The organism is Maribacter sp. (assembly GCF_039974175.1).
Lineage (GTDB): Bacteria > Bacteroidota > Bacteroidia > Flavobacteriales > Flavobacteriaceae > Maribacter_C.
On record NZ_JBDWJN010000010.1, the window covers coordinates 230,686 to 346,028 of the forward strand.

The window sequence follows — 115,343 nt, forward strand, 5'->3', positions numbered from 1 at the left end:
AATCATATTTCGAAATAAACGCTTTCGACTTTACTATAGAGTGCTCATCTAATTGCTTGCTGTGATTTACCCAAAAATTGGAGCGACTTGTATTGCCACCCTCGGTATCGTCGATAGCACCGAATCTGGTAATCAACCCTTGGTCAATCGCACGTTGCGGTACTTGCCCAGAAGCATCCCATTTACTTTGAAAATGAGAAATTGAAAGACTGAGCTCTTGATCTTCGTGATTATTGAAGTTGTATCTTCCCAGTAAGTTCAAACGATTAAAATTTTGTGGAGATTCAAAGGCACCATCTGTGAGTACCAATTCGGAAGCTACATAGGCGTTGCTATTGTCTCCTTCGGTTATTTTGAACATTCCGACTGTGCGAATCGTATTGAACATTCCGGCTTCAAGTGACAATTGATTATCATCAATACGCGACTTGGTTTTTAGATCCACATATCCGGCGGTATTAAAATTTCCTTTATTCGCATAGTAAGCACCTTTTCCAAAGTCAATATTATCAATGGTTTCAGGAATGATAAAGTGCATATCGGCATATCCTTGGCCATGGGCATGGGATACCATGTTAACCGGTAAGCCGTCAACATCTATGGTAATATCAGTTCCATGGTCAATATCGAATCCCCTAAGGAAAATCTGTTCGGCTTTACCACCGCCAGCATGTTGCCCGATAATCAACCCGGGAACTTTTCTAAGAATTTCCTGAGATGATTTTACAGGGTTCGCCTTAACATCAATATTAACTAATTGACTTAATGCATTCACTTTTGATACGATAACCACTTGATCTAACGATACCGCAGATTCTACAAGAGTTATGTTTATAGTAGCGTCTAACTGGTTTTCGGTAATGGTAATTTCCTGAGTTTTAAAACCCAGGTTATTGATAATGATTAAATCTCCAACAGATATATCATCAAGTTCAAAATAACCTGCAACATTGGTATAGGTGTAACCACCGGTAGTTTTATTATAAACACCAACGCCGTCTAGTGGAATATTATCTTGGTCGACTACTGTACCGCTTAGTTCATGCGCACTAATAGTCGCAGTAAAACCAAAGCATACAAGATATAGTATAAAATTCTTCATTTTATTGTTTTTGTGTGATTGTGAACATCCTATAAAAATGTGCGCATAGCCAGTAGCGACTATGTCAGATGCTCAATTTTATTTGATATTAGGTTAGAGGGTATAGGCACCCAAAGAGCGCGTGCTGGTATATTTTGACGCTCTAGATAAGGTAGTATTGTGGAGGCTCTTTCAACCTTGATAAATATCCTGTTTCTGATTTTTCTAGAGCCATCCAAAATTTTTGTAAGAGGCGAAAATTAAACTCCTTTTGGAGGTGATACTGATATGTAGTAATATGTTTATCTATTTTAATTTGGGTTAACACCGAATCGTCAGATCCATCATTTTCATCGGAAGCCGCAAACAAAGAATCAATAAAGTCAATTAATAGGTGCTCATGTTGCAGCGTATCAATCTGATAGTCATTGTGGCTGTGTGATTCATGCGCCAAGGTTGCAGACTTATGAGACATGATATAGTCAGGAGTTTCCAATGCATGCGAAACTTCATGAAAAACGCTATTAATTTGTTGGTGCAGCGGATTCATCAAATAGCAAATGCCGATCAGCAATGCTAGTCGTTGAACAATAAGTGGCTTTAAACCTTTTAAGAATCCTTTTTGCATATGAGTTACTCTTCCAAGAGTGCTACAAGCGTTGCTTCTATGTATTTTGCATATTCTGAAACCGTTGGCAGTTCGAATATTTTGTTCAAGGGAAACTTCATTTCGACTTCCTCGTTAATTCGTGCCGTAACGCGAATTGCAGCAAGAGAATGGCCTCCTAATGCAATAAAATCATCATGAACCCCTACCTGTTTCAATCGTAGAACCTCTTTCCAAATAGATGCTAAAAGAACTTCGATTTCACCTTGGGGAGCAACAAAGGGAGTTTCCATCTCGAGCTGCGAATTGTTTAAGGCTTTTAATGCAGATTTATCTACTTTTCCATTTGAAGTCAAAGGCAACTCATCCAAATATTTGAAATGAGTTGGTATCATATGGGCAGGAAGTTCTTTTTTTAAATGATTTGTCAAATCTATCGAACTAAGTTTTTGCTTACCGGTATAATAACCAACCAATCGTTTTTGTTCTAGTTCGCTTTCGCTTGATTCCGTATATCCTATTTCTTGCATGATACGCTTCACTTCGACTTCATCAATCACCTCATTAATTTCTTCAAGCGTTTCTGTTCGTGTTTTGTGACCCATTCGAACATCCCAACTGTACGGAAAAGAATAATTGCTATACCCTTTTTCCTTTTTATGAACGTAAATCCCCAACTGATTTATGGTGCAATTGGTAGAACGACCTGTATCCGTAGGCCTTACCCAATCAACTTTCTCTTTTAAGAACACAAGCATTTCTTCTAAACTGACATCGCTATAGCGATAAAAGTCAACGAATTGAACTTTATTGAACGTTTCGTCATCATTAAAAGCAGAAACATTCATTAGATCTTTTACAGCATCCTCTTCCTGATGATAAAGCTTCCGTGCTTCGAGAATAGTATCATCAATTTTGGCAACATCTGCATTCTTATCCCAAAATAATTCTTCAGTCAATCTAGTTTCAAAGAACTGACCTCGAGAAAGGCCGGTGACTACAAAAGGTATTTCGCTCTCTAAAGCGATTTGGGTCGCCAAGGTATAGATAGTCTTGAAACAACCATTGCAAACATTATGATGGCGGTGAAGGCTATCAACGAAAATCTTGTTCATATGTTCGGTAGTAGCATAGACATGATCTACATTCAATTTACTCACAATGCGATCTATATTACCCTTTGCTTGGTCAGAGATATATCCATTATCTAAGGTAAAGGCCAACACTTTTAACCCCATATTTATTAATTGAGCAAGAATATAGGTGCTATCCTTACCACCACTTAAGAGTGAAATACAATCGTAGTTTGGACTTTGCCCTCTTTTCGACATCAATAAATTGCGCAACTCATCTTCGGTTTTAAAATATTTCTGCGCTTCTTCTTTGTATCCTTGGAAAGCATTACAGACGTGGCATACCCCATTGTCATCAAAATCGGTATTGGGGTAGTTGGAAGGTAATCCACATTCGGAACAGTTGACAACTTCATTTTCAGGAATGGCTTTTTCATTTTCAATAACAACTACGGCAGTGTTATCAACACTTTCGTGTTTTAATAAATTGGCTTCGATATCGGTCAATTCGATTCGGAACCCCTTAAGTTTTACCTGCTCGTCAAGTCTTCCCAAGTATTCAAATTCTCCAACAGCATTTATTCGAGCCAAATCACCCGTATGATACAATTTCTGGCTCGTGTTAAAAGGGCTCTGAATGAATTTCTCTGTCGTCAATTCTTCCAAATTCAAATATCCTTGAGCTAAACCTGCACCCGCCAGATATAGTGATCCGATAACCCCCTCAGGAACCAGGTTCAGATAATCATCGAGAATATAGGCTTGTACACCAGTGATGGGAGAACCAATGGCAACCGAAGTATTGGTATGTATGGCTTTATCGAATCGAGAAACTATACAGCCTACGGTAGCTTCGGTGGGGCCATATTCATTGAAAATTTGTACATCCTCTCCAAAGCTTTCTTGTAGGTCTACGGCTAAGGTTGTTTTAAAATCCTCACCGCCAACAATCATTGTTTTGATTTCGGAGGCAACATGATTATTTCCTTGAATTAAGGCCAAATGCGATGGCGTAAGTTTTATACTGTTGACCTTGTTCTCCTCCAATACTTCCATTAATGAAATATCTGGACCATTGCCACTCTCCTTATAAACAACTATTTTACCGCCGCTAATCAAAGGCAAAAATGTGGATGTGATGGTCAAATCAAATCCAATTGAAGTAAATAAGGGAAAAACAAAGGGCGTATCGGTCTTATAGAACACCTTGGCCCATGATAGATAGTTAGCCAAAGATCCGTGCGAAATCAGTACGCCTTTAGGGTTTCCGGTAGAACCGGAAGTATATAAAATATAAGCGAGGTCCTCTCGTTGAATGGCAACATTGAAGTCTACCGCACTCGTTTCATCGATTTCAGACTGAATTTTTTCTAGGGTTATCAAAGGAGTTGTGCCTGCAGAAATATGCTTTTCAAGCTCAGCATTGGTGAGCAGTAAAGCACAAGCCGCATCCGACAGGATGAATTTTATTCGTTCAGCGGGTTGATCTGAAGCAATAGGAATAAAGGCAGCTCCTGTTTTTAATACCGCTAGTACGCTAAGAATGTAATCCATAGATCGATGCATATGAATTGCTACCTTCTGGCCTTTTTCAATACCACATTTCTTTAAAAAAGTGGCGAGCTGGTTTGATTTTTCATCAAGCTCTTTATAGGTGTAGCCATCGCCTTTACGACTTATAGCTTGCTGTGCGGATACAGATTTTACAACCTTGGCAAACTGGTCTATTACCAAGTTCTGGGAAGAAACTTGGGTAAAATTATCTGTTCTATTCTTAGTTTGTTCTTTGGTTAACAAACTCGGTTTTTCAACAACTGTATGAATATCATTCAAAAATGAGTCCATCAGATTTAAAAAATGTTGAGGTACCTTTTCAATCAGACTTTCATTAAAAACACTGTGGTTTAGATCAAACAATAGCTCTAATTCTCCGGTATTATCAAAATCAACCACATGACAACGCACTTGATGTGATATATCAATATGACCTGGATGAATCCATTCCGATTGTACTTTGTTTCCATCAAAATCAGAAAAACTAGCATTAATAAAGTTTAAAATGCTATTAAAGCTACCACCTATTTCAGGTGTCACCATACCCGGTTGCGCATAACGCAGATAGTCATTGCTTTCTAATTTTATACGGTTCAAAACGTCAAAAAACGTGTCATGCTCTTCAAACCGCACATAGAGTGGAAATATTTCCATAAACAGACCTACGGTTTCCTTGAAGGATTTATTCGCACGGTTGTGCATGGGAGCTCCAAATGCGAAAGATTTTTGTCCACTGATGCGATAGACAAACGACGCATAGATTGTTGATAGGAGATTGAAAAGTGTCAAGTTTTGAGTCCACCCTTTAATTTCAGGATTTTCTGCTAGCACCTTAAGTTTTTGACAACGTTCAGTACCAAGTTTTACGGCTATTCGTGTGGAAGCAGTGGTTTTATCATAAGAAGGACCGCCGTATAAGGCCGGAAGCCCTTTGGTGGTTTCGACTTTCTCCTTCCAATAGGTCTTAATATCGGTATTATCAGTATCTAAAAATGCATCTTTCTCAAACTCGATATAGGATTGAAACTTCGAAGAATCTGCTATCTCAATTGTTGAGTTTTTCTTTAAATTTTGATAAATAGCCGATAACCGGTTAAAAACCAAGGTAGCAGAAACGGCATCAGTAATTAAATGATGCATGTTTAGAAACCAGATGTAGTTTCCATCCTTTAACCTTAATAATGCAGTATCAAATGCTTTTGTTGATAGTTCTAGCATATGTTGCGACCGCGCTTGAATCCAATCGCGGATATCGGCTTCCTGCATGCCTGTGCAATCAACAACAGCTGCCGCGTGCACTAATTTTGTTGTAATATACTGAAACGGAATCCCATCTTTTTCTCCAAAATTTAGGCGTAAAGCATCTACATCATCTACTAACTTTTGAAATGCAGTTTGAAAAATAGCTTCCTCAATCTTTCCATAGATTTTAAAAGAATGTGCAGTATTATGAAGCGGTATATTCGGATTCAGTTTTTGACCGGCCCATAGTTGTAATTGACTTTGGGTAAGCGGGAAAACATTTTCAATTCTTTTTTCCATAGCATTAGTTTGGGCCTAGGCTGAAAAATAACTAGCTATCTTTTCTACAGTCTCGAAGTTATCGATGGTCATATCCTCTGCAGGAACACGCTTCTTAAACTGCTTTTCAAGAAAGAGAATGAGTTTCATCATTCCCATAGAATCTACGATACCAGTCTCTAGAAGATTATCACTCGAATTGATCTCTAGCAAAGGTTCTGATGTAATTTCATTCTTGATGTAAGCTACTATTTCTTCGTTCATCTAGGTTGGAGCAATTGGTTATCAAGTCACAGTTAATATACGGGTAGCACCCCATAATTAGTTGACAATACGGACTAGATAATGTGCAATTTTTTTTTTTCAAAGTTAAGATAACTAAAGCAAGTTTCGCCAAAATACAACGGTTAATAAACAGCATTATTAGTGCAATCATCGAAAAATTAACATTTTTGCTATCAATACTTTAAAATAATTCCATATTTACCTTGTGTTTTAAGATATTCGCACCTGAGCATTGATTTGGTTAATTTTATCATATTTCGCTAGACAATAGATTCTATCTATACCAAAACGTTGCGTGAACGTCTGTTTTATGACTAATTTTATAAGGAATAATAGCCGCCCTAAATTGCTAGCTATTTATTTTTTATTTGATTCAAATAAAAAAAAAACTATGAAAAAACTACTTCTGCTCATTCTATGGGCTTCTTTGCTGTTCCCTATTTTTACGTTTTCACATCAACCTAATCAAAGTATCATCTACATGCGAGTATACCAAGAGGCTGGTATAGACGCTCGTTTTGAGATTAATGTGAATCAACTCAATGATGCATTTGGTTTGAACTTACCAAAGTATCCTAAATGGGAGGATGTAGCACCCCATATGGATATGATAAAGACATATCTCTTAAAGACGACCTCTTTTTCGTCAAAATATGGTAATCACAACATTATTTTTACTGATGAGGATACTTCGATGGTTTGGACAAGTTTTGGGTATTTTGTGAAGGTGCCTTTTCACTTGGAGAATTCCGAAACATTGCCTGACGACTTGATCGTAACCTATTCCGCCTTTATCAACGAGATTCCGAATACGCGTAATCTATTAACAATGGAATACAATTGGAAGGCCGGTTTGGTAAACAATGAAACCATGTTCGCCCTTGATTTTACGGAAGGTAAGGTCACAAAAACACTAGATTTGACCGAGAAATCGATGTGGAAAGGCTTTGTGGCAATGGTTAAGCAAGGAATTTGGCACATTTGGATCGGATTAGACCATATACTCTTTTTACTCGCCTTGATTTTACCCTCAGTTGTTCGTCGCACACAAGCCGCTGAAGTGGGTTCAAATGTGGCGGCCAGTAAACGAAAGTTTGCTATTTGGGGCTGGGAACCGGTTAAAAAGTTTCGGCCTGCGTTTCTATACATTATTAAGATAATTACCTTTTTTACTATTGCACATACCATTACCTTGAGTTTGGCAGCATTAAATATCATTGTATTGCCCTCAAGACTGGTCGAGTCTATAATTGCCTTATCTATTGGTTTGGCAGCATATCATAATATAAAGCCCATCTTTAAAGGCAAAGACTGGTTAATTGCTTTTGTATTTGGTCTTTTTCATGGCTTCGGATTTGCAAGTGTTATGGGTGAATTGGGCTTTAAAGGTGAGTTTCTGACGCTTACCCTCCTCGGCTTTAACATCGGAGTTGAAATAGGTCAAGTACTTATAATTGCACTTATTTTTCCAGTGCTTTATTTCTTGAGAAAGTTAAAATTGTACCCCAAACTTCTAGTGTATTTGTCAGCCCTTCTGATCGTCATATCATTGTACTGGTTATTTGAACGTGCCTTTGACATTGATCTACCCCTAGATGAAAACATTCGAACTTTTGGAGGTGATATTTTAAGGGCGCTAGGACTAAGAAGGCCTTTGGAATAAAAGTTTGCATATTGGAAAAAGAAAAAGAACTACATAATGGCAAGGCTTCTTTGCTGAGTCAATGGAAGTCTAAGAATAAAACTGAAGCTAGCTCCTCTAAGATACCTAAAGCTCCGGAGGATGCCGTTATTCCATTATCCCATGGGCAACGAAGATTATGGTTTTTACAGCAGCTATACCCAGATAGTCCGTTTTACAATTATTCGGAGCGGTATGTTTTTGAAGGAAAACTCAATGTTGAAAGGCTTATCCAGGCTCTAGAATTGGTCTGCAATAATCATGATATTCTGCGCTCGACATATCATATGGCAGATGGTGAGCTCTTCTTAAAAGTTGCTTCCAAAGCCAATATCAAGGTAACTACCCATGATTTTAGCGCACTAAGTGAAGAGGAGGTAGATGAAACAGCGCATAAGGTCTTGTTATCTGACTCGCAATATTCGTTCGATCTTTCGCAGCATCCACTAATTCTTGTGTCTGTAATTAAGCTTCATGAGACCAAACATATTTTGTTGCTGACATTGCATCATATTTCTACTGATAAATGGTCTATGGGGGTATTGCGAAAAGAGTGGGCGAGCTACTATAACAAGTTAGGTTCGAATGCCACCCTTGAAAGGCTAAACCCCAATATTCAATACTCTGACTTTACGTATTGGCAACAAAATCAAGAGGTTGATGCCAATCAATTGAACTATTGGAAGGATAAATTATCAGGAGATATACCTTTAATTAATCTTCCTGTTGATTTTCCAAAACCGGCTGAACCAAGTTTTAGAGGCGGAGCTAGTACAACACAATTTTTTTCAAAAGAACTATCGGCGTCCATGCTCGATTTAGCAAAGCAATTGGAGGTTACCCCCTACGTTTTGATGCTGTCTGTTTACTATGTTTTATTATTTCGCTATAGTGGTCAAAAAGACATTTTAATTGGATCTCCAGTCGCCAGTCGTGATCAAACAGAATTAGAAAATTTAATTGGATTTTTCAATGACACCCTAGTTTTACGTACCGAACTTGCTCCGAATTTGCCTTTTAACGAATTGGTAAAACAAGTAAAACAAACTACGCTCGATGCGTTCTCAAATAAAGACGTACCGTTTGACACCTTGGTAAAGGAATTGAAACAAGAACGTTCACTTTCAATAAACCCGTTTTTTCAGGTAATGTTCTTATACCATGCGGTGCCTGACACACCGTCTTTTGGTGCGGACCTTTCCTTGCACCATGGTTTTTTCGACGCCGGGGTATCAAAGTTCGATCTTACGCTCTACATTTCTGAAGAAGATGGTATACTTTCTTCTACGTTTGAGTATACCAGTGACTTATTTAAGGCATCTTCAATTGATAGATTCCAAGAACATTTCAAAAATCTTTTAGAAGGTATCCTTAACGACCAGAGTCAATCCATTTCGGAAATCCCCTTGTTAACCGAAAAAGAAAATCAATTTTTTAATGCCCAGAATTCAAAACTAGAAAACCCTTTTGATAATTATAGCGGCATACATGATATCATAAATGATATCGGTCTGCAGTATCCAAATCGTACGGCGATTAGTTACCTAGATGGCCAAATGACCTATGAGGAACTGAATAGTAGGGCAACCGTATTGGCCAAAACAATTTTGACCAAAACCCAAAGTAGAAACGAGATTGTCGGTTTGTGCATTGAGCGATCGCTAGATATGATAATGGGGATGTTGGCCATATTAAAGGCTGGCTGCGCATATCTGCCAATAGACCCCAAATTTCCTGAGCAGCGAATCGACTTTATGCTCAATGATGCCGATATAAAAGTTGTGCTAACCCAATCAAAGCTCAATCAACTATTCGCTAGTTCTGACAGTCATCTTGTTACGGTTGATGACATACTTGATAGCGATGCTAACTCCGATCTTGACCTTCCAAGTGTTAAGGAGAGTGATTTGGCCTATATGATATACACCTCTGGAAGCACTGGAAAACCGAAAGGTGTGCCCATAACCCATAAAAATATTATTAATTCTACCGGAGGAAGATTGCAGTTTTACGATAAAAACCCAGAAGTCTTTTTGTTGATGTCATCTATTTCATTTGATAGCTCAAAAGCAGGTATTTTCTGGACGCTTTGTACTGGTGGAAACCTTGTAATCGCAGAAAATCGCATTGAACAAGATATCGCGCGAATAGAGGAAATAATTTTTGAGAACAAGGTGACCCATACGTTAATGCTTCCATCTCTTTATAAATTGATTCTTGAGCATGGTCACACTTCCAATTTAAAGAGTTTGGAGACTGTAATGGTTGCAGGGGAGGCCTGCCCACCATTAGTATGTGCAGCCCACTTTGAGAAATTCGATGCTGTTGCTCTTTATAATGAGTATGGCCCTACCGAAGCTACAGTTTGGTGTATTGCTCATAAAGTAGAAAAAGCAGATGCTACTGGAACCATTCCATTGGGTAGACCTGTGGCAAATGCAGCTATTTATTTACTGAATGAATCTCTGAATTTGGCTCCTGTTGGTGCTGTGGCAGAAATATATGTCGGTGGTGTTGGGCTAGCGGGAGCATATTACAACAGACCAGATTTAACATCCAAGGCGTATGTACAAAGTCCCTTTGGAAATTCCCCTGAAGACAAACTGTATAAGACCGGTGACTTAGCAAGATATCGCCCCGATGGAACGATAGAGTTTTTTGGAAGGGCAGACGAACAAGTTAAAATACGGGGGTACCGTATTGAACTAGATGAGATTGAGAGGGCCATAGAAGAATACGAGAGTGCGAAACAGGCTGTTGTAATAGTTGAAACTTTTGGTGCCAACCAAGGCAAACGACTGGTGGCATATGTCACTTCAAATGGCAGTTTAGATATCACCAAACTTAAAACAAACCTTAAGGAGCGCCTTCCCAATTATATGGTTCCCAGCCAAATGACACTAGTAAATGAGATTCCGACCTTACCCAACGGGAAAATTGACAAAGCTGCTCTTCAAAAGTTACGTAAAGAAGAGTTGTCACTTAGCTCTGATGAATTGGTCTTGCCGGCGAATGATTTGGAATCGCGATTGCTTGCACTGTGGCACGATGTACTTCAAATCGATACTATTAGCACGCACGATAATTTTTTTGATCTGGGTGGCGATTCAATTCTGAGTATTCAATTCATTGCAAAGGCCAAAAAGGCGGGTATGGTACTTTCACCAAATCAAATATTCGATTATCAAACCATTTCGAAACTGGCGTCTTTTTTAGATGCTAAGGAAACGCCAAATGAAGAGTGGGATTATTTGGTAGCCCTGAGAAAAGAGGGAACTAAGAAGCCGTTATTTTGTATTCATGCAGGCGGTGGACACATCTTTTTTTACAATGTATTGACCAAACATATCGATTCAAATCGACCCATATATGCGATACAGGCCGCAGGCGTATATGCCGAACAACATATTCACCATAGTATAGAGCAAATGGCTGCAGATTATTTGAAAGCCATGAGAAAAGTACAAGCTGAAGGCCCCTACAATATTATGGTATACTGTTTTAGTGTTGCAGTCGGACACCAATTGGCGAAGCAGTTAAGCGAGCAGGGTCAGCTGGCCAATTTGATAGTAATGGACACCATGGCCGACCCTTGGAATTTGAATACTCCTAAGCGCTTAAAGATGCGCTTCAAGGGATTTGTTAAGCGCTCCTTGAAAAACCCCTTTAAAACCGTTTCAAATATGATAGCGGTAAGGTGGGTATATTACAAATCGAAATTTAAAAAGGCGAATGCAACCCCCGAAGAAAGAGCCTTAATTGAAATGAACGCCAACTTAGGAAAGATTTGCAAGGTTTACGAATGGAACCCAGTAAAGGGTCAAGTATCAATTATACTTACCGAGAAAGAGGAAGAAAGTATAAATACCGAAATTGTCGCGTCGTGGAAGACCCTTGTTTCGGGCGATATTAAGGTAGCGCGTACAAAAGGAATTCATAGAAACTTATTTGAAGAACCTGATGTGAAGGCAGTTTCTGCAAAAATTGACGAATTTGCAATCTAAAAAGGAAACTTTTCTAAAAACGAAAGATGCATATAGCGGTTGCAGCACCGAATTTAACGGGTAGGCTTCATTCCACCTTTGAGTTGGTCTCAAGATTGGAAAGCGAAGGCCACACCCTTACGTATCTCTGTGATGCTGAAATTGCAAAGAAAATCAAAAAGCAAGGATTCAGTTATGTTGAAATTCCTGCTATAAACTTCAATTTTATTGATGTCAATCAACCAAAAAGCCACTCTTGGTTTCACAAATTCCAATTCCATTTTAGCAATTTAGGGAAACACTATCGCCGGGGAAAACGAATATTACATCTTGACGAATACAAACAAATAATAGACAAACTTAACCCTGATATGGTTTTGGTCGATGTTGAATTGCATGATTTGATTTTCACGGCCTTAGCGTCAAAGCTGCCTGTAGTACTATTTCACACTTGGTTTTCAGATAAAATAGATATCAACTTACCACCAATACGCACTGCAATCATTCCTGGTAAAGGTTTTAGTGGCAGTAAATTGGGTATTTCGCTTGCTTGGATTAAGATGAGGTTAATGGTGTATGGTAGATTATACATTAACAAGCTGAGGTTTAATAATTACAGAAGAGGAGTGTTTAGGAATTATGCTATGGAAATTGGGTTTTCGAGAAGTAAAATGATGCTGAATACGCTGCCGCCACTGTATAGCTTTAAAGACTTACCCATACTTACAATGGCTATGAAAGAGATGGAATTTCCTCATACTCCCGAAAAGAACTTGAGGTATATCGGTCCTTTGGTATTTGAAAATAGAGTAGGGGTACACAGTGATGAGGAGACCGAAAGGCGCTTGGCCGAAGTGTTGTCAATAAAAAAAAGATTAAATAAGAAACTGATCTATTGTTCGGTGAGTAGCTTTGTAAAAGGTGATGTGTCTTTTTTGAAAAGAGTAATTGAAGCTGCAAGTGGCCAAAATGACTGGCTTTTGATAATGACTTTGGGAGGTAATATTGAACCTGCATTACTTGGAGAAATTCCTAAGAACGTATTTTTATTTAGCTGGGTTCCGCAGCTGAAGGTGCTGGAAAATGCAGATTGTAGTATTAATCATGCTGGAATAAATAGTATCAATGAATGTCTCCATTTTTCGGTACCTATTTTGGCGTATTCCGGGAAGTATTTTGACCAAAATGGGAATGCCGCTCGAGTAGCTTACCATGGCATAGGCATTCGAGGCGACAAAGATGTAGATAATAGTACAACAATAAAGCACAATATTTCAAGAATTTTAGAGGAGCCCACCTTTCGGAATAAGATGATTGAAATGCATGGCAATTATGAAGATTATCGCCAAAGAAAACTAACTCCATTTCTTATTTAACCACTAAGATGGAATTAAAGAAACAAGAACTTCCTGAGCAAACAATACACTTTTGGTATTGTGATTTTAATAAAAACAGAGCTAAGCTTGAGCCCTACTATGCCTTGCTCTCAGAAGACGAGAAAGCGCGAAGCGGTAGATTCAAATTTGACCGAGACAAGGAGTGTTACATTATATCTAGAGGGATTTTAAGGCTATTGTTAGCGGGCTACAGTAAGCAGCAGCCTCAAGATCTTCATTTTGACTATACACCGTATGGAAAACCTTTTCTATCGCACGATAATGCTATAAAATTCAATATATCCCATTCTGGAAATATGGCCGTCTTTGCTTTCGTAAGAAATGAAGAAATCGGCATAGACGTCGAGCGTATAAAAGATGACTTCGACCTTTTAGAACTTGCACAAAGTTTCTTCTCTACAAAAGAAATACTAGCTTTAGAAAAGCAATCCAAAAAAGATTTACCCCGCGCTTTTTATCGGTGTTGGACGCGAAAAGAATCCTTTATCAAAGCCGAGGGAAGTGGTCTTTCGTTTCCTTTAGACCAGTTTGCTGTTTCTTTAGAAAATGATGAACAGGCCGAGCTGCTCTATACGCAATGGGATTCTCAAGAAAAAGAACATTGGCAGCTCTTTTCTTATGTTCCAGCCCGAGCATATATAGCGGCAGTAGCCATCAGAAGTCGAACACTAGGTTTTCACCAGTACAACTGGGATGCTTGAATGCGCTGCTGGCACTTCTTTTTTTAACTTCTTAAATTTATCTTAAAAGTTTTTAGACAAGAGGGTATTCAGTTCGTGGAACTGATGCTTTTAACTATATTACGAGAGGTTTTCTAAAATCAAAAACAGACACAAATGAAAAGAAGAGATTTTGTTCAAATGTCCGGTTTAGGGGCAGGTGCTCTATTATTACCCACCACCATGATGGGAAATGCTATTGCAGCCGAAGCTTTGCTAGCTCCTGGTATGGATGTTATGGTAAAAAAACGCATGGCAGATGTAGCCCTTAATACGGCAAAGTCGATGGGTGCTACCTACGCCGATGCGCGAATAGGTAGGTACTTGAATCAATATGTATTCACACGTGAAGATAAGGTTCAAAATGTGGTAAATACCGAGTCCTTTGGTATAGGTATCCGTGTTATTACTAATGGTACATGGGGCTTCGCCTCAACCAATAATGTCACAGAAGAAGGAATTCAAAAAGCTACAAAACAAGCCGTTGCTATAGCTAAAGCGAATTCAAAATTCCAGAAAGAACCGGTTGTATTGGCACCGGTTTCTGGTCAAGGGGAAGTTAGCTGGAAAACACCTATTAAGAAAGATTTTAAAGATGTACCTGTTTCCGAAAAGGTTGATTTACTGCTTAGTGCAAATGCTGCTGCCCTTGACAATGGAGCCAACTTTGTAAACTCTGCGCTTTTTATGGTCAATGAGCAAAAGTATTTCGCTTCGACCGATGGGTCTTATATCGACCAAGATGTGCATCGCATCTGGCCAACTTTTGGCGTTACGGCGGTTGATCAAGCTGCTGGTAAATTTAAAACAAGACAGGCTATGAGTGCCCCAATGGGTATGGGATACGAATATATGGACGGATTGGCATCGGAGAAATTAGATGGTGCTGCGGGTCTTAAGTTGTATCGCAATAGCTACGACATGGTTGAGGATGCCACAACTGCTGCCAAACAAGCAAAAGAGATGCTGACGGCGAAATCGGTAGACCCCGGTAAATATGACCTTGTTCTCGAGCCCAACCATCTAGGTTTGACCATACACGAATCGGTAGGGCATCCGACTGAACTAGATCGTGTCTTGGGTTACGAGGCTAACTATGCAGGTACTAGTTTCGCTACCATAGACAAATGGGAATCAAAAGATTTCAAATACGGAAGCGATATTGTAAATATCGTAGCAGATAAAACTCAAGTTGGTTCATTGGGTGCTGTAGGTTATGATGACGAAGGAGTGCCCTGTAAACAATGGGACATCATTCGCAACGGAATTTTGGTGAATTACCAAGCCATTCGTGATCAGGTTAAAATGATAGATCAGAACGAATCTCATGGTTGTTGTTATGCGCAAAGCTGGAACGATGTACAATTTCAGAGAATGCCTAATATTTCGTTGGAGGCCGGTAAAGATCCCTATTCAGTTCAGCAAATGATAAAAGATGTCGAAAAAGGTATTTATATAGCTGGTAGAGGTTCCTATTCTATAGATCAGCAACGATACAACTTCCAATTCGGAGGTACCGTATTTTATGAGATAAAAGATGGCGAAATTGTAGGAATGTTAAATGATGTGGCTTATCAATCGAATACGCAAGAATTCTGGAATTCGTGCGCCAAAATATGTGATCAGAGTGACTACCGTTTGTTCGGTTCATTCTTTGACGGAAAGGGGCAGCCGCCACAAATAAGCGCGGTTTCTCACGGTAGTTCTACCTCTAGATTTAATGGCATCAATGTTATTAATACGGGTAGATCGGTCTAATCTCCAGTTTCATTAAAAGATAATTACAATGGCAATATATACAGAAGAAGAAGCAAGAAAAATTATGGAGAAGGCATTGAGCTTTTCCAAAGCCGATGCTTGCGAAGTAAATTTAGAAGGTAGTGAAAGTGGTAATATTCGCTACGCGAGAAATTCAGTGTCCACTGCAGGGCATCGTTCGAACCAAACTTTGGTGGTACAGTCTAATTTTGGCAAGCAAATGGGTACGGCAACCATCGACGAATTCGATGATGAATCGTTAAAAAGGGTAGTTGCGCGATCGGAAGAGCTCGCTAAGCTGTCCCCGGAGAACCCTGAATTTATGGGTCCTTTAGGACCACAAGTTTATGATAAGGCAATAAATTATGTCGATGCGACCGCCAATATAACGCCCGAATTTAGGGCGGAGGTTGCGAATAGTAGTATTGAACCTGCAGCCGCAAAAGATGTCACAGCGGCCGGTTTTTTAGATGACTCCGCAGGGTTTAGCGCCATGCTCAATTCAAAAGGACTTTTCGCTTATAACAAGGAAACTAACCTTGAATTTACCGTTACCATGAGAACCAATGATGGTACTGGATCGGGGTGGGTTACAAGAGATGTTAATGATGTCACTAAATTCGACGCGAAAGAGGCTTCCAACACGGCTATCGATAAGGCCATTTTGTCACGTGAAGCCAAAGCCATCGAACCCGGCAAGTATACGGTTATCTTAGAGCCATCTGCTGGCTTGGGTCTTTTAAATGGTTTGGGTAGAGCTATAAATGCGCGAACGGCAGACGAAGGGAGGAGTTTTATGTCTAAGGATGGAGGAAATAAGATCGGAGATAAAATCGTTGATGAACGCGTAAAGCTTTGGTCAGATCCGTTAAATCCAGAAGTGCCCAGCGCCACATGGAATGGTGCCGGTCAACCCCTAAAGAAAACAACATGGATTGAAGATGGTGTGGTTAAAAACTTGGCATACGGTCGGTTTTGGGCAAAGGAAAAAGGCGTGGAACCCGTACCTTTCCCCAGTAATTTCATAATGGCAGGGGGCAATGCCTCCTTAGAGGAGTTGATCAAAAGTACCAAGAAGGGAATTTTGGTTACGCGTTTGTGGTATATACGTTCAGTAGACCCACAAACATTGCTATACACAGGGCTTACAAGAGATGGAACTTTTTATATTGAAAATGGAGCAATTAAATATCCGATTAAAAATCTAAGGTTCAATGAAAGCCCTATCATAATGCTTAATAACCTGGAGACCTTGGGCACGCAAGTTCGCGTTGATGGCAATTTGATTCCATACATGAAAATTAGAGATTTCACCTTTACCAGCTTGTCTGATGCGGTTTAATCTGTTTTGATATACCTAACAAATCTCCGATGCTTTCACTGTATCGGAGATTCTTTTTTGTATCCAAGCAATCCATTTTTAACGGTTTTCTTTATATCTAGATGCTAAGCAACGCTTTTTTCTTTACCCGATTACAATACGAGTCAGGCGACTGGGATGTTGATCAACGCATGCCATCTAACCTATTGAACTCCTTGGTCGAATACACAACCCTTTCTGTTGATAAGCAGGAAAAAATCATAGCCTTAGCGAGCGATGATATTTTCAAATCTCCCTTTTGTTATCTTTCGGGTCATAAATTGGTTCAGTTTACAAAAGAAGAAAGAACGAATTTCGAGAAATACGTCAAGAATGGAGGATTTGTTTTTGTTGATGACTGCAATCACGACATTGACGGATTGTTTGCAAAGTCTTTTGAACGGCAAATGGAGGATATTTTCGGCGCTGGAGAACTTAAGAAAATTCCGAATAATCATGAATTGTATACCATCTTTTTCAAGTTTGAAGACGGACCGCCTACTACCTCTCAAGAGCTGAATGGATGGGGTGATGATTTGGTTCATGAATATTTAAAGGCGATTGAAGTAAATGGTAGAATAGGGGTTTTATATAGTAATAAGGACTATGGTTGTGAATGGGATTATGATTTTAGAAACAAACGCTGGTACAAAATAGATAACACCCGCTTTGCAGTAAACATCGTGATGTATGCGCTTACATCGTAAATTTTTTTTGAATGGATAAACATTTGATAGCAGTACAAGAGGAGGTCGCAGCCTTAACTGAAAAGCTTGCCAACTTAAAAGCAGAAATGACGAAAGTTATCGTTGGCCAAGAAGAAACAATCGAGCACTTGCTCATTGCTTTTTTGGCAGGAGGTCATGCGCTTTTAGAAGGGGTACCTGGCCTAGCGAAAACTTTAATGATAAAAACATTGGCTAAAACCATTGATTTGGAATTTAGCAGAATTCAATTTACACCCGATTTAATGCCTTCTGATATTATTGGTACGGAAGTTCTGGAAGAAGACCACACAACGGGAAAGAAGTTTTTCGAATTCAACAAGGGACCAATATTTGCCAACATCATTCTTGCAGATGAAATTAATAGGACGCCCCCTAAAACACAAGCGGCACTTTTGGAAGCTATGCAAGAATTTAAGGTTACCTATTCGGGAAAGACCTATGCGCTTGATAAACCCTTTTTTATTCTTGCTACGCAAAACCCTATAGAACAGTCGGGAACATTTCCGTTGCCGGAAGCTCAACAAGATCGATTTCTACTTTACATTAAAATTGGTTATCCTAGTGCATCGGAAGAAAATGACATTCTAAAGCGTACAACTGGCACCAAAAAGGAAGAAGTAAAAAAGATTCTATCGGGCAAGGAAATACTGCGACTGCAAGAATTGGTGCGGGAAGTACCCGTAAGTGAAGAGCTTATTGATTGGACTAGCAGAATTGTCAGAGCCACAAGGCCTGATTTTACAACCGATACCTATGTCAAGGAATGGGTGAATTGGGGAGCCGGACCAAGAGCGGGACAGGCAATGATCCTCACGGCAAAGGCTAGAGCCTTACAAGCCGGGCGCCTGGCGGTTACCCTCGATGATCTAAAACATGTGGCATATCCGGTACTGCGACATCGGATTATCGTGAACTTTAAGGCTGAAACAGAGGGCATTGCTTCCGATGCTATTACAAAACATTTATTGAACACCATAGGGCTTTCCTCTTAAAACCATTTTCGTGAAACAAGATTATCGACAACTACTGCAACCGAAGATTATCAATAGCCTCTCAGGGCTATCATTGATTGCAAGCGTTGTTGTTGAAGGTTATTTGTCTGGTTTGCATCAAAGTAGACGCGTAGGGGCTGGCTTAGAATTCAGTCAGTATAGGGCTTATGAACCTGGTGATGATCTTCGTTTGTTAGACTGGAAAATGTTGGCGCGTTCAGGAAGATACTATGTCAAGCAATCGGAAATTGATACGCACATCACCGTAAAGTTTATTTTGGATGCCAGTAAGTCGATGCTGCATCAAGAAAACGGAATTGCAAAATTAGACTATGCCAAGGTTTTGATAGCTTCATTGGCCTCTTTGGCCCAAAATCAGGGAGATAAGATTGGCCTTTTTGCTTTGAATGATCAAAGCTTAAAAACGGTTGCTCCTGTTTTGCACAAACAACAATACACCCGATTTTTACACCAATTGATATCGGTTGAAGGAAAAGGGAAATGGCCTGAGAAAACCCTCGAGTTTGACAAGCTACATGATAGAAGTCGTAAAGAATTACTCTTTTTTATTACCGATATGCATGAGGATGCAACAGAATTGAGTTCAAAAATCAAGGGTTTAAAAACGAAAAGAAACGAAGTTGTAGTGTTGCAGATTATGGGTAAAAACGAACTGCAATTCAATTATGATGGATATGTGATTTTCGAAGATTTAGAAACCGGTACAAAGGTCAAAGTAGATGCAAAATCAGCTAAAAGTAATTATCTAAGGGCATTTCGAGAAACCATGGGTGTTACTAAAGATATGTTACTCTCCAATGGCATAGCACATCATTTGTTTTCGCTCGACCAACCCATCGGGGAAGCCTTGAAGCTATTCTTAAAACAAAGAACCTACCTGATGTAAATGATATTCGCAAATGCTACATATCTATGGGGATTGCTGGGGCTATTACTCCCCATTGCGATACATTTGTGGAGCCGTAAGAAGGTGAAGACTATAAAAGTGGGTAGCACCAAACTTCTGGAGGCTTCAGAGCCAAAACAGACAAGTAGCATCAAGCTGAATGAACTATGGCTACTGTTTCTAAGGCTCCTCATGCTATCCGTATTGGTTTTCATTCTTGCAGAACCTGGCACTCTCCGAACGGAGAAAAATGACGCCCTCAACTATGTTGTAGAAGCGAGTTTGCTGAATGACGAGCGAATGCGAACAATTTTAGATACTGTGCCTAAAGAATCAGTTAGGATACTGAAAAAAGGATTTCCTAAATGGGGTGATTATGAATTTAATGTATCTAACCAACCGCCATCCTATTGGCAGCTAGCACAGCAAATGGATGCAATACCCGCAGACAGTATTGTGATTTTTTCAGAGGGATCGATAACAAAATTGCATGGTGCCCGCCCAGAAATTTCAGCAAATACGAGATGGATAGTTCTTGAGGCAGATAGCGCAAAACAACAGCTACTTGAAGTAGCGCATAAAGAATCGTATGCCGAAGTGCTTTCTGTTTCCAGCGGGGCTAAATTTCTGTCGTTTAAAAAAGATACTATTTCGTTAGCTAGTGACTTGATAACAACCAATCGAAATAAGGATAGCGTGCTCCTATCGTCTTACAACGCAAAAGATTGGATGGCCTTTACAAAGCAGCGACCCATACAGATCGGTATTCTAGCTCACGATACGCTATACAGGCAAGTGCAGTATTTGAAAGCCGCATATCGCGGAATTGCACACTATTTAAATCGACCTGTGAAAATAGAAATTTTAAAGCGTCCAAATGATGTTAGCGACTTTGATTTTGATACTCTAGTTTCTTTTGATAACGAGCTCCCCGTAACCTTGGAAACAAACCTTTTGCAATACAGACCTAATATCTTTTCAAATCAGTTAATCGTTGAAGGACCAACGAAAACTATTTTTCATCTCACCAGACTTTTAGATATTGAAAATATTGTAAAGGAACATCTTCCCCAAAAGCTACTAAAACTTTTGCAGCTACGAACAGACCTATCTGATGTAATAAATTCAAACGATTTACGAAGTGTTGCCGAAAATGAATTGCAGCCGATTAAGTCTGAAAAGGAAAGCTTGAAAAATAACGCCCGCCTTTTTGAATTAACTCCTTGGCTCTGGCTATTTTTTATGGTGCTTGTTGTTGGCGAGCGTGTGTTATCAAAAAGTAGGAAACAATGAGAGATAGCGGCGAACATATAGTTATACGGCTTAAAAAGCGGTGGCAAGTATTGTTATGTGCTCAAGCCGCACTGTATGCATTGGGTATGGCCTTGGTTGTATTAGCGATTAGTGAAAGTGCCCTTATTGCCTTTTGTTGTTTCACTGTTTTTAGTGCAGTATTGTTTTTGTTCAAAAAGCCCTGGCAAATTACTTTGAACAAAATTTCTAACTTTTTAGATGAAAAATTAGGAAGCATGGAAAATAGTACAAGCCTGCTCTTAGTTCCAAAAGCTGAACTCTCTAATCTGGCGCTCTTACAACGATATAAAGTGGAAGAACGATTGAAATCTCAAATCGATCAGGTTCCACCTAAGGTTTCTTTGAAAAAGTCGTTTCTCTTGCTTTTGGTTTTTGCAATTTCTGCATTCCTCCTTTATTATCTCAATGTGTTTGGTAAGACGCATACGACGAATGCAACTATAGCAGACAAAGAGGTCATTGTTTTTCAAGCTGTCGATTCTACTGAGGTTATAAACACAACTCCAAGTATTGAGCGACAAAAACTCAACATACGGTACCCGGCCTACACCAATTTGTCTCCCAAGACAAGCTCCAATATGAATATCAAGGCTTTGGAAGGTTCTCAAATCTTTTGGAGTATTGACTTTGACAGGCCTGTTGACAGTGTTTTTATGGACAGGGATACTCAAAGTTATCCTTTGAAAAGGAACAGTGGAACATATTTGCACAGTACCAAATTGACCCAAGCAGGGTTCTATAACTTCAAGTTTAAAGCTCTTGATGGCGCGTATTACGTATCTGATCTTTATGCCATAGAGCTTGTTAAAGATGCGGTGCCTGAAATTGAAGTGCAGCAGCTGAAGCAGTTTAGCACATTCGACCTAAATGATGATAAAAAATTGAAATTTAGTGTTTTAATTACGGATGATTATGGCATTTCCGATGCTTACATTATCGCAACGGTTACCAAAGGGGAGGGAGAATCTGTAAAGTTTCGGGAAGAACGCTTGGCTTTTGAACGCGATTTGAATGCTGGAAGTAAGAAGTTAAGCCTGACTAAAACCATAGATTTAGAGGCGTTAAAAATGGAAGCTGGTGACGAGTTGTACTTCTATATTGAGGCACTTGACGTCAAACAGCCAAATTCTAATCGTACACGAAGCGAAACTTTTTTTGCGGTAATACGTGATACCGTTTCAAATACATTTGGGGTCGAAGGTACCATGGGCGCTGATTTAATGCCTGATTATTTCAGGAGCCAACGACAGCTCATCATTGATACAGAAAAGTTAATTGCAAGTAAAAACCAGCTATCGGTCAAGGAGTTTAATTTTACCAGCAATGCACTAGGTTATGACCAAAAAGCACTTCGATTGAAGTACGGTGAATTTATGGGCGATGAAGCCGATTCTGGAATTCAAGTTACGGAAGAAGTTGAAGTAGAAGAACCATCGGAAGAAGAACAGGAAGAAGAAGACCCACTAAAAAAATATACCCATGACCATGATGGAGATACTGAGCACAATGCAGTTGATCACGATCATGACGAGGAAGAGCCTGCAGAAGGAGACGAAGGTCCACTAAGTACTTATTTGCACAATCACGATGACCCAGAAGCAGCGACACTTTTCTCACAATCTTTGAAAAGCAAGTTACGCCAAGCGATGGCTGAAATGTGGGATGCTGAACTTCACCTTCGTTTGTATACTCCCGAAAATTCCTTGCCCTACCAATTTAGGGCTTTGAAGTTGATACAAGAGATCAAGAATAGCGCTAGAATTTATGTGCATCGTATCGGTTTTGATCCACCACCCATAAAAGAGGATAAACGTTTAACAGGAGAAATTGATGCGGTTAAAACTTCTGAAAAAGTAGACGTGATTTCAAACGAAGATGCATTTGAAGCGATGCGGAAAGCGGTAACTCGTATTGCTGAAATCTATGCGAACGGCTCTGCTATTACAGATAATGATAGAACACTTTTTAAAGCTGCGGGAAATGAATTGGCTGTTTTGGCTATTGAAAAACCTGGAAGTCATCTCAACACCCTGCAAAGCCTGAAATGGCTATCGGAGAAAAAACAAAGCTCGTGGCGACAGTTGTTAGAAGTACAATCTGGACTTTTGAATGCGCTACCAGAATTGGCTATTAATCCTAATAGGCGAATTCTTTTTGAAAATGAGATCAATACGTTGATGCTTAAAGAATTAGAAATCAATGATTGATGCCAACCTTTTTCAAAACTTCAAAATGTTTTGGCCTGTTGTTTTCATAGCCCTAGCCTTATGGCTACTATTTGTATGGAAAGAGAGGAACACAGCTGCCAAAAAGCGATTCTATTTGCACAGTCTGATTTCTCTAATTACAGTGGTTTCGCTCGCTATGTTGGCCTTGAAGCCTTTGAGCACCGGTATGGTACATACGAATGTAGGGGTGTTGTTGACCGATAGATTTAGTCAAAACCGTCTGGATAGTTTAAAAAAGAAGATTAAAGGAATTAAGCCTGTTTACTATAAAAAGAACCTGCCTATCAGCGAGGTTTTAGATTCCCTTGGTAGCCTTTTTGTGCTTGGGAATGGCGTAGAACCCTTTGATTTTTGGCAATTTGAAAATCGTACCGTAAACTATTTAGGTGCAGATGTACCAGATGGCATTGTTGAATTGAAATATACCAAAGAAAATGTTCTAGGACAGAATTTAGAAATTAAGGGGAGCTACCGGCACGCACAGGCATCTACTAGGCTTGTACTACAAAACGCAGCTGGTCGAGGGCTAGATTCTGTAGAATTGGAGGCAAAAGAATTGCAAAATTTTGAACTGGCCACAGCGGTAAAGGCCAAAGGTAAATTTGTTTTTGAATTGGTAGAAAAGGACTCTTTGGGGAAAATACGCTCGAGTGAACCTGTGCCTTTCAAGGCCGTATCTAATGCATATCTCAAAATTTTACTGGTAAACGCCTTCCCCACTTTCGAGACCAAATATCTCAAGAATTATTTGGCTGAGATGGGCCATGAAGTAGTAGTTCGCAGCCAATTGACCCGTAATCGCTACAAGTTTGAGTATTTAAACACAAACCGAATTCCCGTCTATCGATTAGGTGAAAACGAATTGGAAAGCTTTGATTTGTTGGTACTTGATGGCAATTCGTTAAAGAGCTTATCAGAAAGTTCATGGGAAGCCATTGACAAGGCAGTGAGAACTAAGGGGCTGGGTATTTTTATAGAATGGGAATCAGCGTTGTTCACTCGTCGGTCGGAACGCCTAGGTTTAGCATTTGAACGTGATGCAGTTTCCAAAGTTACATGGAATGAATTTCCAAATGTAGCTTTGGAGAAATTCCCGTATCGATTTGTGGAAAGCAATAATTCGGAAGTAATTCATCGCTCTAGTGGAGGCCCCATAGTAGTGTATAAAAGAAAGGAGCGGGGTAGGATAGGAACCAGTTTATTACAAAGCACATATCAATTACTATTAGATGGTAAAACGGAAGTATATCGTCGCTACTGGACGGATATTGTAGATGAATTGTCTAAAAAGGAAGAACTGATTGCAGCATGGCAGAGGTATGAAAACTTTCCTTTAAAACAGCATCCTTTTGAGTTTGAATTGCGAACTAGGGTTAAAAGGCCTCATGTTTATACTGCAACCGGAAGCGCTGTAGCACTTCGCCAAAGTATCGACATGCCATCGCTTTGGAGTGGAACGGCGTATCCTGCTCACCAGGGCTGGAACGAATTGCGCCTAGACAAAGCTTTGCCCGAAGTTTTAGATTACTATGTGGTTGATAGTCTTGCGTGGCAGCCCTTGCGGGCTCATTCTTTACAAAAGGCGAATCGAAGGTATTTTGCAGCTGCGACCCATGAACCTCAAAAAACCATTGTTTCTACTCCCATAAAACCATTCTGGTTCTTCTTACTTGCGCTCATGGGTTTAAGCTATTTATGGTTGTACCCTAAGTTCTTCCGTTAATTGGCATGGTATTCAACTTTGCCTTTGATTTTGTTAATAACTACTAAAAAGCATCTTTTTTTTAACCTAAGTCTCCTATTATTTTTGCAGGCTTTAAGAAGCATGAGAACACTTGAAGTTGGTGACAAAATGTACAATGTAAAGCAAGATGGCTTTAGCGATTTTGTACGTTACACTTTTTCGGAAGTGGTCAAGCTAACAAAGACTTTGGCGATTTTGAAAAACGGTGTGCGCCTATACAACCAGCCCAGACCATCATATATTATTGAAGATGTGGGCTATTGTGTCTCTAGAAAAAAGGGCGTGCATTGGCATTTGGTTTCCCTTAAAGCAATTCGAAAGGCTCAGGTAGAGCAAGAGAAAATAGTGGCGCACGACTGGTTTGAAGCCAAAGAATTTACCTTAGGTGAGAAACAGTTTATATACCAGGAATTCAAAAAACTAGACGCGTCAGATTAGTTTTTCGCATTCATAAGAATTCTTAAGCTGTAAAAACAATTTTTGTAATTTTTGAGTTACCAGGCCAGGAGCGCTACCTTGATAAAAATAGTGATCGTCAATTTTCTGAATTGAGGCTATTTGCGTTGACGTTCCGGTTAAGAAAGCTTCGTCCATTTTGACGATATCTTCTCGCCATACTGCTTTTTCTTTTACAGCAATATCATTTTTATGACATAGCTCAATAACAATTTCGCGAGTGATTCCATTTAAAATATGCTCGTTTGCCGGATGTGTGTACACCGTGCTATCTTTCACAAAAAAAATATTGGAGTGGGAAGCTTCAGTAACCTTTCCATCTCTATAAAAGACAGTTTCATAATGCCCCGCTTTGATCGCAACATCGTTGGCCATTACATTTCCCAAAAGGGAGGTCATTTTAATGTCGCAGCGGTGCCAACGAAAATCTCTGGTAGTAACCACTGAGATGGGTTTGTCATTTAACTCGGGCAACACAAAAGGCATTGCATATAGCATGAGTGTAGGTACTGTGCTATTTGGAAACGAATGTTTTCTGGGCGCAACTCCCCGCGTTACCTGAATGTATAACAAACAATCTTGTAGCTCTAAGTTAGAGGCCTTTAGTAGGAGGTCAATTGTATTTGGTAGACACGAAACATCAAATTCAATATTGATTTTTTCAAGACATTTTGCAAGTCTTTGTAGATGTTCTGCACCGTAGAAAAAACTTCCCTTGATTCGCAGCATAACCTCATAGATGCCATCACCAAATAAGAAACCTCGGTCAAATACTGATATTTTCGCTTCCTGAGCATCTAATATCTCACCGTTCAAATATACTTTTTCTGGATAGTTGGCCATAGATGTATTACTTTCCGATACAGAAAATAACTTATATTGATTATCAGTAAGTTATAAGCTAGAGGTACAAATAAGGTACAAATAGCGTCGAAATGCTCTTATTCTTGCCGTAAATGTAATTAAATAGATTGATGACTTTTAGGGAATATTTCAAGTATTTATAACCAATCATTTCGGCACAAAGTAAAAGCTAAAAAAAAATTGAGATTAAATTCTAATTTATACCCCGCCCCCTAAAATAGATTCGATTTTCTTTCTACATAGTTGGCCTCTATGTACAATAGTACCTTTTTCAAGAAACAAAAGACAGCAATTAAAAACTCAAAACAATTGTAAATACTTGGTTTTAATAAGTATATCAGATGATGCGAAGAAATTTTAATACGAAATCATGTAAAATAATTCTATTCTTCATATGACAAGTTCCTTACTGAATTCTAGCAGATTTTTAATTGGTAATTTATTAGAGAAATCTTCATTTCATAAAAGGTTTGTTTTGTGGGAAACTAATCTATCTGCTTTTTTCTTGATATTACCATTTTAGATATTATCTTTTGAAGAAGGGGTGCATTAAAAAATATTTTGAGTAGAAGCCATGTCAATTCCTAAATATGATTTATGAAACAGTTTACCGACCAAAAAGATATTCGTGTTTTTGATCAAAAAATCAACGAACTATGCCGAACGGAAATAGTTAGATTCACCTGCCAGTTTTTTGTAAAAGGAAAGATAGGGTTGGAGCCCTTTGGTTCGGGTGTTTTCGTTAAGTCAAAAGAAAAGCATTTCATATTGACAGCTTCACATGTTGCTGATTATATGGAAAATGATACAGATGACCTTTATATTAAAGTTGGTCATGATAAATACATTAATGTGATTGGACAACTTTGGCTTTCGGATATTGACAAGAGCAAGAATATTGATGTTGCTATTATACGCATGGAGGAAGAAATGCTTCCTGATTTGCTAAAGGTTTATTTTTTTCTTCCAATTTCAAAGTTCAGAAAACACGATAAATTGATTTATGCTTATCATTATGCGGTCGTTGGATTTCCATCTGTAAATCAAAAGATTGAGAACGGTAGATTAAAGACTGGAGCAGAAATATATTTAACAGGACCAAGCAAGGATAAAGTTTATAAGTTTTATGGTTATGACCCGAAACACTTTTATGTCCTAAAAATGGAAGGTAAAGGCAAAGACTTAGAATCAGGAGAAAAATCAAAAGTCAATATCAAGTTTGGTGGATTAAGTGGTTGCGGGCTTTGGCTCATGTTGCCTTATAAAAATGGGGCTAAACATATTGTTGAATATCGATTAATAGGTATAATGACGGAAAATAGAAAGGGAAAATACTTTTGCCTTATCGGTAATAAAATACAAATCGTAGTTGACGCATTAATTAGACTGGAGAATCTTAAAATAAGAAAAGTAGTTAAGTGAAAAATTCCTAGGGTTTTCCTTAATTATTTCAATGTTAAAATATTTTATTTTTGAGTAGTTTTTGGTCTAGAACGAACTTGTGAATAGACTACTTTAAATCGTGAGAAAGTTTTTACTATTTTTTTTTAAAACCCTTAATTAATTAGTAGATTTAAACCTTATCCCTTTGTCTTATTTTATTGGATTAACAAACCTTCTAATTTTGGTGTGCAATAATAATTTGAAGCCATATATGAAAGACAGTGCAAAAGGACCCAGTTCGGGTTATATATTTCAATTTGAAATTGCCCTTTTGGAATTATCCAAATTAAAAAAATTAGAATCTATAAGTATAGAAAAAATAGACGATATCGCAAAGGAAGATGAAAATGGAACTTACACACTAACCGCCCAGGCAAAACATAGTATTTCACTTTCAGGGAAAACATTTGGTAATACCTCGGAAGACCTATGGAAAACTATTAACATTTGGGTTGATAAAATCAGACTAAATATTCTAACAGAGAAAAACAAATTCAAAGCAATTACTAATGTTGGTATTCCAAACAACTCAATCATTAGAAAATTTACTTCAAATTCATTTGCAGAAAATATTGGTCAAATTAAAAGGCTTCGCCATAAACAGCAACTTAAGGTTGATGAAAAAATAGAAAGGGGTGAAGCTGCACCAAGTATTTCTAAGACTATATCCCTAATTGACTATGCATTAGAACACTCTGATGAGCTTGAAATTATTTTTGAAAATTTTAGTTATGAAGAACACTATGAAATAAAAGATGATTTTTTTAACGCCATCCTAATCGGCAATGTAGAAGATGACACATTGAAAGAATCCTTTTACCAAAGTTTTTATGGGTGGATTATTCAAAAGTCTAAAGAAATGTGGCTTCATCAAAAAGAAGCTGTTTTTACCAGAAAAGATTTTGAAGACAAGTACAATCACATTAGGGACAATCATACAATTGTCAATGCTTCCTCTATGTTCAGAAATAGGAAGACATTAGAGGCAATTCAAAGCATTGACACTGGGGTGAATAGGAGCGAACTCTTTATCCGACAGTTGTCAGATATTGAGCGAGATCAAGAAGATAAAGAAGATATAATAAGAGAAGCTATTATTGATTTTATCCTATGTGATATTGAGATTGCTTATTTTATTAAGCATAATAAAAGTTTTACTAAAGTTGATTTTGAAGATTTTGAAGATTTGTGCATTAAAAAATGGAAAGAAGTAAAAAGAAAGCATATATCCCAAAATATAGCAAATTATTCATTGGAGCAACTCAATGATTTTTCCATAAAAATTTGTGATGAAGTTCTAACAGAAGTTAAGCTAAGTTTTCATAACTCCTTTGGCTTTGATGACTCGAATAAATATATCCAAAACGGGACTTTTTTAAACTTAACAAATATTCCAAAAATTGGTTGGCATCCTGATTGGAAAAAGAAATATTCTAAATGAGAAGAAATTACAATCTATTTGATGTTTTACAAAACAATGCAATTGGCATCATAGCTATACATAGCTTCATACTGGGTTATAAAAAGGTCGTGCTAAATAAGCATAGTGGAAAAGAATCTGCACCCTCTTTCAGTTCCCTTTTTTATGTCCTACCCATAGTCTACGGAGAATCCTCTTTAAAGAGTTTTAAATCATCATTTGAATTGTACACCGCCCTATCTAAGGACAGGTCTATTACCTTAGGACTACAAGAAAGAGCCCAAAAAATGTCTGCACAAACTTTAGACAGCATAAACCTTGGGTTTAGTAAAAACATATTCATATTTAATGAAGAAAATCAGACAATAGATTTAAGCGAAAAATTTAACTCCATTAGTATTTTAAATACAATGAAAATAAGCACACCTTTTTTAAAGGAGGTTAGAACAGCATCCTTTAGGCTTGGAAATATTTTCGCAAAGAAAGATGATAAAATGCTTCAAATAACCATGAATATTAGATTTTAAAAGACATGAACCTATCAATTAAGAATATCATACTTTATCCTAATAACAGAGAATTAAATCCAAGGAGAATTCCTTTTTCTGACAAAAAAATAAATGTAATTACTGGATATAGTAAAAGAGGCAAATCTTCTATTATTGAAATTATCGATTATTGCTTGGGAAATAGTGAGCCCAATATTCCAATAGGTAAAATTAGAAACTTAGTAAAAGTATATGCCTTGCATCTAAATATTAACGGGCAAGAGGTTTTTATAGGAAGAAATAGTCCGGGCGAAACTGGGAAAAGTTCTGATGTGATGTATTACATTGAAATTTCTGAAAAAGGAGAATATTCAGAATTAAACTCTAATCAATGGCTTGAAAATAGTGATAAATTCAAAATAAATCGAGACGATTTTATAGCCACTATGAATGAAAAGGGCGGATTTCAAAATTTTCAAGAAAAACTAAAAGGCCCAGATCAAGTCATAACAGTGGGTTTTAGAAGTACTTGTTCTTTTTTATTTCAACCTCAAAATATTGTTGCTAATGGAAATACTATTTTTTATAAAACTGATTCTTTCTTTTACATTGATAGATTAAAAACTTTTTTCCCTTTGGCTCTAGGCTACAAATCGTACGAATTAATACTCTTAGCTGAAGAAATAGATGGTTTAGAAAAAGATGAAAGAAAGCTCATTTCCAAAATCGAGGATTTAGAAATTAGATATGAAAATTGGAAAGAAGATTTATATGAATACTACAGTGAGGCTATAAATTTAGGACTTAGTAATAAGGATATAAATATACTAAGCGCTAAAGTTGATTTGATTAAAAATGAACTGATAGGAATCATTCAAAATTCAAAAAAGAACAAGTTATATGTAGAAGGTTCTGGATTAATGTTCTCTAAAAAATTGAATGAATTAGAAAATGAAAGAACAATTCTTTTCAGAAAATTGAATGAATCAAAAATTGAATTAAATAAAATATACAAATTCGAAGATGTTAAAGATGAGTATATCGAAACAGTATCATCCGAGATTGAAAACAGACTAGTTCCTATTGATTGGTTATTAAATAAAAAAGGAACGGATATTTGCCCTTTTTGTGACTCGAAGTCAGATAAGGCATTACAAAATCTACTTAGTCTAAAGGAAGCAAGAGATAGTAACCGAAAATTAATTGGACAAAAAGATGCCAAAAATTTATCTTTTGAAAAGGAAAAAATCGAATTAAAAAATGAGATTAGAGAACAAGAGTCTATAATCGTAGAATTTGATAATAATATTAAATTACTAGTCAAAGAGAAATTAAGTAATCAGAACAGTTATCAAAAAACTTATGAATTCATAGGGAAAATTACAAGTTTTATAAAAAATCTGCCAGATATTGATAATAAATATGTTGTGGAATTAACCAAAATACAAGTAGAACTAGTAGGAAAAAGAAGAAGAATAAGCAGACTAAAAAAGAAATTTGACAAATCTTTTATTCTTTCCAAAGTAACTAAGTCTATAAAGACTTATGTTGATTTACTTCCTATAGAAAATAAGAAACATTGCAATGTTTTATTGGACCCTGATAGGCATCTAGGTATTAAAATTGAAGACACTTTAAATAAAACTACTACTTTTTTAAATAAAATAGGTAGTGGTTCAAATTACATGTGTTACCACTTGGCAACTATGTTAGGGTTGCATGAATACTTTAATAAACTGAAAGAAACTACTAAGGTTAATTATGTTCCTTCTCTATTGGTTCTTGATCAACCAAGTCAGGTATATTACCCTGAAAGAAAAAAGAATAAAAAAAATTTAACTAAAAAAGAATCCGAAGATATTACCAATACAAAAAAAATATTTGAAGTGTGCTCAAAATTTCTAGATAGAACTAATAGTACGGTTCAAATAATAATTTTGGAACATGCATCCAGCGAAATGTGGGACAATACAGATAATGTAAATTTAGTTGAAGAATGGAGAGGAGAAGAAAATAATGGAAACTATTCTATTGATTTTAATGCATTAATACAAAAGGATTGGCTAGTTTAATGAAAATCAAGCATATTATACTAGTTCAATAATAGAAAGCGTAATGATTTACTCTTTTTTGGAATAAAATTTTTCAATGATTCTTATTTCATTCATAAAACCTCGCTCTTTTAAAAGAGCTATAAGAGTGTCCCTTTCATACCCCGTATTCATAACAACTGATTTATATGTGCCTTTATCTAATTGTTTCAAAAACTCTTTCCCATCACTCCAAAAGTTAGCCGAGGTTATAAAAACACCTTTCGCTATTTTACCCTGCCCAATTTCATTCTTGAATTCTTTAACAGCAAAAGGTAAGGTCCTTCGAAAAAACCAATTTAAAGATGCTTTCGTCTTATCATCACCCAAAGGAATTGTGGCCTTGGAATGATAACCTTTTAACTCAACTACTATTATTTCAGGAGGGTTACTTGAATTAATAATATAATCATATTCGTAGGCTTCCTTATCTCCATTATTATTGAGTCTTGAGATAATTCTACCTCTTTGTATTGTTGCAACAGGATACATATTCGACAATAGAGGATACATTAAAAATTCGAATAACGTTCCTCTCAATTCTTTTAACGCATCTTCTTGTCCTGCACTATTTATGGAATTTAATAACTTCTCTATAGTAACATCTACCTTATCAGAGCTTTTAAAAATATTTGATAATTCCTGAGTCTTTTTCAGAATGTCATAGATTCTCTTACCAAAAATATCACTGACCTCAAATGAAAGTAACCCTAATCTTCTAATTTTATTTTTAATTAAATCCGAAGCAGACCTATATATAACTATTGGCATTATTTTTCTATCACTGTAAAGAACTGATTTTCGGTTTATTTGAATTCTGTTGTAAAAGGCATCTAAGTGAGTTTGAGAATACTCCATCGCCAAAACTACATCTAAGACTACTAAAGTTTGCTTTTCTATATTATCGGCCTTAGAACCTAAAATAGGATTAATGCCTGTTGTCTTTGTATATGCAAAAGCATCCCAGACCAAATTATTATGTTTTGCACCAATTGCGGGGCTTTTTCTATTTCGATAAATAACATTTGAATTGATTATTAGATTTGTTTTACCCAGCCACCTTAATATATCTGGCAAAACACTACAATCCATTACCATTTTAGAATAATGAGTTGACATCAAGGAATTTTTAGAAACCTTCGAAAGGTTTTGACTTTCCTTATATAGAATGTATACAACGTTATTTAAATCTTTAGTCGTATAAACCATTTCTAACTTGTAAAGTAGGTTTAAGATATCATCCAGTGAAGAGACCTTAGTCGAACTCTCTTCCAAAGGGGAAGCAGTGATTTTCAATGCTTCATAGTATGATATTATGCCTCCATTTAGGTCCATCATTTCTAATAACCTAAAAATTGGCGGTCTATTTTTTTTCGAAATGGATTTAATACTTGATTTATCAAGATCAAATCCATTAAAAATATAGATATATTGTTTTTTGCCGAAGGTATATGGGGCAGAGGATTTTATTGCTTTTCTAGAAACCGCTCTTTTTACTATTTGTCTTGCATTGTCAATGGATACATTAAAATTCTCAACCAACTTTTGGTTTAAGTTTATTCCTGTTTCAAATAGATTCTTCTCCAAATAATCGCTTAAAAAAAAATTATATTTTTCTTGAGCCGTTTGTTTATGCTTTCCAAATTTTGTCACACTGCCCTTATAAATTATATTTTTTAACTATTATCAGGCCCTATTTTTTTTAAATCTGATGATATTTATTTTTAACTATCTGATTATTAAATAATTGAAATTAAAAATTAATAATATTCAATAGATTGCCGATAACAATGTGTCACAATTTACAAATATTTTGTCATGTATTTTATGGTTTTATAAGAAGACGCCCTATTTAAAGTACGTTTCTCTCAACTTAAAAGCTACAGTTTGTTAGAAAAACCATAAACACTTTTTGCTAAACCTTTTAGGCAATTAAAGGAATCACTTTTAAGACCTTGCAAAGAGTTTATTAAGTGGCGATTCTTAACTCTCCTTTATATCGCTAAAGTTATTTTTTATTCCATATGGTGTAGGTATATGCAGTTTCACCAGATAAATCGAAACAGTCCTTATCCGTTCCAAAATTTTTCATAGTATCTACTCCTTCAAACTCAATAATTAGAGGTCGAGTTATACCATCTTTACCAAAGTAAATTTCGTAAATGTTGTTTTCAAGATTCTTCCAAGTACCACTCCAATCCTTTTTAATTCCATCTTCAAAACTTTGTCAAGTACCATCTGCGTGGTAAACATCAATTTGTTCATTTTGTGATAAACGTTCATATATAACCTCATCCGTCTTGCAGTCATAATCATTTTCTGAAATTAATATCCATTCTCCTATAATAAGGTCAGTAACTTCCAATTTATCTATTTCGGAGTCATTGCTACAGGAAAATGATAATAATGTCAATGTAAACAAACACAATACTGCATTTTTAGTTTTCATAATGCTAGATTTTGATATTAATTGATTTATATAAAGACACAACGATGTGTCCTAATATTTTATTGCGTTTACTGACATTGCAATGTGTTTAAAGAATATAGTAATCAGGACAAAAAAATAATTCGTCAAGTAGGTTTACGAATAAAATATTTGAGGAATCAAAAAGGTTTGTCGCAGGACAGATTAGCTATTGAAGCTGAAATTCCAAAAAATCAAATAGGTAGAATCGAACGTAGTGAAATCAATACAAGCCTTGTAACCTTAAATCGGATTGCGAAGGCTTTGAATGTAAAGATTCAGGATTTATTTGAAGCAGTAAATAATTGATTTTCAGTACTTAGCGGAAACCGCTACATAAGGGTATTGTAATAGTATTTATTAGATTAGTTTAATAAAAAGTATAAAACTTTATTTACATGAATATTTTAGCTTCTTCCACATGGTACAACGTTTTACAAGAAGGACAGCTTAGATAATATTCGAAACGATATTTCTGTCCCTCCTTAATCTTACTTTTCGGGTACTTTTTAATCACAGGAGTATTGCATTTGCGACAAGCCTGACCTGCTTTAGTCATTTTACGCTTTTTCTTACCTTTTTCTACATCATTTAAATCGTGCCAGTTTTCTACAACTATTTGTGGTCTTAAACCTGTTATTTCAAATAGATAATCTTCCATGTTTGTATGCAATAATTCAGCATTCGGCTTTGTAGTCACGAGTGAATCATGAATACTTAAAAGGAATACATTCGGGTTTTCGGCGGCGAACTTTTTCGCTGTATAATCTAACAAGCAATATGATTCCACATGACTTAGTAGTTTATAAAACTCAATACCACTTTCCTTAATCAAGTTGATTATTTTGGAAACCGATGGAAAAGCATTAGTAAAAGCATTTATTTCCTTTGAATTAAAAGAAGGCTTACAATTAAAAATTTGAAGCATAACATCTTTCATACAGTCCCTTTCTGAATCATATGATTTTTTTACCCACTTTTCTGGCCAATTATTTTTCTTATAAATCATTCGATAAGGCTTTCCTATTCCGTCGTATTCCATTGGAATAATTTCAGCAAGTGCCACATACAAATCCTCATTTACAACAGTCGACGCAAATTTCCTTGAGTCCATTAATTCAATAACATCGAACAATTCATGAATCAATTTTTCTCCTAAAATATCCACTGCACCAATTCTATTAAGTAGGCTCATATCTCGTTTACAGATACCCTTTAAAATAGAACAAAAAAAGAAGGGCTGTGAGGTTTTTAAATCCAATCCCACAATACTTTCCCCGTTGTATCTTATATGCTTTCTAAGGATCTTATTTGACCTTGTAAGAGTTGAGTGCAATCTTTCATCTGTATCCCATTTAATGGAGTAAGACCATGCTTTATTAGCCCATTCAGATATTAGCTGAAAACCATGAGTATATTTTTTTTGGTCATCGATATTTCGGAGTGAGCCTATGTCTTTGTAGGCTTCGATGGCATCCATTGATAATCTTTCGTTAAACCATTTAACTAAATGTGGCCTTTCTATATGACATAAATTCATTTTCTCTGCTTGTTCGCAAGACCAACCGTTAGCTTCAAATTTTCTTAAAAGTATCTTGTCGGTAATAGTAAATAGCACCAATTCATCTAAGTAGTATTGAATGGGTACTTGAAATGCATTACTCTCATTCTTATTGGTTGAATAATTTTGTACATTTTCAATGAACCCAGCTTTACTAAGGAAGTCCATATACTCTTTGTAATTGTGAATATCCTTTTTCAAACGTTGAGAGTATATTTTAGCATATCTTGTATCATTATCATTATTCCTATACAATGTTGGTATTCGATTTATTTCGCCTATGATATAAACGGCCAAATCCAATCTCAACCTATCTTGATTTGAAATACTTTTTTTTAAGTTTGCAAGCAATGCTTTTTGAATGATTACTCTCTTAGTTTTTAGTCTTCTAAAGAAAAAATTATTTGTCTTGTTTTCTTGCCGATGTGCTTTGGTGTTGGTCAATCGTCTAGTTTCCATTTCTCCCTCCTTTCTTAGTATTTGAGAAATAGGCTTCGGCTTCAGCGTCGATTTCAGCGTTTGACTTCTTACGACCTCCTTTTAAGTAGGCCATCAATTCAGTACTTGAAAAGTATAGGTTTTTGCCTCTTTTCATAACAGGCAATTCACCTTTACTTACCTTACTATAAATAGTGGGTATGGCAAGATTTAGAAATTTGGCTGCCTCTTGAACACTTAAGAAATGTTCTTGTGTCTCGGTAGTTTTTTGCTCGTTTTTTGCGAGCAACCACCTTCTTAATTGGCTAACCTCTTTAGTTAGCATTGTTACCGCTTCGGGTAATTCTTCAAATGTTATTTTTTCCATCGTTACAAATATTTTTAATTAGTATTATTGTAAGGATAGGATATTATAAGTAATTGACCAAGAGTGTTTTAAGGTTAGTATTGTATTAGTGAAATTAGTAAAGTTTTAGTAAATTGTCTTGCTGAAATTAGTACTTATCGTATCTGTATTGTACCCCATAAAGTAGTTGCCTAAAAGACCTGCATAAGCTTTTTGCTTGCCATATGGCTTCCCAGATACGTCTTTATAATAAAGATAAAATACACTCATTACATCGTTTTTGGTTGGTGCATTTTTAATTTGAAACAAAGTTTCTGGTGTTTGATTTAATTCAAATGCAGCTTTTAAGTAGTTATGAAGTTCAAGAGGGGTAAGCATCTTGCTTTTTACCAATCCATTATGGAAATGTTCATAAACATCTTCTCTATTTGTTGTGTCAAAGTTGTTTGTAAATTCAAATGTGACTTCGCTATCTTGTTTAGACGGATTTACTTTTTGGCTATCAAAATCAACATTTTCAATTAGCTCAATTACCCTTCTAAAGTATTGCTTATAGTAGTTAATGGCTTTATTTGAAGGTAATGCATAAAATCTTAAATGCCTTTTCGTGTTAGGGTCGAAACGATAATAAAACTTAATGGTATCATTGTTTGAAAGTATTTTCACCGAAGTGAACTCGCTCAAAATAAACTCATTTAAATCACTAAGAACGTGACCGAAAATATGTAAAATGAAATCCTTTTTGACTGAAAATGGATGGAACTTTTTATAAATTTTCAGTAATTTCGAAAGTGTCAATCTTAGGTCGTCCAATTCCAATATGTAGATGAAAGTCAAGTCTTCGGTTGTATTTCTAAACCTGTGCATTGACTTTTCTTTTTTACATAATTTATGCCAATTACGTATTGTATTAACCTCTTCTAAATTTTTATTTTCATACAATTCTTCTTGAATTATAGGATATGAAGTATACAGTTTTTATTCTGGAATTAGACTCATGATTGTTTAGAATTGAATCTTTAAATATCTAGTTTAATTTTATCCGCTGCCTCTCGTTTAGCCGCATCCATTACTTTGGCATAAACTTGAGTAGTTTTTAGATTTTTATGCCCTAAAAGTTTAGAAACTGTGTAAATATCAGTTCCTTTTGAAAGTTGTAAGGTGGCATAAGTATGGCGGAAACAGTGGAATGTAATATTCTTTGTTATTCCCGCAGCCCCAATCCATTGGGACAAATGTTTGTTGTTGTATGCGGAATATTTGAGTCCTTCGAATACTAGCGAACCTCGTGGCATATCTTTCGGGTTATCGGGACCTTCTGTAAAGCTGTATGCCTGTTTCGAAATTGGTAAAACCTCGATACCTTTCGTTTTCTTTTGGCTATAATTGAGCAAATACCCATCCTCTTTTATGTATGCCAATTCACCCCACAACATTTTTTCAATATCCGAAAATCGTAATCCTGTAAGTGCCGAAAACAGGGCTGCACGTTTCATCAAATTATTATTGCAAGATGTCTTAACAAGCTCGTTTAATTCTTCAAGGGTCAAATATTCACGCCTTGTTTCGGCTTCCTTAATAGGTTTGATTCTAGCGTTCAAGTCTGTTTGCAAAATCCCATCCTGATGAGCTTCTTTTAATGCTGCTTTTACCTTACCAAAGTATGAAAGAGCCGAATTTTGGGATAAAGTAGTTTTGCTGCTCTTTTTGCTTTTAGTTGTTAGCAAATACTCTTTGAAATCTTCTAACAATCTTTCGTTGAGGTCAGCAAATTTTAGTTTACCATCAGAAAAAGATTCAAGATATTTAAGAACTGAAATCCAACTATTACGGTTTGAGCCCTTTCTTTTGTTTGCTAATTTTTTGAAGTATTCAACAAAACATTTTTCACCAAGTTCCTTTATTTGTAATTGCTCTTTTTCATACTGGTTATAAATTTCAGGTTTGTTTAAAAAGTTTTCCTGTTTCTGTCTAATACTTTCCCCAATCTTTATTGTTTCTATATTATGCTGCTTGTCGAATGGTGTCTTTGGCCGTTGATAAATGTAAAGTTTTAAGAACTCCCTTCGTGTTGGTTTGCCAGTTTCAGGATGGGGGATAGGTGGCCAAAAGTCTAGGTACAGGCTATTTCGTCCTCTCGAAATACTCTTTTGCCGAAGTGCGACTTTAATGCCCATAATAACTTCCCTTTAGATTTACTCCAATAGTTTATTCAATTCAGAACGCCTAACTCTTGTCATTCTTTCCGCCAGATTTGTTGCTTTAATGGTTCCATCATTAATAAGTCTGTAGGTGGTACGAATGGAGCAGCCCAGTAATATAGAAACGTCCCGAACGCTTAAAAATTCTTTTGCCTTTAATTCTTCAATAGGTTTAGAAATAATTAGTTTGGTTTCATGGTTGGACGATTCAATCTTTTCAGCCTTTTTGCGAGCTTTATAAGCTCTTTTGGCGCATGTATCTCCGCAATATTTAGTTACAGTAGTTTTTGCTATAAAACCTTCTCCACAGTGCATGCAAATGCGTTGTATCCTAATATTTGAACTCATTAATTGTCTTTAAATAGTATTAAATATAAATAAGTGTAATTAAGTGCCATAATTTCACCAAGAAGCTCATAAAATTTGTACCTCAATACATCAAGGTACAATAAAGGTACAAATTTGTACCTAATAACACACTGTAACGCTAAACAGATATTAATGTGAAAATTGAAAAAATGCTTTAAAATAAGCTATAATTGCTATTTTATGATTGTTTTTTATTGGTTTACTTTGCAGTAGTTACTTTCCGATGCAGAAATTTGCAAAAATGTTCCCTAACAAATCGTCGGAAGTAATTTCACCAGTTATCTCACCAAAATGATTTAAGGCTTCGCGAATATCCAAGGAGAGCAAATCACCAGAAACCCCGTCATTCATAGCAAAATTTACTTTCTCAATAGCTTCCAAAGCTTTGATGAGCGCATCATAATGTCTTGAATTGGTTACTATAGTTTCATCGTTTCGCAGCGCCCCGGTATTTACGAATTGCAAGAGCCTAGACTTCAATTCGTCAACTCCCTCACCGGTTTTAGCAGATAGCATTTGCACCGCAATGCCGTCAATCTTACCCAGCGAACTAGTTAGGCTGTTTTTTGCTTCGGCTTCAATCATATCAATTTTGTTCACTAAGACGATGATTGGCTTTTGAGGATGTTTGTTTTTTAATTTTTCGATCTCAATTTGAAACATAGAACCTGATGCACTGATCATTTTTGCATCAATCAAGTACATGATTAGTTGTGCTTGTTCTATCTTCTCGAAGGTTTTTCGAATACCTATTCCTTCTACGATATCTTCGGTTTCTCGAATGCCTGCCGTATCTATAAAACGAAAACCTATTCCTCCGATAGCAATTTCATCTTCGATAGTATCACGTGTAGTTCCCGCTATTTCTGAAACAATCGCTCTCTCCTCATTTAAGAGTGCGTTGAGTAAGGTTGATTTCCCCACATTTGGTTCGCCTACAATGGCTACTGGAATTCCATTTTTAATGACATTCCCAACTGCAAAAGAATCGATTAATCGTCTCAAAACATTTTGAATTCGAAGCAACAAATCTTTAAATTGGTTACGATCGGCGAATTCCACATCTTCTTCGGCAAAATCAAGTTCCAATTCAATCAGAGAAGCAAAATTCAAAAGTTCATCGCGTAAGGCTTTAATTTCATTGCTAAAACCACCCCTCATTTGTTGTATCGCTACTTGATGACTCGCTTCATTATCGGAAGCTATCAAATCGGCAACCGCTTCAGCTTGGCTTAGGTCAAGTTTCCCGTTTAGAAAGGCACGAAGCGTAAATTCTCCTGCGTCTGCCATACGACAGCCGTTTCGTAGAAATAACTGAATGATTTGACCTTGTATATAAGGGGAGCCATGACAAGATATTTCAACAACGTCTTCTCCGGTATAGGAATGCGGATTTTTGAAAATCGATACCAAAACCTGATCATAGGTTTTGTCACCTTCAACAATATGGCCTAGTAAGATGGTATGACTTTTCTGTTTGGTGAGACTTTTTCCGTGAACAGATTTAAAATACGTATTGACAAATGCTATGGCATCACTACCAGAAATGCGTATTACCGCGATGGCCCCTGCCCCAGAGGGGGTCGCTAAGGCAATAATAGTGTCTTTTAAAAGCATAGGCAAAAATAGCTAAAATCACCTTGATTATTTTATATCTTAGAGGTACACTAATTATACTCCATTTTATGAAAAATTCCCTCTTAATTATTGCGGTTATTTTAAGCGCTCACTATTTTGGTAATGCCCAAGAAACGCAACAGGTCAAAGACTCGATTGCGATTACTCAACAAAAGGTCAAGGAAGATAAGTTAAATCTTAAAGAAGACAAAGACCAACTAAAGCAAATCGAAAAGGCCGAAAAGGAACGCAGGAAGGCTGCAAAAGCTCAAAAGAAAATTGACAAAGAACTAAAGAAAAAAGAAAAATTGGCAAAGGCCATAGCTTCCAAAAAAAAGGGGGTTAAAAAAAGTGAAACCAAGATTCGCAAACTCCAAAGTAAATTGGCCAAGGGTAAAAGCAAAGGCAAGATTTCTCCAGTAAAGGAAATGGAAATCAACCAAAAAATTAACAAGTTAGAACTCGCTATAGCCAAGGATAAAGAGAAGTTAACAAAATTAGAACAGCGACAATAGTCTGAAATAAATGTAACAAATTCCCTTAAAATCTGTCATATAGGTAAGAACCCCTAAAATAGATATTATGGAAATCATCAATCAAAAATCATCACTAAGGACTGATAACCAATTATTAGCCCTTACCCACACCGCACAATTATTAACGTATATCACAGGTTTTGGCGGACTTATCGTGCCACTCGTTATTTGGCTAAGTTCTAAAGACACTGTTCATGGCATGGATGAGCACGGCAAATCGATAATTAATTTTCAATTGACTATGATTCTTTTATTCGTTATCAGCATTCCGGCAATATTGTTGCTTGGGCTTGGCCTATTAGGTTTCATATATGTTGGAGTGATCGGCTTTATACTGCCTATAGTAAATGCGGTAAGAGCTGCGAACGGAGAGTCGCCTAGTTACTTCTCTACAATTAGATTCATCTAAAATGCAATAGACTTAAAATAAAAAACCCTGAAGTGTGTTCTTCAGGGTTTTTCTATAGTAATTTTTGTTCTAGCTATTCAACATCACTGGCATAACTAACATCGTAACATTTTCTCCTTCGTCCAATCCATCTGAAGGGGTCAAAATTCCTGCTCTATTGGGCAAGCTCATTTCTAGCGATACTTCATCTGAAGAAAGATTGTTCAACATTTCGGTTAAAAAACGTGAGTTAAAACCTATTTGCATGTCATCACCTTGGTACGCACAGGTCAAACGCTCTTCCGCTTTGTTACTGTAATCGATATCTTCTGCCGAAATATTTAGCTCGGCACCTGCAATTTTTAAGCGAATTTGGTGGGTCGTTTTGTTTGAGAAAATAGAAACCCTACGCACGGAGCTCAAGAACTGATTTCTTGAAATCGTTAACTTGTTTGGGTTTTCCTTTGGAATTACAGCTTCGTAATTCGGGTATTTTCCGTCTATCAAACGACAAATCAACTCCGTTTCATCAAAACTGAACTTGGCGTTACTGTCATTGTATTCGATAACCACATCAGATTCACTGCCAGCCAAAATTCCTTTCAAGAGATTCAATGGCTTTTTAGGCATAATGAATTCTGCGACCTGCGAAGCCGAAACATCTTCACGTTGATATTTTACCAATTTATGGGCATCAGTGGCGACGAAGGTCAAATTCTCAGGAGAAAATTGAAAAAAGACACCACTCATTACGGGCCGCAAATCGTCATTGCCAGCAGCAAAAATGGTTTTGTGTATGGCCGTTGCAAGAATATCACCCAAAATAGTTGTTGCACTCGGGTTCGCAAGTTCAACGGCTTTGGGGAATTCTGCACCATCAGCATAGGCCAAGGCATATTTTCCGTGATTGGAACTGATCTCGACCGTATTATTGTCTTCAACAACAAAAGTCAAGGGTTGTTCTGGGAAAGTTTTCAAAGTTTCTAACAACAGACGTGCTGGTACGGCAATTACGCCTTCATTATCTGAATCAACATTCAAAACAGAACTCATCGTGGTCTCTAGGTCGGAGGCTGAAACGGTTAATTTATTTTGTTTTAAATCGAACAAGAAATTATCCAAAATTGGTAAGGTATTACTGTTGTTGATAACACCACCCAAAACCTGTAGTTGTTTCAAAAGATAGGTGCTGGATACAATGAATTTCATCTGCTCTATATTTTAGTTGCGTTTGTACTTTTTACTTAAAAAGTGAAGCCTTAAGTATCACTTCTGCTAGGCAAACAAAGATATCTGAATTCGTCTTTTTAGCGAAACAAACTTATTAACACTTTTGGGCTCCATTTCGGCGTTTAAAAATAAGAAATCTTTAGTTGAATATGTTGGCTAACGAATTGATATGTTTGCCCTTTTGTCAATACCATGCACCACGCTCGAATGCAATTTTTTTTGGTTTTCAGTTACAATGTTTATAAGTACAATTAGTGCATGGCACCCTTCACAGAAGTTTCTAGCATTGCATGTAAGTCTTTCAGGCTAAACTGACAATCTTATTTAGGCTCCATGCTTCGGGTTTATCGGCAAACAAAATCTTAGTTTTCGCCCAAACAGACTTAAAGAAATTCGAGTTTCTATAGGCTTCTAAATCGCTTTCGTTTTCCCAAAAACTATACGTAAAAAATACAGTGGCATCATGCTTGTCTTGATACAGTTCGAGAAAGTTACAACCTTTAAAAGACCGTATCGCTTGTTTACTTTCCTCGAAAATGGTCATAAAGCGAGGAAGGTTTTCTGGTTCAAACTTCATTTTAACAATACGTACCAACATTTACAGGAAGTTTATGGTTATGGTATCTCGATAATCAAGCCCCAAGAGCGAAGAAGCGGCACCCACGGTATTCAAATCACTTTTATAAATGGCCAATTCAATATATTCTGAGGAGTTAAAGAGCGCGAGCAAATCGCCCGCACCTTTTCGTTTTCCTTTTTCAAGATTAAAATTAATAATGTCACTATACGTATTGTGAATTTGCTTGATTTTGGTTGTGCGTGCATTTAGTTCGAAATCTCTTCCTTTTCTATAAGCTTCAAAGAACTTTTTGCGAATGTTGGTGACCACGTTGCCATAGTTGTCGATATAAATAACGCTACCTATAATTTTATTGCCATTATCGGTTACACTTGGAAGAAACCCAATCAAATCTTTAAGTTGATCGAAAGGTTTCCCAACTACCTCCAAAGTTCCACCCCTTGCGATATGGCAAGCTACCTGAATAAATACATCCATGACAGGAAATGATCCGTGTAACGGATTGGGAATATTTATCTCCACAACCTTCTCCGGATTGATCTCGGATGTCAATAAACCAATTACCCCATTGTTCGATGTTATAAAATAATGGCCATCAAGCAATACGGCAATATGCTGATTTTCTTGTGTGGGTTCTGAATCTACCCCAATAATATGAATGGTACCTTCAGGGAAGCTTTTGTATGAATTTTCTAGAATGTAGGCGCATTCCTGAATGTTAAACGGACTAATACCATGTGAAATATCAACAATTTTCGCGTTGGGCAATTCTTGGTATATACTTCCCTTAAGAGCGCCCACAAAGTGATCTTTTAGTCCGAAATCAGTAGTGAGGGTGATAATTGCCATGCAGCAATGTTGATATGTTTTTGGTTAAGAAAAGGTATAATTTGTTTACTTTTATCCTGTAAAATTAATCAAAAAAATAGCCGGGCGAAATTATATTTATCGGCATAACCCAAACACCTCGCTTTTTGAACGAACTAATACTAGAACTTACCGATATCAGCCCCAGAGAGTTTTTTGGGCAGGGCAATGAGAACATCAATTTAATCAAGAAATATTTTCCAAAACTCAAGATTGTAGCACGTGGGAGCAAAATTAAAGCCTATGGTGATGAGGAGCTGCTTGAGGAGTTCGACAAACGCTTTGATATGTTGGCCAATCACTATATTAAGTACAATAAGATTGATGAAAATGCCATAGAACGCGTACTCACAGCTAAGAGTGTAGAAGAAACCAAATCTTCGGAAAAAGCAGGTGAAACATTGGTCCACGGAGTTGCAGGAAGATTGATAAAAGCTCAGACCGTCAATCAACGAAAACTGGTTGATGCGGCTAAGAAAAACGATATGGTATTCGCCATTGGCCCAGCGGGAACTGGAAAAACCTATACTGGGGTTGCTCTTGCTGTTAAAGCACTGAAAGAGAAGCAGGTAAAGCGTATAATTTTAACAAGACCTGCGGTTGAAGCCGGCGAAAATCTTGGGTTTCTCCCGGGAGACTTGAAGGAAAAGTTAGATCCGTATATGCAACCACTTTACGATGCATTGCGTGATATGATCTCCCCAGAAAAATTAACACATTACATCGAAAACGGCACTATTCAAATTGCCCCCATGGCATTCATGCGAGGGCGTACTTTAGACAATGCTTTTGTTATTTTAGATGAAGCACAAAACACTACCCATGCGCAGATGAAAATGTTCTTAACTCGTATGGGAAAAAACGCAAAATTCTTAATTACTGGCGATCCGGGTCAGATTGATTTGCCCAGAAGAGTCATATCGGGTTTAAAAGAAGCCATTTTGGTACTTCAAAATGTAGAAGGAATTTCGGTAGTGTATCTTGATGATAAAGATGTTATTCGCCATAAACTCGTCAAGAAAGTTATTTCTGCTTACAAAAGTATAGAACATCAGAACTAGGTTGACAATGGCGGTTGGCTGGGTTAGTGAGCAATAGTGCAATTCGTGTTTGAAAATAAGTGTAGCGACATTCAATAGTTAATATGAGTAATACCATTACCGATACCAATTTCAGTTTCCCAAATCAGAAAAGTGTCTACAAAGGAAAGGTAAGAGAAGTCTATTCTCTCGAAAATGATGTTTTAGTTATGATTGCCACCGATAGGCTTTCCGCTTTTGATGTGGTAATGCCCAAGGGTATTCCGTATAAAGGTCAGATTTTAAACCAGATTGCCACTAAAATGATGGCTGCTACAGCCGATATTGTCCCAAATTGGTTAACAGCCACCCCAGATCCAAATGTTGCAATAGGACATGCTTGTGAACCATTTATGGTCGAGATGGTGATTCGTGGCTATATGTCGGGTCATGCGGCGCGTGAATACAAAGCCGGCCGAAGAATGTTGTGTGGCGTTACCATGCCTGAGGGAATGCAGGAAAATGATAAATTTCCAGAACCTATCATTACCCCTGCAACGAAAGCAGAACAAGGAAACCACGATGAAGATATTTCTAAAGAGGATATTTTAAAGCGAGCTATTGTTTCTGAAGCCGACTATGAAGTACTTGAGAAGTATACCAAAGCTTTGTTCCAAAGAGGAACAGCAATCGCTGCAGAGCAGGGATTAATACTGGTAGATACCAAATACGAATTTGGAAAAACCCAGGATGGCAAGATTGTTCTTATCGATGAGATCCATACCCCCGATTCCTCTCGTTATTTTTACGCCGATGGCTATCAAGAGCGTCAAGATAGGGGAGAAGCTCAAAAACAGCTTTCGAAAGAATTTGTACGGCAGTGGCTAATTTCCAATAATTTTCAGGGCCTAGAAGGCCAAACAGTTCCTCATATGTCTGATGCCTATATTGATACGGTTTCTGAAAGATATATTGAATTGTACGAGAATATTACTGGAGAGACTTTTGTCAAGGCAGATATATCGAATATTCAAGAACGGATTGAAGCCAATGTCTTGGCGTATTTGGGATAATTTCGTCACCTATAAGGGCAAGCTCTAGCGCGAAGTGGCATATTCAGTTTTGTTCAAGATAGGCGCTATTTTTTGGTATTTCAATTGCATATCTTCTAATTTTTTGGGAAAAAGCAAAGCGAGATTGTTTAACTCCGTTGGGTCTTCTTTAATATTATACAATTCCCATTCGCCATTGTTTAATCTTACGATTTTGTAATCTTCGCTTCGAAACATTCTGAATTTTTCTAGGCCCGAAATGAAATAATCTGGTTCATGACGTTGCTCCCCTTTAAAAATGGGCAATAACGAACTGCCATGCAATGGTAACGTTTTATAACCGTTTATCGAATCTGGATAGCTCGTCTCTAAAATATCCAAAAATGTGGGTGCCAAATCAACTACATGACCAGCTTGATCTGTAAAGGAGCCTGGTTTAATTGTATTCGGCCAATAGGCGATAAAAGGTGTATGGCTTCCACCTTCATGACCACATTGCTTATACTGTCTATATGGAGTGTTCGCCAAATTTGCCCAAGAAGTTCGAAGACTCCAATATGAATTGGCCGGTCCTGGCGCAATGTCCTTTATCTTATTGGTGTAAAAAGGACATGATCCGTTGTCGACTAAAAAAAGTACTATGGTGTTTTCTAATTGCCCCTTTGCTTTTAGGGTACTTAGAACCCTTCCAATGTTTTGATCCATTCGATCTATAATAGCAGCATAGACGGCCATTTCTAGATCTAGCGAATCTTTTTGTGCATCTGAGAATTCGGCCCAAGGTGAATAGTTGGTATAGGCTGGTATTAGTGGCGCACGCAGTTTATTCAAATTATCTTCTGGTGGGCTTAGCTTCGCATTTTTAGGGAGCACATTTAACGCTTTCATTTTTGCATATCGTTGCCGTCGCAAGGTATCCCAACCTTGTAAATATTTTCCTCTGTATTTCAGAATATCTTCTGGTCTTGCTTGTAACGGATAATGAGCAGCATGATAGGGAAGATATAAAAAGAATGGGGCTTCTTTTTGCAGGGCTTCATCTAACCAATTTAAAGCATAATCCGTTATAAAATCTGTTTTATACATGGGAGAAATCTCGTGCTTGATCTCTGTTGCGTCTATTTGTTTCCCATTGAGATAAAAGGGCCTTTCATACACCCCAGATGGTGGAAGAAAGTATTCGGTAGTAGCCCAAAAATAGAAGGACTGGTCAAAAACGTTTTCTGCTCGACAGTATTCAGGTACCCACTTGTCAAAGTGCTCTTTTCCACTCATTAAATTTGTATAACCAGCTTGTTTGGTAAGATGAGCCAAGTGCACCGCACCGTTTCCTCCGTTATAGCGTCCGGTAAGCATCGAAGATCTCGTAGGATTGCATTTTGCCATATTGTAGAAAGTAGTAAATCGCAAACCTTCCTCTGCCAGAAAATCAATGTTGGGTGTCTTGATCTCACCTCCATAACTACCTAAGTCAGAAATACCGATATCATCTGCCATTATCAAAACGATATTGGGTCTAGTGGAGATCTGCTTGTCTTTGTCGGATTTCTTTTTAGAACAAGAGGTATGTAGTAAAAGAAGAATGGATAAATAACAGAATGAGTACTTAGTGATGTTCATCTCAAAGTTGTAGTGATTCAACTAGCACGTTTCTGTTTCACATAAAAATTTCTGTCTATTTTCAAGGTATTCAGATTTCCATCCAATTTTTCTGTTTTCCATACGGAGGAAGGATGAATATCATAGGCTTTCTCATTTACAAATATACGCAGTGGCATAGCAAACCCATCAACTACATTGGTGTAGCGATAGCTCAATTTTCCATCTGCTTCGATCTTGTATTCCAAAACCGGAATATCAGCAGTACGCAGATACTGGTCAAAAGTTTTGGATAAATCTAAGCCAGATTTCTCAGAGAGGTAATCTTCAATTTGCTCGCTAGTAACGGTTTGATGATAAAAATCGGTATTGAGTCCGCGCAACACCTGGCGCCACTTTTCATCATCATTTACCAATTGCCGAATGGTATGCAAAAGGTTAGAACCTTTGTAATACATATCGTTGCTCCCTCTTTGATTTACGTTATATGCACCAATAATGGGCTTGTCATTCAGAATGTTCGCCCGCAATCCGATCACATAATCCTCTGCTGCTTTTTTTCCAAAATGGTAGTCGAGGTATAAGTTCTCTGAGTATGAAGTAAAGCCTTCGTGCACCCACATGTCGGCAATATCTTTGTAGGTGATATTGTTGGCAAACCATTCATGGCCGGCCTCATGTATGATTATAAAATCAAATTTTAATCCCCAACCTGTATTTGACAAATCACGGCCCAAGTACCCTTGTTTCCATTGATTTCCGTAGGTGATCGAGCTTTGATGTTCCATGCCCAAATAAGGCACTTGAACTAGTTTGAAACTGTCTTCATAAAAGGGGTAGGGGCCAAACCAATGTTCAAATGCTTCCATCATTTTAGAGGCCTGTTTAAACTGCACCTTCGCCTTTTCCAAATCATCGCGTAGCACCCAATAATCCATATCAAGGCTACCTTTTTCACCTTCGTACTTTTCACCGAAGTGCACATAATCTCCAATGTTAACATTAACACCGTAATTATTGATAGGGTTAGAAACAAACCATTCATACAATTTATAATCACTGTTGTCATATGCGTATTCCTCTCGAAGTCGGCCATTAGCAACGGCGACCAAATCTTTTGGTACATCAATGGCGATGCGCATGCTGTCTACTTCATCGTACATATGGTCTTTGTTGGGCCACCATACGCTCGCCCCCAAGCCTTGACATGAGGTTGCTACGAAGTGCTTATTATTGTCGTCCTTGCTCCAGGAAAAACCCCCATCCCATGGTGCTCTAACCGCTTCTTTCGGATTTCCCGAGTATTGTACATAGAGTTCATTATAGGTTCCAGGAACTTGTTTCTTCCTTAAATTGATAAAGTAGGCAGATCCAATTCTACTATAATCTAACTGCTCATCATTTTGAGAAATACCTGTAATTTTCAGCGGTTCTTGCAAATCAATTTGCATTACTTGATGCGCTTCCAATACCTTATACCTGATGATATTATACCCAGAAATAAACTTTTTATCGGGTTGAACTTTTACGTTCAGATCATAATAATTCAAATCCCACCAAGCCCTTTCAGGGGTTATGCTGCCCCTTAAGGTATCTTGTTGTGTAAATTGGGCCTGGGCCGCTATGGTGAAGCTAAGGGCCACCAATACCCCAACCGATTTTTTAATCATTATTTATGCTTTTAGTGATCTAATGTGCTTGCTCTGACCATTCTTCTATTGTTACCGAAATACGGCATTTGGAAAAACTACCGGGCTTTCAAAACCGTTCTGTCCCACTGCCGAAACTCCAAAGAAAAAATTATCAATAACGATGCCATCAAGGGTGTATTCAGATAGGTCTCCAACAAAACGACTGTTGTCCCAGGTAGGGGAGGTGGTATCTCTCCAATAGATTTTGTATCCAATCGCCCCATCTACTTTAGTCCATTTGAATTTAGCCGAAGGTTCTACGATTCCACCAATTTCGACTTTTGCCGGGGCGGCAGGTGCCCAAGCCAAAGACGCCAGGTTGATAGCATTTACTGCGGTAAGTTTTTTAGCATAGTCAAAATTCACATGCGCTAAGACATCCCCATAGTTGATGCCATTCTCTGTTCTGATATCTTGATGTTGTTGGGTATAGTTCTCATGAGCCTCCATGATACGAATACCTGCATACCCTGCATCATTAAAGGGGCGGTGATGCCCACCTCGGCCAAAACGGTCTAAGCGGTAAATCATCATGGGGTTCATTTCGGGCATATAGGTTTTGGTCGTTTTATGCACATAACGTGCTAACTGTCGCGAAATCCCGTCAACTTCACCACCGTAAAAACGTCTTGCTCTGCGTTGGTTTTCAGTTTCAGTTGCCGGAACGGGTTCAGAGAAAATTCGAAAATCACGATTACTGATGACCCCATCAACCCCAGTGATGTTACCTATCATATCGTTATTGAAAATCCCTATGATATTCCAACCGTCAGCTTTCATTTGCTTTACTAACCCTTGACCGCCGAACAAACCTTGCTCTTCTCCAGAAAGGCCCAAATAGATAATGCTGTTTTCAAATTTGTATTTAGAGAGTACACGAGCGGCCTCAATGGTGCCCGCCATTCCACTTGCATTGTCATTCGCACCGGGAGATTCATCTGTAAAGTTGGTGGGGTCACTTACACGAGAATCAATATCGCCACTCATAATGATATAGCGATTGGGATATTTGGTTCCTTTTTGAACAGCCACTACATTCACGATATAAACGTCTTTCACGATGCGTTGGTTGGTTCCTTTTTTTACGAGATCTCTCTGAAAGGAAACATCCAAACAATTGCCGCAATCTTCTGAAATTTTGTCGAATTCGCTTTTAATCCATCTTCGGGCGGCGCCTATTCCTCGCGTGGTTGAAACGGTATCACTTAAGGTGTGTCGCGTACCGAAGTTCGCTAAAGTGGTAACATCTTTTTTGATTCGGTCAGCAGAAACGGCATCAATGATGTCATATAAACGCTGATCAGTTTGAGAGAATGCGAATGACGAAATCAAGAAAAGTAAAATTGTAATCTTTTTCATTTTAATCGAGTTTAAACTTTTTAGCAAAATATACCCCGTGAAAATAACATAATGGTCCGAGTAACATATAAATCAATCCCGGTAGTGCCCACAGTATTCCAACTTTTGATTTGGCAATAATGATAGATAAAGCAGACACTAGGACAAAAATTGCAAAGTGTCTGGAATAGAATAGTAAATCGTGATTTGGCTCCGTAACCTTGGTTTTAATATAAGCCCTGTAATACATTAAACAAAAGCACAAAAAAATAAGGAAGAAGCCCAGGCTATATAGCTGAAAAAGTTCGGCTACTTCCTCAAAAGACAGTCGCTGCATGCCTGTCATCGAATTGATAAGAGATTTTAAGGGGAAAACATAATATAGTACGACAAACAATAATACTGCATTCAGTGCGATAATCACTTCATCAAGGTATTTCGTTCTTCTGAAAAAGTTGTAGTGTAAAAACCACAAGGCCAGCAAAACGAAAAAACTGACTCCGAAGCCTATAAATGCCAACCAATCTATTTGTATTACTGAACTACTTTTCTCCATACCTACTGACACTACTAAGAGGGTTGCGGCAAAGGCGAAAACCGCATCGCTTAATGCTTCAATTCTACTTATGTTATGTGGATATGTCATTGGTCAGTTAGAAGTATACAATGTATTAAAATTAACTGGATTTTTTTCCAAGACTTATCAAACCAAGCAAAGGACCTATTGCCAGTATTAAAAACAGCTGTTTAGGGTTGATCGTTTCGGAGAGATAAGATAACATCTGAATACTAACAATACTAATCGCAAAACCGACGCAGTTGACAAGCGTAAGTCCGGTGCCTTTTAACTCTGCAGGAATCGCGCTAGCCACCAAATTCGAAAATTGCGGAGAATCTGCGGTAACCGCCATTCCCCAAAGGCACCAGCCTAATAGGAATAAAGAAGTTGGCAATTGAAAGAATAGTGTTGAAAGCAAACACAATAACCCTGATAATGCCAGGGCGCTAGAGGCAACTTTGTGACTGCCTATTTTTTGAGCAAGAAGCCCACCTAGAATACATGATAATCCGCCCAAAGCGATCACAATGCCAGTCCATATAGGTACGGACAGTGTTTCTGAATTCAGAAGGTTAAAGGTTTGAATCGCTAAGGGGGTAAAGGCCCAAAACGCATAGAGTTCCCACATGTGGCCAAAATACCCCAAGGCCGCCTTTCGGTAACCGGAGATTTTAAAAAGTTTCGAGCCTGCGTTCAATTGCAGTTGGGTACTTGGTTTTCGAAACGGACCATTTGGGACTAGCAACCAGAGTGAAATTCCACCCAAAACGGATAGTATGGAGACGGTTTTTATAACCGTGTCGGGATTGTTTCCGAACTCCGTGCCACTGACCAAATAGGGTAGTGATGTGCCTAACACCAATGCTCCAACTAAAAACCCCAAAGCTTTACCCAGTCCTTTTTCGTAGTAGTCTGCTGCGATTTTCATTCCCACCGGATAAATTCCGGCCAAGAAAAAACCGGTACCAAAACGTGCTGAAAGCAGCACCCATTTTGAGATTTCCTCGAAAAGCAAAACCAAGTTACATCCGGCAGCTAGCAATGCACAAACTAGAAACACAAGAGAAGGCGAAAACCGATCCGCTATCATCAAGACAGCAAATACTAAAGTTCCTGTGATAAAACCAAATTGTACAGATGAGAGAACATAGCCTATGATTTCATTGCCAAGTCCGGTTTTTAAGGTGAGTTCATCGATAATTGCATTGCCCGCAAACCACAAAGAAGTACAGGCAAATTGCGAAAGAATGATTATCGGAAGAATATGTGGTTTTGGTTTCAAAAATTTTATCGCACAAAGGTGACTTTAGCTATCTTCCCGTTTTCTACTTCGTAGACTGCAACCGCGCTAAAATTATTTCCGTTTGCCGTAATGTATTCTTCATCAATCACAATGTTGCGAATAACTATTCTATTTTTTATTTCACAGTGTAAATCAGGAGTGGACTCGAAAAACCCAGCGTAGCCTTTTCGCATTTCTTCTTGCCCTTTTGACCTTTCTTGGTCAGGAAAATTAAATAGCTGCACATCTTCCGTATAGGTTTGTAAGAAACCATCAATGTCTCTAGCATTATATTTATCCAATTGTTTTTGGACAATTGTCTCTGGATTTGGTGCCGCCTTATCATCAAAAATAAACCTCATGCTAGAAATGGCGTTATTTTCAACCTCATAAAGTGCCACCTGAAATTGTTGAAACACACCATTTTTTGTCACCTTTTCTTGGTCGATTACTTTATTGCCGATAGTAATTCGATTGACAACTTCAACTTCGTATACTTTGTTGTCTGGTGAAAGACCGCTGTAATTCCTCCGCATCTTTTCACGACCGACGTATAGGGTGTCAGCTGGGAAATTAGTAACTAATACGTTTTCTGAATAACAATTTACAAAGGCATCTAAATCACCTGCGTTATAAGAATCAACTTGTTTTTGCACAATCTTACTTATCGGCTCTTGAGCAACTAATGCCAAATATTTACCATCGGGACTTACGGCCATTCTAGAAACAGAATTGATTTCCTCATATTCAGAAAGGTTAATTGATTCTGGGTTTTCTTTAGATTCAGGTTTGAACCTATACAGTAGGTTGCCGGTTGCAGTCAGCATGCTGCCATCGGCCATCCAAGTAATATCCTCTGTTGTAGGAGGTAATTGAGAAATGATCTCCGTTGCTCCGGTAATAGGATGAAGCGATTTGACAAACCAATTTTCTTGATCTTTTGCAATGTAACTTACCAATTCTGTATCCGGAATTTTATGCAAAGATCTTCCAACTTGTTTTTGAACCGTAGTATGGGTTCCGTCCGTTAGATTTGAAACTACCAAATCCATTCTGTTGTCTACTAAAATGGTATGGACAAGAATATCATCGGAATACCAAACATGATAGCCAACTTTCGCATCTTTTCTTATGACTTTAGAAGCTCCATTAGAGGTATCATATTCATACAAACGTTGAAGTCCAGAAGTGTCTAAACGCACTGCAGAAATAGCTGTTGATTTCGGAATTCTCAAAGGTGAGTATTCACTGCCACCAGCAGTATCAATAATCCATGAAATGCTACTTGATTTAATAGTGTACCTGGCAATATCGGTTTGTCCATTCCTCGTACCTGCAAATAAAATAGTGTTCTCATCGTAAAAAGAAGGTTGGTTGTCATAACCTTCATTGTTCGATATATTTCTTAGGTTGCTTAGCTTCATTTTTCCATCTGCATGGGTGATATCCATCAAGTAAACTTCTGTGTTTGGTTGAGCGGAAAGTTGAATACTTATAAAGAGTAAAGTAAGCGTTAGTAATTTTTTCATAGGTTCTTAGTTTTTTATGGATAATAGAACTTCTAATTTTTCCATGACTTTTTCAAGTAGGATTTTAAAATGTTCTTCAGTCGTAAAGGGATTCATCACTGTACATCGTAAATAGTGTATTCCCTTTAATTTGGTGTGTACGATATAAAATTCTCCCTCTTCCAATAACTGCTGCCGGATTTTGGAATTTATTTCGTTTAAGGTATTCAAATTTAAATTGTTATCAACGTATCGGAAGCAGATGATATTAGAATTAGGTGCAATGGCCAATTCAAAATTGGGATGTTGTTGCACCAACGATCCAAACTTTTTTCCCATATCATACAACTGAGTGACATAGGCGTCGAAAATACTTTCTCCATACGTTTTTAGCATGGTGTACCAATGCAGGCTCATCATGGTTTTGGTACACTCAAAGGTACGCTTGGCTTTGTTGTACCAATCTTCATGATCAGACTGTACCAAGAGGTAATCAGCTTTTTGATTGAAGGTAGCGTGTGCATGATTTCCATTTTTAAAGAGTAGGGCTGTCGTAATGGTCGGTAGCATCATCATTTTATGTCCATCGATTACCACCGAATCTGCTTGGTCAATACCCGCCACAGTGTACTTGTATTTTTGAGAGAAAATTGCAGCGCCGCCATGAGCTCCATCTACATGAAACCATATATCTTGTTTTTTGGCAAAAGTGGCAATACGTTCTAAATCATCGTAAACACCTGTTGCTGTTGAAGGAGCGCTTCCCACAATGGCAAATATATGAATGCCGTTTGCTGTTGCATTGCGGAACTCATTTTCTAGAAGGGAGGTATTCATTTTATAATCTTCCGTCACGGGTATTTTTAGAATCCCTTTTTCTCCCAAGCCCATAATTTTTGCAGCCCTATCTACGCAATAATGTGCTTCTCCCGATACCATAATTCCTAACGCCTGTTTATGGCCTTCATTCCAAATATCGTTTTTGACTTTTGCTTTTCTGGCCGACAACAATGCTGTCAAGTTCGCCAAAGTGCCCCCTGAGGTTAAAAATCCGCGAGAGTCGTCATCGTACCCAATTTTTTTACAGAGCAAATCAGTGACAATACGTTCCATAGCGGAAGGTGCCATACCCATTTCGTATATGGCCATTCCGTTGTTGAGCAAACCACTCATCATGGCGGTAAGGGCTGTGATGGGGGCTGTTGGGGTTACTTGATGACCAATACACTTGGGGTTGTGAACTGCAGTTATTCGTTTTAGAATTTGGGCGAACAACTCAGATTCATCTCCATTTTCCAAGAAATTATTCCAAAAAGTACGTTCGTCTTCAGGAATATGCCAATCTAAAGTAGGGGTGCTATGACGATGCATTTGGGCCTCTAAATGATTGGCCAATTCATCAATCAATTCATGCCCACGTTTCCTAAAATCTTCTGGAGAGTAGGCCGCTTTCAGGAGTTTATTCTGCATGCCTAAATTTACCCTCTTAGCAGCTGTAAACCAAATAAAAAACCGTCCACCAAATGGCGAACGGTTTCCACTTCTGTCTCAACAAAAGTTTCAATCTGAATTAGTCAAAGGTATACCCGTTGTCTGCAGCTACTTTATCGGCAATTTGAGTACGTAAAGCTACCACATTGGGGTAGTTGGTATATTTTGTAAAACGTTTTAATCCCATAAGCATCATGCGTTGCTCATCACCTTCGGCAAAGGAAACGATTGCTTCCCTACCTTTTTTGATGACTATTTCAACGGCGTTGTAAAGATATAATTGCGACATCGCTATTTGCACGGCTTGCGCTTCCTCGCCGAAACGTTTGGCATTTTTTTCGGTTCTAAGAATGGTACTTTCCGCCATATAAACTTCAATCAAGATGTCAGATGCGGCCATCATTAGTTGCTGATGCTTTTCCAATTCAGGACCGAATTTTTGAACTGCTGAACCTGCCACCATTAAGAATACTTTTTTCAATCGCGCCACCAAGTCCTTCTCCTCAGCAAACAGCACTGAAAAATCTGGAGCGTCGAAAGACGGAATACCCATTAACTCTTCTCCAACCGCGGTAGCTGGACCTAATAGATCTACATGTCCTTTCATGGCTTTTTTTACCAACATGCCTACGGCAAGCATACGATTGATTTCGTTTGTGCCTTCATAGATTCGTGCTATTCGTGCATCTCTCCAGGCCTTCTCCATAGGAGCCTCAGCACTGAAGCCCATGCCTCCAAAAATCTGAACACCTTCATCTGCTGTATGCTGAACATCTTCAGAAACTGCAACCTTAAGAATAGAGCATTCAATGGCATATTCTTCAACACCTTTCAATTCTGCTTCTTGATGTGAGTTACCTTGTGCTTCTCTCAGAGAAATTCTGTCCTCTATGTTTTTGGCTGCTCTATAACTGGCTGATTCACCAGCGTAGGCATTGGTTGTCATATCGGCTATTTTACCCTTGATGGCACCAAAATTAATTATCGGGGTTTTGAATTGAATTCGTTCGTTGGCATACCTTACAGCTTCGTTAATAACGCGTCTTTGCGCTTCCAAACAAGCTGCTGCCAGTTTTATACGCCCTACGTTCAAGGCGTTCATGGCAATTTTGAACCCATTGCCTCTTTCGGAAAGCATGTTTTCAACTGGTACTTTGGTATCATTAAAGAAAACTTGACGCGTAGAAGAGGAGTGAATTCCCAATTTCTTTTCTTCATCACCTAAGGTGATTCCGTTACTCGCGTCATTTTCAACAATAAATCCGGTTATATTCTTATCATCGGCTATACGAGCAAAAACAATGAACATATTACAGAAACCTGCATTGGAAATCCACATTTTCTGACCTGAAATACTATAGTAGTTTCCGTCATCAGACAACACTGCCTTGGTCTTTCCAGAATTTGCGTCAGAACCGGCGCCCGGCTCGGTAAGACAATAGGCACCAAACCACTCGCCACTTGCCAGTTTCGGTACATACTTCAATTTTTGCTCCTCATTCCCATATAGGGTAATGGGCATGGTACCGATTCCTGTATGGGCACCATAAGCAGTACTAAAAGATCCTGTAGCCCCAGATATGTAGTCACAAACCAACATGGTGGAGACAAAGCCCATACCCATACCACCATAAGCTTCGGGTACTGCTATACCCAAAAGGCCTAATTCACCTGCATGACGCATGGTTTCTTCTGTATACGCGTAGTCTTTGTTTTCGAAACGTTCCCATTCTCCCCAAAGCTCGCGGTCAACGAATTCTTTGGTACTATCGCGCATCATTCTTTGCTCTTCAGATAAATCCTCAAGAGTGAAGACATCTTCACATTTGGTTTCTTTTACTAGGAATTGTCCGCCTCGTAAGATCTCTTTATTCATAGTTTCAGTACTCATAATATATGTTTCTTTTTCTAATTCAAAAATTCAAAAATACCAGCAGCTCCTTGACCCGTTCCCACACACATAGTAACCATTCCGTATTTTCCTTTCATCTCTCTTTTTCTCATTTCGTCAAACAACTGAACAGATAACTTTGCACCAGTACATCCTAATGGATGTCCTAGCGCAATTGCGCCACCATTTACATTTACAATATCTTGATTCAAGTTTAGCTCACGCATCACCGCCAAAGACTGTGACGCAAAGGCTTCATTCAACTCAATTAATTCAATATCGTCTTGTTTTAGTCCAGCTTGTTTCAACGCTTTTGGAATAGCGGCAACTGGACCAATACCCATAATTCTTGGGGGTACGCCTGCAGCAGCATAATTTACCAAACGTGCAATAGGTTCAAGGTTCAGTTCTTTCATCATTTCTTCGCTCATTATCAAAACAAAGGCAGCTCCATCACTCATTTGAGACGAGTTGCCCGCTGTAACACTTCCACCGGCTGCAAATACAGGGCGCAGTTTGTTCAAAACTTCAACGGAAGTTCCTTTTCTAGGGCCTTCATCTTTGGTTACCGTATACTTTTTTTCTGCCTTTTTGCCGTTGGCGTCCAAATAGGTTTGTTCTACCTCTATCGGAGCGATTTGACTTTGAAAGCGATCTTCCGCTTGTGCTTTCAAGGCTTTCATATGCGAATTATAGGCGAACTCATCTTGGTCTTCACGCGAAACTTTGTACTCGTTAGCTACTGCTTCGGCGGTATTTCCCATTCCCCAGTAGTAGTCCTCATGACCTTCGCTGACCAAATCGTAATTCAACTCGGTTTTGTATCCGGTCATGGGCACGGCACTCATACTTTCAGCTCCACCTGCAATGATACAATCTGCCATTCCAGATTGGATTTTTGCAGTTGCAATTCCGATGGTTTCAATTCCTGAAGAACAAAAACGGTTTACGGTCACACCCGGAACATCTACTATGTCTAACCCCATTAATGAAATCAAACGTGCCATGTTTAACCCCTGCGAACCTTCGGGCATTGCGTTACCAACGATAACATCGTCGATTCGCTTCTTATCGAAATCTGGCAATTCCTTCATCATATAATCGATGGTCTCTGCCGCCAATTCATCTGTACGCTTAAAACGGAAAACTCCTTTGGGTGCCTTTCCGACAGCGGTTCTATATCCTTTAACTATATATGCAGTTCTCATGTTTCTTAATTTCTTAATGGTTTACCTGTTTTAAGCATGTGCTGTATTCTTTCCAAAGTCTTTTTCTCTGAACATAATGATAAGAAAGCCTCACGTTCGATATCTAAGAGGTATTGCTCAGATACTCTTGTCGGTTCTGATAAATCACCTCCAGCCATAACATAAGCTAATTTATTGGCGATTTTCTTATCGTGTTCACTGATATAGCGACTTGCCTCCATAGCATCTGTTCCTACTAAGAACATACCTAAAGCCTGTTTTCCAAGTACTTTAATGTCTTTGCGCATTGGAGGTTGGGTGTAACCAGCTTCCGCCATTAGCTTCGCATATGCCTTGGCTGTGGCGATTTGCCTATCCTTATTCACTACAACAGTATCTTTTCCTTTTTGAAGCAAGCCTAAATCAAAAGCCTCATAGCCTGAGGTTGATACTTTTGCCATTCCGATAGTCAAGAAGTATTCTTGTAAGACATTCAACTCCACATCATTCTTTTTAAAGGTATCTTGTGCACGTAGGGCCATTTCTTTAGAACCTCCACCGCCAGGAATCACACCAACACCAAACTCAACAAGGCCCATATAGGTTTCTGCTGCGGCCACTACCTTATCGGCATGAAGCGAAATTTCGCAACCACCACCAAGCGACATTCCGTGCGGTGCAGCCACCGTAGGAATAGAAGAGTAACGCATGCGCATCATTGTATCTTGAAACATTTTAATGGCCATGTTTAACTCGTCGTACTCTTGCTCAACGGCCATCATGAATATCATACCGATATTGGCACCTACAGAGAAATTAGCCGCTTGATTACCAACTACCAAACCTTGGAAGTCTTTCTCAGCTAAATCAATAGCTTTATTAAGTCCGGCTAAAACATCCCCCCCAATCGTGTTCATTTTCGACTGGAATTCCACATTCAAAATGCCATCGCCCAAATCTTCAACTACCACACCTGCATTTTTGAATACTTGCTTCGATTCGCGGATATTATCAAGAATGATAAAGGCATCTTGACCTGGAATTTTTTCTACGGATTGCTTCGGAATGTCATAAGTGTAAGTAGCACCATCTTTTACATCGTAAAAAGATTTTTGACCTGAAGCCAGCATCTCAGCTACCCAAGGAGCAGCAACTTCACCTTCCACCTTCATGATTTCCAATCCTTTTTCTACCCCAATGGCATCCCAAATTTGAAAGGGTCCGTGTTCCCAACCAAAGCCAGCTTTGGTGGCATCATCGATTTTGTAGATATCATCAGTGATCTCTGGAATGCGGTGTGATACATATGCAAACAGCGCAGCGAAACTTTTTCTATAGAATTCGCCCGCCTTATCTTTTCCATCTACTAAAACAGCGAAACGGTCGACGACCTTATCTATGGTTTTTGTTAACTCTAGGGTAGCAAACTTGGCACTCTTTTTAGATCGATATTCCATCGAGTCCAAGTCTAAGGTCAAGATTTCTTTCTTTCCGCCTTCACCTTTCACACGTTTGTAAAAACCTTGGCCGGTTTTACTTCCCAACCATTTGTTTTCCATCATGGTGTTGATGAAATCGGGTAATTTGAAGGTTTCACGCTTTTCGTCTTCAGGACAATTGTCATATACCCCATTGGCGGTATGTACCAAAGTGTCTAAACCAACAACATCAACGGTTCTGAATGTTGCCGACTTCGGTCGACCGATTACCGGACCCGAAAGTTTGTCTACTTCCTCTACCGTCAACCCTAAGTCTTTAATCATATTGAAAAGACTCTGAATGCTAAAAATACCAATGCGATTTCCGATAAAGGCTGGAGTATCTTTTGCAATTACCGACGTTTTTCCTAGGAACTGTTCTCCATACCCATTTAAGAATTCCAATACGTCAGGAGAAGTTTTCGGGCCAGGAATGATTTCGAACAATTTTAAATAGCGCGCTGGATTAAAGAAATGTGTGCCACAGAAATGCTTCTGGAAATCGTCACTTCGACCTTCACTCATAAAGTGAATCGGAATACCGGAAGTATTGGAGGTAATAAGTGTACCAGGAGTTCTATGCTTTTCTATATTTTCAAAAACGATCTTTTTGATATCCAATCGCTCGACTACAACTTCGATGATCCAATCTACCTTAGCAATTTTAGATATGTCATCTTCTAAATTTCCCGTAGTAATTCGTTGCGCGAACTTTTGGCTGTATATGGGAGAGGGTTTCGATTTTAGCGCTGCCGTTAACGAGTCGTTTACCAACCTGTTTCGAACCACTTTGTCTTCAAGGGTCAGTCCCTTGGCTTTTTCTTTGTCGCTTAGTTCTCGCGGAACGATGTCTAAGAGTAAGACTTCGACTCCGATATTGGCGAAGTGACAAGCTATGCCGCTCCCCATAATACCAGAACCTATTACCGCTACTTTTTTAATATGCTTGTTCATGTATGGGATTCCTGTTAATTAGTTGTTGCTTTATTATATATTTTCTTTTCAGAAATTAGGTTGTTGATGGTATTCATTACTTCAACAAAGTGATTCAATTTTTCTTCTGAAACATTTTTCTTTACCGCATCATCAAATTGAAGCACTACTTCCTTGGAGTAATTCCTTTTTTCCACGCCAAAGTCTGTCAAGTGAATTAATACCCCTCTGCCATCATTCGGATTCGGTTTGCGCTCGATCAAACCCTTCTCTTCCATACTCTTCAGGATACGTGACAAACTTGTCGCTTCCATTCCCATCTTAGGGCCTAGGGCGGTTGACGGTGTGCCGGTTCTCGGGTCGATACTTAATAAGGTAAACCCGACCGCCATGGTCGAATCAAATTCTTTGGCTTCTTCGTTATACATTCTGGCAACTGCCTGCCATGTGGCCCGCAGGATATAATCTATTGTAACGTCTTTCATAAATTTGGTTGTGGGAACCCAAATATAGATAAATTTATTATGCGTGCATAATAAATGGTAATAAAAAAAATGAATGTGGTGATAATACTACAAACAGTATAGGGGAGGGTACTATGAACAAGGGCTACAATATCCTTAGAACTTTTAGAGGCCTTTTAAAAATTGGCATTGGGCCTACAAAATCAAAAACCCAGAAGCAAGACGAATTTGTATTGTTTCTGGGCTCTATCAGCAGCGTAGTCTTGCTGTTACTATCTCAAAGCCTGCTTCAAGGCAATGGGTCTAAGGTCGTTTCGGGTAATACGATGGCATTCGCACTAGTCCAACATTTTTTTGGAAAGCGCTTGCAGCTCTTCCGCTTTTTTAGACATATAGGCCGTTAGCTTTTCAGCATCGGCATCGGAAACCTTTACACTGACTTCTTGGGCTTTAGTGGCCAAGTCTTGTCCTTTGGTCGCCAAGGACGCGAAAGCAGTCATATCCTTACTGTCAACGGCCTTTTTGTAGTCCTCCAAATAGGCTTCATAGCTTTCGACATAAGCCTGTACGTCAGCATCGTGAAAATTCGGAATTCCTGCTACAGAGCTAGTGCTTTCAGCAGTTGTTTCTAATTTTGTTTCAGCATCGGTATTCGCAGTTGTTTTGTCTCTACATGCGGTAAGGGCAAGTGCAGCCAAAACCGAATAGGTAAAAATTACGTTTTTCATGATATAGATTTTGTTTGTTACTATGCTACAAACTTATCTACAGGGTCTTTAGATGCTACCCCTGAAAGAAGGGAAAACTAAAAACGGTTTAAAGGGAGGTACTTCTAATGCGAATAGATATCATTGTACAGGCCGATGTATTTCTCTTTAATAATCTTGCGGCGTAGTTTCATAGTTGGTGTCAGATGCCCTTCATTGATACTCCAAACGTCAGAAGTCAGACGAAACTGCTTCACCTTTTCCCATTTTGCAAAAGCTTCATTGGCTAGGTCGACCTCTTCTTGATATTTGGCAAGTACTTTTTCGTTGAGCACAATATCAGAATTTTCACTAATGGTAATATCATTTTGTTTTGCCCATTCAAATAAATACGGAAAGTCTGGTTGAATTAGGGCAGCCGGCATTTTTTCACCCTCACCTACAACCATTAATTGCTCTATGAATCGCGATTGCTTGAACCGGTTTTCCAATAGCTGGGGCGCCACATATTTACCACCAGACGTTTTAAACATTTCTTTTTTACGATCGGTTATTTTTAGAAAGCCATCTGAATCGATCTCACCAATATCACCGGTGTGAAAATAGCCATCTATCATGACTTCGGCAGTCTTCTCAGGATCTTTATAGTAACCTTGCATGACACTAGGAGCCTTTACGCAAATTTCTCCGTCCTCTGCAATTTTGACTTCAACACCGGGCAGGAGTTTACCAACGGTTCCTATTTTAAACCCGTTATTGCGCATATCGTTCACTGAAACTACAGGAGAGGTTTCGGTGAGTCCGTAGCCTTCCATTACCCCGAGTCCGGCAGCATTGAAAATTCGGGCTAGTCTAGGTTGTAGGGCGGCGCTTCCGGATGAGATGACTTCGAGATCACCTCCTAAGGCTTCTTTCCATTTACTAAAAATCAATTTTTTTGCTATCCCTAATTTCTTTTCATACCACCAACCATTCTGTCCGTACGGTTCATATTTCAATCCTAATTCAACGGCCCAAAAGAAAATTTTCTTCTTGAGTCCCGTCAAGGCGGTTCCTTTGGTCAAAATGCTGTCATATACTTTCTCCAAGAGGCGAGGCACGGCGGTCATCACATGAGGGGAGGCCTCTTTAAGGTTGTCGGTAATTTTATCCATAGACTCCGCATAGTAGATGCTTACGCCATTATACATATATAGGTAGACCATCATACGTTCATAGATATGGCATACCGGTAAGAAACTCAAGCAACGAGAATTTCCTTTTTCAATGGGCAAGCGTTCTGAGCTGGTCAACGCATTGAAAACCACATTTTCATGTGAAAGCATTACACCCTTTGGACGCCCGGTGGTACCAGAGGTGTAAATTAAGGTTGCAAGGGTTTCTGGTTTTACCCCTGCTTTTCTATCTTCAACAACATCTTGGTTAGAAGTGTCTTCACCCAATTTCAAGACCTCACTCCAATTTTTACAATTTTCCAATTCATCAAAGGAATAGACTTCTTGTAAACTAGGTACCTGGTCTTTAACAGACATTACTTTAGCATACACTTCAGCACAGGAAACAAAGCAATATTTCGACTCGGAATGATTCAGCACATAGGCATAGTCCTCTTCTGAAATGGTAGGGTAGATAGGTACATTTTGAGCTCCTAATTGAAGAATTCCGGTATCCATAACGTTCCACTCAGAGCGGTTGGTCATTGAAATGAGCGCCACCTTATCATTTTCTTGAACGCCCAGTCGAAGTAAGCCACGGCTAATGGCATTGGCCTTGTCGACATATTCTTGTGTTGACATGGGTACCCATTCGCCGTTTCTCTTATCGAGAAAGCAGTTAGAGAGCTTGTATTTTTCCAACTGGTAATATGGAAAATCGAAAAGTCTGGTAATATTTTGCATAGCTAGTTTCTAATAGGTAACCGCAAAATAGGGAAAGCGGAGGGAATATTAAAATTCACAAAACAAATTCAAGATTTTTGCCATAAGATACTTGGCGTGTTACCATCTGAATTATGCAGTAGTTAAAAACCATGAATTCTTTAAAATTCATACCCTAAATTTGTTCACGCTGTACGATCTAACATGAACAGATAAGTACATCTTAACTATTTTTGTGGTGCTTCATTCAGTAGTGCTCATCTTTCTTTTGATGGAGAAGGTGAACAAGGTTGCCTTTAGGAAACAACTGGTTTAAAAAGTTCGGTGTGGCTCATAAGCCTCATCTCTATTGGGGCTTAGGAATTTCCATAGGTGTATCTTTTAAAGCTGGGCCTTTGAATCAGCGAAGAATGGATTTCGTATCTGCAGGCGCCAATTTGATTAACTAAAGCGATCATGCCTCAAATCAAATGGGTGGAGCTTGTACAAGCTCCACCCGTTTTTTTTAATGCTTTTGAGGGCTTCTACAAATGGAGTTTCATTCCCTCATGACTGGCTATAAAGCCAAATTTTTCATAGAAGTTTAATGCTTCAGGTCTTTTTTTGTCGGTAGTCAATTGTACCACATGAGCACCCTTGTCTTTTGCCCTTTGAATGGCCCATTCGAATAATTGCTGTCCTATGCCCATGCCGCGTAAGTCTTCATGAATGCGAACAGCCTCAATTTGGGCCCGTATACCCCCTTGATAGGTCAAGTATTGAATAAAAGACAATTGCAATGTGCCAATGACCTTACCCTTGCGGTCTTCTACAACCATCAGTTCTTGGTTAGGGTCGGCACGTATACGTTCAAAGGCATCGTAGTATTTTTTGGGCAGTGGGTTTTGGAAATCTTCCCGCAACTGCCCTAGCTTATCGTTTGCAATCATTTCGACAATGTCTGCAAGGTCTTTTATATGGGCTCTTCTGATCATGTTGTTTTAGGCGATGCGACTTTTTATGAATTTGAATTGCCCGTTGTGGTTTGACTCATGTTCACAAACATGAAACCATTTGCAGTAGTTATTGGTAGGCCCCCAAGGGAAGTCTTTATCTACTGTCATGAGCCATTCATCATCGCGATTAGCAAGTTCTTTTAGGGTGTTTTCTCGTACTTGTGACAATTCGTTGAGGTAATAATCGTAAGTATTTCCTTTAATTGTTTTCCTTGCCGCTGCTCCAAGGCCAGAAGGTACCGACCATTTATCGGCATCTGCTTTTGACCAATCTCCCCACCTTTTATTTTCAAACGTATGTATTTGGTAAAAACGTTCGGTAGCTGCTAAATGCATGAGCATGGCACCAATGCTATTGGCGTTTTCATCTACCAAATAATCCAAATCAGCAACGCTCATATTCTTTACAGGTGATAATATCACCATTCGCATCCAATTCAACATAGAAACTAAGGTGCCTATTTGTGGCGTATAGCCTTCTTTGGGTCCGACAATGTTTATATCGCGGTCTTGGGTGAAGCTAAGCGGCGCCTCATGTGGGGATGCAAAGACAGTTGCCGTGCCCAAGGTGCCTAAGGTGAGCAAAGACGATTTTTTTATAAAACTTCTTCTGTTGACTTGTTTTGATGGGTGTTCCATTTTTTTTGGATTTAAAAATTTGTTCTTAAGGTACCTATTTATTTTCAAGAACCCACGCTCTTGATGGCTCTTACCCCTGCGAACTGCCTCCCTTTGGCGTCAAAGACCGCTTTGATATGCTAGATGAAGAATGAAAGGCGGTTGTACTATACCAATCATGACATCTGCGGTGTTGGTGAAAATGGCGAGTGCTTGATTCGGATCGCTACTAATGCTCTTAAGGGGCTCTAAAAGACCTTAGAGAGCAGTTGTTCAAAGTGCTTTCGTGATTTAAACAAGTAATCGTCACCAATTGTTTCGATAATTCGTAAAACAGCTATATGTGTTGCTTTTCGAAGGTTCAAAGCAGTATTCCTATTAAAAATCAGGGCAGTTCACCGTTTATCTACAATAAATTGCCGTCTGACGGGTTATAACCACATAAACGTCTAAATGTAGGAAAAATCTTATGCCTGTTTTTTTACTTTTGTGATTAAATAATATAAATCCCAAGTTATGAAACAAATCTACTTAACCAAAATATGGAGATGCTTAGCCAGTATACTATTGCTAAGTATAGTGCTTCCACTTAGTTCACAGTGCCATGCACAAGCTGAACCCTTCAACTGTGATTATAGTGCCTATTTATTTCAATATTCAGATGTATATGCCATTGATTTAGCTTCAGGCCGTTCTTACCTTGTAGCCGAAGAAATTGTTCCTGATAGAATTAATGCTGCAGCCTACAACCCAACCGACGGCTATATATGGGGGTATCTTTCTAGCCCGTCTAGATCAATTGTTAGAATTGGAAAAGATTTTTCGACCGATATTTACACCATACCTGAATTAGAAGTAGGTAATAAATATGTAGGCGCTATCAATGCTAATGGTATCTATTATTTTAGGTCAGGCAGTTCGACCTATTTTTCAGTTGACTTGAACAATGATTCTGCTACCTATTTAAACTATCTCGGTTCGCAGCAGCTTTCTAAAAATATAAGCATACACGATTGGGCGTTTAATGCCTTGGACGACAAAATATATACAGTTGAAAAAGGAACCAACAAGCTGTATCGCATTACAGCAGAAACGGGTGCGGTAGAAGATTTAGGCGTAGTTCCTATTTTAGCTGGACTAAACTATACTTTTGGAGCCGTATATTTTGATGCCGCAGGAAATTTTTATGTTTCGGCAAATCAGTCGGGCTCCGTGTATATCATTAATGAGGTTCAAAACGTCACTTCTGGACAAATCTCTTCCAATATATTTGCATATGGACCAGCAAGTGCTAGCAACGATGGAGCTAGATGTCCTACTGCTCCAGTGCCACAAGAAGATTGTGCAAATGGCGTAGATGATGATGGCGATGGTTTGGTAGACTGTGATGATCCTGCTTGTTCTGGAATAAGCGAGTGTCCGGTTACGTATACAGCTTCCTCGGGTAACGACGGTGGATTGGAAAGTAATGACCGTTTGGCTCAGCAAATAGGTAGAAGAAATTACATGCGCGCTAAAGACGGTTATGAATTTGACCAAGCCAGTGCAAAACGTGTGAAGAGAGACGCTTCCTATATGAAGCGAGGTACCACTGCTAAAAACAGTATTTCATTAAAAACCTTGGCCCCATTAGGTGTAATTAATGAAAGTGAGATTTTAGAATCATCAGCAGAAGACTTATTGAGTCTTACCAACGCCAGTGAAATCTATTCTGTAGATTACCTTAAAGACGATGCCTCGGTAGCCGCGTTAATGGTTATCAAGACTGAAGATCAGGTTTATGAGCACAGCAAATTTATTTGCGATCGTTTTCTAGGTGCTGAGTTATTGTCGGTATCCACACTTCAAATTCGTGAACAGAACTTTATAAAGTCAATAATCAAACAACCCAATGGAGAACGCGAATTTGCACTGACCTTCTCAGCGCGTTTAGATGCCAATGATCATTTTGTTATAGAATCGCATTGGAATATAGACGCATACCGCAAAGACGCCCTGTATTACAACTACCAAATATGGTCGAATTCCATTGATGATTTGATTGTATTGGGAGAAGAAGTTTTAGATTTACTTGAAGTAAATAGTCCTATTGACGCCTATAGCGCTTCGAAACCACCCCCGGTTTTTGTGAAATCTGCGCAATATAAGAATGGCAAGGTGTTACTAAATCTAATTAATAACAATGATGCTAAGAGTTTGCGTCTAGAAGGCGGTATGAAACGAAGCGAAACTAGTGCTACTGAAACTGTACAAGTATCAACTGCCGTTGACGGATATTTACCGACCCTAGCGATTAATACAGGAAACCTTTTTGATTTAGGCTTTCGAATTAGCACCGTACTTGGTGATACCCCTGATGATTTGTTTGTTGCCGATGCCCCTTGGGGACTAGATGATTCAGCTGACGGATCAATTGCGGAAACCTATGAGGTGTTGCCCGCCGAAGGACCTTATATGGGTGACGGTTATCCAATTGAAAGGAATATAAGCTTGCAAGGTACAACCGATAGTTATCTAGGGGTGTACCGTGCTTTGAGCCCAAGATTTGCCGCAGTCGACTTAAGTGAATATACCAAGATAGGTTTCGAGGCAAGTGGAACTGGAGTATTAGAGGTGAAAATATTAAAAGGCAATGGTCAGACGTTTTCAACTACCGTAGACTTGAGCACAGCGAAGCAAAAATTTAGTTTGAATAGTGCTGATTTCAAAGATGCTTCCGAGAGTGGTACTGATTTTACTGACATTAAGGTGCTCTCTTTTAATTTGGTTGCGCAAAACGGATATGCAGAAGAAAAAGGCATGGAACTCTCTAACATTGACTTTAACAACAATGCTGAAGCTCCAAAATTCATAGATGAAGATCAAAACAAGGCGATCTTAAATCCGAATCCGATGGTTACTACATCAGCGCTTTACTTCTATGAAGAACATGCCGGAACATATACCTTTAATCTTTACAATTTAGCCGGCAAGCAAATGAGTTCGCACTACCAAGAAGGTGACACATTTGCTGGGCAAAACGTAATTACAGTAGATAGAAAATCACTTTCCTCTGGCTTGTACATCTATAGTTTGAAAAGTTCAACTGAGAAAACCTGGACAGGAAGATTGATTATAAATTAGTAGTTTTTTATTATGGTTAGGCAGAAGTAGGTCAGCATTCACATATATGCTGGCCTATTTCTTTGTTTGTATCACCCATGTTCTAGCATTCACAAAAGCCGCTAACCAAGGCGAAACTTCATCGTTTCGATTAGCAGGGTAGTGGGCCCAGTTCCAAGGGAAGGTAGAACGTTCGATATGGGGCATGGTAACCAGGTGTCTTCCCGTCGCATCACATAACATAGCGGTATTGTAATCACTTCCATTCGGATTTGCTGGATAGTCTTCATACCCGTATTTCGCTACGATTTCATAGTTTTCTTCGGAATGTGGGAGACTGAATTTCCCTTCTCCATGTGATATCCAAACCCCTAGGGTAGTACCAGCTAAGCTAGATAGCATTACCGAATTGTTTTCCTGCACCTTCACAGAAGTAAAATTACTCTCGTGTTTGCCAGAATCGTTATAGGTCATCTTACCGTGCGTTTCGTGATCAGGATTGATCAGGTCTAATTCCATAAACAACTGACAACCGTTACAGATACCGATAGATAGGGTATCAGGTCTGGCAAAGAAATTCTTGATAACCTTGTTTGCTTTTTCGTTGTACTTGATTGCTCCCGCCCAGCCTTTGGCGCTACCTAGTACATCGGAATTGGAGAAGCCGCCTACAGCACCTAAGAATTGTATGTCTTCCAAAGTTTCACGACCAGATATTAAATCAGTCATATGCACATCTTTGACATCAAAGCCCGCCAAATACATGGCATTTGCCATTTCACGTTCAGAGTTACTTCCCTTTTCTCTTAAAATCGCCGCTTTTGGTCTCTCTGTGGCATCGCGTCGAGTCGAGATGCCGTTCGTATTGGTGGCAGATTCCGCACCTGACAGATTAGATGGCAGTTTGCCCGTGAAATTCTCCGGAAAAACATACGCCAAAGCCTGCGCCTTATAATTCTTATAACGGTCTTTCGCGAGTCCGTTTGCGCTTTGTTTGTTGTCTAACAAAAAAGAAGTCATAAACCAAGTATCTCTAAGCGATGACACGTTCAAGCCCATTTCCATACCACCATTTCTGATGGTCAATTCGGCTCTGGTGGTAACCTTACCAATTTTTTTGAAATCGATTTGTGCATTATTGAGTGATAGTTCTAGATCCTCAGCTGCATCAGGATGAGCTTGAAAAACGATGCCTGCATTTTCCGAAAACAAGACTTTTATGGTGTCTGATTCGCCGAGACTCGATAGGTCTAATTCAGCACCCAAGTCTGTATCTGCAAAACACAATTCCAACAAGGTAGTAATTAATCCTCCTGAAGCAACATCATGACCTGCAATGATTTGACCCTTTCGAATTAAATCTTGGATTTCATTAAACCCTTTCTTAAAATAATCGGCATCTTCAATGCTTGGCGCTTCACTTCCGATAGCATTTAGAACTTGATGGAAGGAAGAACCGCCTAGTTTATAATTGTCTTTGGAGAGGTTGATGTAGTAGATATTTCCACCCTCTTTTTGAAGCACAGGTTCGACAACTTTCGTAATATCATCACAGTTTCCAGCGGCGGAAATGATCACCGTACCCGGACTAATAACATCGCCATCTTTGTATTTCTGTTTCATCGAAAGCGAATCTTTTCCAGTGGGGACATTAATACCTAAAGCAATGGAGAAGTCGGAAATGGCTCGTACGGCTTCATAGAGTCTAGCGTCTTCTCCTTCGTTCTTGCAAGGCCACATCCAGTTGGCGGACAGAGAAACGGATTGCAATCCGTCTTTTAGCGGTGCCCAGATAATATTGGTCAAGGCTTCCGCAATACTGTTCCTGCTTCCCGCACCAGGATCAATAAGTCCTGAAATGGGGGAGTGACCGATAGCAGTCGCGATGCCCTCTTTTCCTTTAAAATCTAGGGCCATGACGCCTACATTGTTCAAAGGCAATTGTAAAGGTCCGGCACATTGTTGTTTGGCAACACGTCCGCCAACACATCTGTCTACTTTGTTGGTAAGCCAATCTTTACAGGCAACAGCCTCTAATTGCAATACGCTCTCCAAATAATCATGCAAGAATTCCAGCGAATATTCCGCATCAACATAAGTTCTTTCAATGGTATTATCGGTCATAATGGTTTTTGGCGAACTTCCGAAAATATCGGAAAGCTTGACATCCATGGGTTTCTCAGCTGTGGTAGATGATTCGAAGGTAAAGCGGTCGTCTCCGGTCACATCGCCTACTTCGTAGATGGGCGAGCGTTCTCTTTCGGCAATTCGGCCGAGTAGAGCGGCATCGTCTTTTCCGATAACCAAGCCCATACGCTCTTGCGATTCGTTACCGATTATTTCCTTGGCCGATAAGGTAGGGTCACCAATGGGGAGTTTATCCAAATCGATTTTTCCGCCCGTTTCTTCTACCAATTCGGAGAGGCAGTTTAGGTGTCCTCCAGCGCCATGGTCGTGAATAGACACTATAGAATTTTTATCACTTTCCACCATCCCGCGAATAGCATTGGCGGCTCTTTTCTGCATTTCTGGGTTTGAACGTTGTACTGCATTCAATTCGATGGCCGAACTAAATTCACCAGTATCCGCACTTGATACGGCTGCACCACCCATGCCGATGCGGTAGTTGTCACCGCCTAGAATGACGATCTTATCGCCTGTTTCAGGTTTGTCTTTTAAGGCTTGGTCTGCCTTGCCGTAGCCGATACCACCTGCTTGCATGATGACTTTGTCGTAGCCCAATCTGCGCTTTTCAGGCCCTTGACCATGACCCGTTTCCAATGAATCTTCCAAAGCTTCCTGACTTAAGGGCTCTGAGGCCTCGTCATGTTCAAAGGTTAATACCGAACCAACAATCAAAGGCTGCCCAAACTTATTTCCAAAATCAGATGCGCCATTGGATGCTTTTATCAAAATGTCCATGGGCGTTTGGTAGAGCCATTCGCGTTCAGACATACCCGTTTCCCATGGGCGTTCTTGTTCTAGTCTTGAATAAGCCGTCATGTACACCGCTGTACCCGCCAAAGGCAATGAACCTTTACCGCCTGCCAATCGATCTCGTATTTCACCTCCTGAACCCGTTGCGGCGCCATTAAAAGGCTCTACGGTGGTAGGGAAATTGTGCGTTTCCGCTTTTAAGGAAATGACAGAATCAAAGGACTCTTCTTGATAAAAATCGGGTTTGTCTGCAGTCTTGGGAGCAAATTGCACCACTTTCGGACCTTTTACAAAAGCCACATTGTCTTTATAGGCCGAAACGATATCGTTGGGGTGTTCTGCTGAGGTCTTTTTAATCAACTTAAACAACGAAGTCGGCATTTCTTGGCCGTCGATCACGAAGGTGCCATTGAAAATTTTATGGCGGCAGTGTTCGGAATTTACCTGGCTAAAACCAAAAACTTCAGAGTCGGTCAGTTTGCGACCCATTTTCTCGGAAAGGTTATTCAGATAAGCCACTTCATCATCACTTAGCGCCAAACCTTCTTGTTGGTTGTAGGCGGCCACATCAGCAATCTCTAAAATGGCTTCGGGTTCCACATCAATAGTATAGATGTCTTGTGTTAGTGCCGAATATTTTTGCGAAATCATCGGGTCGAAATCGGTATAGGTTTCGTCAACACTTTGAAATTCTTCAATACGTGCGATGCCTAAAATACCCATGTTTTGGGTAATCTCCGTGGCATTGGTACTCCAAGGCGTAATCATAGCTGCTCGTGGCCCAATAAAAAAGGCGTCAAGAGACGCCGCGTTTATTTTGGGTTGGTTGCCGAACAACCATATAAGTTTATCTGTTTCTTCTTGAGAAAGTTCTTGATTCGTTTGAACTGCAAAAACTTTGTTTGTTTGCTCTCCGAAAAAGTGAATCATTAAGTGACTAAGTTGTACTGATTAATAAAGGCACAAATTTAGCCTTTAAAAGGCATTTTTTTACTATTCGGTTATTAAAAAGTTAACAGATTACAATGGGTGTTGTTGATAAAGTGGTTAGGGCCGTTTGAATGGAATACATTTTAATTCGATCAGATAAAACCAAATAGGTGCAATGTTTATGCTTTACCGTCTATATCCGAGACGTTTTTGGAAGTCTATGTAACACTATGGTATGGTTATCTAGTTATATTCCTAGCTTATTAGCAAGAATCGTTAAGAGTTTAAATGTCTGGGCTAGAAGGCAAAAAGTGCAACAAATGCAGAGCTGAAGCAACCGAGAAGGAGCTGTTTTTTGAAAACTGCAGCTAGTTTTTTCGAACTTTTTGGTCTCTCGTGGGCTCACCTCTTGCTATAAAGATATCGTCCTCATAATAATTTTGAAATTGAGCGGGGAGTCCGAATCCGTTGAGGTAATCGGGTGTGTTTTGTAATTGATAGTGTAAATGTGTTCCGGTAGAATTGCCGCTATTGCCAGCTTTGCCTACTTCTTGGCCTTGAACCACAGTGTCTCCCACAGCCACGATGATAGACCCTTTTTTAAAATGTGCCAAGAGCGAATATTCGCCATTCAAATGGTCGATCATAATATAATTTCCACCCAGGTTGCTATTATTAATATTTGGGTTAATGAAACCAGGGCGTAAGTTGTCGTCAATGGAATTCTCAACTGAAATAATTACGCCATCAGCAGGAGCATTGATACGCGCACCAAAACCAAAGGCGTCTTCATTAGTGCTACCATCTCCAGTGGCTGCTCGGTCGCCTTCTATTTTAATCATATCATAGGCATAGCGTTGGCCACTTTCGCGCTGAAAAAAATGACCACCCCCATCAGCATGTGTTCTGCCTCCAGCAGTGAGATACCACTCTTCTTCAAAAGGCAATTCTAAATCTGTGATGGCTTGGTAGTTAAAATAAACGTCTTCATCTAGTTGGCCTTGATCACCTATTAAGGTATCAGCACAAGATGTTAGTACAACGATGAGCACCGTTGATAAGATTGTAGTAAGGCGTAAACTAGGTTTCATATAGTGTTAAAATTTAAATTGGATACCGAGATTCAGCTGATGCTGTAATTCTCTATAAGCATCGGAAATTTGAAGTCTGTCATAATGGAAATTATAAATCGCTTTGATATCAAAGTGCTTCGAAAGGCTATATTTATATTCTGTATTGCACCAAACACCTTGATATCTGCCTAAAGAATAGGTGCTGTCTTCGAAGGTAGCCACCCGCAACATAAAAAAGGGAATCGTCAATTTGGAGGTTAGGTATTGCCTTTGGTCTATCTGATAGGCAAACCGACCAGCCAAACCGAATTTTTGCTGAGCGTCATAGGCCTGCCAATCGTTATAGCCCGACACATTGGTTTGTGCTTGCAAACCAGCATGTATGGTCCATCTACTTTTAGTATAAACAGGCCGTAAATAGGAAAAATTCAGCACTACTTTAGCATAGGAAGCATTCAGGGCCGGAATGGTTTCCGATTTTAAATTGGTATCTAAATAATCGAGCTGTACTTCAAATCGTTTGTCTTTTTTGGTCTTGCGCACATATTTGAACTGATGATTTAAGGCATTGTAATCATAACGAACCACAGGCGCAAAGGACAAATTCTTTATAGCGCCAATAGTATATCCTGATGAAAATTCAAGACTATTTTGCCTGGTATCCGTTACTGTTTGAGAAACTGCTGTGGAAGAAGAAAGCGCAAGAATGGAAAGGGGAACGAGTAGTTTTATATTCATATAAGGTGGTTTGGATTGCTAATCTATCTGTATTCTATCCTGTTTTTTGTTAAATGAAATACAATTGGATTTTTTTTAACGGATGCACCCCGAAGCTACGGAAGAAGTGGTATTGCAGGCGGAGGAAGATTTTAACTACCTAAGACTGCTCACGATATGTAGATATGTGCGCTGGGGTAATGGCTTGTGTTCTGGCCAGTAAGCCAGAGCTTCAGCTAGCTGGGAGTTTAGGTGCGCTCATCCTCTGGTTAAGGTACCGTTGTTAGGTCTTTTTTCTATTTATAGTTTTAAAGCCCAACAAGATTAGAACAACAATCAAGACCACAAAAAAAGCAGATGTCGAAATACTTTTCACCAGCGAAAATGCACTGGTCGTTTTTACTGCAGTTTCAGACAAGTTAGGATAGCTGTTTAAGAGGTTGATGATACCGAAATTCTCAGCATAATCTGCTATTCCTGCAACTACTGGCAGTAGGCATAGATAGGTATATGGGGCAATGAGTTTGTTGAGTTTTTTTAAGAAATAAGCCAAAAGCAAACAGTACGACAGTGCGAAAAGAAAAGGATAGACCATATCTACCGGTATTTGATGGGTGAGATAGGTCTGGCGACCTTCTGCACCAAGCGCTGTAAATAATTCACTTACATAATTCAAGTCATAGCCCATAGGTAGCATGTCTAACAAATCCATCCCGTTTGCGAAATTCATTGTACGAGGAATGGAAACCGCCAGCATAAAGACGTAGACTACATTGGTAAGTATAAAAAAAGTCAAAACCTTTTTTCCTGAGAGGTGTTTTTCTATAACTTGGGTAAATTGTTTCATGCTATGATTTTGGCTGGGGCTATTTTCATTTGACCTGTGCTAGTTTAAATTGTTACATTGCTACTCCAATGATTTTAATAGTATGCAATTGTTGAAGGCATTGAAAGATAGGAGTTTATTTCTTTTGTTGTTCTATTGCATGAGATGCTGCTTTGAAATTTTATTTAATCGTTGCTTTTTATACCGAACCAGAACAGCATTAAGCATCTGATAAATAGCTGCGGCATCTGCATCTAGCGCTTCAATTTCGAGGGGGTATTGCTCCTTAGCATCTTTTGGAACTTCGTAAAAAGCCCCCGATTCATATAATTTGTAACGATGGGTTCGGGCAAAGACGCTTGCTTTACTAGGGTCTCCACTTCTAGAATACCAATTATAGATCCATTCTCTCGGTTGACCACTTTCTCCACGTAACTGTGGTAGAAAACTGCGGCCGTCAATCGCTAAGGAATCTGGCACTTTGATATTTGCTGCTTCGCTTAAGGTAGGTAAAAAATCACTGAAATCAACCAAATCGACACTGCTGCTATTTGCTTTGATTTCATTGGGCCATTGTATGATCAATGGCACTCTTGTACCAGCATCAGTTGATTGCCCTTTTGCCCCTGCAACTTCTTTACCATCAACAACAGAAACGACGGGCACATCAGTACCATTGTCTCCTGTAAATACAAGGAGGGTGTTGTCTTGAATTCCTAATACTTCTAATTTCCGATTTATTTTACCAACGATACCGTCCATCTCCGCCACCATATCTTCAAAATAATGTGCCTGCCCTTTATAGGTCATGACCGCAGAATCATCTACACCCCATTCAGGAGAATTGGGGGTGGGGCTAAATGGGCAATGGGTAAGTATCATGGGATAGTACAACAGAAAGGGTTTTCCTTCGTGATGACTCTTTTCTATAAAATCCAAACCGTATTCGCTCACTATTTCTGGACCATAATCGGTATCGGAAAAGGTTTTTAGCTGTCCATCTACCTCAAGAACGGGTTTAGAAAAACGAGTATCACGTCCTGTTGAGTCTATTCTTCCCTCGCGAACCTGCCATAAACAATGCTGATCAAACCCTGCTTGTTGCGGACCAGCCGGATCTTTACCCAATTGCCACTTTCCGACAATGCAGGTAGCGTAACCCGCCTTCCGAAACAAATTACCAAAAGTAGTTTGGCTTTTGTCCAATAGCCCAAAACGAACATAATTGCGCACATTATAAATACCGGTCATTAGTTTTACGCGACTGGGGGTACAAAGGGGTTGTGCATAACAATGATCGAATCGCATTCCATTGGCTGCCATACGGTCTATCTCAGGGGTTTGATAAGAACTGCCGCCGTAGGCTCCAATTGTCTCATAACCCAAGTCATCTGCCATGATTACTATTATGTTGAGAGGTTGGTGGGTACTTGTCTTCTGGGTTGGGGTACACGATAGGGCCAACAACAGCCCCAATGTAAGTACAAAATGGCTAGGATAATTTGCAGGGTTGAGATATTTGAAACCAGGTCGGCGCATCGCGAATTATACTAGTTAAGTGGTTCTATTGTTGACTATTCTATGATTCTGCTTTTACAAGTGCTAGTACTTGTTCTATGGCATCATCACCATTTTTGATATCCTCCAAAAGATACTCATAAAAGTCTTTTGAGTTTTCAGGGTACGCGAGTTTTACATCAGGGGTAATCCCAACTTCTTCGTAACTCACACCTTCCATAGATTCATAAATCATATTGGAAAGGCCGTAATTCCAACCATTGGGGAGTCTCTTGTTTAGAATATCTGAAAAGACTCCTTCTGTAGTTGAACCGACGGTTCTAGCATTTGGAATTTCTTTACTTCCCAAAACCAGTACTTCGGCTGCGCTTGCTGTTTGATGACTGGTTAGTACAAACACCTTTCTTTTGAAGGTTTTTTTAGATGGGGTTAAGGTTATCAAGTGTTTTTCGGTAAAACCTTGACCTAAGCGTACCTTTTTTGTGCCCATAGCCGTTTCTTGGGAAACAAAGTGGTTCAGTATTTCAATGGATGCATCATCAAAACCCCCGCCGTTAAATCGTAAATCGATAATACAGGCTTTCGCATTTTCGATGGTGCCAACAATAGAATCCATCATAAAACGTGCACCTTCGGCAACATCTTCGTGGTAATTGTCCGCTTCATTCAATCGACCCCACCATTCTTCCCAAAATTCTTCTTTCGGCTTGCTATTCGCGCTTTGATAATGCGCCCAACTAATCATATTAGAGGTTTGAATATAGGCAACATCGTCATTCACCATGCCCCATTGGAGTTCTCCCTGATTGAACTCACCTAACTTTTTCAAGTGTTTTTCAATGACTAGATTTTTGACTTTTTTTTCTAATCCTTTAGGAACGTCTTCAGCGTTTGCTGTAGGGGTATGGGCCTTTTGTTTTTGATAAGCCTCCTCCAATGCATCGGGTACGTCAATGGAAATATGCCCATCATTGATTTCTCCTAGCATTTTTTCGAAGAGGAGAAAGAGCTCTAGTGGCTCTGTATCGGCCTTTACTTGTGGGGCATAGGTTTCGTACATGGTATCCCAATCAATGTTTCGCTCCTTAAAGTAGCAGTATTGCTCATTGAAGGTATTCCAAAGTACTTCAAAATTGTACTTGGGGTCATTGGCTAAACTATCATTGACTTTTTGTACAAAATCGGTATCGCTTCTGAAAAGTTTGAAAACTTTAACCCCATCTTTGATAAGAATCGTATCGTTTGAGAGGGTGTCTACCTTATAATAGGTAAAGAAGTCTTTAACTGAGTTGTCAGACATACGCACATTACCAGCAGTTGAAGTATGATAACTTTCTACGATACTATCGCCAATAACTCGGGCTCTCCCGAATCCGAGGTATTCCCAATTGCCTTTGAGGTCAACGGTCTCTTTTTTGGTAACCTTTTTGGTATTGTTTTGACAAGAGAAAGTCACGATTGAAATCAGAAGTACTGCAATGATTTTGCGCATAGGATTTTGTTTTTAATTGAGCGAACTTGTAGCATGCTTTGTTACAAGTTAATTTTAATTGGTGCAATTTAAGGGGTATTACCAACTTTCCAATTGTTTTCATACTTTTAGTGGATAGCTAATTTAATTTACCCACCTTATGAAAGTCTCGAGAATTCTGGTACTGACCAGCTGCATGCTCTTTTTAGTGACAACAGCTGTCGCCCAAAAGAAAAAGTCAAACAAACAAATTGAAAAACTAAAAAGCGAGGCCGCCGCTATTGTTGAAGCGAACAAGAAGCAATCGCAGGTGATGGTAGACAAAGTCTTTAGTTTTGCCGAACTCGGTTTTCAAGAATTCGAATCTTCGAAATACCTTACGGGTATCTTAGAAGAAAACGGTTTTGCCATTGAACATTCTATTTCAGGAATTCCCACCGCATGGTTTGCCAAATGGAGTAATGGCGAAGGTCCGGTAATTGCCTTGGGTAGTGATGTCGATTGTATTCCGAAGGCATCTCAGTATCCTGGAGTGGCCTACCACAAGCCCATGGTCGAAGGAGCACCAGGTCACGGTGAAGGCCATAATTCTGGAATTCCAATGAATATCACAGCGGTGTTGGCGGTAAAGCAAATCATGGAAAAAGAAAATATTGGTGGTACACTCTTGGTATGGCCAGGTATTGCCGAGGAGCTCTTGGGTTCTAAAGCTTGGTATGTTCGTGATGGACTTTTTGATAAGATCGATATGTGCATATTCACTCATGTGAGCAGCAATTTGGGCGTTTCCTATGGTCCTACTCGTGGTACAGGGTTAATATCCGTGGAATACTCGTTCGAAGGAGAAGCGGCACATTCTGCTGGAGCACCATGGCGCGGGAGAAGCGCTCTCGATGCTGCCGAACTCATGAATATTGGCTGGAACTATAAAAGAGAACATTTACACCCGCTTCGCCGTTCACATTCTATTTTTACTGATGCGGGAGACCAACCGAATGTGGTTCCTTCAAAAGCAGCTATCTGGTTTTATTTTAGAGATATCAAGTATAAAGGCATCATGGAAATGTATGCTGAGGCCAATGATATGGCAAAAGGAGCTGCCTTAATGACTGGAACAACTATGACCTCCAAAGTTTTAGGTGCAGCTTGGCCGAGACATTACAATAAAATCATTGCAGAAACAATGTACGACAATATCAAAAAAGTAGGGCTCCCCAAATGGTCTGCGGAAGATCAAGCCTTGGCAAAAGCCGTTCAGACCGAGGTTAATTCTGATAAAATTGAAGGGTTGGCTACAGAATTAATGAAGCTTGGCCTACCTGTAGTAGACCCTATCAGTGGTGGCTCTGATGATATTGGTGATATTTCTTGGAAAATTCCAACCGTGACCATGCGTTTTCCTTCCAACATTCCAGGACTTCAAGGTCATCATTGGAGCAATGCCATTGCTATGGCCACTCCAATCGCGCACAAAGGCGTAACCGCGGGTGCAAAAGCGGAGGCTATGACCATTCTAGATTTTCTTCTAAAGCCGCAGTTGCTAAAAGATGCCTGGACCTACTTCAATGATGTTCAAAGCAAGGAGGACAAATACGAACCCATGATTTCCGAAGACGATTTACCACCCATTTATTTGAATGCCGACAAGCAAGGTCAGTTTCGAGCTGAGTTAGAAAAACTCTATTATGATGAAACAAAATACGATTCTTATTTAGAGCAGTTGGGGGTCGAGTATCCTACATTGAAGGGGAAGGAGTAAGGTTTGAACCCTACAAACCGCTGTCAAATTGAAGGGAGTTGAGATGCCAGTCGAATTGCTCGATCTAACGGCTTTTTAAGCGAGCAGTGCTATTGTTCTTTTTCTACTCGCTCTAAATATGCTATAAGCTTTACTATACTGTCTTGGTTGTTATAAGCCACGTCGTTCTTTTTTACATAGGCTTTAAACAAGTTTTTTTTGTTGGGGTATACTTTAGCCAGTTGATTTAGGTTTTTGAACTTTTTCAATGCGCCATCCTTTTCGATCCAATAGTATCGATAGGGATTGGTATCATAGCCATTGGGCAATACCACCTCATAAATTATTCTACGAAAATCAGTAGGCGTATAGGTCTCACTAGATGAAGTTTGTGATGTTCTTCCTCCTGGGCCATTGACTTTACCTGGGTATTTTATGCGGCACTTGTATTCTATGTACAAAGGAGGTGAAGATGCAACAAGTTCAAGAAAGGTTTTTTCTGAACGTACAAATTTGCGGTTGGCAATAAAGACGGTATCAATGGCTTTCAATTGTTCGTCAGCAATTGCCAATTTCATCCCTTTGTCTTCAAAAATCATTTCCTCTGAAAGAGTGTTGTAATTTAAAGAAACAATATTTTTAATCCCATTTTTCATCAGCACCTGACCTGGAGTAAATTCAGGAAATACATAATGCGACAATTCCAATGGTTTATCTTGTGCATAAAAAGATAATAAGGAGAAAAGTACGAGGAGCAGGGTAAAATTCAGTCTCATGGCAACAGATTTGTTGTTTTGAACTAAAGTTAAGCAAAATAGTTTGTGCTGCGCTCTTAAGCCTTTTTTAACAATGCCATATAAAACCCATCATATCCGCTTTTGGAGGCATAAATCTTCTTCTCTTTTACCAAACTAAAGTGCTGACCTTCATCGGAAGCTAAAAAGGAGATGACTTGGTCATTATTCTCCTGTGGAAGAATAGAGCAGGTAGCATATACCATTTGACCACCCGACTTTACAATTTTACTATAAGACCGAATGATGTCGTATTGCACTTTGGTAATTTTCTCTAGAAACTCCGGTTGCATTTTCCATTTAGAATCCGGATTTCTTCTTAATACTCCCAAGCCGGTGCACGGTGCGTCAATCAGCACGCGGTCGGCAGTATTGTATAGTTTTTTGAAGACTTTAGTGGAAGTGATTTCACGAGTTTCTATATTGTGTGCACCATTTCGTCGGGCACGACGCTTCAGCTCCTTGAGTTTACTACCATAGATGTCCATGGCAATCAGTTGGCCTTTATTCTCCATGAGTGCCGCCAAGTGTAATGATTTACCTCCAGCCCCGGCACAGGTGTCTACAACGCGTTGACCCGGTTTGATATCAAGCATTTCGGCAACCAGCTGTGAGGAGGCATCCTGCACTTCAAAATACCCCTTCTTAAAAGCTTCTGTTTGAAATACATTCGCGCGTTCAGGTAATCGCAATGCGGAGGCATAGCCTTTAATCGGCTCTACATCGATACCTTCTTCTAAAAGCGTTTTTCGAAGTTTTTCTTTGGTAGTTTTCAAGGTGTTCGTTCGCAAGATAACTTCTGCAGGTTCATTGAGTTTTGCTAACTCTTCTGTCCATAATGTATCGCCCAAAGCTTGCTGCCCCAATGCATCAATCCAATCAGGAACGGCTTCCCGAAATTTTCTGATTTTAGAAAGCTCGTCGAATTTTCCTTTGATGCGACGTTCAGGGGTAGGTTCTATTTGCTTCCAATCGGGCAATTCAATTCCCTTTAAAACAGCCCAAACGGCCCACATACGAAATAAGTCTTGTCTTCTAAAAGGTGCACGAACATCTGCAATTTCTGCATAAAGTCTTTTGTAACGCACCATTTCATAAATGGTTTCCGCAATAAATCCGCGGTCACGCTTCCCCCAACGCTTATCGATTTTCAAAACTTTCTGTACTACCTTATCAGCATATTCTCCCTCATTGAAGATTAAATTCAATCCGTCGATTACGGCAAATACTAAGTTCCTATGTAATTTCATCTCAGAAAATTAAGGCTGCAAAGGTAGGGTTTTGAAATCGTATAATTTGTGTAATTTGGGACTCAAATCTTGCTATTGAACGAAGAAAACTTCATTAAGGCATTACGGGAAGGAACCAACCAAGCCTATGGCCAATTGCTTGATGAGTATCAGCAGAAGGTTTTTGGTACTTGTATATCCTTTGTGCCTAACAAAGAAGACGCAGAGGATATCGCCCAAGAGGTATTCGTTGAGGTTTTTAATTCGATTGACAGGTTTAAAGGAGATTCAAAACTGTCTACTTGGATTTATCGCATATCGGTAAATAAGAGCCTGGAATTCATCAGAAAGAAAAATACCAAAAAGCGATTTGGATTTATGCAGTCTCTTTTAGGAAATGATTTACCGATAGACCGAAGTTCATATTTTACGGAGTTTAATCACCCTGGAATACAACTAGAAAATAAGGAGAAGAGTGAGATACTGTTCGCAGCCATAAACAAATTACCTGAAGCGCAACGCGTAGTTTATACCTTAAACAAGATTGATGATCTGAGTTATAAAGAGGTCAGTGAGATAACAAATAAGAGTGTTTCATCAATTGAATCTCTTTTGTTCAGGGCAAAAAAGAATCTACAGGAGTTGTTGCATGACTATTATAAAAAAGAAGGAAAATGACGCAAGGTTTTGGAAAATTGCGCATCTAAATAGAAGACCAAAGTCCTAGACACATGAAAAATAAACCAAATATCGACCAGTTAGTAGAAGATACATTGAATAGCGTATCAGGTATTGACACTGTTAAAACATCACCGCTTTTTAAAGAAAGAGTGCTCAGTAGAATGGCAGAGCAACCTATTGAGCACGTTGAGGGTTTACGATATCTAGATTGGTTTACCCCAAGATATCAAGCCGCAGCACTCATTTGTTTTGTGGTACTGAATGCTTTCGCTTTGTTGTCTTATTATTCCGATAGCGGTTACGGAGAACATGTTGAGAATTTTGCTGAAATTTATGGACTTTCAGAAACAACCACCGATTCATACCTCTACCAAAATTAGACCCTATGAAGAAAAACTTACTCTTATATATCTTGTTGGGTTTTCTAGTGTTGATGAATGGGTTTTTTCTATTCAACCATTTTAGCACATCCGATAAAAGTAGTCCCCAACGACCAGGTCAGGTAAACTTCATTTCAAAGCAATTGGATTTTGATACGGACCAGCTACAGCAATTTAAGGCCTTAGAGCAAGAGCATCGTGAAAAAATGAGGGCGATTCTAGACGCTATTAAGAATTCAAAGGATGTCCTGTTCGATAAGCTGTCAGATGAAAAAGTGGACCCTTCTGAAATTGATGGTATTGCAACTATTATTGCAGAAAAGGAAAAAGCAAAAGACCTGGAAACCTTTCGCTTTTTTCGCGAAGTAGGTGAAATATGTAACGAGACTCAAAGAGAACGATTTAATGCTATTGTAAAAGATGCCATACACCGACAAGGGCCTCCCCGAGGTCGCAAAGGTCCTCCACGCGGACCGGGAGACGAAGGTAGACCGCCTCCACCTAGAAATTGATATTCCTCAATGTTGACAATAGACCCTGACCCCAAAGTCGGGGTTTTTTTGTGCTTTTTTTAACACTAAGCCGCACAAGTTTATACATCGCAGCACATCTAAACTATCAAATACATAAAATTTCACAGTATGAAAAACAACAGCTTTAAAACTTTGGTCTTAATTATTGGATCGGTATTATTTTTTTCGAATAGCGCTTTAGCACAGTCGCAAAATAGACAGGAAAGAAGAGAACCACCAACCTTCGCTGAACTCTTAGAGAAGATGGATGCGAATGAAGATGGAAAACTTTCAAAGGAGGAAGTAAAGGGCCGTTTAAAAGATCATTTCGAAAAAGTCGATGTTGATGAAGATGGATTTATCACAGCGGAAGAATTTGAGAAGGCCCCTCGTCCAAAAAGAGGTCCTAAGCGACAAAACTAGTACGAACAAGACATAGCAATCTATAGACAGCGACAAATGAGCAAAAATAGGAAACATATTAAAATAGTCTTTTTAGCCTTACTAAGTTGCATTACACTACTAGCTGTTAGTTCGTGTAGTAGCGACGACGAAATTATTGCAACGCCTGAAGAGGAAGCCGATGATGACGGAACAAATGCTGAAGAAGATACCAATACGGTAGCAGACGCCGATTTTGAAGCAACGGATTGGACCACCGAAACCCATAGTAACGAGGCAGACCCAGATTTCGATGAAGTCTTTGAAGACAATACTGTAAAAAGATTGGATATCGTTGTTACGGAAGATCGCTGGCAAAGCATGTTAGACGATATGACCAATACCTATGGTGCTTTTGGTTCGGGTGGTGGAGGGCCAGGATTGATTGACACAGATGAAGACCCGATTTTTGTTCCCGCTGAAGTGTTTTATGAGGATAAAGAATGGTACCGGGTGGGAATACGTTTCAAAGGCAACTCTAGTTTACAAAGTAGTTGGCAATCTGGTATCTTAAAATTATCGTTCAAATTAGATTTTGATGAGTTTGAAGATGATTATCCGCAGATTGACAATCAGCGTTTTTATGGCTTTAAAAAGCTAAGCCTTAAGAACAACTATGACGACAAATCGATGTTAAGAGAAAAAGTAGCGACCGATGTTTTTCGCAATGCCGGACTAGCTGCCTCGCATACCGCATTTTATGCAGTTTATGTAGATCATGGAGATGGCCCTCAGTATTTTGGATTGTACACTTTGGTAGAGGAAGTAGATGATACGGTTTTGGATGATCAATTTTCAAACGATAACGGTAATTTATACAAACCCGATGGTGATGCCGCAAGTTTCGCCTTTGGTACGTATGACGAAGATGAGTATGTAAAGAAGAACAATGAAGATGAAGCCGATTTTACAGATGTGGCAAGTCTTTTGGAAATCTTACATGACGCAACAAGAACAACAGATGCTGTTAGCTGGAGATCCAATTTGCAAGCTGTTCTAGATACCGATGTCTTCTTGAAATACTTGGCTGTAAATACGGTTATACAAAACTGGGATACCTACGGGAGAATGACACACAATTATTACCTATACAATAACCCAAATACTGCTCAACTAACTTGGATTCCTTGGGATAACAATGAATCGCTGCAAGAAGGAAAAAGGGGAGGCTCTCCAGATCTCGATTTTTCAGATGTATCAGCTTCAGAATGGCCGCTCATAGGATATTTGTACCAAGACCAAGTGTATAAGGCCCAATACGATGGGTATCTACAAGAAGTAGTAGATGGAGCTTTTAATACAACTAGTATACAAGCATTGTACAGTTCGTATTCGACTTTAGTGGAACCTTATGCCGTGATGGAAGAATCTGGCTATAGCTTTTTAAGCAATAGTTCTGAATTCCAAGCAGCCATTAGCGAATTGAATGCACATGTTGCCCAACGTACCACGGCAGTAAACAGTTATTTAAATGATTAAGCACGTAAATATTAAGTTGGTTTTTTGATTGATGAGAAAGGCTTCGTGAGCGATTGCGAAGCTTTTTTAAAAAATAAGATACCAGCGCAAGTTTTTTAAAAAAAGCACATCTAAAGAATATACTAAAAGTTAAGTACCATGAAAAATAATTTTAAAAGTTTGGCCTCAATTCTTCCCGTCATTTTATTTTCAATACTTGCATTTATTGCATGTAGCAACGATAGCAATGACGATGATACTCAAGGTGATGAAGATACGGTTACCGAACTTCACGCGGCTTTTGCAGCATTTAACGAGGATGCGACCACCATATTTATAGATGGTTCAAATGTGGTTATTGAAACTACAGGTTTACCCAATCATGAAACGGTGTATTGGGGTGTGGGGAATAATCTATATCGCGAAGAGCCTGATGTTCAGACGACACCAAGTATAATTTCCAGTAACAATAATGCAGCTACTATTACTGTAGATGCTATTCCTAATTTAACAGGAAGCACAGTGGCGACCCAGCTAGGTACGGTTGGCATAGCCGTTAGTGGGTCGGCGATATTTAATGACCAAGAAGGTGGTGGCCCCTTAGATCAGGCAGCTGTTAGTTTAGATTGGACCGGTGCCCATATCGGACCAGGGGTATATCACTATCATTTGGAGCCAAAGGCTTTTACCGATGACGATGAGAATTTAGTCGGAATTTTATTAGATGGTGTTTTTCTCTATGGAAGAAAGTGTAGCGCTACTGGTACGTATCCAACTGATTTAGATGCCTCCGGAGGTCATACTACAACAACACAATATACCGACGGTGAAGAAGAGTACCACTATCATATTATTAATGAAATCTATTCCACAACCGGATCTTATTTGGCTTTCGCTGGTCCGTATCAGGGCTACTAATTGAATAATATGAAACTTTTAAATTTCATTGTCTTAGCGTTACTTTTTTGCACTAGCTTTAGCTGTAAAGAAACCTTCGATACCAAAAGCACTATTGACGACCAAATTGTTATCGATGGCACAGAGGTGTTGAAAAAGGAACTTGTGCTCAATCAATTGGAGGGAAAGTGGTACTATAATAGTCAGCCCTACAATGGGTATTCTCTACAGTACCATGCCAATGGTATTTTAGCCGAAAAGCTAGGTTTTTACAAAGGAAAGCGAGAAGGTGTTGCCAAGCGATGGTCTGAAAATGGTGTGCTACGCGTCGAATCGTATTACAAGCAAAACCGATTGACTGGTAGCTATAAAAGCTGGTGGGAAGATGGGGTATTGGGCTCAGAAGCTTATTACTACAACGGTAAAATGCATGGGGTGGAGAAAAAATGGTATCCCACTGGCCAACTTGCCAAAGAACGACAGCTTTTTGAGGGTCAGGAGAAAGGGCTGCAAAAAGGATGGCTAGAAAATGGTACTTTATATGTTAATTATGAAGCTAAAAATGGTCGCATTTTTGGTATGCGCAGAGCAAATTCATGTTATCAATTGGAAGATGAAACAGTTGTTCAAAGTAAATAGTGGGCGTTATATGCTGATTTCTTTGCTCGCACTTGCTGTAAGTTGCAAGCAAGAAACAAAGAAAGAGCAAACTGCAATGACTGAGACTAATAGCGTTGAAAATCTGCCGTACTACAAGGACGCTTCTTTTACACCCCATTGGATAACTCCGAATAGTGACGAAGAGAAGCAATTTCATAAGATTCCCGATTTCAAATTGGTGAATCAGTTGGGAGATACCATAACACAAGAGACATTTGATGACAAGATCTATATAGCGGATTTCTTTTTTACGAGTTGCCCGGGTATTTGTTTGAAAATGACGGGTAATATGTTGAAATTACAAGAAGAATTCAAAAATGATGATGAAATAGCCCTGCTGTCTCATTCTGTTACACCATCAATAGATTCGGTAGCTATACTTAAAAAATACGCAGAGAAGAACGCTATTGTTGATGGTAAATGGCATTTGGCTACAGGCGACAAAACGGCAATCTATGAGCTCGGAAGAAATCAATATTTTGTTGAAAATGACTTAGGAGTTCCCAAAGACATAAATGATTTTCTTCACACAGAAAATTTCTTACTGATTGATAAGAACAAACACATACGCGGAATTTACAATGGACTGAATAGGGCATCGATAGCCCAATTGGTCACAGATATCAAAGCGCTGAAAAAAGAGCTTTGAATTTTATGGTATTTTTGAAGATGCGCAACTTCATTCTACTACCCATTATACTCCTCATATCTTCGTGTGTGGAGACAACAAAGAAACCCCCTTTCAATACCGTTGAAATAGAATCTATTTACGAAGATTCTTTAAGTGTACGGGCCATTGAACTCATGGGCAATAGCTTGGCATTTGCTGCAAACAGAGGAACTTTTGGTACTATAGCTCTGGAAACCGGTAAAGTGATGACAAACACGCAGCGGTATGACAGCATAGTACCCGCGTTTCGAGCGGTTGGTCATACCTCCACCGACTTTTTTATGCTTTCCATTGGCAGTCCGGCATTGCTTTATAAAACAGGTGATGAAGGTCGTATGCAGTTGGTTTATAAAGAAGAAGGGGAGGGCGTTTTCTACGACGCCATGACCTTTTGGAACGATAAGGAGGGTATTGCAGTTGGAGATACGGTAAATGGATGTTTTTCGATCATAGTTACAAGGGATGGCGGTAAAACGTGGAACAAACTGTCATGTAATATACTTCCTGAAGCAATCGATGGAGAAGGAGCTTTCGCTGCCAGTGATACAAATATCAAGACGATAGGTACCAAGACATGGGTAGCGACAACCAAACGCATTCTATTTTCGCCTGATAAAGGCAAAACTTGGCAAGCCTTCGAAACGCCCATTCTGCATGTAGAAGAGGCTCAAGGTATCTACTCCATTGACTTTTATGATGAAAATTTGGGTGTTGCTATAGGCGGCGATTATACCAATCCTGATGCGAATAGGGCGAATAAAGCCATTACAACTGATGGTGGTAAAACATGGCAACTCATTGCTGATGGTCAAAATCCACAATACAAAAGCTGTGTGCAATTTGTGCCCAATTCTGAAGGAAAAGAAATGGTTGCTATTGGATTTACAGGAATAGCGTACTCCTCTGATAGGGGTATGACCTGGAAACAACTTTCCGACGCCTCTTTTTATACGGTTCGATTTCTAAATGATTCTATCGCCTATGCTGCCGGCAGAAATAGCATAGCGAAGCTGATGTTCGAATAAAAGCGACGGGCTAGAAACTACTTTATGCGTCTTTACGACCCCAATAGTTCGCTGCGTAAGCAGTCTGTATTATTTGCTAAGAACAAACGTCATTACGAGCAAAGCGCAGGAATGACGTTTGTATTTTAATATAAAGACAGCCTGCTATAGCCAAACGATTTGGACTATACGGTAACAACGACGTATCCTCTTCCCTTTTTCTTATACCAAACGCCTTTGTATTTGTATACTTTCCTTCCGTTGCTTAACATAACAACCTTCCTACCTCGTGGCAGGCGCCTTATCTGAACGCCAATAGGTGCCGCACAAACTACAAAACGTCTTCCTTGAGGTTTATACCAAACGCCATCTGAGAAATGAAAATTGACCTTTTTGTGGACTATAATTTTTGGTTTGTGAACCTTGGTAACTATCGTACCGTGTTTTGGATATACTTTTACCACTTTTCGCTGTGCAGTAGCCTGAGATATTCCTCCTAACATTAATAGAACAATTAAAACGAGTTTTAAATTTTTCATGGGGTATTGATTTTAGACCTGAGTTTAATTCAGGGTATGTTATATCTCTTTGACTCTCAATACGACTGTGGGTTTAACGTAAAAAGAGGCCAAAAGGCCTCTTTTTACGTATTTCATCGAATTTCGTGCTTATTGCTATCCACCACCACGCCTTTGACGGTATTGTTTTAAAAGTTGTTTTTTGAAATCCTCTTCGGTTTTCAATAACAGAATGGTTTTCTTTGCAGAGAGTATTCCCTTCATTTCTGCTACGAACGACTGTTGTTCACGCTGCTTTTTTTCTTGTAAATCCATATACTTTTGCAACAGTTTTTCAGCATCTTTGTCAGACATTGCCTCCAGATTTTGCAGCTTACCACGAAATTCTGTGCGTTCGATTCTTCGAAAAGAATTCATTTGTTTTTCATGGGCATTATACACTGGCCAAAAGGCTTCAGCTTCTGAACTTGACAAATCTAACCTTTCGGAAAAGAAAGCAACCTTTAGTGATTTTATCTTTTCCATGCCCGGCCTTCGTTGCCCATAAAAATTGGCGGTAAGGCCCAGAAAGGCAATCAGTATGAGTATTTTTTTATTCATAATCTTCGAGGTTTAGGTCTTCGATATCGTCAACGTTTTCATTTAAATAATCGATTACGTTTTCTTCATCGAATTGATTTTCAAGTATTTCGTTAATTTCTAATTCATCTACAGGCAGTACTTCTGCAATTTCATAGGTTGTCAACCCTAATTCATTCGATTCAAAATAACTTTCAATGTCTGCGCTTGCTATATCGTCAAAAGTTAACTCTTTTGGGGTGTTCCAATTAAACCCAAAGAAGAGTAGCACTATGGCTGCAATTGAGGCTGCCGCTAGATAGTATTTTCTATACGGATGCAATTGAACAACCTTAGTTTCATCCGCGTCTAGTCTTTGCTGTATGTTTTTATGCAGTCCGTCAAAATAATCTTCAGGAACTGCGAAACCGTCATCTTTTGGTAAATTGAGTTTTTCCTCACTTAATTTATCCAAAAGACCATCTGTAAAGTTCTCAAAGTAACCCTCGGGTGTTTTAAACGGATTATTTTTATTTAATTCTTTCATTACTTTTCTTTGACTATCAGCGGCTTAAAAGGTTTAATTATCTTTCAAATAGGCCTCAATCTTCTTTGCTGCCAAATGATAGGAAGCTTTCAACCCCCCTACCGAGGTTTCTAAGATATCAGAGATTTCCTCATATTTCAGTTCCTGAAAATACTTCATATTAAAAATCAATTTTTGCTTTTCAGGTAGTGTTGCAATTGCCTTTTGTAGTTTCAGTTGAATTTCATCTCCCTCAAAATACACATCTGCCTGTAAATTACTCAGCATTTGATTTTGTAATTCTTCATTACTAATTCCTTGTTTCTTTGATTTAGATTTCAAAAAACTCAGCGCCTCATTGGTCGCAATGCGATACATCCAAGAATACAATTTACTTTCCCCTTTGAATCCACCGATATTTCGATATACTTTGATAAAGGTGTTTTGTAACACATCATCGGTATCGTCATGATTCAATACAATTCTACGAATATGCCAATAGAGCTTTTGTTTGTAGGTGTTTACCAACACCTCAAAGGCCTTCGATTGGGCATTTGGATCTTTTAGTTGATCTACTAAATCTGCTTCAGCTATCAAATAGTTGTTAGTTTGAATTCTGAACTTTGACTATAAATTTACGGAAAGGTTTAATTTATGCCTTGCCTTTGCAGTACAGTTCGCGGCATTTACCCTCCTATTAAACTATGTACTTTGATATGTTTTTGTAGCCACGGCTTGATTAGGCTAGCGATTGCATCTCCACTAATTTTTTGTATGTGCCATTTTTTTTCAGCAATTCTTCATGGGAACCTTGTTCCACAATTTGCCCTTTTTGAAGTACAACAATAGTGTTTGCATTTTGAATAGTAGATAGTCGGTGAGCGATCACTATTGACGTACGATTACGCATCATCTTTTCTAATGCATCTTGCACCAAACGCTCACTTTCGGTATCCAAAGCTGATGTTGCCTCGTCTAGAATCATTATCGGTGGATTCTTTAAAACAGCCCTAGCGATAGATAATCGTTGTTTTTGACCGCCACTAAGTTTGTTACCACTATCGCCGATATTGGTGTGATAACCTTCAGGTAGCTCCGCAATGAATTCATGAGCATTGGCGATTTTAGCTGCTGCTATTATTTCCTCTTCGGAGGCGTTTTCTTTCCCTAAGCCAATATTATTTTTAACGGTATCATTGAATAGGATGGCATCTTGAGTAACCAGCCCCATTAGGTTACGCAATGATCTTTTAGACATGGTTTTAATATCTACACCATCAATTTTAATTTCTCCTTCATTGACATCGTAAAAGCGAGTTACCAAGTTGGCAATAGTGCTTTTTCCGCTTCCTGATTGTCCTACAAGGGCGACAGAATGACCCTTTGGAACATTTAGGTTGAAACTTTTTAACACATATTCGTCCTCATATTTGAAGGATATATTTTCAAGGGAAATACCTTTCTCAAAAGACGTTTTTTCGATTGCATTTTCAATTTCAGCTATTGGATTGTCGGTTTCCAAAATCTCCAAGACCCGTTCTGCAGCGGCATTTCCTTTTTTGACCCCATAAGATGCCTTACTGATTGACTTCGCTGGGGTTAAAATATTATAAGCTAAACCCATATATGCTATAAAGGAGGCTGCATCTAAAGATTCCTCTACAATAACCATTTTGCCTCCAAACCACAGCAATACTCCGATAACAAGAATACCTAAAAACTCTCCGGTAGGAGAAGCCAAGTTCTGACGGTTAAGAAGTTTATTGCTGTAATCGAAAAATCGTTTGGTAGAATTGGAAAAGGTCTTGTAGAATTTAGACTCGGCATTGAAAGCTTTAACGACGCGCAATCCCCCTAAAGTTTCTTCCACAATAGATAAAAAATGTCCCTGTTCTTTTTGAACATCATCTGATTGTTTTTTCAATGATTTGCCAATCCATGATATAATACCTCCGGCAATAGGAATAAATATAAAAACAAAAAGAGTCAACTTGCCACTAATACCGAACATGATGAGAATGGTAAACAATATCGTAAGTGGCTCGCGAACTATAAGCTCTAAAATAGAAAGGAAAGAGTGTTGAATTTCTAAAACATCAGAGGTTATTCTTGCGATGACATCTCCTTTTCTTTTTTCAGAATAATACGAAATAGGCAGTTCGGTAATCTTTTCATACATGCGATTGCGAATGTCTTTCAAAACGCCATTTCGAAGAAAGGTGATGAAATACATAGCGAGATAATTGAAAAGATTTTTAAGTAAGAACAACACCAAAATAAGCCCTATTACGAGCACCAAACCTTTCATTTTATCCTCACCCGCATATTCGGTTACGTGGTAACCCAAATAATCCATGATATAATCTTTAGCTCCTCCGAGGCCTTTGTATTCTGGTAATTCGGTAATGGGTTTGTCTTTGTCGAACAGTACATTCAGCATAGGAATCAATGCAGCAAAAGACAAGGCACTAAACAAGGCGTACAGAATATTGAAAAAAACATTCAGGTAACCATATTTAGCATATGGTTTTGCGAAACGCAGAATTTTTTTAAAATATTCCATTAACTCAATTGGAGTTCCGAAAGGATGGTCTGAATTTTGGTGTCAAGAGCCGCATTGACTCTTTTGAAGTCTTCGGCGCTATCGAGTTGAGCGTTCGTACTAATATAGAATTTTACCTTGGGCTCGGTGCCACTTGGCCTTGCTGCGACTCGAGTTCCATCTTCAGTCTCATAAATTAAAACATTAGATTTGGGTAAATCTATTGATTTTTCTGCTCCTGTAAGTACGTTTGTGGCGACAGAAGTATTGTAATCCTCAATCCATTTTACTTTAGACCCCGCCACAGAGGCGACAGGATTTTCTTTGAAATCTTTTAACATCTGTTTAATTTCCTCAGCACCGCTCATGCCTTTTTTTGTCAAGGCAACCAGATGTTCTTTATATAATCCGTAATCAACGTAACAAGCTATCAGGTCTTTATAGAAGGAACTACCGTTGGCTTTGGCCTGGGCTGCAATTTCACAAGCGAGTAGGGTAGAGGTAACCGCATCTTTGTCACGCACAAAATCGCCCACCATATATCCAAAACTCTCTTCACCACCGCCAACAAATTTAGATTGCGGAAAGTCTTTAATCATTTTGCCGATCCATTTGAATCCGGTTAATGCGGTTTTAAATTCTACGCCGTACGCTTTAGCCATAACTTCCATCATGGGTGTAGAAACAATTGTTGTGGCAATAAATTCATTTCCTTGAAACCCCTTTTCCTTTTGTTGGTCTAAAAGAAATTTAGTCATTAAGACCATCGCCTGATTTCCGTTTACGATTTCCATTTTACCTTCAAGGTTGCGCACGGCAATACCCAACCGATCACTATCTGGATCGGTACCTACCACCATATCGGCTCCTATCTCTTCGGCTTTTGCCACGGCCATAGACAATGCTTCTGGTTCTTCCGGATTTGGTGAGACAACTGTAGGAAATGCCCCATCAGGTTTTGCCTGTTCGGCTATGATGGTCACATTCGTATACCCAGCACGTTTTAAAACTTCTGGTATAGCAGTAATTGAAGTTCCGTGTAGGGAGGTGAATACAATTTTGAAATCATCTTTTCCAGGAGCATTGAAGTTTCCTTTGGCAACAGATTCGGATATAAAGGCTTCGTCCACATCTTTGTCAATGACTTCAATCAACCTATCGTCTTTAGCAAACTGAATATCCTGAAAAGAAAGCGAATTGATTTCCGAGATGATCGCTCCATCTTGTGGCGGCACGATTTGCCCACCATCGGTCCAATATACCTTATATCCGTTATATTCTGGGGGGTTGTGAGAGGCGGTTAAAACAATACCGGCATGGCAATTTAAGTGTCGCACGGCAAAAGATAGTTCGGGTGTAGTGCGCAATTCTGAAAAGAGAAAAACTTTGATTCCATTGGCTGAAAATACTTCAGCTACCGTTCTTGCCAGGGTGTCACTATTGTGCCTGCAATCATAAGCAATTACCACTTTTAGATCTTGTTCTGCATATGTTTTTCTAAGGTAATTACTAAGCCCTTGCGTACTTTTTCCCAAGGTGTATTTGTTGATGCGATTCGTTCCGGCCCCCATCATTCCGCGCATTCCGCCGGTGCCGAACTCCATATTCTTATAAAAACGGTCTTTGAGTTCTTCGGTATCGGTGTCGATTAGGTTTTGTACCTCCTGCCGTACATCATCATCAAAAAAATCAGTTAACCAACTTTTGGCAGTTTCCAGAATGGCTTCCATATGCGTATCGTGTTTTAAGGTGTAAATTTAAGAAGAATATTGCTCTTCTTTTTGTGTGAAATTGATTTCGTCGGAAACAGAATAGCGTGCTTCGTTTTTACGTGAACGAATTATCATTTCTCCCAAAAATCCCGCTAAGAACAATTGCGAGCCTATCAACATAGCCGTTAGCGCTATAAAAAACTGAGGTCTTGAAGTGATTAGTCTACCAGCCGGGTTGATAAAAAGTTTGTCAACACCTAGAAAGATGGCAAAGCCAAAGCCAATGATAAACATAATGACCCCCCATGCGCCAAAAAGATGCATAGGCTGTTTTCCGAATTTTGAAACAAACCATATGGTTATTAAGTCTAGAAACCCATTGATAAATCGTTCCATCCCAAATTTTGTTTTTCCGTATTTACGAGCTTGGTGTCGTACCACTTTCTCGCCGATGTTTGAGAAGCCGGCATTTTTTGCCAGTACGGGAATATACCGGTGCATCTCACCTGAAACTTCAATATTCTTTACCACTTTGCGGTCAAAGGCTTTGAGTCCGCAATTGAAATCATGCAATTTTACGCCTGAGGTTTTTCGTGCTGCCCAATTAAAAAGTTTTGAAGGCATGTTTTTAAACAATACAGAATCGTATCGTTTTTTCTTCCAACCCGATACGAGCTCATAGCCTTCTTCTCGAATCATGTTGTACAATTCAGGAATCTCGTCTGGGTTATCTTGCAGATCGGCATCCATTGTTATTATAACATCTCCCTTTACCGCATTGAAACCAGCATGCAGTGCCTGTGACTTGCCAAAATTGCGCTGAAATCGAATACCTTTAACGGAAGGATGCTCTCTTGCTAAACCTACGATAATATCCCACGAACTATCGGTGCTGCCGTCATCGATAAAAATAATCTCATATAAAAAATGATTGGATTGCATAACCTTTGCAATCCAATCATGAAGTTCTTTTAGTGATTCTTCTTCGTTAAGTAAGGGAATTACTACTGATAAATTCATTGTGTACTTCTGCTTGTCTTTTCAAAAGTACAATTTTGAAGTTAAATTGTATTTTTTTGTTTTTTCATGATCAGGCCTGTAATCAAACCAATGACTAAGCCCATTACCACATTGATAATGATACCAATTGGGTAAGCAAGCCATGCGAATTTTTTCTGCATTTCCACACCTTGTGCCCATTGTTCATCAGTCATATTTGGGTTCTTGGCGACTGCATCGATTTTAGCAATAGCCATTGCCTTATCCATAAAATCGGGTTCAATAACATTGGTGAGCAAGCCGTAAAAGGCCATCCCAATAATACCACCGACCAAACCGATACCGGCCCCCAACTTTAATGCTTCTGACATCGACAGCAGCCCTGAGTTGGCCTTTTTGTACTGACTAGTCGCGATAATTACTGCGCCTAGTATCAATAATATGCTGATGATCCGTATGGTCCAGCTTTGCTCATAGTGCATTTCTGCAAAATAGAGCATTAAGGAAAATACGATGCCGGCAAGCCCTAGAATTATCCCCCATGTCCATGAGAATTTTCCAATTTTTGGTTGATTTTCTTCCATTTTATATTGTTTTTAGGTTGTTACTTTGGTTAGTTGCGAGAAACTGACTTTTGTTACATCTTCAAGTTACGATTTTTAGATTTTCTTTTTTATTATTTTAAATTGCGGATTAAATAAAAAGAATTAAATTTGCAGCCTTAAAACCAGTGCCTGTTGGAATGGGTGCGTTAAAGTTTATTACGATGAAAAAAGGGATACACCCAGAAAATTATAGGCTCGTAGCCTTCAAAGACATGTCAAACGATGAGGTGTTTTTGACAAAATCTACAGCGGATACAAAGGAAACATTGGAAGTTGATGGTGTTGAATATCCTTTGGTGAAATTAGAAATTTCAAGAACTTCACATCCTTTCTACACCGGCAAAGCCAAATTTTTGGATACTGCAGGTCGAATTGATAAGTTCAAGAGCAAATACGATAAATTCAAGAAAAAAGCTGCACCTGTGGCTGAAGAAGCTCCAAAAGTTGAGGCTGAAGCGAGCAAAGAAGAAGAATAGACCGTATTTTAAAGATAAAATATACCTTACGCCTCTGATACCTAGTATCGGAGGCGTTTTTTGTTAATTTTGCTCAAAATTTAACTTGATGAATTACATTCTTTTTGATGGCCCTGTACGTGATGCTTTGCTTCCGTTTACCTTTACTAGACCCGTAGCAGATATTCGTATTGGAATCCTTACCATTCGTGAGAAATGGGAAAAGTATTTGTCGGGTACTACCTCCACGATTACGGAGGAATACTTGGCAGAGAAATACCCCATGGTGAAGTTGGAACAGAATGTGTTGATAAACGCCTCTTTTCTCCCCAACGCAGAATTGGTTCAATTGGTGAAGGCCTTAGACCAAAATGAAGCCATTTTTTATGGTGACGACCTGATAGCATGTTGCTCTAAAGAAGTTCAAGATACGCTTGATGTATCGGCATATAAAAGAATAGCATATCAAGGTGATGTTCTTCGCATAGAAAATACTTGGGATATCTTTTCAAAGAATAAGGAAGCACTTCAAGCAGATTTTGATTTTATTACCGCCGGAAGAAAAAGTCAGCCAATTTCAAGTACGAATAATTTGATCAATTCCGATCAGATATTTTTAGAGGCAGGCGCCAAAGTTGAATTTAGTATTCTCAATGCAACAGACGGACCTATTTATATTGGAAAAGAGGCTGAAGTTTGGGAAGGAAGCCTCATTCGTGGAGCATTTGCACTTTGTCATAATGCCACCGTAAAAATGGGAGGAAAGATGTATGGTGCGACTACTATTGGTCCACATTCAAAAGTATGTGGTGAGGTAAGCAATACCGTGATTTTTGGTTATTCAAGCAAAGGCCATGAAGGTTATTTGGGTAATGCTGTCTTGGGAGAATGGTGCAATATTGGTGCAGATTCGAACAATTCAAATCTAAAAAACAACTACGCAAAAGTTCGTCTGTGGAACTATGCTACGGAAAAGTTCGAACATACGGGTTTACAGTTTTGCGGACTTATGATGGGCGATCATAGCAAATCGGCAATCAACACTATGTTCAACACAGGTACGGTGGTTGGTGTCAACTGCAATATCTATGTGCCAGGATTTCCCAGGAACTTCGTTCCAAGCTTTAGCTGGGGTGGTGCGTCGGGGTTTTCAAGTTACCTACCCAGAAAAGCTTTTGAAGCTGCCGAGGTAATGATGGCTAGAAGAGGTGTGAAATTTGATGATAAGGAGGCCAAAATTTTAGAACAGGTCTTCGAATTGACTAAGAAATGGCGAAACTATTAATTTAGGAAAAGTGAAAAAGAGAGTCGCATTTTACACTTTAGGCTGCAAGCTAAACTTTTCAGAAACCTCTACGATAGCCAGAGGTTTTGTCGAAGAAGGTTTTGAGCGTGTTGATTTTACGGAAAATGCCGATATGTATGTGATCAATACCTGTTCGGTTACCGAGAATGCCGACAAACGTTTTAAAACCATTGTGAAACAGGCGCAGAAGGTGAATCCTGATGCTTTTGTGGCTGCTGTTGGCTGCTATGCCCAATTGAAACCAGAGGAATTGGCTGCCGTTGATGGTGTCGATCTGGTTTTGGGTGCAACAGAAAAATTCAAAATAACCGATTATATCAACGACCTGTCAAAAAATGATATGGGCGAAATACACTCCTGTGAGATTGAAGATGCGAACTTCTATGTGGGAAGTTATGCAATTGGCGATCGAACACGCGCCTTTTTGAAGGTGCAAGACGGTTGTGATTATAAATGTACCTACTGCACCATTCCTTTGGCCCGTGGAATATCTAGGAGTGATACCGTAGAAAATGTGCTTAAAAACGCTGCTGAGATAGCTAAGAAAGGTATCAAGGAGATTGTTTTAACAGGAGTAAATATTGGAGATTACGGCAAGGGAGAGTTTGGCAACAAAAAGCATGAGCATACTTTTTTAGATTTGGTAAAGGCCTTGGATACCGTAGACGGAATTCATCGTTTAAGAATATCTTCGATAGAACCCAATCTTTTGAAAAATGAGACGATTGATTTTGTGGCCAATAGCAGTTCATTCGTGCCCCATTTTCATGTTCCTTTGCAGAGTGGTAGTGATGCCATTCTTAAAGCCATGCGCAGGCGCTATTTGAGTAATTTGTATGTTGACCGTGTTAAAAGAATAAAAGATACCATGCCTCACGCCTGTATCGGTGTAGATGTAATTGTAGGATTTCCGGGGGAAACTGATGCCCATTTTCTAGAAACCTATAATTTCTTGAACGAACTCGATATTTCGTATTTGCATGTTTTTACGTATTCTGAACGTGATCATACGGCTGCAGCTGAAATGGAAGCTGCGGTACCCAAGAATGTGCGCAGCAAAAGAAGCAAGATGCTACGCGGACTTTCAGTCAAAAAAAGGAGGGCTTTTTATGAAAGCCAATTAGGTACTACAAGAACTGTTTTATTCGAAGGTGAAAATAAAGAAGGGTATATTCATGGCTTTACTGAGAATTATGTAAAGGTAAAGGCGCCATGGAATCCTGAACTGGTGAATACACTTCACGAAGTGGAGCTCTCTGAAATAGATGCCGATGGGCATGTACGGTTTGCCTTTGTTGAAGCTACCGCACTGTCATCTGGAGTGGAGTTGAACTAATTAGCCGCAATTGCTGATGTTTTGTTACTGTGCTCAGACACACTTCTTAGTGACCAAGGCTTCAAAATAATACGCATAAAAAAACCTCCATAGTGGAGGTTTAACTTTTCTTAGAAACGTACTGTTAGATTCGTATGCCAACTGGTAACATTTCTTTGTACTGTCTATTTTTTCTTAGAAAACCTGCAATTTGGGGGCTGGTAGGTACAACTCTAAGGTTTTTCTCTTGAATGTGATGTAAAACGGATTTGATAAAATCCTCTCTGAAATCTTCTTTGGTAATTGCTTCAGGAATCACCAGTTTGGTTAAAAAGACCTTCCGTTCTTGCGATGAATACTCGATTTTAGCCAAGTGTCCGTCAAAATTTGTTTCAAATTGACGCAAGAAACTGTTGTCTTTAATTTCTACTTCATTCATATAGTCTGATTTTAAAGTTGGTTTAAGACAAAAAAATTACGGGGTTCTCGAACCGTAATTTTATCTACTTTTACAAAAGTTATATCGTTGGGGCTTTTTTCAAAGCAGAGTACAAAAGTAGTAAAAAAAATGCGAATTTCCTATTAAAACCCTGTATTGCATTATATGATTGACAATAAGATTCATGTTTACTTTATGCCAGGAATGGCTGCGAATCCCTCAATTTTTAAGCATATACAACTTCCAGAAGACCAGTTTGTGCAGCATTTGTTGTCTTGGTTCGTTCCTGACAAGGATATGACGCTTTCAGAATATGCTTTGAAAATGACACAAAGCATTTCTCACGAAAATATCGTACTGGTTGGTGTTTCCTTCGGTGGAATGCTCGTTCAGGAAATGGCAAGACATGTACGTACGAGAAAGGTAATTGTGGTTTCAAGCGTCAAGCACGAATCAGAATTGCCCAAACGAATGCTGTTCGCAAAGTATACCAAAGTGCACAAGTTACTACCGACCGGCTTGGTGAACAACGTAGAACTTTTGGCTAAATATGCTTTTGGTGAGACGGTGAACAAACGGCTAGAACTTTATGAGGAATACCTTTCTATAAAGGATAAATATTATATAGATTGGTCTATAGATCAAATCGTGAACTGGAAACAGGAATACTGCCCCGAATGTCTTGTGCATATTCATGGGGAGAAAGACAATGTTTTTCCTATTGGTAATATAAAGGATTGCATTCGGGTTAAAAATGGAACCCATACGATGATCATTCATCGTGCGAAGTGGTTTAATGAGCATTTGCCTACAATTATTTTAGAATAATGGAGTTGTATATAGGATGGAATTAAGAGACATTCTATACATTTGAAAAACGGAATAAATAAATTGGAATGAAGTTTTTAAAGAATATTTTGATGGGGCTTGGTGTCCTTTTTGTAATAAGCACATTGCTATTTGCCATGCAATCGAAAGCCGATGATGTAAATGATGTGGCCGAACATGAAGTTGAAAAAAATGTTTCAGAGGGATATCGCATATCTGCTATCGACATTCCTGAAGATTTAAATTTTGCTGGCGAACCGGTGCCGCAAGAAGACCCCGAAATTATGGAGCGTATAGATCGGGAGTTTCTAGTAAATACCTATTGGCAATCAAACGCCTTGCTGTTGATGAAACGTGCCCATAAATATTTTCCAGTTATAGAACCAATATTAGCGAAAAATGGAATTCCTGAAGATTTCAAGTATTTGGCAGTGGCGGAAAGCGGATTGGAGAATGTGGTTTCTAGTGCAAGAGCTACTGGTTTTTGGCAAATTATGAAAGCCACTGGAAAACAATACGGATTGGAGATTAACGCCAACGTTGACGAACGCTATCATTTAGAGAAATCAACCGAAGTAGCCTGCAGGTATTTGAATAAGTACAAAAAGAAATATGGCACTTGGACATTGGCTGCTGCTGCCTATAATACCGGTACGGGTTCGGTAGATAAGTATTTAGGCATACAAAAGGTGAATGATTACTATGATCTGTTATTGGGGCAGGAAACCGGCCGTTACGTTTTTCGCATCCTGGCCATCAAGGAAATTTTAAGCCACCCTGAAAAGTATGGGTTTGATATTCAAAAAGAGGACCTATATTCTGCAGTGCCTACGTTTACGGTTGAAGTGAATAAACCGGTTGCGAACTTTGCCGATTTTGCCAAGGAGTACGGTATCAACTATAAGGTACTAAAGCGACACAATCCGTGGTTACGCGAACCCCACTTGAACAATCAGTCGGGGAAGAAATATACCATTGAAATTCCGAACAAGGGTTATTACAAGTAGTAGCTAACAAAATGTAAATCCCAAATTCCAACATCTGAAGCATTGGAATTTGGGATTTACTTTTCCTCAGTATTTCGTTACCGTGCCCGTTGAAATACTAAATTTTCTTCATTTGTTGCTGCATCATTTTAATTTGTTCGGTCAGCATATTATTCTTATCCAACTTTTTGGCTTCCTTAAGTAACATGGTGGCTTCCCTTTTGCGACGCTTCTGCATAGCAATTCCTGCCAAACTTAATTTAGCCATGGCAAGGTCATAATCCATAGTTAGTCCCAGTTTCAGGGCTTTTTTAAAATATTTTTCAGCTTGGGTAAGATTGGTTTGTGAAAAGATGATTCCGTGCAAATAATTATAATACCCTTGCTGCTTTGTAGTTAAAGCTGCTTCTGGGTTTTTAATTTTATCCAACCATTTTTGGGTGCCTGCCAAATCTTGTTTCCGCATTCGTAGAAATGCCAAGAGAATTATTTCATTTCTAAAATACAGGAAAATAAATATGAATGAAAGCAGGATAAGGAAAATACCATTGCCTATTTCACCTTCATAAAATTGATATCCCGCGTAGGCGATAATAAGCCCGGCGATGATGAGCTTGAATATTTTATTAAACATATGTTAGTCTTTGATTAGTTCGTAGGTAATTTTTGATGTTATGCTGGTCGGAATTTTTTGATCACCCAATTGTACCATAGTGGAGGCCCCTTTTGATTGACCTTCAACAATCATTTTTACAATGAAACCAGATTCAATATCGGTTTGTATTTCGGTGGTCTGTGTTCCGCTTAAGTTCATAACCGTACCAGATTCATTAGCTTTCATTACAACATCTGCAACTCCGTTAATGGTTGCTGTGGTATCGTTGATGGCCTCTAAAGTCCAAGTATTTTTGGCGTTTAACTTACCAAAATACTCATTGTGCCAAGTATCTCCCACCTTAACTAGGCTATCACTATAAATATAGGTTAACTGCTTGTAGCTGTTCGATAGTGCTTCAGAACCAAATTCTTTTTCCAATCCCTTTTTCATCATATTTAATGAAAAGTCATCTTCTACACCAGAAGCATCAGCCATTTTAATTACGAGACTATCGCCACCATTTACTTCGAGAATGTCACCGGTCTTTGAAAGAATAATTTGAACAGGGGTGTCGAGCAAGCTGTTGAATATTTGAGATTGCATGTCGCCTTCCGTAACCTCTTTGGCTTTTACATTCATCAATTCACCCTGTATGCTTGAATTCATTAATAAGTTCAAATCTTTAAATGCCAAAGCGATTTCGTAGGTGCTATCTCTTTCTTCAACTACTTTGAATTCTAGAAGGCCATTCATTTCATTGGTAAGCTCATGAGTGGCCCCATCCATTTCTTGCACAATTGTTTGATGCGCGTTTTGTTGAACGACGAATGCATCTCCTACATGTAGTTTATATTCTAAGGTAGTTTGCGCAAACAATGTTAGGTTGCAGAAGACAAATAAAAATAGTATACTAGCGTGTTTCATGGTGTTCAAGCCGCCGAAATAAGGCTTTGGCAAAAGTAATAAAAACCATCATGAGGGGAGTAGGTAATTGTGCAAAAATATTTTTTCAATTGTATTTGGCAAAGCAAAAACTCTTCGTATATTTGCGCCCAGTTTTACAGGTCGTTCTGTAAAGCATTCAACTAAGAAAAGGATTTAACAATGCCAGGTCAAAAGAGAACATATCAACCATCACGAAGAAAGAGAAGGAACAAGCATGGTTTTAGAGAGCGCATGGCTTCTGTAAATGGAAGAAAAGTTCTCGCTAGAAGAAGAGCGAAAGGAAGAAAAAAACTTAGCGTATCCTCTGAACCTCGACACAAAAAATAAATGATTGTATATTTTTAAAATATTGAAGGTGTTACTTTTTCGAAAGTAGCACCTTTTTTTTATGCCTTAATTGCACATAACCCTTTATATTTCAACTATCAAAGTACATAAAAGAACATGCCAAAAAGAGAAGATTTAAAATCCATTTTGATTATTGGTTCTGGACCTATTATTATCGGGCAGGCCTGTGAGTTTGATTACGCTGGTTCACAATCTTTGCGCTCCTTGCGCGAAGATGGAATCGAAACTATCTTAATTAACAGTAACCCGGCGACCATTATGACCGACCCGTCGATGGCAGATCATGTATATCTAAAGCCATTGACCACCAAATCAATTGTTGAGATATTAAAAGAACATCCTCAAATTGATGCGGTACTACCTACTATGGGTGGGCAAACTGCATTGAATTTGTGTATTGAAGCTGATGAGAAAGGTATTTGGGAGGATTTCGATGTGAAAATGATAGGTGTTGATATCGATGCGATCAACATTACCGAAGACCGTGAAAAATTTAGAGAGTTAATGTTGGAAATAAGTGTGGGTATGGCACCTCAGGCAACGGCTACTTCTTTTTTGAAAGGTAAAGAAATTGCGCAAGAATTTGGTTTTCCGCTGGTAATTCGAGCTTCATATACACTAGGAGGCGCCGGAGCTTCTATTGTTTATAAGCCCGAAGATTTTGATGAGCTTTTAAGTCGGGGCCTCGAGATATCACCAATTCATGAAGTGATGATCGATAAGGCAATGATGGGATGGAAGGAGTTTGAACTGGAACTACTTCGTGATAAAAACGATAATGTTGTTATTATCTGCGCCATTGAAAATATGGATCCGATGGGCATACATACGGGCGATTCGATTACGGTGGCACCGGCGATGACACTATCAGATAAAACCTATCAAAAAATGCGTGATATGGCCATTCATATGATGCGAAGTATTGGAGATTTTGAAGGAGGATGTAACGTACAATTCGCCGTAAGTCCTGATGAAAAAGAAGAAATTATTGCAATTGAAATCAACCCACGCGTGTCACGATCTTCGGCACTGGCATCAAAAGCGACAGGGTATCCTATCGCCAAAGTTGCAACAAAATTGGCTATTGGGTATACCTTGGATGAATTGGAAAACCAGATTACAAAATCTACGTCAGCATTGTTCGAGCCAACTTTAGATTATGTGATTGTCAAGATTCCACGTTGGAATTTCGACAAATTTGAAGGCTCTGATAGAACGCTTGGTCTGCAAATGAAGGCGGTTGGTGAGGTCATGGGAATTGGACGTTCTTTTCAAGAAGCATTGCATAAGGCAACACAATCTTTAGAAATTAAGAGAAACGGGTTAGGTGCCGACGGAAAAGGCTACAAAAATTATGATCAGATTATCAGCAAATTGACCATTCCAAGTTGGGACCGTGTTTTTGTTATCTATGATGCCATTCAAATGGGAATTCCGTTAAGCAGAATTCACGACATTACCAGAATTGATATGTGGTTCTTGAAACAATACGAGGAGCTATATCAATTGGAAAAAGAAATTTCTCAATATACTATTGCTAGCCTTTCCAAAGACTTGTTATTAGAAGCAAAACAAAAGGGTTTCGCTGATCGGCAGATAGCACATATGCTTGATTGCTACGAAAGTGAAGTATACAATAAGCGAACAGCCTTGAGCATCAACCGTGTATATAAATTGGTAGATACCTGTGCCGCGGAATTTAAGGCAATGACCCCATACTATTACTCCACCTTTGAGGCAGAAGTTGAAACTGCTGAAGGCGAGCGTTATGTAGAAAATGACAGTGTAGTATCGGATAGAAAAAAAATCGTAGTGCTTGGCTCAGGACCTAACCGAATAGGGCAGGGGATTGAATTCGATTACTGCTGTGTACACGGTGTATTAGCCGCCGCGGAATGCGGTTATGAAACCATTATGATCAACTGTAATCCAGAAACGGTTTCTACCGATTTCGATACCGCTGATAAACTCTATTTCGAACCTGTCTTCTGGGAACACATTTACGATATTATTCGTCACGAAAAACCGGAAGGTGTTATTGTTCAACTGGGAGGGCAGACAGCTTTGAAATTAGCAGAAAAATTGTCGAAATATGGAATCAAAATCATAGGAACAAGCTTTGATTCGCTAGATTTGGCGGAAGATCGTGGTAGTTTCTCTGAATTGTTAAAGGAAAATGATATTCCCTTTCCAGAGTTTGGTGTTGCCGAAACTGCAGATGAAGCTTTGCAATTGGCTGATCAGTTAGATTTTCCTCTTTTGGTAAGGCCTTCGTATGTGCTTGGGGGGCAGGGAATGAAGATTGTTATCAATAAAGAAGAATTGGAAGAACATGTGGTAGATTTACTGCGTAAGATTCCGAATAATAAGTTGCTTTTAGATCACTATTTAGACGGTGCGATCGAGGCGGAAGCTGATGCTATTTGTGATGGAAAGGATGTCTATATCATTGGAATTATGGAACATATCGAACCCTGTGGCATTCACTCAGGAGATTCCAATGCAACGCTTCCTCCTTTCAATCTTGGAGAATTTGTGATGCAACAAATCAAAGATCATACAAAAAATATTGCATTGGCTCTAAATACTGTAGGGCTTATAAATATTCAATTTGCTATAAAAGATGATAAGGTATATATCATCGAAGCAAACCCACGAGCTTCTAGAACAGTTCCTTTTATAGCCAAAGCGTATAAAGAACCGTATGTAAATTATGCTACCAAGGTAATGTTGGGCGAAAAGAAAGTGAAGGATTTTGACTTTAAACCTGAACTAGAAGGCTTTGCCATCAAGCAACCCGTTTTCTCCTTTAACAAATTTCCTAATGTCAATAAAAACTTGGGCCCTGAAATGAAGAGCACAGGAGAGAGCATCCTATTCATCGATAGTTTAAAAGATGATGAATTTTACGAACTCTACGGAAGACGAAAGATGTATTTGAGTAAATAAAGGCGGCTAGCTACCTAATTAATCGCTAATTTGAATCGCGTCGCAAGTACCGACGAAAGGAACACCATTAGATCCAAAGGCATAGGTTATGAGTCCAACGTACACCGTCTCTCCATAGGTGGGTGGGGTACCGGGCAAATTACCTGTGCCGTTGTATAATGTCCAATTATCTGAATTTACGGTATGACTCAAATTAGGCAGTTGCCAATATATGGTAAGGGTTCTATCTTCGTTTCCTACTATTCTGATATCTGCCCTGCCACTAGGAACCGTATTTGCGCCAATATCATTCACTGAAGAATTTCCGTTCAAGGTGTTTTTTCCTTCAATGGTAAAAGCTGTAGGTCCTCTATGCCCAACGACCACGTGCGATGAATTGATAGAGTTGAAATCTTCTACATGAACTTGAACACCAGAAAAAACATAAGGATTGTTCGTTGGAGCACCTGCTGTTTGTGAATCTTCTACCGTTCCAATACCTATATTTCTGGCGACAAATTCGAACGGAAATGATACTGACTTGGCGTCTAATCTTCCTTGATCTTGATTGAAGTGTAAGGTTACATTGTTGGAATTATCTGTAAGCAATGCATGATATCGATTTTCTGATTGTGTTACTTGTGGTAATGCTGCGGCATTATTTGTTACGTAATCTATCAAGGCACCACTACCGTTAAAATCGTCAATAAAAGCTGTGGGATCGTTAGTTTCTTGATTATCAACTACTAGCGCATCGGGTTCACTTTCGGAGCATGAAAAAAAGAATAAAGCTAGCAAGGCGAAGATATAAGGTCGCATAATTTAGATTTTGATTATGTGCCCCTACTAGCAAACGCTAATTTGAATAAATTAGTATGATATCGTAGGTTCCTCTTAAATCAGCTCTCTGTTTGATATTCGAAATACACTCTTCCCTTGTATTCTTGATATTCCTTAGTACACCGAATAGCAGGAGTTTCCTTATTTTTTTTGATTAAGAACTGCCTGTGAATTTTCTTAATTGTACCAAACGGCATAGCCTTGTCTGCGCAGTTCCAAAGCCAATTGTTCTTCGGTATGAAGGGCTTCGGAACGGTTGGTCATTGGGTCGATATGTTGATAAAGGCTACCGCGGAGATACAATCCATATTGCTCTACCAACTTTGCCGAAAGTTTGTGCCCTTTTTTATTTATATAACCCGTTTTGTGTTGCTCGAACCGTTCCTTGGGCGTTTTGCTGGTCATGCCCACATAAAGACATTGCAGCACCCCATTAAATTGAGGATTTGCCTCTCGAAACTTTCTGTTTTCAGTAAAGACTTTTTTCGAGAGTTCAATAACATAGACTCGATATACTGTTTTAGCCATTGAAAATTAAAACTGTGTATGACGTTTTACAGGAAACTGATCGGGAATGTCTTCGTCGGCTTCACCCAAATTCTGCCGAAGATCAATTTCAATACCCCTAGCAATTGTCGATATAGGAACATCATTAGCTGTACCTTCAAAAGGGTTTTCCCCCGTTCTGCCAATCCTTTCCATGGTATGAAATATCCAAGAAACAATGACGTAAAACGGAATACAGAACCAAACGAATAAGTCACCAATCAATGGAAAAGTTTCTTTGACGCTGTTTCCTATTTCTCCAAATTGGGGCACCATCGCTAAAGGCAGCAACAGCACAAAAACCCACATAAAGAAATGATTTAGTGTGGCAAAATGTCTAGGATAGGGAAAGTTTTTGATACGCTCACTTTTTCCTTGAAGGGTAAAAAGCTCCTGTAACACCCCTTCCAATTCTAAAAATGAAAATTCCCAAATAACACCTTGTTCCTTAAGCCTTCTAAGATGGTGAGACTGCAGATATAGCAAAGCAGTTTGTTTATTGTTTTTACCCATCACCTCTTGTAGGTCATCATCAGAAACATACCCTTTTAAATCATCTTGTAAATTGGCTTCGAATTCAGGGGGTTTAATACCCCATTCACCATCTGTTCTCGATTTTACTATGGTTTCCCAAGGTTTGGAAGCGCGCATGGCATGCCGTAGGGCAGTCATCCAAGCAATATGACGATACGTCAGCGTTTTGATTTCAGTTTTTAATTGCTCTTCAGATAAATTATCTATTGCATGCTCATTGGTTATCATGTCTTGCACGAACATTCCAAAGGTGCGAGAGGTATTTACGATACCGCCCCAAATTTTCCGGGCCTCCCAAATTCTCCCGTATGCAGAATTATTTTGAAACCCGATAACAAAGGCAACGGCGGTACCAATCAGAGCCAAAGGTGTCCAAGGAATTTTAAACCATGATAAATCGAGAAAGTAATAGGCAGCTACCCAAGCTGCAATGATGACAAAAAACAATAAAGTTTCATAGCGAGTCCATAAAACCATTTGCTTGGCGCTATATATTTTTTTGGTATACATACGTTGTATTTTAGAAGTTAAAGTCCCTAATCATCTATTTTTTATCCCACTCTGTATGAAAAACCCCTTCCTTATCTAAACGTTCATAGGTATGCGAACCAAAATAATCACGTTGGGCTTGAATTAGGTTTAAAGGTAATCTAGAAGATGTATAGGCATCAAAATACGTTAATGAATTTGATAGTCCGGGTACAGGAATACCATTTTTTGCGGCATATGCCACTAAGGTTCTAGCTGCACCTACTGTAACTTGTACTTTCTCTGTGAACGACGGTGAAAGTAGAAGGTTTGGCAAGGCCTTATCGGCATTAAATGCTTCGGTGATATCGGCTAACAATCCGGCGCGGATAATACACCCTGCTCGCCAGATTTTGGCGATTTCAGCAATTTCCAATTCGTAACCGTATTCTTTTGAGGCATCAGCCAGTTGATGCAAACCTTGTGCATAGGTTATGATAAAGGAAAAGTATAAGGCTTCTTCAGCCAATTTGGCCAACACGGCTTTATCCATCTGTTCGACCTTGGGTCGACCATACATTTTATCAGCCTGTAAGCGTTCTTCTTTTAAGGCGGATATTTCTCGCATGCTCACGGCAATATCGATAGACGGAACAGGAATGCCCAAATCCATCGCATTTTGGCTGGTCCATTTGCCGGTACCTTTTTGTTTGGCTTTGTCCAGTATTTTATCGACCAATCTTCCCTCTCCCAAATCATCATCTTGTTCGAAAATCTCCGATGTAATCTCTACCAAAAACGACTGTAACCGACCTGCATTCCAATTGGCATAGGTTTGATGGAGTTCATCGTTATTAAAATCACCACCTTTTTTGAGTAAGTCATAGATTTCCGATGTCAATTGCATGAGTCCGTATTCAATACCGTTATGCACCATTTTCACATAGTTACCAGCAGATTTTGGACCTAGGTAGGTTACACAAGGTTCACCTTCATACTTTGCCGAAACTGCTTCGAAAATTGGTTTTACATATTGGTAGGCTTCCCGGTTTCCTCCGGGCATAATACTGGGCCCTAGACGTGCTCCTTTTGCCCCGCCGGAAACCCCCGCGCCAAAGAAATGAATTCCTTTTACCGAGAGATAGGCTTCACGCCGATCGGTATCTGTAAAGAAAGAATTTCCTCCGTCAATTATAATATCATCTTTGTCTAAATACGACAGTAATCCTTCGATAACGGTATCTACAATCTGCCCGGCAGGAACCAATAACATAATTTTTCGTGGCAAGGAAAGTGCTTGAACGAAATCTTCAACCTTTGTGGTAGCATCTACTTTGCTGGTGTCTCCACCTTCTTCCCGTAGGGCCTTAACTTTTTCGGTATCTAAATCATACCCAAATGCGGTAAAATTATTATCCGCGACATTTAAAATAAAATTGCGTCCCATGACACCTAACCCTACTAATCCGAAATCGTATGTTCCTTTCATCTATTACTTTTAGTGTTTATTAAGTATTGTCGTAATTGCGTCAGCGTCAAAAATAAATTAAAATATTGGGTTTTGATCCTATCCAAGCTTGGAAACTCCGGTAGGATGAGTATATTTAAAAACTAAGATTCGCTTATTGCTATGAACAAAACAGAAAACCAAATGCTAGTTATTTTCGGTGCTTCCGGAGATTTGACCGCAAGAAAGCTAGTGCCCGGATTGTTTAATCTTTTTAAGGGGCAGCACCTTCCTGAAAATTTTGTGGTATTGGGGGTGAGCCGAAGCGATATGACAGATGCCGAGTTTCGCAAAAAAGTAGTTCTAGAGAACGACCATTTAAAAAGTAAGGCCACTGTTGAAGACTTTGGTTTGGTCGATGCCTTTGCTGAAAAAATCTTTTACGAAGATTTGGGCTCAACCTATGATGTTGATTACAATCGCCTAGAAAAACGCATTTCAGATTTAAATTTAAAATATCAAACCGACGACAATTACATTTTCTACTTATCAACGCCCCCTAGTCTTTTTGAGGCCATTGCAAAAAACCTTACGGAACAAGGTCTGAACAATGAGTCGATGGGTTGTAAGCGGCTGATAGTTGAAAAACCTTTTGGTTATGATTTGGAAACGGCAAAAGCTTTGAATAAAGGCCTGCAGCAGTACTTTAGAGAATCTCAAATTTATCGAATAGATCATTATTTAGGTAAAGAAACAGTTCAAAACCTATTGGTCACGCGTTTTGCTAATAGTATTTTCGAGCCTTTATGGAATCGCAATTATATTAGTCATGTAGAGATTACCAATGCAGAGAGTGGAGGCGTAGGTTCAAGAGGAGGCTATTATGACGGATCTGGGGCTCTGCGCGATATGTTTCAAAACCATCTGCTACAAATTGTTTCACTTATTGTAATGGAGCCGCCCATAGACGCAAATGCTGAAGAAATTCGCAATGAAAAGGTCAAGGCTTTACGTTCGCTGCGAATTATGCGTGATGAAAAAGTACTCCACGATCATACGATTCGAGCCCAATACGTTGGTTCGAATATTAATGGCGAAATGGTCAAGGGTTACCGCGAAGAAGACGGTGTGCATTCAGAATCTACCACAGAGACCTATGCAGCCATTAAGTTTTTTGTTGATAACTGGCGATGGAAAAACGTACCCTTCTATGTTCGTACTGCCAAGCGTATGCCCACTAAGGTCACTGAGGTCGTAATTCATTTTAAATCGCCGCATCATCAGATTTTTAAGGATTCAGGAATGTTCAATAAAGACAACAAATTGATTATTCGCATTCAACCCGATGAGGGCATCTTAGTTAAGTTCGGCGTTAAGGTACCAGGACAAGGATTTAAGGTAGAGCGGGCCAATCTTGATTTTTATTATTCAGGACTCACAGAAACGCACGTCATGGAAGCTTACGAACGATTGCTTCTAGATGCTATGCAAGGTGATGCCACGCTCTACGCCCGAGCCGATGAGGTGGAGGCGGCTTGGGAATTTGTCAATCCGATTTTAGACTATTGGAAGAAATCAGATGCGAAGGTTTACGGGTATTCTGCTGGTGTATGGGGCCCCGTGAATGCCGATGAATTGATCGAAGGTTATGGCATGTGGCGTAATCCCGGACCCAATTTGGCGGACGATCCTGGGTTTTGTGTTATCTGTTGATTTAGCATTGTTTGGTTAGGCGTATTACTATTTGTTTAAACTAATTAAGAGCCGAAGAGCGAGGAAGCAAACTTTTGTTTTAATAGTAAAAGTTTGCCGCGCTATCTTCGCGATCACTACTTTATGAGACTGAAAATATCGAAAACAAAACAAGAGGTAGCCTTGAACTTTTCGAGGTTCTTGGCTATTATGATCGCAAATAGGTCAACAGTGCATATTGCACTTTCGGGCGGTAGTACCCCCAGAATTGTATTTGACGAGCTGGCGTCTAATTTTCAAGGCGATATTGATTGGAGCGGAGTTCACCTGTATTGGGGCGATGAACGCTGTGTGGAGCCTACCGATGACCAGAGCAATTACAAAATGACCGTTGAGCATTTGATTTCCAAAATTGCTATTCCCGAAGAAAATATACATAGAATAAAGGGTGAGAACGAACCTGAATACGAAGCAAAACGATATGCCGAACTTTTAGAGGAGTGTTTGCCTAAAGCGGAAAACATGCCTCAGTTTGATTTGGTAATTCTAGGTATGGGTGATGATGGCCATACGGCATCGATCTTTCCACATGAAATTGCTTTGTGGCATTCTGAAAAGTACTGTGAGGTGGCCGTTCACCCAAATTCTGGGCAGCGGCGTGTAACCCTAACCGGACAAATCATTAACAATGCCGATTCGGTAGTGTTTTTGGTAACTGGAGAAAGTAAAGCTGAAAAATTTACCGAGATTAAAAACCAAACAGGAAACTATGAAAATTACCCCGCGCGTTTGGTAGATCCATCCTCGGGAAGATTGTTTTGGTTTGTTGACGAAGCCGCTGCGGGAATCACTTCAACTCAATCTTGATGTTTTCGTCCAATAAGGATTCCAAATACGCGTTCATTTTGAAATTGCTTTCGTCAAATTGCGTATCGCGTCTAAAGGCAGACTCTTTACGAAATTTACTACGAGCAAACCGGCGTACCCCTTGTTCATCTTGAACCAGCAGGCCCGGTACTTCAATGCTGTTGCCTTTATCGTCTTTGGCAACCATGGTGAAATAGGAAGAGTTGCAGTGCCGTCTTTTACCTGTAGTGATATTTTGCGACTCTACACGAACCCCTACGACCATTGAAGTTCTTCCCGTGTAATTGATGGAAGCTTTCAAAGTCAACAACTCACCAACCTCTACAGGACTACGAAAATCAACCCGGTTTACGGAGGCGGTTACGCAATATTGGCGAGAATGTTTAGATGCGCAAGCAAAGGCAATTTGGTCCATTAAACTTAGAATATGCCCACCGTGTATCTTACCTCCAAAATTTGAATGTGAGGGAAGCATAAGTTCTGTAATAGAGAGCCTTGATTCGCTAGCTGTCTTATACTTTTCCATAGGCTAATTTCGGATGTGCGGTGACTGTTCTTTCGTTACTTTGGTGATGAAATATTTGGTATCTCCCATCCAAAAGAAGGTAGCAAAGCGTTCTACATAATTGAGCTTTACGTATTGTCCTTGATATTCTTGTAATTTATTAATTACCTCTTGGTCCTTGTCCAAAACGGAAAAGGTAAAGATTTGAGCTCCAGATATGCCCTGGCTGATTTCGCCCTCCCAGGTTTTTACGAGCACTCCCTTATTGCTTATTTTAATCAGTTCTCCCGAACGGGTTCCTTCACTATAGGGTACAAAATAAATAAAGGCATAATACGCCATTAAAAGCAGAAGTACCCCAAACAATCCAAAACCAAGTATTTTCTTCATAGTTCTAATTTCGGTTCTTCGAAGCCCGTCTCGTCGTTTGATAGGTCATCCTCTTGAGCTCGCTTCAAAATAGGCTCGGGGATCGACTTCTTTGCTTTAGCTCCCATCTTCTTCAACTTTTCAATACTTATAATAATATTTCCGCGCCCTTCGACCAATTTATTCATGGCGCCTTTGTATTCGTCTTTGGCGTCGTCCATCTTTTTGCCCACCTTGGTAAGGTCGCTTACAAAACCTTCAAATTTGTCATAAAGTGCCCCAGCTTGTCGGGCGATTTCAATGGCATTTCGCTGCTGCTTTTCATTGTTCCACATGGTGTCGATGGTACGCAGTGTAGCCAACAAGGTAGAGGGGGTAACAATTACGATGTTCTGCTCAAAAGCCTTATTATATAATGAGTTATCATTGTTTATTGCAATGGCAAATGCCGGTTCTATAGGAATGAAAAGTAACACAAAATCAGGACTTTCCATCTCATACAGATCCTCGTATTTTTTTGCCGACAACTGGTCCACATGCCTACGCAGAGAATTGATATGGTCTTTAAGAAATTTGGCCTGTTCGTCATCGTCTTCAGCATTTACAAAACGTTCATAATCCGTTAGCGAAACCTTCGAATCTACAATCATCTTCTTGCCGTCAGGCAGGTTGATAATCACGTCAGGAAGTACACGTGAACCGTCATCTAAAGTAAAACTTTGTTGCACAGTATATTCGCGATCTTTTTCTAAACCTGACTTTTCAAGTACGCGTTCAAGCACGAGTTCACCCCAATTTCCTTGCATTTTACTATCCCCTTTTAAGGCCTTAGTCAAGTTTTCGGCTTCTTGGGTTATTTTAAGATTTTGCGTTTGAAGATGTAATAATTGTTCTTTCAAGGCAGAGTGTATGCTGATATTCTCTTTTTGACTTTCTTCAACCTTCTTCTCAAACAACTGAATCTTTTCATTCAAAGGGGTAAGAATGTCTTTGATGTTCTTCTCGTTACGTTCGGTGAACTTGAGACTTTTCTCTTCTAATATTTTATTCGCGAGGTTTTCGAATTCTTTGGTGAATTTTTCCTGTAGTTTTTCTACTTCTTCTTTTTGCTCTCTATTTTTTAAATGGAGGTTTTCAAGGTCAGCCTCATAGCGTACAATTTGATTGCCTAGTTGTTCCTTTTCGGTTTGTAAATGGGTTTTATGTTCTTCGGTATCACGAAGGCGTTGTTCAAGTACGCTGAGGTTATTGGTAAGTTGTTGCTGTCGTTCTTGAAGCGCACTCTGATTTGATCTGGTCTTCAGGTTTTGGATATAATTCCCCAGAAAATAACCCGCAGCAAGGCAAACCAATCCAACCAAAAGATATATCAATAATTCGTTCATTTCTGTTTAAAAGAATAGCGAGTAAATATACAAGATTGACCCGCAAAATGAAACAAGTAGCG

The 115,343-nt window shown here is 39.0% G+C and carries 99 protein-coding genes (1 of these 99 running past the window's edge); 42 read left to right on the top strand and 57 right to left on the bottom strand.

Annotated features, from left to right (window positions below; genetic code table 11):
- From ABJN95_RS10050 to ABJN95_RS10065, 4 genes are all read right to left on the bottom strand, one after another.
- A protein-coding gene (locus tag ABJN95_RS10050) for a TonB-dependent receptor (RefSeq protein WP_348370263.1) crosses the window boundary here: on the bottom strand, nt 1-1,102 show its 5' portion. It extends 1,130 nt beyond the left edge of the window; the window shows 1,102 of its 2,232 coding nt (coding positions 1-1,102); the start codon lies at nt 1,100-1,102; its stop codon lies beyond the left edge, outside the window.
- A 142-nt stretch (nt 1,103-1,244) separates the two neighbouring features.
- Nucleotides 1,245-1,709: a hypothetical protein gene (locus ABJN95_RS10055; protein WP_348370264.1), complete on the bottom strand. Its 465-nt coding sequence runs from the start codon at nt 1,707-1,709 to the stop codon at nt 1,245-1,247.
- Between the two features lie 5 nt (nt 1,710-1,714).
- Nucleotides 1,715-5,857: an amino acid adenylation domain-containing protein gene (locus ABJN95_RS10060; RefSeq protein WP_348370265.1), complete on the bottom strand. Its 4,143-nt coding sequence runs from the start codon at nt 5,855-5,857 to the stop codon at nt 1,715-1,717.
- Nucleotides 5,858-5,872: 15 nt separating this feature from the next.
- Nucleotides 5,873-6,100, bottom strand: coding sequence for a phosphopantetheine-binding protein (locus tag ABJN95_RS10065; protein WP_348370266.1), 228 nt, complete (start codon nt 6,098-6,100; stop codon nt 5,873-5,875).
- A gap of 412 nt (nt 6,101-6,512) precedes the next feature.
- Between ABJN95_RS10065 and ABJN95_RS10070 the strand changes: the two genes are divergently transcribed.
- From ABJN95_RS10070 to ABJN95_RS10130, 13 genes are all read left to right on the top strand, one after another.
- Nucleotides 6,513-7,784 carry a HupE/UreJ family protein gene (locus ABJN95_RS10070; protein WP_348370267.1) on the top strand — a complete coding sequence of 424 codons (1,272 nt, stop codon included), beginning with the start codon at nt 6,513-6,515 and terminating at the stop codon, nt 7,782-7,784.
- A gap of 11 nt (nt 7,785-7,795) precedes the next feature.
- Nucleotides 7,796-11,806: an amino acid adenylation domain-containing protein gene (locus ABJN95_RS10075; protein WP_348370268.1), complete on the top strand. Its 4,011-nt coding sequence runs from the start codon at nt 7,796-7,798 to the stop codon at nt 11,804-11,806.
- A gap of 26 nt (nt 11,807-11,832) precedes the next feature.
- Nucleotides 11,833-13,161, top strand: a complete 1,329-nt coding sequence (locus tag ABJN95_RS10080; protein WP_348370269.1) for a glycosyltransferase — start codon at nt 11,833-11,835, stop codon at nt 13,159-13,161.
- An 8-nt stretch (nt 13,162-13,169) separates the two neighbouring features.
- On the top strand, nt 13,170-13,883 hold the full coding sequence (locus ABJN95_RS10085) for a 4'-phosphopantetheinyl transferase superfamily protein (RefSeq protein ID WP_348370270.1): 714 nt from the start codon (nt 13,170-13,172) through the stop codon (nt 13,881-13,883).
- Nucleotides 13,884-14,018: 135 nt separating this feature from the next.
- A complete protein-coding gene (locus ABJN95_RS10090; protein ID WP_348370271.1) occupies nt 14,019-15,659 on the top strand; it encodes a TldD/PmbA family protein in 1,641 nt (546 codons plus the stop codon).
- A 28-nt stretch (nt 15,660-15,687) separates the two neighbouring features.
- Nucleotides 15,688-17,001, top strand: a complete 1,314-nt coding sequence (locus ABJN95_RS10095) for a TldD/PmbA family protein (protein ID WP_348370272.1) — start codon at nt 15,688-15,690, stop codon at nt 16,999-17,001.
- A gap of 101 nt (nt 17,002-17,102) precedes the next feature.
- Nucleotides 17,103-17,726 (top strand): DUF4159 domain-containing protein, encoded by a 624-nt coding sequence (locus tag ABJN95_RS10100; RefSeq protein WP_348370273.1) that lies wholly within the window; start codon nt 17,103-17,105, stop codon nt 17,724-17,726.
- Between the two features lie 11 nt (nt 17,727-17,737).
- On the top strand, nt 17,738-18,739 hold the full coding sequence (locus ABJN95_RS10105; RefSeq protein ID WP_348370274.1) for a MoxR family ATPase: 1,002 nt from the start codon (nt 17,738-17,740) through the stop codon (nt 18,737-18,739).
- Between the two features lie 10 nt (nt 18,740-18,749).
- The gene (locus ABJN95_RS10110; RefSeq protein ID WP_348370275.1) at nt 18,750-19,646 is read left to right on the top strand and encodes a DUF58 domain-containing protein; all 897 of its coding nucleotides are present in this window, start codon (nt 18,750-18,752) and stop codon (nt 19,644-19,646) included.
- The gene (locus ABJN95_RS10115) at nt 19,647-20,939 is read left to right on the top strand and encodes a BatA domain-containing protein (protein ID WP_348370276.1); all 1,293 of its coding nucleotides are present in this window, start codon (nt 19,647-19,649) and stop codon (nt 20,937-20,939) included.
- Complete coding sequence (locus tag ABJN95_RS10120) at nt 20,936-23,167, top strand: tryptophan-rich sensory protein (protein ID WP_348370277.1); 2,232 nt, start codon at nt 20,936-20,938, stop codon at nt 23,165-23,167. The genes ABJN95_RS10115 and ABJN95_RS10120 overlap by 4 nt, the downstream gene beginning before the upstream one ends.
- Complete coding sequence (locus ABJN95_RS10125) at nt 23,160-24,911, top strand: hypothetical protein (RefSeq protein WP_348370278.1); 1,752 nt, start codon at nt 23,160-23,162, stop codon at nt 24,909-24,911. Before ABJN95_RS10120 ends, ABJN95_RS10125 begins: the two co-directional genes overlap by 8 nt.
- A 102-nt stretch (nt 24,912-25,013) precedes the next feature.
- Complete coding sequence (locus ABJN95_RS10130; RefSeq protein ID WP_348370279.1) at nt 25,014-25,370, top strand: pyruvate kinase; 357 nt, start codon at nt 25,014-25,016, stop codon at nt 25,368-25,370.
- Here ABJN95_RS10130 and ABJN95_RS10135 read toward each other — a convergent pair.
- Nucleotides 25,362-26,231, bottom strand: coding sequence for an aminotransferase class IV (locus tag ABJN95_RS10135; protein WP_348370280.1), 870 nt, complete (start codon nt 26,229-26,231; stop codon nt 25,362-25,364). The genes ABJN95_RS10130 and ABJN95_RS10135 overlap by 9 nt on opposite strands.
- A gap of 618 nt (nt 26,232-26,849) precedes the next feature.
- Here ABJN95_RS10135 and ABJN95_RS10140 point away from each other — a divergent pair.
- The 4 genes from ABJN95_RS10140 to ABJN95_RS10155 all read left to right on the top strand — a co-directional run bounded on the left by ABJN95_RS10140 (nt 26,850) and on the right by ABJN95_RS10155 (nt 31,675).
- Complete coding sequence (locus ABJN95_RS10140; protein ID WP_348370281.1) at nt 26,850-27,674, top strand: hypothetical protein; 825 nt, start codon at nt 26,850-26,852, stop codon at nt 27,672-27,674.
- A gap of 232 nt (nt 27,675-27,906) precedes the next feature.
- Nucleotides 27,907-29,136, top strand: a complete 1,230-nt coding sequence (locus ABJN95_RS10145; protein ID WP_348370282.1) for an ABC-three component system protein — start codon at nt 27,907-27,909, stop codon at nt 29,134-29,136.
- Nucleotides 29,133-29,642, top strand: coding sequence for a three component ABC system middle component (locus ABJN95_RS10150; RefSeq protein ID WP_348370283.1), 510 nt, complete (start codon nt 29,133-29,135; stop codon nt 29,640-29,642). Before ABJN95_RS10145 ends, ABJN95_RS10150 begins: the two co-directional genes overlap by 4 nt.
- Before the next feature lie 5 nt (nt 29,643-29,647).
- Complete coding sequence (locus ABJN95_RS10155) at nt 29,648-31,675, top strand: DUF3732 domain-containing protein (RefSeq protein ID WP_348370284.1); 2,028 nt, start codon at nt 29,648-29,650, stop codon at nt 31,673-31,675.
- Nucleotides 31,676-31,723: 48 nt separating this feature from the next.
- On the opposite strand, the gene ABJN95_RS10160 is transcribed toward ABJN95_RS10155, so the two are convergent.
- Nucleotides 31,724-33,346, bottom strand: a complete 1,623-nt coding sequence (locus ABJN95_RS10160) for a hypothetical protein (protein ID WP_348370285.1) — start codon at nt 33,344-33,346, stop codon at nt 31,724-31,726.
- A gap of 574 nt (nt 33,347-33,920) precedes the next feature.
- Nucleotides 33,921-34,115: a hypothetical protein gene (locus ABJN95_RS10165; RefSeq protein ID WP_348370286.1), complete on the bottom strand. Its 195-nt coding sequence runs from the start codon at nt 34,113-34,115 to the stop codon at nt 33,921-33,923.
- A gap of 111 nt (nt 34,116-34,226) precedes the next feature.
- On the opposite strand from ABJN95_RS10165, the gene ABJN95_RS10170 reads away from it, so the two are divergent.
- On the top strand, nt 34,227-34,469 hold the full coding sequence (locus ABJN95_RS10170) for a helix-turn-helix transcriptional regulator (protein ID WP_348370287.1): 243 nt from the start codon (nt 34,227-34,229) through the stop codon (nt 34,467-34,469).
- 85 nt (nt 34,470-34,554) lie between these two features.
- Here ABJN95_RS10170 and ABJN95_RS10175 read toward each other — a convergent pair whose 3' ends face one another.
- The 6 genes from ABJN95_RS10175 to mnmE all read right to left on the bottom strand — a co-directional run bounded on the left by ABJN95_RS10175 (nt 34,555) and on the right by mnmE (nt 40,692).
- Entirely contained in the window at nt 34,555-36,180 is a 1,626-nt protein-coding gene (locus ABJN95_RS10175) for a hypothetical protein (RefSeq protein ID WP_348370288.1), read from the bottom strand.
- Nucleotides 36,170-36,526, bottom strand: a complete 357-nt coding sequence (locus tag ABJN95_RS10180) for a helix-turn-helix domain-containing protein (RefSeq protein ID WP_348370289.1) — start codon at nt 36,524-36,526, stop codon at nt 36,170-36,172. The genes ABJN95_RS10175 and ABJN95_RS10180 overlap by 11 nt, the downstream gene beginning before the upstream one ends.
- A gap of 105 nt (nt 36,527-36,631) precedes the next feature.
- Nucleotides 36,632-37,372: a hypothetical protein gene (locus ABJN95_RS10185; protein WP_348370290.1), complete on the bottom strand. Its 741-nt coding sequence runs from the start codon at nt 37,370-37,372 to the stop codon at nt 36,632-36,634.
- Nucleotides 37,373-37,524: 152 nt separating this feature from the next.
- On the bottom strand, nt 37,525-38,682 hold the full coding sequence (locus ABJN95_RS10190; RefSeq protein ID WP_348370291.1) for a site-specific integrase: 1,158 nt from the start codon (nt 38,680-38,682) through the stop codon (nt 37,525-37,527).
- Between the two features lie 18 nt (nt 38,683-38,700).
- Nucleotides 38,701-39,054 (bottom strand): helix-turn-helix domain-containing protein, encoded by a 354-nt coding sequence (locus ABJN95_RS10195; protein WP_348370293.1) that lies wholly within the window; start codon nt 39,052-39,054, stop codon nt 38,701-38,703.
- Between the two features lie 234 nt (nt 39,055-39,288).
- Nucleotides 39,289-40,692 (bottom strand): tRNA uridine-5-carboxymethylaminomethyl(34) synthesis GTPase MnmE, encoded by a 1,404-nt coding sequence (mnmE, locus tag ABJN95_RS10200; RefSeq protein WP_348370294.1) that lies wholly within the window; start codon nt 40,690-40,692, stop codon nt 39,289-39,291.
- A 68-nt stretch (nt 40,693-40,760) separates the two neighbouring features.
- On the opposite strand from mnmE, the gene ABJN95_RS10205 reads away from it, so the two are divergent.
- Both ABJN95_RS10205 and ABJN95_RS10210 read left to right on the top strand, forming a co-directional pair.
- Entirely contained in the window at nt 40,761-41,207 is a 447-nt protein-coding gene (locus tag ABJN95_RS10205) for a hypothetical protein (protein ID WP_348370295.1), read from the top strand.
- A gap of 67 nt (nt 41,208-41,274) precedes the next feature.
- A complete protein-coding gene (locus tag ABJN95_RS10210; RefSeq protein WP_348370296.1) occupies nt 41,275-41,637 on the top strand; it encodes a DUF4870 domain-containing protein in 363 nt (120 codons plus the stop codon).
- A 69-nt stretch (nt 41,638-41,706) separates the two neighbouring features.
- Here ABJN95_RS10210 and dnaN read toward each other — a convergent pair whose 3' ends face one another.
- The 3 genes from dnaN to ABJN95_RS10225 all read right to left on the bottom strand — a co-directional run bounded on the left by dnaN (nt 41,707) and on the right by ABJN95_RS10225 (nt 44,275).
- Nucleotides 41,707-42,825 carry a DNA polymerase III subunit beta gene (gene dnaN / locus ABJN95_RS10215; protein ID WP_348370298.1) on the bottom strand — a complete coding sequence of 373 codons (1,119 nt, stop codon included), beginning with the start codon at nt 42,823-42,825 and terminating at the stop codon, nt 41,707-41,709.
- Between the two features lie 322 nt (nt 42,826-43,147).
- Entirely contained in the window at nt 43,148-43,444 is a 297-nt protein-coding gene (locus ABJN95_RS10220) for an antibiotic biosynthesis monooxygenase family protein (RefSeq protein ID WP_348370299.1), read from the bottom strand.
- Nucleotides 43,445-44,275, bottom strand: coding sequence for an SAM-dependent chlorinase/fluorinase (locus tag ABJN95_RS10225; RefSeq protein WP_348370300.1), 831 nt, complete (start codon nt 44,273-44,275; stop codon nt 43,445-43,447).
- Nucleotides 44,276-44,400: 125 nt separating this feature from the next.
- On the opposite strand from ABJN95_RS10225, the gene ABJN95_RS10230 reads away from it, so the two are divergent.
- Nucleotides 44,401-45,354, top strand: a complete 954-nt coding sequence (locus ABJN95_RS10230; RefSeq protein ID WP_348370301.1) for a PhoH family protein — start codon at nt 44,401-44,403, stop codon at nt 45,352-45,354.
- An 83-nt stretch (nt 45,355-45,437) separates the two neighbouring features.
- Nucleotides 45,438-46,385 carry a phosphoribosylaminoimidazolesuccinocarboxamide synthase gene (locus ABJN95_RS10235; protein ID WP_348370302.1) on the top strand — a complete coding sequence of 316 codons (948 nt, stop codon included), beginning with the start codon at nt 45,438-45,440 and terminating at the stop codon, nt 46,383-46,385.
- A 24-nt stretch (nt 46,386-46,409) separates the two neighbouring features.
- Here the strand turns inward: ABJN95_RS10235 and ABJN95_RS10240 are convergent, their stop codons facing one another.
- The 15 genes from ABJN95_RS10240 to ABJN95_RS10310 form a co-directional block, all read right to left on the bottom strand.
- Complete coding sequence (locus ABJN95_RS10240; RefSeq protein ID WP_348370303.1) at nt 46,410-47,984, bottom strand: arylsulfatase; 1,575 nt, start codon at nt 47,982-47,984, stop codon at nt 46,410-46,412.
- 17 nt (nt 47,985-48,001) lie between these two features.
- On the bottom strand, nt 48,002-49,633 hold the full coding sequence (locus ABJN95_RS10245; protein ID WP_348370304.1) for a M1 family metallopeptidase: 1,632 nt from the start codon (nt 49,631-49,633) through the stop codon (nt 48,002-48,004).
- 51 nt (nt 49,634-49,684) lie between these two features.
- A complete protein-coding gene (locus tag ABJN95_RS10250) occupies nt 49,685-51,013 on the bottom strand; it encodes a M28 family metallopeptidase (protein WP_348370305.1) in 1,329 nt (442 codons plus the stop codon).
- Nucleotide 51,014: 1 nt separating this feature from the next.
- On the bottom strand, nt 51,015-51,638 hold the full coding sequence (locus ABJN95_RS10255; protein ID WP_348370306.1) for a TMEM175 family protein: 624 nt from the start codon (nt 51,636-51,638) through the stop codon (nt 51,015-51,017).
- A 31-nt stretch (nt 51,639-51,669) separates the two neighbouring features.
- On the bottom strand, nt 51,670-52,833 hold the full coding sequence (locus ABJN95_RS10260; protein WP_348370307.1) for an MFS transporter: 1,164 nt from the start codon (nt 52,831-52,833) through the stop codon (nt 51,670-51,672).
- Nucleotides 52,834-52,838: 5 nt separating this feature from the next.
- Entirely contained in the window at nt 52,839-54,362 is a 1,524-nt protein-coding gene (locus tag ABJN95_RS10265) for a nuclear transport factor 2 family protein (RefSeq protein WP_348370308.1), read from the bottom strand.
- Between the two features lie 6 nt (nt 54,363-54,368).
- The gene (locus ABJN95_RS10270) at nt 54,369-55,811 is read right to left on the bottom strand and encodes an aminotransferase class V-fold PLP-dependent enzyme (protein ID WP_348370309.1); all 1,443 of its coding nucleotides are present in this window, start codon (nt 55,809-55,811) and stop codon (nt 54,369-54,371) included.
- 100 nt (nt 55,812-55,911) lie between these two features.
- Complete coding sequence (locus ABJN95_RS10275; protein ID WP_348370310.1) at nt 55,912-57,723, bottom strand: acyl-CoA dehydrogenase family protein; 1,812 nt, start codon at nt 57,721-57,723, stop codon at nt 55,912-55,914.
- A 17-nt stretch (nt 57,724-57,740) separates the two neighbouring features.
- Complete coding sequence (locus tag ABJN95_RS10280; RefSeq protein WP_348370311.1) at nt 57,741-58,931, bottom strand: acetyl-CoA C-acyltransferase; 1,191 nt, start codon at nt 58,929-58,931, stop codon at nt 57,741-57,743.
- Nucleotides 58,932-58,936: 5 nt separating this feature from the next.
- On the bottom strand, nt 58,937-61,342 hold the full coding sequence (locus tag ABJN95_RS10285; RefSeq protein WP_348370312.1) for a 3-hydroxyacyl-CoA dehydrogenase NAD-binding domain-containing protein: 2,406 nt from the start codon (nt 61,340-61,342) through the stop codon (nt 58,937-58,939).
- A gap of 14 nt (nt 61,343-61,356) precedes the next feature.
- On the bottom strand, nt 61,357-61,806 hold the full coding sequence (locus ABJN95_RS10290) for a MarR family transcriptional regulator (protein ID WP_348370313.1): 450 nt from the start codon (nt 61,804-61,806) through the stop codon (nt 61,357-61,359).
- A 317-nt stretch (nt 61,807-62,123) separates the two neighbouring features.
- Nucleotides 62,124-62,513, bottom strand: a complete 390-nt coding sequence (locus ABJN95_RS10295; protein ID WP_348370314.1) for a hypothetical protein — start codon at nt 62,511-62,513, stop codon at nt 62,124-62,126.
- A gap of 104 nt (nt 62,514-62,617) precedes the next feature.
- A complete protein-coding gene (locus tag ABJN95_RS10300) occupies nt 62,618-64,390 on the bottom strand; it encodes an AMP-dependent synthetase/ligase (protein WP_348370315.1) in 1,773 nt (590 codons plus the stop codon).
- Nucleotides 64,391-64,893: 503 nt separating this feature from the next.
- Nucleotides 64,894-65,343, bottom strand: a complete 450-nt coding sequence (locus ABJN95_RS10305; RefSeq protein ID WP_348370316.1) for a GNAT family N-acetyltransferase — start codon at nt 65,341-65,343, stop codon at nt 64,894-64,896.
- A gap of 6 nt (nt 65,344-65,349) precedes the next feature.
- Nucleotides 65,350-66,003 carry a DinB family protein gene (locus ABJN95_RS10310; RefSeq protein ID WP_348370317.1) on the bottom strand — a complete coding sequence of 218 codons (654 nt, stop codon included), beginning with the start codon at nt 66,001-66,003 and terminating at the stop codon, nt 65,350-65,352.
- A gap of 495 nt (nt 66,004-66,498) precedes the next feature.
- Between ABJN95_RS10310 and ABJN95_RS10315 the strand changes: the two genes are divergently transcribed.
- Nucleotides 66,499-69,105, top strand: coding sequence for a T9SS type A sorting domain-containing protein (locus ABJN95_RS10315; protein WP_348370318.1), 2,607 nt, complete (start codon nt 66,499-66,501; stop codon nt 69,103-69,105).
- Between the two features lie 54 nt (nt 69,106-69,159).
- On the opposite strand, the gene purL is transcribed toward ABJN95_RS10315, so the two are convergent.
- The 6 genes from purL to ABJN95_RS10345 form a co-directional block, all read right to left on the bottom strand.
- A complete protein-coding gene (gene purL, locus ABJN95_RS10320) occupies nt 69,160-72,951 on the bottom strand; it encodes a phosphoribosylformylglycinamidine synthase (protein WP_348370319.1) in 3,792 nt (1,263 codons plus the stop codon).
- A gap of 368 nt (nt 72,952-73,319) precedes the next feature.
- Nucleotides 73,320-74,042, bottom strand: coding sequence for a M23 family metallopeptidase (locus ABJN95_RS10325; protein ID WP_348370320.1), 723 nt, complete (start codon nt 74,040-74,042; stop codon nt 73,320-73,322).
- A gap of 6 nt (nt 74,043-74,048) precedes the next feature.
- Complete coding sequence (locus tag ABJN95_RS10330; RefSeq protein WP_348370321.1) at nt 74,049-74,762, bottom strand: hypothetical protein; 714 nt, start codon at nt 74,760-74,762, stop codon at nt 74,049-74,051.
- 262 nt (nt 74,763-75,024) lie between these two features.
- Nucleotides 75,025-75,588 (bottom strand): hypothetical protein, encoded by a 564-nt coding sequence (locus ABJN95_RS10335; protein ID WP_348370322.1) that lies wholly within the window; start codon nt 75,586-75,588, stop codon nt 75,025-75,027.
- A gap of 132 nt (nt 75,589-75,720) precedes the next feature.
- Nucleotides 75,721-77,106, bottom strand: coding sequence for a sulfatase-like hydrolase/transferase (locus ABJN95_RS10340; protein WP_348370323.1), 1,386 nt, complete (start codon nt 77,104-77,106; stop codon nt 75,721-75,723).
- Between the two features lie 40 nt (nt 77,107-77,146).
- Nucleotides 77,147-78,577 (bottom strand): S41 family peptidase, encoded by a 1,431-nt coding sequence (locus ABJN95_RS10345; RefSeq protein ID WP_348370324.1) that lies wholly within the window; start codon nt 78,575-78,577, stop codon nt 77,147-77,149.
- Nucleotides 78,578-78,716: 139 nt separating this feature from the next.
- Here ABJN95_RS10345 and ABJN95_RS10350 point away from each other — a divergent pair, with 139 nt between their 5' ends.
- On the top strand, nt 78,717-80,315 hold the full coding sequence (locus ABJN95_RS10350) for an amidohydrolase (protein ID WP_348370325.1): 1,599 nt from the start codon (nt 78,717-78,719) through the stop codon (nt 80,313-80,315).
- 89 nt (nt 80,316-80,404) lie between these two features.
- On the opposite strand, the gene ABJN95_RS10355 is transcribed toward ABJN95_RS10350, so the two are convergent.
- Nucleotides 80,405-81,070 carry a hypothetical protein gene (locus tag ABJN95_RS10355; protein ID WP_348370326.1) on the bottom strand — a complete coding sequence of 222 codons (666 nt, stop codon included), beginning with the start codon at nt 81,068-81,070 and terminating at the stop codon, nt 80,405-80,407.
- Nucleotides 81,071-81,126: 56 nt separating this feature from the next.
- Entirely contained in the window at nt 81,127-82,338 is a 1,212-nt protein-coding gene (locus ABJN95_RS10360; protein WP_348370327.1) for a class I SAM-dependent methyltransferase, read from the bottom strand.
- A gap of 75 nt (nt 82,339-82,413) precedes the next feature.
- Here ABJN95_RS10360 and ABJN95_RS10365 point away from each other — a divergent pair, with 75 nt between their 5' ends.
- The 9 genes from ABJN95_RS10365 (at nt 82,414) to ABJN95_RS10405 (ending at nt 89,041) form a co-directional block, all read left to right on the top strand.
- Nucleotides 82,414-82,995, top strand: coding sequence for an RNA polymerase sigma factor (locus ABJN95_RS10365; protein ID WP_348370328.1), 582 nt, complete (start codon nt 82,414-82,416; stop codon nt 82,993-82,995).
- A gap of 53 nt (nt 82,996-83,048) precedes the next feature.
- On the top strand, nt 83,049-83,378 hold the full coding sequence (locus ABJN95_RS10370) for a hypothetical protein (protein ID WP_348370329.1): 330 nt from the start codon (nt 83,049-83,051) through the stop codon (nt 83,376-83,378).
- A 5-nt stretch (nt 83,379-83,383) separates the two neighbouring features.
- Nucleotides 83,384-83,890 (top strand): hypothetical protein, encoded by a 507-nt coding sequence (locus ABJN95_RS10375; RefSeq protein WP_348370330.1) that lies wholly within the window; start codon nt 83,384-83,386, stop codon nt 83,888-83,890.
- Nucleotides 83,891-84,019: 129 nt separating this feature from the next.
- A complete protein-coding gene (locus tag ABJN95_RS10380; RefSeq protein WP_348370331.1) occupies nt 84,020-84,313 on the top strand; it encodes an EF-hand domain-containing protein in 294 nt (97 codons plus the stop codon).
- A gap of 36 nt (nt 84,314-84,349) precedes the next feature.
- Nucleotides 84,350-85,810, top strand: a complete 1,461-nt coding sequence (locus tag ABJN95_RS10385; protein WP_348370332.1) for a CotH kinase family protein — start codon at nt 84,350-84,352, stop codon at nt 85,808-85,810.
- A 138-nt stretch (nt 85,811-85,948) separates the two neighbouring features.
- Nucleotides 85,949-86,707, top strand: a complete 759-nt coding sequence (locus tag ABJN95_RS10390) for a YHYH protein (RefSeq protein WP_348370333.1) — start codon at nt 85,949-85,951, stop codon at nt 86,705-86,707.
- Between the two features lie 9 nt (nt 86,708-86,716).
- Entirely contained in the window at nt 86,717-87,325 is a 609-nt protein-coding gene (locus ABJN95_RS10395; protein ID WP_348370334.1) for a hypothetical protein, read from the top strand.
- Nucleotides 87,300-87,995, top strand: coding sequence for an SCO family protein (locus ABJN95_RS10400; RefSeq protein WP_348370335.1), 696 nt, complete (start codon nt 87,300-87,302; stop codon nt 87,993-87,995). The genes ABJN95_RS10395 and ABJN95_RS10400 overlap by 26 nt, the downstream gene beginning before the upstream one ends.
- 20 nt (nt 87,996-88,015) lie before the next feature.
- A complete protein-coding gene (locus tag ABJN95_RS10405; RefSeq protein ID WP_348371714.1) occupies nt 88,016-89,041 on the top strand; it encodes an oxidoreductase in 1,026 nt (341 codons plus the stop codon).
- Between the two features lie 164 nt (nt 89,042-89,205).
- Here ABJN95_RS10405 and ABJN95_RS10410 read toward each other — a convergent pair whose 3' ends face one another.
- The 8 genes from ABJN95_RS10410 to ABJN95_RS10445 all read right to left on the bottom strand — a co-directional run bounded on the left by ABJN95_RS10410 (nt 89,206) and on the right by ABJN95_RS10445 (nt 96,459).
- Nucleotides 89,206-89,559 carry a DUF6515 family protein gene (locus ABJN95_RS10410; RefSeq protein ID WP_348370336.1) on the bottom strand — a complete coding sequence of 118 codons (354 nt, stop codon included), beginning with the start codon at nt 89,557-89,559 and terminating at the stop codon, nt 89,206-89,208.
- A 135-nt stretch (nt 89,560-89,694) separates the two neighbouring features.
- Nucleotides 89,695-90,138, bottom strand: coding sequence for a hypothetical protein (locus ABJN95_RS10415; RefSeq protein ID WP_348370337.1), 444 nt, complete (start codon nt 90,136-90,138; stop codon nt 89,695-89,697).
- Complete coding sequence (locus tag ABJN95_RS10420) at nt 90,131-90,643, bottom strand: hypothetical protein (RefSeq protein ID WP_348370338.1); 513 nt, start codon at nt 90,641-90,643, stop codon at nt 90,131-90,133. The genes ABJN95_RS10415 and ABJN95_RS10420 overlap by 8 nt, the downstream gene beginning before the upstream one ends.
- Nucleotides 90,644-90,676: 33 nt before the next feature.
- The gene (locus tag ABJN95_RS10425; protein WP_348370339.1) at nt 90,677-91,219 is read right to left on the bottom strand and encodes an RNA polymerase sigma factor; all 543 of its coding nucleotides are present in this window, start codon (nt 91,217-91,219) and stop codon (nt 90,677-90,679) included.
- A gap of 142 nt (nt 91,220-91,361) precedes the next feature.
- Nucleotides 91,362-93,185, bottom strand: coding sequence for an ABC transporter ATP-binding protein (locus ABJN95_RS10430; protein WP_348370340.1), 1,824 nt, complete (start codon nt 93,183-93,185; stop codon nt 91,362-91,364).
- Nucleotides 93,185-94,894, bottom strand: a complete 1,710-nt coding sequence (locus ABJN95_RS10435) for a phospho-sugar mutase (protein WP_348370341.1) — start codon at nt 94,892-94,894, stop codon at nt 93,185-93,187. The genes ABJN95_RS10430 and ABJN95_RS10435 overlap by 1 nt, the downstream gene beginning before the upstream one ends.
- 27 nt (nt 94,895-94,921) lie before the next feature.
- Entirely contained in the window at nt 94,922-95,896 is a 975-nt protein-coding gene (locus tag ABJN95_RS10440) for a glycosyltransferase family 2 protein (protein ID WP_348370342.1), read from the bottom strand.
- 41 nt (nt 95,897-95,937) lie between these two features.
- Nucleotides 95,938-96,459, bottom strand: coding sequence for a DUF4199 domain-containing protein (locus tag ABJN95_RS10445; protein ID WP_348370343.1), 522 nt, complete (start codon nt 96,457-96,459; stop codon nt 95,938-95,940).
- Between the two features lie 182 nt (nt 96,460-96,641).
- Between ABJN95_RS10445 and ABJN95_RS10450 the strand changes: the two genes are divergently transcribed.
- The 3 genes from ABJN95_RS10450 to mtaB all read left to right on the top strand — a co-directional run bounded on the left by ABJN95_RS10450 (nt 96,642) and on the right by mtaB (nt 99,577).
- Entirely contained in the window at nt 96,642-96,956 is a 315-nt protein-coding gene (locus ABJN95_RS10450; protein ID WP_348370344.1) for a type B 50S ribosomal protein L31, read from the top strand.
- A gap of 88 nt (nt 96,957-97,044) precedes the next feature.
- A complete protein-coding gene (locus ABJN95_RS10455) occupies nt 97,045-98,220 on the top strand; it encodes a GlmU family protein (RefSeq protein ID WP_348370345.1) in 1,176 nt (391 codons plus the stop codon).
- A 10-nt stretch (nt 98,221-98,230) separates the two neighbouring features.
- Nucleotides 98,231-99,577, top strand: coding sequence for a tRNA (N(6)-L-threonylcarbamoyladenosine(37)-C(2))-methylthiotransferase MtaB (gene mtaB / locus ABJN95_RS10460; protein ID WP_348370346.1), 1,347 nt, complete (start codon nt 98,231-98,233; stop codon nt 99,575-99,577).
- A gap of 124 nt (nt 99,578-99,701) precedes the next feature.
- Here mtaB and ABJN95_RS10465 read toward each other — a convergent pair whose 3' ends face one another.
- Nucleotides 99,702-99,995, bottom strand: a complete 294-nt coding sequence (locus ABJN95_RS10465; RefSeq protein ID WP_348370347.1) for an N-acetyltransferase — start codon at nt 99,993-99,995, stop codon at nt 99,702-99,704.
- Nucleotides 99,996-100,160: 165 nt separating this feature from the next.
- On the opposite strand from ABJN95_RS10465, the gene ABJN95_RS10470 reads away from it, so the two are divergent.
- The gene (locus ABJN95_RS10470; RefSeq protein WP_348370348.1) at nt 100,161-100,823 is read left to right on the top strand and encodes an alpha/beta hydrolase; all 663 of its coding nucleotides are present in this window, start codon (nt 100,161-100,163) and stop codon (nt 100,821-100,823) included.
- Nucleotides 100,824-100,891: 68 nt separating this feature from the next.
- Nucleotides 100,892-101,830, top strand: coding sequence for a lytic transglycosylase domain-containing protein (locus ABJN95_RS10475; protein ID WP_348370349.1), 939 nt, complete (start codon nt 100,892-100,894; stop codon nt 101,828-101,830).
- A 97-nt stretch (nt 101,831-101,927) separates the two neighbouring features.
- On the opposite strand, the gene ABJN95_RS10480 is transcribed toward ABJN95_RS10475, so the two are convergent.
- Both ABJN95_RS10480 and ABJN95_RS10485 read right to left on the bottom strand, forming a co-directional pair.
- Nucleotides 101,928-102,443: a DUF2892 domain-containing protein gene (locus ABJN95_RS10480; protein WP_348370350.1), complete on the bottom strand. Its 516-nt coding sequence runs from the start codon at nt 102,441-102,443 to the stop codon at nt 101,928-101,930.
- A gap of 3 nt (nt 102,444-102,446) precedes the next feature.
- A complete protein-coding gene (locus ABJN95_RS10485) occupies nt 102,447-103,331 on the bottom strand; it encodes a DUF6263 family protein (RefSeq protein ID WP_348370351.1) in 885 nt (294 codons plus the stop codon).
- A gap of 180 nt (nt 103,332-103,511) precedes the next feature.
- Between ABJN95_RS10485 and rpmH the strand changes: the two genes are divergently transcribed.
- Together rpmH and carB are read left to right on the top strand one after the other, a co-directional pair.
- The gene (gene rpmH / locus ABJN95_RS10490; RefSeq protein ID WP_348370352.1) at nt 103,512-103,679 is read left to right on the top strand and encodes a 50S ribosomal protein L34; all 168 of its coding nucleotides are present in this window, start codon (nt 103,512-103,514) and stop codon (nt 103,677-103,679) included.
- Between the two features lie 117 nt (nt 103,680-103,796).
- The gene (gene carB / locus ABJN95_RS10495) at nt 103,797-106,649 is read left to right on the top strand and encodes a carbamoyl-phosphate synthase large subunit (RefSeq protein WP_348370353.1); all 2,853 of its coding nucleotides are present in this window, start codon (nt 103,797-103,799) and stop codon (nt 106,647-106,649) included.
- Nucleotides 106,650-106,667: 18 nt separating this feature from the next.
- On the opposite strand, the gene ABJN95_RS10500 is transcribed toward carB, so the two are convergent.
- The 4 genes from ABJN95_RS10500 to gndA all read right to left on the bottom strand — a co-directional run bounded on the left by ABJN95_RS10500 (nt 106,668) and on the right by gndA (nt 110,505).
- Nucleotides 106,668-107,447, bottom strand: coding sequence for a hypothetical protein (locus ABJN95_RS10500; RefSeq protein ID WP_348370354.1), 780 nt, complete (start codon nt 107,445-107,447; stop codon nt 106,668-106,670).
- Between the two features lie 198 nt (nt 107,448-107,645).
- Complete coding sequence (locus ABJN95_RS10505; RefSeq protein ID WP_348370355.1) at nt 107,646-107,996, bottom strand: ribose-5-phosphate isomerase; 351 nt, start codon at nt 107,994-107,996, stop codon at nt 107,646-107,648.
- Between the two features lie 6 nt (nt 107,997-108,002).
- Nucleotides 108,003-109,058: a bestrophin family ion channel gene (locus tag ABJN95_RS10510; RefSeq protein WP_348370356.1), complete on the bottom strand. Its 1,056-nt coding sequence runs from the start codon at nt 109,056-109,058 to the stop codon at nt 108,003-108,005.
- Between the two features lie 34 nt (nt 109,059-109,092).
- Nucleotides 109,093-110,505: an NADP-dependent phosphogluconate dehydrogenase gene (gndA, locus tag ABJN95_RS10515; RefSeq protein WP_348370357.1), complete on the bottom strand. Its 1,413-nt coding sequence runs from the start codon at nt 110,503-110,505 to the stop codon at nt 109,093-109,095.
- Nucleotides 110,506-110,646: 141 nt separating this feature from the next.
- Between gndA and zwf the strand changes: the two genes are divergently transcribed.
- Together zwf and pgl are read left to right on the top strand one after the other, a co-directional pair.
- Nucleotides 110,647-112,176, top strand: coding sequence for a glucose-6-phosphate dehydrogenase (gene zwf, locus ABJN95_RS10520; protein ID WP_348370358.1), 1,530 nt, complete (start codon nt 110,647-110,649; stop codon nt 112,174-112,176).
- Nucleotides 112,177-112,299: 123 nt separating this feature from the next.
- Nucleotides 112,300-113,022: a 6-phosphogluconolactonase gene (gene pgl, locus ABJN95_RS10525; RefSeq protein ID WP_348370359.1), complete on the top strand. Its 723-nt coding sequence runs from the start codon at nt 112,300-112,302 to the stop codon at nt 113,020-113,022.
- Here the strand turns inward: pgl and ABJN95_RS10530 are convergent.
- Genes ABJN95_RS10530 through rmuC form a run of 3 tightly spaced genes read right to left on the bottom strand, consistent with a single transcriptional unit; the run spans nt 113,003 to nt 115,281 of the window.
- Nucleotides 113,003-113,548, bottom strand: a complete 546-nt coding sequence (locus ABJN95_RS10530; protein WP_348370360.1) for an acyl-CoA thioesterase — start codon at nt 113,546-113,548, stop codon at nt 113,003-113,005. The genes pgl and ABJN95_RS10530 overlap by 20 nt on opposite strands.
- A 3-nt stretch (nt 113,549-113,551) precedes the next feature.
- Complete coding sequence (locus tag ABJN95_RS10535) at nt 113,552-113,917, bottom strand: 6-phosphogluconate dehydrogenase (RefSeq protein WP_348370361.1); 366 nt, start codon at nt 113,915-113,917, stop codon at nt 113,552-113,554.
- Nucleotides 113,914-115,281: a DNA recombination protein RmuC gene (rmuC, locus tag ABJN95_RS10540; RefSeq protein WP_348370362.1), complete on the bottom strand. Its 1,368-nt coding sequence runs from the start codon at nt 115,279-115,281 to the stop codon at nt 113,914-113,916. Before rmuC ends, ABJN95_RS10535 begins: the two co-directional genes overlap by 4 nt.
- Between the last annotated feature and the right edge of the window lie 62 nt (nt 115,282-115,343).

Excerpts from the sequence above, each read along its gene's own strand:
- pgl (WP_348370359.1), top strand. The coding sequence starts at position 112,300 with ATGAGACTGAAAATATCGAAAACAAAACAAGAGGTAGCCTTGAACTTT.
- ABJN95_RS10100 (WP_348370273.1), top strand. The coding sequence starts at position 17,103 with ATGCTAAGCAACGCTTTTTTCTTTACCCGATTACAATACGAGTCAGGC.
- ABJN95_RS10390 (WP_348370333.1), top strand. The coding sequence starts at position 85,949 with ATGAAAAATAATTTTAAAAGTTTGGCCTCAATTCTTCCCGTCATTTTA.
- ABJN95_RS10345 (WP_348370324.1), bottom strand. The coding sequence starts at position 78,577 with ATGCGCAAAATCATTGCAGTACTTCTGATTTCAATCGTGACTTTCTCT.
- ABJN95_RS10195 (WP_348370293.1), bottom strand. The coding sequence starts at position 39,054 with ATGAGTTCAAATATTAGGATACAACGCATTTGCATGCACTGTGGAGAA.
- ABJN95_RS10275 (WP_348370310.1), bottom strand. The coding sequence starts at position 57,723 with ATGAGTACTGAAACTATGAATAAAGAGATCTTACGAGGCGGACAATTC.
- ABJN95_RS10350 (WP_348370325.1), top strand. The coding sequence starts at position 78,717 with ATGAAAGTCTCGAGAATTCTGGTACTGACCAGCTGCATGCTCTTTTTA.
- ABJN95_RS10090 (WP_348370271.1), top strand. The coding sequence starts at position 14,019 with ATGAAAAGAAGAGATTTTGTTCAAATGTCCGGTTTAGGGGCAGGTGCT.
- ABJN95_RS10485 (WP_348370351.1), bottom strand. The coding sequence starts at position 103,331 with ATGAAACACGCTAGTATACTATTTTTATTTGTCTTCTGCAACCTAACA.
- rmuC (WP_348370362.1), bottom strand. The coding sequence starts at position 115,281 with ATGAACGAATTATTGATATATCTTTTGGTTGGATTGGTTTGCCTTGCT.
- ABJN95_RS10435 (WP_348370341.1), bottom strand. The coding sequence starts at position 94,894 with ATGGAAGCCATTCTGGAAACTGCCAAAAGTTGGTTAACTGATTTTTTT.
- ABJN95_RS10450 (WP_348370344.1), top strand. The coding sequence starts at position 96,642 with ATGAAAAAAGGGATACACCCAGAAAATTATAGGCTCGTAGCCTTCAAA.
- ABJN95_RS10140 (WP_348370281.1), top strand. The coding sequence starts at position 26,850 with ATGAAACAGTTTACCGACCAAAAAGATATTCGTGTTTTTGATCAAAAA.
- ABJN95_RS10335 (WP_348370322.1), bottom strand. The coding sequence starts at position 75,588 with ATGAAACAATTTACCCAAGTTATAGAAAAACACCTCTCAGGAAAAAAG.
- ABJN95_RS10370 (WP_348370329.1), top strand. The coding sequence starts at position 83,049 with ATGAAAAATAAACCAAATATCGACCAGTTAGTAGAAGATACATTGAAT.
- ABJN95_RS10065 (WP_348370266.1), bottom strand. The coding sequence starts at position 6,100 with ATGAACGAAGAAATAGTAGCTTACATCAAGAATGAAATTACATCAGAA.
- ABJN95_RS10280 (WP_348370311.1), bottom strand. The coding sequence starts at position 58,931 with ATGAGAACTGCATATATAGTTAAAGGATATAGAACCGCTGTCGGAAAG.
- ABJN95_RS10240 (WP_348370303.1), bottom strand. The coding sequence starts at position 47,984 with ATGAACATCACTAAGTACTCATTCTGTTATTTATCCATTCTTCTTTTA.
- ABJN95_RS10300 (WP_348370315.1), bottom strand. The coding sequence starts at position 64,390 with ATGCAAAATATTACCAGACTTTTCGATTTTCCATATTACCAGTTGGAA.
- ABJN95_RS10405 (WP_348371714.1), top strand. The coding sequence starts at position 88,016 with ATGCGCAACTTCATTCTACTACCCATTATACTCCTCATATCTTCGTGT.
- ABJN95_RS10285 (WP_348370312.1), bottom strand. The coding sequence starts at position 61,342 with ATGAACAAGCATATTAAAAAAGTAGCGGTAATAGGTTCTGGTATTATG.
- ABJN95_RS10105 (WP_348370274.1), top strand. The coding sequence starts at position 17,738 with ATGGATAAACATTTGATAGCAGTACAAGAGGAGGTCGCAGCCTTAACT.
- ABJN95_RS10420 (WP_348370338.1), bottom strand. The coding sequence starts at position 90,643 with ATGAAAGAATTAAATAAAAATAATCCGTTTAAAACACCCGAGGGTTAC.
- ABJN95_RS10150 (WP_348370283.1), top strand. The coding sequence starts at position 29,133 with ATGAGAAGAAATTACAATCTATTTGATGTTTTACAAAACAATGCAATT.
- ABJN95_RS10415 (WP_348370337.1), bottom strand. The coding sequence starts at position 90,138 with ATGAATAAAAAAATACTCATACTGATTGCCTTTCTGGGCCTTACCGCC.
- rpmH (WP_348370352.1), top strand. The coding sequence starts at position 103,512 with ATGCCAGGTCAAAAGAGAACATATCAACCATCACGAAGAAAGAGAAGG.
- ABJN95_RS10185 (WP_348370290.1), bottom strand. The coding sequence starts at position 37,372 with ATGCACAGGTTTAGAAATACAACCGAAGACTTGACTTTCATCTACATA.
- ABJN95_RS10310 (WP_348370317.1), bottom strand. The coding sequence starts at position 66,003 with ATGGAACACCCATCAAAACAAGTCAACAGAAGAAGTTTTATAAAAAAA.
- ABJN95_RS10080 (WP_348370269.1), top strand. The coding sequence starts at position 11,833 with ATGCATATAGCGGTTGCAGCACCGAATTTAACGGGTAGGCTTCATTCC.
- ABJN95_RS10410 (WP_348370336.1), bottom strand. The coding sequence starts at position 89,559 with ATGAAAAATTTAAAACTCGTTTTAATTGTTCTATTAATGTTAGGAGGA.
- zwf (WP_348370358.1), top strand. The coding sequence starts at position 110,647 with ATGAACAAAACAGAAAACCAAATGCTAGTTATTTTCGGTGCTTCCGGA.
- ABJN95_RS10430 (WP_348370340.1), bottom strand. The coding sequence starts at position 93,185 with ATGGAATATTTTAAAAAAATTCTGCGTTTCGCAAAACCATATGCTAAA.
- ABJN95_RS10265 (WP_348370308.1), bottom strand. The coding sequence starts at position 54,362 with ATGAAAAAATTACTAACGCTTACTTTACTCTTTATAAGTATTCAACTT.
- ABJN95_RS10120 (WP_348370277.1), top strand. The coding sequence starts at position 20,936 with ATGAGAGATAGCGGCGAACATATAGTTATACGGCTTAAAAAGCGGTGG.
- ABJN95_RS10455 (WP_348370345.1), top strand. The coding sequence starts at position 97,045 with ATGAATTACATTCTTTTTGATGGCCCTGTACGTGATGCTTTGCTTCCG.
- ABJN95_RS10205 (WP_348370295.1), top strand. The coding sequence starts at position 40,761 with ATGAAAAATTCCCTCTTAATTATTGCGGTTATTTTAAGCGCTCACTAT.
- ABJN95_RS10095 (WP_348370272.1), top strand. The coding sequence starts at position 15,688 with ATGGCAATATATACAGAAGAAGAAGCAAGAAAAATTATGGAGAAGGCA.
- ABJN95_RS10395 (WP_348370334.1), top strand. The coding sequence starts at position 86,717 with ATGAAACTTTTAAATTTCATTGTCTTAGCGTTACTTTTTTGCACTAGC.
- ABJN95_RS10315 (WP_348370318.1), top strand. The coding sequence starts at position 66,499 with ATGAAACAAATCTACTTAACCAAAATATGGAGATGCTTAGCCAGTATA.
- ABJN95_RS10175 (WP_348370288.1), bottom strand. The coding sequence starts at position 36,180 with ATGGAAACTAGACGATTGACCAACACCAAAGCACATCGGCAAGAAAAC.
- ABJN95_RS10325 (WP_348370320.1), bottom strand. The coding sequence starts at position 74,042 with ATGAAACCTAGTTTACGCCTTACTACAATCTTATCAACGGTGCTCATC.
- ABJN95_RS10210 (WP_348370296.1), top strand. The coding sequence starts at position 41,275 with ATGGAAATCATCAATCAAAAATCATCACTAAGGACTGATAACCAATTA.
- ABJN95_RS10135 (WP_348370280.1), bottom strand. The coding sequence starts at position 26,231 with ATGGCCAACTATCCAGAAAAAGTATATTTGAACGGTGAGATATTAGAT.
- ABJN95_RS10535 (WP_348370361.1), bottom strand. The coding sequence starts at position 113,917 with ATGAAGAAAATACTTGGTTTTGGATTGTTTGGGGTACTTCTGCTTTTA.
- gndA (WP_348370357.1), bottom strand. The coding sequence starts at position 110,505 with ATGAAAGGAACATACGATTTCGGATTAGTAGGGTTAGGTGTCATGGGA.
- ABJN95_RS10180 (WP_348370289.1), bottom strand. The coding sequence starts at position 36,526 with ATGGAAAAAATAACATTTGAAGAATTACCCGAAGCGGTAACAATGCTA.
- ABJN95_RS10440 (WP_348370342.1), bottom strand. The coding sequence starts at position 95,896 with ATGAATTTATCAGTAGTAATTCCCTTACTTAACGAAGAAGAATCACTA.
- ABJN95_RS10235 (WP_348370302.1), top strand. The coding sequence starts at position 45,438 with ATGAGTAATACCATTACCGATACCAATTTCAGTTTCCCAAATCAGAAA.
- ABJN95_RS10445 (WP_348370343.1), bottom strand. The coding sequence starts at position 96,459 with ATGGAAGAAAATCAACCAAAAATTGGAAAATTCTCATGGACATGGGGG.
- ABJN95_RS10530 (WP_348370360.1), bottom strand. The coding sequence starts at position 113,548 with ATGGAAAAGTATAAGACAGCTAGCGAATCAAGGCTCTCTATTACAGAA.
- ABJN95_RS10225 (WP_348370300.1), bottom strand. The coding sequence starts at position 44,275 with ATGGCAATTATCACCCTCACTACTGATTTCGGACTAAAAGATCACTTT.
- ABJN95_RS10130 (WP_348370279.1), top strand. The coding sequence starts at position 25,014 with ATGAGAACACTTGAAGTTGGTGACAAAATGTACAATGTAAAGCAAGAT.
- dnaN (WP_348370298.1), bottom strand. The coding sequence starts at position 42,825 with ATGAAATTCATTGTATCCAGCACCTATCTTTTGAAACAACTACAGGTT.
- ABJN95_RS10505 (WP_348370355.1), bottom strand. The coding sequence starts at position 107,996 with ATGGCTAAAACAGTATATCGAGTCTATGTTATTGAACTCTCGAAAAAA.
- ABJN95_RS10340 (WP_348370323.1), bottom strand. The coding sequence starts at position 77,106 with ATGCGCCGACCTGGTTTCAAATATCTCAACCCTGCAAATTATCCTAGC.
- ABJN95_RS10500 (WP_348370354.1), bottom strand. The coding sequence starts at position 107,447 with ATGCGACCTTATATCTTCGCCTTGCTAGCTTTATTCTTTTTTTCATGC.
- ABJN95_RS10470 (WP_348370348.1), top strand. The coding sequence starts at position 100,161 with ATGATTGACAATAAGATTCATGTTTACTTTATGCCAGGAATGGCTGCG.
- purL (WP_348370319.1), bottom strand. The coding sequence starts at position 72,951 with ATGATTCACTTTTTCGGAGAGCAAACAAACAAAGTTTTTGCAGTTCAA.
- ABJN95_RS10145 (WP_348370282.1), top strand. The coding sequence starts at position 27,907 with ATGAAAGACAGTGCAAAAGGACCCAGTTCGGGTTATATATTTCAATTT.
- ABJN95_RS10245 (WP_348370304.1), bottom strand. The coding sequence starts at position 49,633 with ATGATTAAAAAATCGGTTGGGGTATTGGTGGCCCTTAGCTTCACCATA.
- ABJN95_RS10305 (WP_348370316.1), bottom strand. The coding sequence starts at position 65,343 with ATGATCAGAAGAGCCCATATAAAAGACCTTGCAGACATTGTCGAAATG.
- ABJN95_RS10290 (WP_348370313.1), bottom strand. The coding sequence starts at position 61,806 with ATGAAAGACGTTACAATAGATTATATCCTGCGGGCCACATGGCAGGCA.
- carB (WP_348370353.1), top strand. The coding sequence starts at position 103,797 with ATGCCAAAAAGAGAAGATTTAAAATCCATTTTGATTATTGGTTCTGGA.
- ABJN95_RS10380 (WP_348370331.1), top strand. The coding sequence starts at position 84,020 with ATGAAAAACAACAGCTTTAAAACTTTGGTCTTAATTATTGGATCGGTA.
- ABJN95_RS10355 (WP_348370326.1), bottom strand. The coding sequence starts at position 81,070 with ATGAGACTGAATTTTACCCTGCTCCTCGTACTTTTCTCCTTATTATCT.
- ABJN95_RS10060 (WP_348370265.1), bottom strand. The coding sequence starts at position 5,857 with ATGGAAAAAAGAATTGAAAATGTTTTCCCGCTTACCCAAAGTCAATTA.
- ABJN95_RS10220 (WP_348370299.1), bottom strand. The coding sequence starts at position 43,444 with ATGTTGGTACGTATTGTTAAAATGAAGTTTGAACCAGAAAACCTTCCT.
- ABJN95_RS10070 (WP_348370267.1), top strand. The coding sequence starts at position 6,513 with ATGAAAAAACTACTTCTGCTCATTCTATGGGCTTCTTTGCTGTTCCCT.
- ABJN95_RS10270 (WP_348370309.1), bottom strand. The coding sequence starts at position 55,811 with ATGCAGAATAAACTCCTGAAAGCGGCCTACTCTCCAGAAGATTTTAGG.
- ABJN95_RS10085 (WP_348370270.1), top strand. The coding sequence starts at position 13,170 with ATGGAATTAAAGAAACAAGAACTTCCTGAGCAAACAATACACTTTTGG.
- ABJN95_RS10475 (WP_348370349.1), top strand. The coding sequence starts at position 100,892 with ATGAAGTTTTTAAAGAATATTTTGATGGGGCTTGGTGTCCTTTTTGTA.
- ABJN95_RS10250 (WP_348370305.1), bottom strand. The coding sequence starts at position 51,013 with ATGAAAAAGATTACAATTTTACTTTTCTTGATTTCGTCATTCGCATTC.
- ABJN95_RS10295 (WP_348370314.1), bottom strand. The coding sequence starts at position 62,513 with ATGAAAAACGTAATTTTTACCTATTCGGTTTTGGCTGCACTTGCCCTT.
- ABJN95_RS10155 (WP_348370284.1), top strand. The coding sequence starts at position 29,648 with ATGAACCTATCAATTAAGAATATCATACTTTATCCTAATAACAGAGAA.
- ABJN95_RS10465 (WP_348370347.1), bottom strand. The coding sequence starts at position 99,995 with ATGAATGAAGTAGAAATTAAAGACAACAGTTTCTTGCGTCAATTTGAA.
- ABJN95_RS10375 (WP_348370330.1), top strand. The coding sequence starts at position 83,384 with ATGAAGAAAAACTTACTCTTATATATCTTGTTGGGTTTTCTAGTGTTG.
- mnmE (WP_348370294.1), bottom strand. The coding sequence starts at position 40,692 with ATGCTTTTAAAAGACACTATTATTGCCTTAGCGACCCCCTCTGGGGCA.
- ABJN95_RS10115 (WP_348370276.1), top strand. The coding sequence starts at position 19,647 with ATGATATTCGCAAATGCTACATATCTATGGGGATTGCTGGGGCTATTA.
- ABJN95_RS10125 (WP_348370278.1), top strand. The coding sequence starts at position 23,160 with ATGATTGATGCCAACCTTTTTCAAAACTTCAAAATGTTTTGGCCTGTT.
- ABJN95_RS10400 (WP_348370335.1), top strand. The coding sequence starts at position 87,300 with ATGAAACAGTTGTTCAAAGTAAATAGTGGGCGTTATATGCTGATTTCT.
- ABJN95_RS10190 (WP_348370291.1), bottom strand. The coding sequence starts at position 38,682 with ATGGGCATTAAAGTCGCACTTCGGCAAAAGAGTATTTCGAGAGGACGA.
- ABJN95_RS10360 (WP_348370327.1), bottom strand. The coding sequence starts at position 82,338 with ATGAAATTACATAGGAACTTAGTATTTGCCGTAATCGACGGATTGAAT.
- ABJN95_RS10510 (WP_348370356.1), bottom strand. The coding sequence starts at position 109,058 with ATGTATACCAAAAAAATATATAGCGCCAAGCAAATGGTTTTATGGACT.
- ABJN95_RS10330 (WP_348370321.1), bottom strand. The coding sequence starts at position 74,762 with ATGAATATAAAACTACTCGTTCCCCTTTCCATTCTTGCGCTTTCTTCT.
- ABJN95_RS10255 (WP_348370306.1), bottom strand. The coding sequence starts at position 51,638 with ATGACATATCCACATAACATAAGTAGAATTGAAGCATTAAGCGATGCG.
- ABJN95_RS10055 (WP_348370264.1), bottom strand. The coding sequence starts at position 1,709 with ATGCAAAAAGGATTCTTAAAAGGTTTAAAGCCACTTATTGTTCAACGA.
- ABJN95_RS10480 (WP_348370350.1), bottom strand. The coding sequence starts at position 102,443 with ATGTTTAATAAAATATTCAAGCTCATCATCGCCGGGCTTATTATCGCC.
- ABJN95_RS10385 (WP_348370332.1), top strand. The coding sequence starts at position 84,350 with ATGAGCAAAAATAGGAAACATATTAAAATAGTCTTTTTAGCCTTACTA.